We start from the raw sequence: 95,409 nt of genomic DNA, 5'->3' as shown, positions 1-95,409 counted from the left end.
TTTGATGATCTTTTGTTGTGTTGTCATAATACTTAATCTGTTTTTAAAGTTATTCAATTTGATTGTAACTGTCAGATTAAGTATTGACTAATTCAAATAACGGTTCTTCCGCTTTGCAGAAGAATAACTTCAGTGATTTTAATATTAATAAATTTATTTCTCTTTTATAAAGTAGCTAATTGGTATTTTTCCACTGCTGCAGAATCAATTAAATCAACAATTTTCATTAAATATGATAATTCATTCAACATTTCATTAATAGAAAACTGATGTTCGTCATTCAATTCAAAACTATCAGAAAAAAACTGCAAAAATTTTTCATCAACAACACCATTCCTATGTGAATATAAATGTCTGATCTGCAATATTTTTTCAATTTCGTCCTGATTATTTTCATCTAGCACCTGAAGATCTTTAATTTGGGAATTATCTGATATAAATCCTTTAACACTGCCTCTTTGCAACTTTGCAAGTTTTTTTTTAGCCCAGTAAAGAACAAACTCTTCCATATCAGCGCAATCTAGAACTTCTTTAATACTTACTTGTTGTCCTGATTTAAGGGTTGAAGGATTTGCTAAATAAATTTCATAAAGAAGATCGGTCAAATAAATCTCAAAATTATCTGCACAGGAAGAAAACAATATTCTCATCAAAATCTTACCTTCTTTGTTTGTTGTAGGAATTGATTCTGATTCAGGATATAAAATACTTTTTAAATCGTCTACAATGTTAAAAACTCCAGAGTAATGGTCTAAAAATTTAGATTTAGCACCAGTAGAAGATTTCTTGTAATTACCCAAATCATTCATTGCTTGCGAAAGACTTTTAAGCCGGCTTATGTTTACCTCCTTTAAATCGGGATTAACAAGAACCGTTTTTGTTGCTTCTCTGCTAAAAATTTTACCTTCATAACTTACTGCAACTAGGGATTTTTGAATCTTTACAACATAGAGTCTACTCCCTTTAACAGAGATATATTGGTAATCTACTCTCGGTCTGGGAGACAAAAGGTCTAAAGCTTTATTTGTAACAGGGTTTGCATGAAAATCCTCACTTAGACCCACTATATTTATTATTCCATTAACACTGTGTACTCCTAAAATTACATATCCTCCATCTGTATTAGCAAATGAAGCAATCAATTGTGCGAGACTTCTCGCTGGGGGCAGTACTGCTTTATATTCTAATTGTTGATTTTCAGGATTACCAATAATTTTAGATATTTCGTTAACATTTATCATACTGGAAACTTTACAATTTTAGCTTTTTTAAGTATGTGTCCTAAACTTATTTTCCTTTGAAGTATTCCATCATCAACCCATAATTCTGATGGACTATAATCCAAAGTATTTCTTTCTGAGCCGTAGTAAATAATAACTTCCCCATTATATGCAGGTCTTGCAACAATTGATATTTCTTTACCATCTTTAATTATACCTGCCAAAATTGTTGTTGCTGTGGAATCATCCAAGTTATCGAGATTATAATCTTCTAAAGTTTTTAAATACTCTATAATATTTTCTTTTGCTTTCTTTATTAAGCTTTGAGCATACATAAACATTTCTCGAGAAGGGGTTGATTTATGGGAATACATTGCTGAAAGATCCCGATCTTCCATAGCCTTTTCCCATTCATCTACATTTGTAATTCCCATACTTGTAATAATATCTTCAGTTATAGGTAACAAAGACTTTTTCACTGACTTATTTTCTAATAAACTTCTAAGTTGCTCCATATCTTCTACACTATATCTTTTTAACAATGCAAAGATTTCCTTTGTATTATCCAGATTATTAAAAATTTTAGGATCTTCTTCCATTGCTTCCACAACCTTTGATAATTGGGACAAATCCGTACTACTTCGCATAACTTTATAAAGACTTTCTTTATCTTCGATAGTATTCATAAAAAGCTCGGCCCGTTTTTTATAAATCTCTCCAAATAATTCACGACCTTCTTTAGGATTATTATCAAACCATTCGGATAGTATAGTTATCGCTTCTATAAAGTCAGGATTACTATTATTGGTATCTTTTAACTGCTCAACAATCTTCCTGGCAATGTCTTCTTTAGTTTTAGTATTATACTCCCCAAAAGTAATACTATTATGTAATAAAATATTATTCCAATCCACTCCCAATAATTTTAGAATAAGGATAAGATCCTCATCATCTATTTCATCCAAAAAAAGGTTTGATTTAAGAACAAACTTTTTATTAACATTTGGAATCAAAGCTTTTTTTTGGAACAATGATAGGTTTGATTCTTCACTCATTAAAAACTCACCTACCTCATTAAGCCAGGTAAATGTTGTTGGTTCATCATAATCCAAACTTCTAGATAGTTCCTTAATTGATGTAGAATTTGAAATATCATCAACAAGAACCGTATAAGTGATTCTTTGTATATCTTCCCATATAACTTTTAACCAATAATCCAGATCTTCTTTTCTACAAACAGCAGTTGGAAACAAATCGAAAGTATATTTCCAAAGCTTTTCTTTTATAGCTTTATTATAGGAATTTGTGGGAAACCATGTCTCATTTAACTTACCTTTAATACCATCTTCTAAATCAACAATTGATTTGGTGAACAGGAATGTTCTTAAAGGTTTCTGGATAAATGTTTTATACCAACTAGAATCAAAATATCTTTCATCAGTCTCTGGTATAGCAGTGTTAACTATATTATAAATTTGATTATAATTCTCATTTTCAACCCTGTTCATAAGTTCTTTATAAAGGTTCACTGCTCTTATAATCAACTCTTTATTCTCATTGACTTCAGGATCATTTGCACCATTTGTTAGCCATATACCATCTCTTTCTGTCTGGGGACTAAAAAAGAAACTATTGACAACAACAGGAAAATGAAAATTTTCAGTCCCAATAAGAGGAAAATCACAAAAAATTTTAGGAACATTCTCTAAACTTAAAAATTTTAGAGAACCATCCTCTTTTTTCACTGCCCTTGCAGCAATGGAAACCTCACCATCAGTAGCATATAAAACTCTTACTATCTTAGAATTCTCATTTTCAATTTTTTTAATTTTTTTAAATCCTTCTATAACTTTTTCTGTATTGATAAACTCGATATCGGAATTCTTAACATTATCAATAATTCTAACCGAATAAATTTTAGGAATAAATGCTAAAACATAAGGAATTAATTCAGTAAACTCCTTGACTCCTATTTCAGCTATACTTCTTTGTTCTTTATTTAAGGTGTATATAAATGAAGTATTAAATTCTTCTTCGTTATAGTCACTGACTTGATTATCTTCTGTGGAATCATGAAATTCTGTCCATGCAGTTTCAATTTGAGGAATCAGCAATGCCGTTGTCTTACCACTACGATTTAAAGGAAATCCAAATCGATAGAACTCCTTAGCTTCCGTTTCTACAATTCCCTTAATAAATACTTCTTTTGATAATAGATGAGTAGTCAAAAAACCAGTACCAAATCTACCGGTCTTTATGCTTATTTCTCCTTCATTAACCTCTTTTGATGAAATTTGATTTATAAGGCCTCGTATATCTTGTTCTGTAAAATGATTACCATTGTGCGAAAACTCAATCCAATCTTCACAAAACTCAATATTAACTGATACTTGCCTTTCACTATCCGCAACACTATCTTTAGCATTTTGTAATAACTCCCAAGCCCACCTACCGTGGTTGTTCTGAACTGTTTTTTCTAGATCATGAAGTCTTTTTATTATTTTGTCAGCAATAGATCTATTGCCATCTTCTTTACGACCGTCTTCAATAGATTTGATCATATAATTCTCGTATTAAGTTTTTAATGGTTGTGTACAATCGAAAAATCTTAACTGTACGTAATTAGTTTAAGCTAAAATATCATTTTTTTTTGTTAGATAAGTCACTTTGTTCCATACAATTCATCAAAAAGCCACTTAAAAGAAAGTATCTCTCTTCCGTACACCTTTGTCCCAAAGCCCATAAAGCATGGGTTTCATCATCATAAAATCTATTCATTATGAAAAGACAAAGAAAAAAAATCATGTTCACAGCATTTCTTATGCTTATTGGTTTGGGTATTAATGCCCAAGGAAATGGTTCTGCAGGAATCACCGAAGCTACGCAGATGGTTACTTCCTATTTTGATCCTGCAACGAAACTGATCTACGCCATTGGTGCGGTGGTCGGCTTGATTGGTGGGGTTAAGGTTTACAACAAATTCAGCAGTGGCGATCCTGATACCAGCAAAACCGCAGCCAGCTGGTTTGGAGCCTGTATCTTTTTAATAGTTGCAGCTACCATCCTACGTTCATTCTTCCTTTAAAATCATTGATGATGAATACCTATCATATCAACAAGGGAATAGGAAGAACGGTTGAGTTCAAAGGATTGAAAGCACAGTACCTGTTCATTTTTGCAGGAGGATTATTGGGAATACTCGTATTTATCATGATCATGTATATGGCTGGTGTCAATACCTATATCTGCTTACTTCTTGGAGGAACTACTGCTGGTCTTCTCATTTGGAAGACCTTTTCTCTCAACAGAAAATATGGAGAACATGGATTAATGAAATTGGGAGCAAAAAAGAAGCATCCAAGGTACATCATCAGCCGAAAATCCATTTTCAGGTATATCAAGGTACACTCTAAAAAACTGTAGCATGAGAAATCAATCCAAAGTGGCAACGTTGGAAAGCAGATTTCCACTGCTGGCTGTCGAAGAGAATTGCATTATTTCAAAAGATGCTGATGTTACGGTTTGTTTCAAGGTAAGGCTTCCCGAATTATTTACTGCTGCATCAGCTGAGTATGAAGCGATCCATTCGGCTTGGTTCAAAGCCATAAAGACTTTACCTGATTACAGTATTGTTCATAAACAGGACTGGTTTATCAAAGAGAATTACCGCCCTGATTTATCCAATGACGATCAAAGCTTTTTATCAAAGTCTTTTGAGAGACACTTTAATGAAAGACCTTTTCTTAATCATTACTGCTACCTCTTTATTACGAAGACTACGAAGGAAAGAATGAGGATGCAGAGTAATTTCTCAACACTTTGCAAAGGAGTCTTGATTCCAAAAGAAATCAGGGATAAGGAAGTGATGAGTCGATTTATGGAAGCGGTTGATCAGTTTGAAAGAATCATGAACGACAGCGGATCTATTTTCTTAGAAAAGATGACCACCGATGAAATTACAGGAACTGAAAAACAATCAGGTCTTCTTGAACAATATCTGACCTTGTCTAGAGAAATCAACCCTTCTCTTCAGGATCTGAACTTAGGAGCAGAAGAAATGCGTATTGGTAACAACCGCATCAGCATGCACATTCTTTCGGATACGGATGATCTTCCGAGTACAGTTTCTTCGCACAGCAGATACGAAAAGTTAAGCACTGACAGAAGCGACTGCCTGCTTTCATTTGCTTCTCCCGTAGGACTTTTACTCAATTGTAATCATATCTACAATCAGTATTTGTTTATTGATAACAGTGATGACAATCTGAACAAGTTTGAAAAATCCGCCAGAAATATGCATTCACTGGCAAGGTATAGCAGAGCCAATCAGATCAATAAGGAATGGATTGAGAAGTACCTCAACGAAGCTCATTCTTTTGGATTACAATCCATCCGTGCTCATTTTAATGTGATGTCGTGGTCTGACAATCCCCATGAATTGAAACAACTTAAGAATGACACAGGAAGTGCTTTGGCACTTATGGAATGTAAGCCGCGGCATAATACATCAGATACTGCCACATTATACTGGGCGGGTATTCCCGGAAATGCCGGGGATTTTCCGAGTGAGGAAAGCTTCTATACGTTTATTGAACCTGCATTGTGTTTTTTCACTGAGGAAACCAATTATCAGAATTCACCCTCTCCGTTTGGGATCAAAATGGCTGATAGGCTGACGGGAAAACCTATTCACCTGGATATTTCAGATCTTCCGATGAAGCAGGGAATCATCACCAATCGAAATAAGTTCATTTTAGGACCTTCGGGAAGTGGAAAGTCTTTCTTTACCAACCATATGGTAAGACAGTATTATGAACAGGGAGCTCATGTTTTGTTAGTCGATACCGGAAATTCTTATCAAGGGTTATGTGAACTGATCAAAGGGAAAACAAAGGGTGAAGATGGTGTGTATTTTACCTATACAGAAGATAATCCAATAGCCTTCAATCCATTCTATACTGATGATGGAGTTTTTGATATAGAAAAACGGGAAAGCATCAAAACACTCATTCTTACGCTATGGAAAAGAGATGACGACCCCCCTACCCGCTCCGAAGAAGTGGCATTATCCAATGCAGTTAGCGGTTATATCGAGAAGATCAAAAACCATGATCAGCATCCCTCTTTTAATGGATTCTACGAATATGTCAAAGAAGATTATCAGAAAGTGCTGGAGCAGAAAAAGGTCAGGGAAAAGGATTTTGACATTGCTAATTTTCTCAATGTTTTGGAACCGTATTACAAAGGCGGAGAATATGATTATTTACTGAATTCAGAAAAGCAATTAGATCTTCTTTCTAAGCGATTTATCGTTTTTGAAATTGATGCGATCAAAGATCATAAAATCTTGTTTCCCATTGTAACTATTATCATCATGGAAGTTTTCATTAACAAAATGCGAAGACTAAAGGGAATCAGAAAACTGATCCTGATCGAAGAAGCCTGGAAGGCAATTGCCAAAGAAGGAATGGCAGAATACATTAAATATCTCTTCAAAACTGTAAGAAAATTCTTTGGAGAAGCCATCGTCGTAACACAGGAGGTTGACGATATCATTCAGTCTCCTATCGTTAAGGAAAGCATCATCAACAATTCAGACTGTAAGATCCTTTTGGATCAGCGAAAATACATGAACAAGTTTGATGACATTCAGGCAATGCTGGGTCTTACAGACAAAGAAAAAGCGCAGGTTCTTTCCATCAATATGAATAATGATCCGAAAAGGCATTATAAGGAGGTATGGATTGGATTGGGAGGAACACACTCTGCAGTATATGCTACGGAAGTTTCCACAGAAGAATATCTGGCTTATACCACAGAAGAAACGGAGAAAATGGAAGTTATGCAGCTGGCTTCTGAACTTGATGGCAATGTAGAACATGCCATCAAGAGGATTTCCCTTAGGAGAATCAAATCGAATACAAAAGAAACTTAAATCATTTAAAATTTTACAACAATGAAAAATCTAATCATTACAAGCGTTATGGCTATTGTATTAGCTATAACATCATTTGCAAAAGCACAATTTGTGGTTACGGACCCGGCTAATCTGGCTTCAGGAATACTCAACTCTGCTAATGAAATCGTACAGACCTCATCGACCGTTTCGAATGTAGTTAAGAATTTCAATGAAGTTAAAAAGGTGTATGAACAGGGTAAGGAATATTATGACAAATTAAAAGCAGTTAATAATCTGGTGAAAGATGCCCGCAAAGTTCAGCAGACTGTTTTATTGGTGGGTGACGTTTCAGAAATGTATGTCAATAATTTCGGAAAGATGCTGAATGATCCCAATTTCAATGCACAGGAATTAACAGCAATAGCCAATGGTTATTCAACACTATTGAACGAAAGCACTGAACTGCTTAAAGAACTAAAACAGATTGTCACTTCTACCAATCTATCATTGAATGATAAGGAAAGAATGGAAATCATTGACAGAGTATATAAAGAGGTGAAAGATTATCACAATCTGGTAAGATATTACACCAATAAGAATATCTCTGTGAGTTATCTGAGAGCCAAAAAGCAGAACAATACGCAAAGAGTTCTCAACCTGTATGGTACCGTTAATCAAAAATACTGGTAAGATGGAACCTACTAATTTACATGAGGTGCTTCGTTCCGTGTATGAAGAGATGATGCCGATGTGTGCTGACATGGCAGCAGTTGCAAAAGGTGTTGCTGGATTGGGAGCATTATTTTATGTGGCCTTAAAGGTTTGGCAGGCATTAAGCCGTGCCGAACCTATCGATCTCTTTCCTATGCTGAGACCGTTTGCCATCGGAATCTGTATTATGTTCTTTTCAACAATTGTTTTGGGCAGTATCAACGGAGTATTAAGTCCGGTCGTTCAAGGAAGCCACTCGATGCTGGAGGGTCAGGTATTAGACCTTAATGAGCTCCAGCAGAAAAAAGATCTACTGGAAAGAGAAGCTATGCTTCGAAATCCTGAAATGGCTTATCTCATTTCTGATGAAGAATTTGACAAAAAATTGGAAGAACTGGGATGGTCACCTTCCGATCTGGTGACGATGTCAGGAATGTATATTGAAAGGGAAATGTTTGCCATTAAGAAAGATATTCGGGATGGTTTCAGAGAGTTTCTGGAAATAGTCTTTCAGGCAGCGGCTTTGGTTATCGATACAATCAGAACTTTCTTTCTCATTGTACTTTCGATTCTTGGTCCCATCGCATTTGCCATATCGGTTTGGGATGGCTTCCAATCAACACTTACCCAATGGCTGACCAGATACATCAGTGTATATTTATGGCTTCCGGTTGCTGATATGTTCAGTGCTATCCTGGCAAAGATTCAATCCCTCATTATCGAAAGGGACATCGAAATGCTGGCAGATCCCAACTTTATTCCTGATACTTCCAATACGGTGTACATTATCTATATGATCATTGGAATCATTGGCTATTTCACTGTGCCTACCGTTACAGGCTGGATCATTCAGGCGGGCGGAGCGGGAAACTTTATGCGTAATGTTACGCAGATGGCACAAAAGTCAGGAAATGTTGCGGGTGCTACTGCGGGTGCAGCAGCAGGTAATATATCAGGACAACTCCTTAAATAATCAAAAAACAAAAAAATGGAATTTAAAACCTTAAGAAATATTGAAAATAGTTTTAAGCAAATCAGATTGTTCACTTTTGTTTTTGCCATCCTCTGTTTTGGAGTTGTCGGCATTGTTGTATACAAGTCTTACAGTTTTGCAGAAGAACAAAGACAAAAGATATATGTCCTTGACAATGGCAAATCATTGATGGTAGCCTTATCCCAGGATATGTCTATCAACAGACCCGTAGAAGCGAGAGAACATGTAAGGCGTTTTCACGAACTCTTCTTTACTGTGGCTCCGGATAAAAATGCTATTGAAAGCAATGTGAAAAGAGCTTTTAATATGGCCGATCAATCTGCATTCAATTACTATAAGGATCTCTCTGAGAAAGGATATTATAACAGGATTATCAGCGGAAATATTCAACAGCGAATTGAAATTGACAGTGTAGTAGCAGATTTTAACAACTACCCCTATGCTGTAAAGACGTATGGGAAGCAATTCATTATCCGCTCAAGTAATTTAACGATCCGAAATCTTGTTACGAACTGTCAACTGGTCAATTCTGTCAGATCAGACAGCAACCCTCAGGGGTTTACGATTGAAAAATTCAATGTCATTGAGAACAAAGATGTTGAAACTGTTAACCGGTAAAAACAGTCATATGAAAAAATTAAGAATAAGAATCGTGGAATTTGTTCAAAAAGCAGAAGGGAAATGGAAATCCTTACCTGCCAAACAACAGCGCTCTTTGACCAAGATATTTTTTACAGCGTATGCCATGTTGACTATTTTAACGGTCATTCATCTATGGTCAAAAGGTTCAAAAAATAGAACCATTCTTTCAGTTGGACATATCAATAACATTCCAAAGGAGATAAAGATGCAACATCAACCGATTGAAGACCCAGCTAATCATTCACCGTATAAAACATCACCATGAAAGATACAGGTACTATTAAAATCACCGAAGGAAGTAGCCATTCCTCAGACGAAAATGAACCTTTGGATCGTAAGCCAAAGTGGGAAAAACTTAAAAAGTCGATCATTTACTTTTTAATGTTTATCGCGTGTATGGGATGCTTTTATCTGATTTTTAAACCAAAAGAAGATAAAAAAGTGATTGAAGAGGCAGGTTTAAATACTGAAGTGCCACAAGCCGCAGATGACAAATTACAATCAGATAAGCAGAAAGCGTATGAGCTAGATTTACTGGAACAGAAAAATGAAGAAAAAAGAAATGCAATGACAAGCCTGTCAGATTATTGGAGTGAATCAAATGGTTCGAATCAGCTAACTACTCTATCTCCGGAATCTTATAACAATGCCCAAGCACCTCAAACAGCAGACCAGAATGCTTTGAACAGCTACCGCAATGCACAACAAACATTGGGTTCATTTTACAGCAGAGATGAGCATGAGGTTACTCAATTAAAAAGGGAAATTAACAGGCTTAAGAATGAAATTTCACAAAAGGATGCCGTTCCGAGTGCGGGAGAAATTAATGATCAGTTAGAATTGATGGAAAAGTCTTATCAGATGGCTGCAAAATATCTGCCTGCACCGAAACAGCAGGAAGAGCCTGAGCTAAAGAAAACTTCTGAGGCAAAACCTGAAGAAAACAAAATCAAAATAACGGCAGTACATCTTCAAAAACGCAACGTCGTATCCAGCTTGTATCGAGAACCCTCAGACAGTACTTTTTTAGCATCCATCAGTCATAACCGATTTTCGGGGTTACAGAATGAACAGGAAAATACTGTATCGCAAAATCACAGCAGTATCCATGCTGTAATACATGAAACCATGACATTGGTAAATGAAAGTATTGTACCCTTACGGCTAACACAAGGTTTGCTCCTTGGAAAGATAACCGTTCCTTCAGGTACGGTGTTAAAAGCAGCAGGAAAGCTTCAGGGAGGAAGGCTGTTATTAAAAATTTTAAGCATTGAATACAAAGGAATCATTACCCCTGTCGAGATTAATATTCATGATAATGATGGGCAGTTGGGGCTTTACATTCCCTATTCTTCAGAACAGACTGCTATTAATGATATAGCATCCAACATGAGCCAGAATTCCGGAACCAATATTATGATGACCCAATCGGCAGGACAACAGGTTGCTGCGGATCTCACCAGAGGTCTGGTTCAGGGAGTTTCTGGATACTTTCAAAAGAAGGTAAGACAACCTAAAGTTACTGTTAAGGCAGGGCATCAGGTGCTTTTAGTTTCAAAAAATAATTAACCTTTAAATTAAAATTAATGAAAATACGATTTAATATATTTTTCTCAGTTCTGTTACTACTCTTCGGTATCTACAGATTAGCAGCTCAGGAGAATTCAGGTTTCGCATCGCTATCAGAAGCTAAACTGGAACCTTATAAGATGGAAGTTACATACAATAAAACAACACATTTATTATTTCCATCCCCCATACGATACGTTGATTTGGGAAGCGAAAACTTGATTGCCAATAAGGCGGAGGATGTAGCGAATGTTCTCAGAATAAAGTCTTCAGTAAGAGATTTCGAGGAAGAAACGAACTTTTCGGTCATTACTCAGGATGGTAAGTTTTACAATTTTGATGTTTTTTACAGTTCTTATCCCGACACTCTTAATTATGACCTTCTGAAATTACAGCGAAATCAGGAAAAAGAATACTCAACAGATGTTCTGTTTGAAGAACTTAAAGGAGAATCTTCATCATTGACTGAGCTTTTGATAAGAACCTTGTACCAGCTTCCTAAAAGAACAGTAAAGCATATTGGTTCAAAAAGTTTTGGAATTCAGTTTCTGTTAAAATCTCTGTATGTCCATGAAGGAAAGTTTTATTTTATTTTTCAAATTAAAAACAAGAGTAATGTTTCCTTTGACGTTGATTTTGTCACATTCAAAATCACCGACAAAAAGAATCTGAAAAGGACAGCCGTTCAGGATAAAGTATTGTCACCCCTTCGTACTTATTCTCCTAACCCTACCGTAAACTACCAATCCGATGGTGAATTCCTTTATCTTATGGATCAGTTTACGCTTTTAGAAGATCAAATAGTAGAGATTGAATTGATGGAAAAAGATGGCGGACGACATCAGAAAATCCAGTTAGAGAATTCAGACTTAATCAGTGCCAAGGTTGTCAATGACATTCAATTAAAACTAAAATAGCATGAAGAGTTTATTATCATTCATAATAGTGCTTTTTTGTGTTTATGCAGTCAAGGCACAAAGAATGTTACCGAAGCAAAAAAGTATTGGAATCAATACAGGATTGCTGTTGAAAAAGTCATCCGGAAACTATTTCGTCAATACCGATTTTATTATCTATTCAAAAAAAGGGAACTATTCGATGTATTCTTTTGAATACAATAGACAGATTATTTCCTATAAAACGATTGACGTCCCTGTTGAAAACTACAGTCTTGAAGTCGGTTATAGTTTTAATTTGATTGCTGATCGCACAAAAAGCTTTTTAATCAATTCTACATTTTCTGCCAAAGGAGGATATGAGAATATAAATAAAAGTGAGACACTACTCTATGACGGAGCCGTACTCTTGAATGAATCATCATGGGTGTATGGGGGAAGTACAAAGCTGAGTGTTGAAGTCTATCTGTCAGATCGGATTGCTTTAACAGGCTTTTATAAAGCAAAAATAGTATGGAATACTTCACTTGAAAAAATAAGACCTGATGTTGGTCTTGGAATCAGATTTAACTTGTAAAATAAAAATTATTATGAAAAATTTAATCAATATCAAAAAACATTTTTTTGCCGCTATGTATCTTATCGCAACCTTATTTGCTGTCGAGCTTTGTTTTTCATCTTGTTCAGAAGATGAATTACAGGTACAGAAAAATTTTCCGTTTGAAGTGCAGGTAATGCCTGTTTCAAAATATATAGCTAACGGAGAAACGGTGGAGATCAGATGTCGCATTATTCCTGTTGGAAACTATAGTGGAACTGAATATTCCTTCCGGTATTTTCAGTTTGAGGGAAAGGGTATATTACGCTTATTCAATGAACCAGCTTTTTTACCCAATGATTCATATCTCCTGGCTGAAAAGGAATTTAGGTTATATTATACTTCTGAATCAACAGTATCTCAAAGTTTTGATATTTGGATTTCAGACAATATGGGTAATGAGCAAAAGCTGACCATACAGTTTAATCCTCAAAATGCAGGAACTGTATAGATAGAATTCAATGTAAATATAATGTATTAGGCTATTTCATCAGAAATAGCCTTTAATTTTTCTTCGCATTACAGGCTATAAGAAGTAGCCTTTCGAATAACTGTAACTTTTTGAAAAAATTTAAGTGAGAAAATTTTTATCAATACGTTACTCTTAATGAATTGCGAAAAGACGTTTCCGACCACAGGAAGGAATTGTCTTTTCGCCGAAAATTTTAAATAAACGACAATATTGAATTGTCGTTTATTTTATTAGTTAGAAATTTTATAAATATCCGTTATCGGCAAATGACAGATAATCTGTCGATGTTAAAATGCAATGATCAAGTAATTTAATATTTAAGAATTTAGATGCATTTTTAATATTATTTGTAATTTTTAAATCTTCATTAGAGGGTTTTAGATTCCCAGATGGATGATTGTGTGCTACAATTATAGATGAGGCATTACATAGAAGGGCTGTTTGCATAATTATCCGAACATCCACTATAGTTGAAGAAATTCCGGATTCAGAAATCTTTCTTATTCCTAAAACCTTACTACTCTGATTTAAATATAAAGCGAAAAAAGATTCTCTATAATCTATTTCATCAGAATCAAAATGTTGTCGAAATACCTCTACCGCATCATATGAATTACTGATTACTTTGTCAGAATTACCTTTTCGTGAATAGCTTAATTTTATTTCATTGACAATATTGAATTTCATTTGATATGCTCCTATACGGTGGAGACTTGCATTTACCGTATGTTATAATTAATACATTATTTTCAGTTCATTTTAAAAATGTCTGCTCCAAAATGAGCAACGTTTTCACAAAGTTCAAATGCTTTTTGAGACCTCATTTGAGCTGTTCCGCCCATAATAATGGATTGTAATTTGGCTTCGTCATCTTTATAGGTTTTTACATTCTGATAGAAACCTGTCACCGCATTGTAAGCACCAAATAAAGTCCCTTTCGTGGTTTCCATTTGTTGGGCATCACTCATCATTGCATAGGTAAATGCATTATCTACCGTGTTTTTAAAAACCGTAGACAATTCTTCAAAATTTCCTTTCTGAAGATGATTTAAAGTTTCTTTATTCGGACAGAGTGCCAATTGAATTAATTTTTTCATTTCAGCGTCACCAATTTTAATTTTTGCCCAATAATTAAAAGTTTCTTCTAACTGATTGCTCAGTTTATTTGCTAATCCCATGACTTTGTGAGCATCTTCCAAACGTTGTTTTGCGCCTGATGTATGTCTTATTCTTACGACGTTACTCATATTTTTTAATGAAGCATTTAAAGTATTTTGGCAAACAATACGAATAGGCGTAAATGCGGCGGTGATGCTTCCGCTTCCGTCATGTGAGGTCGTCAAAAAAATATATTTTTCTGTAATGTCCTCCCCGTTTCCGACACGGATATGATCTGGAAGTTTTGCCGTGATAAAAATTCGTTCTCCATTTCCCAAAGCTCCTGCAGTCTCGTACAGAATACCTTTTCCGCCGCCTACAATAGCATCAAAAAAAGAAAATGCTTCACGATTTTGCACGATATGATAATCTTTACCAACTACACCTAAAACCATATTATTATCTGTTCGGATATTGGCGTAATAGTTTGGAACTTCCAATTCGGAATCACTCACTTTTAGTCCATCTTGAGATTCTACTAGCCCTGCACCTTTCGTAACTAGAGGAGATTTTTCTACCTCGTAATCAAGCCCCGCAAATTTGATGGCTTCTTCACTTGTTGGATGTTCTTCTACAATCTGCCCTAAGTTGTGCCATACTTTTTCTTTTACGCTGAAAAATGAATATTTTCCTGTTCGGTCGTTGAAATTTAAATTATGTGCCATGATATTGTTATTAAAAAGTTATAAAATTATTTTTGATTGGCTTAAAATGGAAGGTCATCATCCTTATCGTTTTCACTGGATTTAGGTTGGCCAATTTCCTTATCACTTGATATGTTGGAAGGCGTAGAATTACTTTCGGTTCTTTTATTACTACTGTGTAATTTAATTTGTGATGTGTGAAAATTCAGACCTGCGTGTGCTTCACCATCTTTTCCAATCCATGCTCTTGTGTAAACTCTTCCAATAATCTCTACTAAAGTCCCTTTCGTAAGTAGCTCAGCTACTTTTGAAGAAATCCAATAGGAGCAGTCAAAGAAAGTTGTCTGTTCGATTCGCTCGCCTTGTTTGTTGCGATAATTCTCATTGGTAGCAATAGAAAAATTGACTACTTGCTTTTTGTTTGACAGGGTACGGACTTCCGCATCTCTTGTCAGTCTTCCGATAATGTTCATAACTGTTTTTTTTAGATTGTACATATTGATTTGTTCTCAATCTCTTTATCGTCCTTTCTCTGAAAACACCTTTGGGTTTCGCTACATATTTTTCAAAAGAAAAACCGGAAAAAAGAAAGCAGATAATCTTAGCGGGCAAAGGAAGAAGCCAAAAGGAAACGGAATAATTGGAGGGTACCTTTAGGGAGGAAACCGTTTATGCCGTAGTCTTTTGGATGGCAAGAGAATAGGCTGACTGCTATAACTTAGCTGCCTTTTTACCGGTTATATTTTGAAAATTTATGATGTTCATTTTAAAGCTAACATCAAATAGATACGGTTTAACAAAATCTAATAAAGATTATTTATTTCTGCTTGGTATTAAAAAAAATGAAAAATCCTTATTATTGAAAGTATCTAATTTTCACAACAATGACATAGTTATACAAGTAGAATTTATAATGGCCAAGAAAGGCGTTTGGGAATATCGCAGGTTTTGGCGATTTGTTTTAGTGATAAATAAACTTAGAGTAATTTTTTGGATTATCCGTTAGCGGGAATATCCTATATTAATTTATACCCGATTTGGTTACAACTACCCTAATTTTGGAAACATTTAATCCAAAGAAAAGTATGACCTTTACTTTGTAATTTAAAAAAGAAATCAAAGCTATACTTCTTCGTAAATATTTGGCTCTTTATGCACTTTATGGCCAACATAAGGGCTATGAAAACAATATTGCTTTGGCGAAAGTTTCTTAAAAATATACGACATCAAATTAGTAATCCACAGTATCAAACTAATTCATATTTTTATTGAAGCTGATATGTAAGCATTGTATAGTATAATCCACCAACTGCCGGACCACCAAGAAATGAATTATAGTATTTATTAGTAAGATTTGTAGCCCCCACTTTTATTTCCAGCCTAGACTTTTCAAATGAATAACTAATCTGCGCATCCAATACTCCATAAGGTTTTACATCTCCATTGACCAAAAATGACCTCCAGTAGAAGCTGTTTTGTCGCTTATAAGTCACATTAAAGCCAAGAGTTTTCCAAACATTTTCTCCTAAAAAAGAAATATTCCCAATCCATTCGGGTGTATTAAAACCATCTTCAAAACCATCTCCATTATCTGTACGACTTAGCTTTGCATAAGATACATTACCAGTTATTGAATATTTTGAATTGAGTATATAGCTAATTCCCAAGCTGGAGCCATAATTATATACAACACTTTGAGAGTTTGTGTAAATACGATAACGATCTTGAAGCGTGCGGTCGTTCAGATAATACGGTATTGATTCTGCTACCGTTGTATGTGGGACATTCATTTCAATTTGCGCTATAAAATTGTTGTAACGGTTAAAATAAAAATCGGCATCAACTTTTAAGGTACGATTAAAAAATAATCCTTTATAACCCACTTCAAAAGAATTTATTTTTTCGGGTTTTAAATAAGTATAGGTATTTTTTTGAAGTAGTCCCCGGTTATTCTGGATCGCTTCATCCAATGTAGATCCACTGTTAAAATCAGCAGTCACAGCAGCCTGAAAGCGGTCTATTGAGCTTCGTAGATAACCATTCTCGAATACACCGTCAGACATCACCCGGAGACCTCCTACACGTCTTACGCCTCCACTGTTGACATTACTAAAGGCTTCGAATATGCTTGGAAAACGAGAACCACTCTGAAAGGAAAAACGAATACTTTGTCTATTAGAAGGAGTCAAAACTGCCGCAAATCTAGGGTTATACTTCATATTAAAATAATCATTTTTGTCAACCCGCATTGTGGCAGACAGTTTCAGAAGCCCATCAAACAGGTTTTTACCAGCTTGCACAAAACCACCTGTCTTACCATAGGTTAATGAAGAATATGGGTCGGCTGCAGTTGGATTTATAAAATAATTACCATCAGGTTTGATAATGTACGATTGATAATCTACACCTGCAAGAAGTTGTAAACCTGTGTTACTTTCAAAATCAGGACTTATAGTTTTTGAAATATTTACCTGTCCTTCCCCATGTATAAGCCAATCCTCAACACGCAATGCAGCACCTTCATCCCAGTTGTTTACGGCGGCTAGTTGATTCAATGCTTGTTGAAACTCAGGAGTACCCGGCTGAAGTCTGCCGAGATCTGCCGAACTCCGTGCAGCTGCAAGAGCTTGCTGTACATTCATTCCCTGTTGAGCAATGGCATTATTAAAAGCGCTTGTAAAATCACTGTACCAATTAGTATCAGATTTAAAGCGTCTGTCTAAGTTTTCGGCTGCGGAACGTAGATTGTAAGATTTTCCAGTATCTTCACTTGTAGCAAATGCACGTATTTGAAAAATTTCGTTTTTAACCTCAAAAGCGTGCTGCTGCAAAACGTAATCTTTCAATGTAAATCTGTTTGCACGTTGGTAGACATTATCCAAATCCGCAAATCGATAAGTATAAGAAATGGTTGTTTTAGGGCTAAACTTATAATAAAGTCCAATATCACCTTTGACGTTTTGTATATCATAATTTGCCACATCTTTTTCATTATAACCCGTACGGGCTATCACATAGCGCGATCCACCAAGGGTGAGAGTTCGTCTGTTTGATGATTCGTTTCCATATCCGTTAACTGCATCATAGGCAGGATTATTGATACCTCCTCCAATTCCCACTCCTAGGTTGGCATTGGGATTTAAATCGGTACGGTCATCCGCAATCCAATCATTTCCACTGGTATAAGAAAAATTAATTTTAAAGGCGAAGCGGCTTCCTATTTTTTCAGCTACACGAAATACGCTTTCATTAAATAATCGAACATCTGAATTCGTATCTCCCAAATGATTCATTCCTGTTTTTTGTTGTATGATAATGCCTGTTGAAGTAAATGGATCCTTGGTAACAAAGTTTGCCAAACCATTAATTGCATTAAGACCATAAAGAGCAGATGTTGTACCAGGTATAATTTCTACACGTTCGATATCAAGATCTGTAGGTCCCAATGCATTACCTATTGGTGCTCCAATATGAGGTGCCTGATTATCAAAACCATCAACCATTTGCGTAAATCTCACATTAGTAGTATTGGCAAAACCACGTGTATTGATAATTTTAAAGCCTAAACTTGGTGTAAGCATTTGTACACCTTTTATATTTTCAAGTCCGTCAAAGAATGATAGTGCTGCCGTATTTCTTAACTGTTTGTTGCTAATATTTTCTATGGTAACAGGAGATTTTAAAATACTTTCCTTGATACGGGATGCTGACACGACCACTTCTTCCAAAGATTGCACTGCTAGAGTATCAACTTTAACAGAATCGCTGACCTTTGTTTGAGCAAACAAAGAGGAACAGGACAAGAGCGCTATTATCTGATGATTTTTCTTCATAAAATTATCTTCAAAACCAAATTAATTTATGATGTCTATAAATTATTTAGATAGATTACAGTTTCTTACGTAAAAAATAGAATAGAAACAAACATCAATTATTATCCAATCGATCATTAGAGATATTTAAGAGTTTTTATAAGTATAATAAGCATGGCTTTAAAAGAAATCTAACTATCAAAATGAAAGTTTTCCATCATTACTATTTAATTATCTTTAACTAACAAAATTGGACAATTAATAACAAGGGTACATCAAAAATGACATACCCCTATAAAGAAAGAATTACGAATTAACTTTATAATGAAGCCATATCTATAACAAAACGATACTTAACATCACCTCTTTCCAGACGATCAAATGCAGTATTAATATCTTGAATATTAATAATTTCACTATCCGCTACAATATTATGCTCAAAGCAGAAATCTAACATTTCCTGAGTTTCAGCAATACCTCCAATATTAGATCCAGCGAACGATTTACGGCCCATAACAACATTAAAAGCTCCTATTTCTAATGGTTGCGGTGGCAAGCCAACCAACACTACTGTTCCGTCATGACGTAATAAGTTAAGATAAACATTGACGTCATGTTTCGCAGAAACAGTATCAATAATAAAGTGTAATTTATTAACATAAGCGGCCATCGCATCCTGATCCGAAGATAATACAGCCTCATCAGCGCCGAGTCTTTTAGCGTCTGATACTTTATCTGGTGAAGTAGTGAAAACAATAACTTCAGCACCCATAGCTTTTGCAATTTTTATTGCCATATGTCCAAGACCTCCTATTCCCAAAATACCAACCTTCTTTCCGGGACCAGCTCCCCAATGTTTTAATGGAGAATAAACTGTAATTCCTGCACATAACAGAGGTGCTGCAGCAGCTAGATTTTCAAAAGCAGGCATTTTTAACACATAACGTTCATTACAAACATATGATTTTGAGAATCCTCCAAAAGTGTGTCCTCCAGAAACCTTATCCTCACTATTAAAAGAAAATGTGACACCTTCTTCACAGAATTGTTCAATCCCGTCATTGCAATATTCACAATGATCACAACTATCTACAATACAACCAATACCTGCGAGATCTCCTATTTTAAAATTTTTAACATGGTCTCCTACAGCAGTGATTCTACCTAAAATCTCATGCCCAGGAACAATAGGGGCAGGATATGGCCCAAAATCCGCATGTACTTGATGTAAGTCACTATGACAAATACCGCAATACAAAATTTCCATTTCTATATCGTGAGCTTGTAGTTCTCTACGACTAATTGTTAGTTCATGCAAAGGAATCTCCGGCGATTCCGTTCCATATGCCTTGACTGTTGTACTCATTTATTTTTATTTAAGTTGTTTTATTTATTATGCATTCCTATATAATATCTTATGGCAGATATAGGCTGGTTTTTTGAATTAAGGATAAAATAATCAATGTGCTAAATATAAAAATCAGCACAATAATTTTTCATTCCTAAATCTATCTAACCATGGTGCTAAACCATTTTATAATGGCAGGATCGCGATGACTGAAGAAAAGAGAAGTTTCCGTATCAAGCCCCTTAATAGTCTCCATTTCTTTTTCAGAAAGTTCAAAATCAAAAACATCTATATTTTCAATAAGCCTTTCCTTTCTTACTGATTTTGGAATCACTACTACATCCCGCTGAATAAGCCATCGAAGTACAACTTGCGCAACCGATTTATTGTGTTTTTCACCAATTTCTATTAACACTTCATTTGAAAAAAGATTGTTTCTTCCCTCTGCAAAAGAAGCCCAACTCTCAATCTGTACTCCATTCTCTTTTAAAAATTCCTGATCTTCTAAACGCTGGAAAAAAGGGTGAGTTTCAATTTGGTTAACAGCAGGGATTATATCATTGTTTACAATTATATCCATTACTCTATCCGGGTGAAAGTTACTAACTCCAATTGCTCTTACCTTACCTTTTTTGTATAGTTCTTCGAGTGCTCTCCAAGAGCCATGAACATCTCCGTATGGTTGGTGAATAAGGTATAAATCAATGTAATCAAGCCCAAGCTTATTTAGAGAAGTCTCAAAAGCTTTTATCGTTTTTTCATATCCGTTATCTGAAATCCAAAGCTTCGTCGTAATAAATAGATTTTCTCTGTCTATACCACTTTCTTTTATAGCTGCTCCAACAGCCTCTTCATTTTGATAACCTGCAGCTGTATCAATTGAACGATATCCTACTTCAATTGCTTCTAAGACAACTTTTTTACACTCCTCGTAATCAGGAATTTGATAAACACCCAATCCTAAGATAGGCATTATAACTCCATTGTTTAATGTGACATTTTTCATTCTAATTTATTTTAATTTGCTTTGATATCAGTATTATCATTTTTTTTGTAAGGCAAAATTTCATTAAGACAATTAATTGCATTCAATGTTCTAGGATAGCCAACATACGGGAGTAGATTTGTCATAAGATTTACTAAGTCCTGTCTTGAGTTTCCTACATTTTTATTTCCTTGTATATGGCCTTTTATCTGACTTTCAGTACCTCCCAAAGAGATCAGGAATGATAAGGTGATAAGTTCCCTGGTTTTAATATCCAATCCAGATCTTGTTATATAGTCACCAAAGCAATTATCTGATAAAAATTTCTGTATGTGAATAAGATCTTCTGGTGAATTTTTATAAAGTTCTTCTATTCTGTCACCGATGACCTCTCTCTGTTTTGCATATCCTTTTTCGAATCTAGTTTCTGGATTAGTTGTAGTTTGACTTTGGAGAGGCAATTTAATATCTCTTTCTATAAAAATACCATTTGTTGCGTCCAAAAAATCCTTGACCTTTGCCTTACCAATATAAGGAACAGACTGATAAATAACCTCTTTAATCTGTACAGGAGTAACTCCGATATTTAATGCAGCGTTCACAAACATTTTAAACTCTGAAAGTGCCTGACTTCCTAAAGTCGATGCCATAATGACCATTGTACGGATTTTAACATCCATTGGATTGTTGTTTATGACTTCATCATAGGCAAAGTTTAGAAAAATTTCGGCAAGGTCTGGATCCATCTCTTTTTCATTTGAGGGATATTCTGGCCACAATTCTTCATAATTCTTTATTGCGCGAACAGACAATCTATTTTCTACTTCATAAACAGGCGCTCTAAATTTATCATATTCCGCATTAGTTACTGGCTGAAACCATTCCGTTTTATCTTGATCATAATCTGTAACAATTGCAATATGTCTCATTTTACTGTTATGTGAAGCACCATGCCAATGTCTTGCATTTTTGGGAATCTTTACGACATCCCCTTCATTCATAACCCGGATGGGTTGTCCATCTATCTGATAATATCCTGTACCTTCGATCACAAAAAGCACTTGACCACTTTTATGGCTGTGCCAATTTGTCCTTGCTCTAGGTTCAAAGGTGACGGTTCCAACATTCGAATTGTAACCGTCCTCAGGTAAAACATTCATATTTATCCATACAGTGCCGGTAAAACGATCTTTTGATGCAAGAATTCCCTTATCAGTAAATGATTTCATATCTGCGTTATATTTTAATGTTTTTTGACCCAATAGCAATTGATTCAATAAAATCAAAAATATAATGACTATCACATTTTTCATTGGTTCAATCTTAAAATTAATTACCTATGCAAAATTGCAACTCAAATCAAAATATGTACTTATATGTATTACGGTATTGTATACCAGTATTACTGTTAAATTATAAACTGAAGATAAAAATGAGTTTTTTAAATTGTTTTAAGACGTTCTTCTTCTAAATCAAATTGGTAAAGCTTACGACGTATGATTTCTTCATCTATCTCGCTTTGTTTATTTAAATTAAGAAGATATTTCCTTTGAAACTCAATGATTTCAAGGTAAATAGCTTTTCCTTCTTCATTCATCCATTGATCATCAGTAACTTTTGTTTTACTTTGTACGTGCGCAAATAAAGTTTTTAGATTATGATCATTGTCGATATTTTCTTGATAGTTATTTTGAATGTATAAGGATACTTGTTTGCTTAGTTCTGACTTAATTTTTTGATGAATACTATTTTCTTCTTCACGATTTAGTTCTTCGTCAAATAATTTTGCTTTTTTAATAAAATAGGGTAATGTAAGCCCTTGTAAAACAAGAGTTAAAAGAATGGTAACAAAAGTTACAAACAAAATCAAGTCTCTGTGTGGAAATGGGCTGCCATCATGCAAAGCTACAGGAATAGATAGAGCTGCTGCCAATGAAACAACTCCTCGCATTCCGGTCCACCCTAAAATTGCTGGCATAATCCATTGCCTTTTTCTATCAGATAAAGTAGCCATTGAATTCATTTTAAAAACTTGGGGTCTAAAAACTAATGTCATTATCAAAGCCGCATAGCTACAGAGAATTCGGGTTGCAATAATAGTAACTGTTACCAAAACACCGTACCATATTGCAGCTTCTAGAGATAATCCGGTAGAGCGTATCCCTTTCACAATTTCAGGAAGCTCAAGCCCTATCAATAGAAACACAACGCCATTAAGAATAAAGACAAAACTTTCCCAAACGCTATATCCTTTTATTCTGCTCGAACTGTTCAAAAAGACAAATCTGTTCTTTGATAAATACAGTCCTCCTGCTACAACACATAAAACTCCTGAACTGTGTGCCTTTTCTGCAATCCAATACATTATATATGGCTCTATTAGAGTGATGATAATATCTGATGGAGCATCGGTCGGAAGCCTTTTATGAATTTGGACAAAGATCCATGCTAAAATGATTCCCATTAAAGTACCTCCCAACACCATCCATAAAAAACTTCCTAATGCTTCAGTCCAAATGAACTGCCCTGTACCAATTGCGATAAGAGCAAATCTAAAAATAATAAGTGAAGAAGCATCATTGAGTAAGCTTTCACCTTCCAAAATTGTAGAAGTAGACTTTGGAATTTTTACAAATTTAGTGATTGCACCTGTACTTACAGCATCAGGAGGAGAGACTATACCTCCTAGCAAAAGCCCCAAAACTATGCTAAAACCAGGTATAAAGTAATTGCTTACCAAAGCAACAGTAAGTGCTGTAAAGAAAACTACTACAAAAGCAAAACTTGTTATTATGCGATACCATTTTTTCATTTCTTTAAATGAAATAGTCCAGCTTGCTTCAAATAATAAAGGCGGTAAAAAGATAAAGAATATCAAATCTGGATCAATTTTTACCACTGGCAATCCTGGAATAATGCTTACCCCTAAACCCGCCATCACCAATAATATTGGATATGCTACTTTTAATTTTGTGGCAAGCATGTTAAGCAATATGATAACAACAATCATTATAAGAAAAAAAGGTAGTAAGGAATGCATATAATTGGCTTTGAATTATGTGTTTAAATTAATAAATTGTTTTTTACATTCTAAGATTTTTTTCACATAAAGCTCGTAGAGAATATCTACGAGCTTATGGAAATTATTGTTATGGTGAATAACTTCTTCTCTTTACTCTAAAGTCTGCTTGTACCAAATATAACTCTATTCATTACTCTATTATAATTTTAGAAATGTTTCAACGTTATATACATGTACTTTAAAGTATTTCCAACAAAACCTAAAGATTTTTCACCTGATACTGGGAGGCTAAATACATTTCTAACGAAAAGACTTAATAACTACCATTCCGTGTTTCTTCCATATCATTTTGGACATTATCAATAATATTTTAGATTCAGTTTTAATCACAATTTGCTAATTCCTAAATTCTCATGGATATACTCATTGGAGTTGTCAATTAATTTTGCTACAAATGCAGCAATACTTTTCCTTGACAAAGCACCGCCAACTTCAGGCTCAGATTTCCGTGTAATGTGATAGTCGATTTCATTAGCATTAGTAAACCAGTCAGGTCTAAGAATTGTGTAATCTAAACCAGAATTTTCTATTATATCTGCAAGCTTACGGTAGGGCTGTAAAACAGGACGTCCTGGAATATCATATATTCCTATGGAGCTTATCGCAATAATTCTTTTCACAGCTTTTTCTTTCATAGCCTTAACAATATTATTAGTCATCACCTCCAGATTTCCTGCAAGATTGACATAAACAATATCTTGTCCAGCCACAGCACTTTGCACATCACCATAGTTCATAGCATCACCTTCTATCACGTGTGCATTACCCATATTATCAATCCTATTCTTATTTCTTGCAAAGAGAGTCAGTTCAATATTGTTTTTTTCCTGTAACGCATCAATTACGTATGATGCTAAACTTCCACTTGCCCCTATAATAAGTACTTTTTTCATATTTTTTTTTAAGTATTAAACTAAAATGTTTATTATTGTAATTATAATACCGGATTTTTTGGATAAGAAAAACTAAAATGTAGATGCTATAGATTTTAGAATTATCCATTGACCGGACCTTTTTTCTAACGATATTTTTTGTTGAAGTCTCCACATGTTCCTACTGCCCCATATTTTTGCATCAACTAAATTCTGAACAGTTACTTCCGCTTTATTGTGATCAATAATTATTTTATGCCCAACTTCTTTAGCTGAATAATATTTCATACTTTCTTTAGCTACTTCAGAAAACCATTCGGATTTAGGTTGAACATAACCTGTCATATGCGTAAGGGTATAATTCTCAGCTAGTATTTTACTCATCCCATCTATGTCTTTATTAATCATTAAATCCGCAAGCAGTCTTACCGTTTTAATAACCTTATCCTGCTCAATTTGTAGTTGATCTTCCATTATGTTAATAGATTTACTTTGTGATTGACTATTCAAAAATAATAACGTTAAAAAAGCGATTAAAAAAGATTTAACAAAGGGATATACTGTAGGTTTTTCGCGCATCATCATTAGTTACTTTAAAATTTTAATTTTATTTAACCAAATATTAACTTCCTCAGCTACAGAGTCTGCTTTTTCATTTTTCATAATAAATAAAATGCCATCGCGCTCTTTACCTCCCTCCGTAGTATAACCTTCTAAAATAGTGGATTCTGGACATATTTCATAAATCTGTCGAAAACCAGTTCCTACTCCGTATCCAGCATTGGTATTAAATGGAACAATTGTTTTACCTTTAAATGAATATTGCTTTAAAAAGGTTTTAATAGGCGGAGGCAACTGCATTCCCCATGTTGGAAACCCAACAAAGATTGTATCGTATTTATTAATATTGTCAATATTTAAGTTAATCGGAGGCAAATAGCCCCGCTCATCTTCTTCAGCAACTTGAGCGACTGTCTTTTTATAATCAGCTGGATAAGGATTTATTGGTTCTATCGGAACAATATCACCTCCTACTTTATTATGGATGATTTCCGCAACAACTTTGGTATTTTTTGTTCTCGTTAAATAAACAATAAGCATCTTTTTACGGTTAACTGGTTCTTGAGCTTTTGAAAGTGATGCAAAAGCAAAAAAAATAACTAAAGGCAACAGATAATTTTTCATATAAGAAAAAATTTCAGTTTTAATTAATAAATATTTTTAGCCGATTTCTTTATCGAAATCCAGCCAATCCCTGCGGCACATGCTAGAAGGACAAGAGCAATTATAAAAATCACCTTAAAATCTAAAAAGTCTGCCAAATATCCCCATACTCCAGCCATCACAGCCCCGCCAAGAGCAAGTGAAATTGAAATATTAGAAAATATTTTAGAATAATCTTTTGTTCCAAATACAATCCTAACTAAAAGTGCTGTTTCTACTGTTACTGCAGCATAGGCCCATCCAAATAAAAATGCTCCGATTACTATCAATATGAACATTTTTGTTCCGAACAGTAAGAAAATAAATCCCAAAATTCCACACCCTGAGAAAAGAAAAACTCCGGCGATTGGGCTTTTATCATTTATATATCCAAGAATAAGTTTTCCGATAGTCACTCCAAGCATTACTGCTGAAGCTACAAGTGATGATTGCTCAACACTGAATCCCACAGAAGTTATATAAGTAGGTAAAAATAAATTAAGAGTGGATACGGAAATCATTAGAAAAGCAAAAACTAACATCGTATAAAAAGTTGGACTTCTTATTGCTTCAGCATAGTCCATTCCTGAAGATACATATTCTTGCTCCTTTCTTCCAAGCGGTTTTAATCCGATCTTATATGGATCATCTCGAAGTAACACTGCTAAAAGAGGAAAGATACCAATCAGAATAATTGCTCCAAAAATTAAATAGGCAGTTCGCCAGCCATAGACTTGTAGCAGATATCCACCTATTGGATTAAATACAATTCCTCCGATTCCAGAGGCAGCACTGCATAAGCCTATAAAAAAACCTACTCCAGAGTTAAACCATCTACTAATTAAGACTGGATAACTCAGATATAATAAAAAGGAAAGAACTATACCGATAAGTCCTCCAGCAACATAAAATTGCCAAACCTTATCAAATTGAGACATTCCAATATATATAAGCCCAACAATAGCTGTACCTCCTGCCAATAAAACCCTTGCACTGAATTTATCCATCATTTTTCCAGCTACTGAAAGCATAAAAAAAGAGCATGAATAAACAAATGTCATGTAGAGCCCAAAATCACCTTTGCTTACGCCAAGATCGTCACTCACAGGTGTATAGAAAATTCCCGCACAACTCATTACCAAACCAATTACCACTCCCATAATAAGACAGCAGCAAAAAACAATGACGTATGCATAATGAAATTTGAAATGAGTATTCATGTATGAAATATTTTACAAGGTATCTGGTTGTAATGGTCCATAGAAATAAGATGCTGTAGCTCCACCATCAATAAGGAAATCAGAACCAGTAATAAATGCTCCTTTTTCACTCATCAGAAGTTCGGCAACGTTGGCAACTTCATCAGCAATTCCCGGACGACCTGCCGGAGATTTCGCAAACATATTCTTATAAAAATCACCGCGAGGTCCGTTAAATTCGTCTAAAGCTAAAGGTGTAACAATGATTCCTGGAGAAATACAATTAAGTCTTGCGCCCCGCTGAGCCCATTTTACAGCTTCTGCCATTACCCTTTTACCATTGCAACGCTTTGAAATCTGATAGGCATGTAAAGTGTCTTTAATCTTATCAGGTTGTAACATTTCTAAAGATAACAAGTTTTCAGTTGGTGTTGTTGCTAAAAGCCTATCTTCCTCTGTTGTTAGAGCAGGCATTCTGTAACCAGACTGACTAGAAATGGTAACTCCATTCCCCCCCTCTTTTATTACTTTTCCAAACTCTTCTAATAACATTGCAGTTCCGTAAAGATCTACTTGTAAAATATGCTCTTTCGTTGATTGCGACGGAGATAGGCCGGCAGCATTTATAAACATCGAAATCTCTCCCTCTTTTTGCGCAGCATTTATTAATTCTAAAATCGATAGACGATCAGAAATATCCACTTTGTACGGAATCGCATCAAATCCCGATTCTCGTAGAATTTTGGATATAGCTTCTGCATTTTCAATTTTCCAGTCAGCTACAAAAATTTTATTTCCGTAAGCCACTCTTCTAACAATGGCCATACCTAGTTGACCTGCTCCTGTTAAAACTATAATATCTTTTTTAGTATTCATACATTTAATTTTTATCTCTATAATTAATTATACTACAAATTTCAGCATTTGAATACCAAAGCTTATTAATCCTATTACAGAATATTATACCATTTTTACCGCTATCATATTCTTATCAATTAGGTTAAGAATTTGGTGTTTATTTAATTGTCATCTTGCACTTTCCAATTCCAAGGTTTCATAATTAATGCTGCCAATGTTGCAAAAAAAGCAATAATCCAACTCATTGTTAGAGGAATTGTATTTCCGAAGAAAGTTAATAGTAACGTAGAAACGATACCACTCCCATATTGCATACTTCCTAGCAGTGCTGAAGCAGAACCTGCTATTTCTGGTACGTCATCTAAAGCAGCTGCTGTCGTGCAAGCAGCGATAAATCCGTTCATTGAAAAAAAGAAAAAAACACCTATCACAACAGCCGCAAGGCCACCCCAACTATTTAATACGGTAACCAACATTAAAAGCCCAGATGTCATTGAAACTAATGTTGAAACTTTTAGTATAGCATCCAGACTATAAGTTTTCACCAATTTTCTATTAAGTAGGCTAAAACCTATAAGCCCAAAGACATTTAATGCAAATAACCACCCATAAGATTGTTCAGGAACTTTAAAATAGCTAATATATACAGAAGGTGAACCTGCTATGAAACCGTACGCAGCCATATAGAAAAATGTAAGACATAGCGTATACTTCATGAATTTTTTATTAGAAATCAATTTTTTGTAATTGGAAAATGCAGTAGCAATTGACTGCTCTGAACGATATTGTGGATTGAAGGTTTCAGGTAAAAAAAATACAAGAATCAGCATAACTATTCCTATTACTGCTAAAAGCCAAAATATGTAATGCCAACTTGCGAATTTCAATATTTGACCGCCGAGCAAAGGTCCTACAATAGGAGCTATTGCCATCAAAATCATTAAACCTGACAGTTTTCTTGCCGCTTCAGTTTTCTCATAAACATCCCGCACCATCGCTCTTGCAATCATTGGTCCTGTGCATGCCCCAAAAGCCTGGATTATACGCCAAAAAACCATAGCAACCATCGAATCTGAAAGCGCACATCCTACGGATCCTATTATAAATAAAAAAATACCAGCTATAAGTGGGAGTTTTCGTCCGTATTTATCGCTAATAGGCCCCCAGATTATTTGCGCTACCGCAAAGCCAACAAGAAATCCTGTAACGGTAAGTTCAATATTTCCGTGAAGATCATTTTCCATGGTTGGCATCGCTGGAAGATAGATATCAGTGGACAAAGAAGTAAAAGCCATTAGCCCTGCTAGAACTGGAATAAATATTTTGCCAACATTCTGCGAATGAATTGTCGATGTGTTTTGATATTTTTTTTTCATCAATTATAATTTAAAAAATTGTATTTAAGAGCTTTTCACAATCCATTTCCGTGGCGTTTTTCAAGTTCAATTTTTTGTTGAACTATCAAAATTTTTAGCGTTTTCGAAATTTTTCGTCAATAAATTTCGAACACTGATAAAGGCCTTATTTTTATTTTCAATAAAGTAAATAGAATAATAAGCTTATACTCCCTAAAATATTTTAGTGTTTCATTTTGTATATGCTCTAACAACTCTACTTTTTATCTGTGTCTAGGTGTAAATGATATTTAGTATTTAAGATTTTCATTTCTCTCTCCTTTAATATTTGCAATAAGAGCTATTAATACAAAAAAGAATCCTAGTAAACAGACTCCGCTCCATCCAAAGTAACTCCATGCAAGAGAACCGAATGCAGAGCCAATTGCCCCGCCTATAAAATTGGAAACAACAAAAATCGTATTAATACGGCTTCTTTCACCATCATTTAAGCTGTAAATGATCGCTTGTGTAGAGACCAGCGTTCCCTGCATTCCAAAATCCAAAATTACCACACCTGCTATTATAAAAGTAATCATTGAATATTTTCCCGGATAAAGTACCAAAAATGACAATGCACAAATAATAGCTGCCATACTAATGATTTTTCTTGAATTCATTTTATCATTTAAACTTCCAAAAACCCGTGCTCCAACAGCACCTATTGCTCCAATAAGCCCGAATAAACCTATCTGATTACTGTTCATATCATAGATAGGACTTTCAAGTAAAAATGTTAAGGATGTCCAGAAAATACTAAAAGCACCAAACATACTTCCTCCTGTTATTACAGAAGTTTTTACTGATGGATACTTATTATATATTGTTCGTAAGGATTTCATTAAATCGCCATAGTGTAAATTTACTGTTGGTGGATTAGCAGGCAATTTAAAGTATAAGATTGTTCCAAGAAATGCCATAGCAACAGAAGCTATCACAAACATATATCGCCATCCGAACCAATATCCAACGTAACCAGATACCGTTCTGGCCAATAGAATTCCTATTAAAGCTGCACTTACCACTGTGCCAATAACTTTACCACGATTCTTTGGGGGAGCAAGTTGAGCAGCGAAAGGAACAATGATCTGAGGAATACCAGTAGTAAGTCCGACACAAAAAAACAAAATGTACAGCAATATAAGGTTATGAACTAAAGCTACTCCTAAAAGAGAGAGCGTAACGAAACAAATTAGTATTAAAATGATGGACCTTTTGTCTTTTATATCCCCCAGGGGAACAAACAAAAAAACACCTGATGCATATCCTAACTGTGTAAGGGTAGAAAGTAGTCCGGCTCGACGTGCATCAATATGAAATTCATCAGCAATATTTCCCAGCAGGGGCTGATTATAATATAAATTCGCCACAGAAACTCCAGCAGCTAAAGCAAGAAGAAAAATAAGCCCTTTGGAAAAAGGCTTATTTTCTATTAATGTTTCCTTTACAACAAGATTGTTATTTCCAATCATTATTTATTGTTCAATTTAAACGATAAGTTGATATTTAATAGGTTTTTATTAACCTTTTAAAGATGCCATATCTATTACAAAGCGGTAATGAACATCTCCATTAATAAGTCGATCATATGCAGTATTAATATCCTGAATATTTACCAATTCAATATCCGCAGTAATATTATGTTTCCCACAAAAATCCAACATTTCCTGAGTTTCTTTAATGCCTCCGATGTTTGAACCTGCAAAGCTTCTTCTGCCACGAACAACGTTAAAGGGATTAATGGGTAGTGGCTGATTAGGTAATCCAACTAAAACAACTGTTCCTTCTGGTTTCAATTGATTGAGGTATACGTTAACATCATGCGGTGCTGAAACCGTATCCAATACCATATCCAGCTGACCAATGTACCTTTTCAATTGCTCATCATCTTTAGTAAGAACAGCATCGTCTGCGCCGAGTCTTTTCGCATCGGCAACTTTCGTTTCGGAAGTGGTGAATACTATGACATCAGCCCCTAATCCTTTTGCTATTTTTATAGCAACATGCCCAAGACCTCCGATTCCTAAAACGCCGACCTTACTCCCCACTCCAATATTCCAATGCTTGAATGGTGAATAAACAGTGATTCCCGCACAAAGGAGAGGGGCTGCCGATGCTAAATCAAGATTCTCGGGAATATGCAGAACATATCTTTCGTCTGCAACATAGGTCTCTGCATAGCCTCCTAAAGTCATTCCTCCTAAGTACTTATCAGGAGAGTTGAAAGATAGTGTCTCTTCTGCACAGTACATTTCTTCACTTCTTTCACAGTATTCACATTCTCTACAACTATCGATAATACACCCAACACCTGCCAGATCGCCAATCTTAAAGTTTTTGACATGCTCTCCAACAGCAGTGATCTTTCCAACAATTTCGTGACCAGGTACCATTGGATAAGTTGAACCTCCAAAATCATTGTGTGCCTGATGTAGATCACTATGACAAATACCGCAAAATAATATTTCCATTTCTACATCATGGGGTAATAATGCACGACGTTTAATAGTCATTTCTTGTAATAATTCTTTAGCCCCAGTTGTTCCGTAAGCTTTTACACTTTTTGTTTCCATATATATTTTAATTATTAATGATATCTTTTTCTTCCCATGCTACAGTAGCTACCCTATTTTTAATAAACCACTGGTTATTTTTTTTTGAATACTCATCCTCATAGACAGCCCAGATTTTTCTGACATATTTAAGATTATCTTTGAGACCTACTAAGGTGACGAAAACATAGGATTTACCAGTAACTTCTTCTCCTTTATGATCAATTAATAATTGACCTCCCAAGTGGTAAGCTGTTTGTATTGGCTTTAGGATTTCAGCAAATCCGTCACTAATTCCTTTTGTGCCTTTTAATACAATCGTACCCTCGTCCATGATGGATGTCAACACTCCATCCGAAGTAAAATGAGCCGCCATCTTATCATGATCTTTCCTATCAGCAGCAAATAAGTAACTATAGTTCAGTTCTTTAATCGCCAGCTTATCTTCCAGACTTATAATTCTTTCTACTATTTCCATATGCAATGGTTATTAACTACAAACCAGTTGTTTTTTCTATTGCTTCAGTATATCTTCCTCCTGCAACTTCAAGTTTGTCGGCTTCAGAGGTAATTCTTTCAATATCTTCAGTAGTTAGTCCTACGGATACCGAGCCAATATTTTCTTCTAGTCGATGAAGTTTAGTAGTACCAGGAATAGGTGAAATCCAAGGCTTTTGAGCTAGTAACCAAGCTAAAGCAATTTGCGCAGGAGTGGCTTCCTTCTCTCTTGCAAAATCTTTTAAAAGATTTACAAACGATAAGTTTTGTTCTCTCACGTCGGCAGCAAAACGGGGTGAATTTTGACGAAAGTCATTAGCTGCAATTTCAGTATTTTCATCAAAAGCACCGGTAAGAAAACCTTTTCCAAGCGGACTGTAAGGAACCAAACCGATATTTAACTCTTCCAAGAGCGGAATAATTTCTGCTTCAGGCTTACGGAACCAAAGTGAATATTCATTCTGAAGTGCAGAAACGGGTTGTATTGTATGTGCTTTACGAATCGTTTCTGCACCGGCTTCAGATAATCCAAAGAATTTTACTTTTCCTTCGTTGATTAGTTCTTTTACGGTTCCTGCAACATCTTCAATGGGAACATTTGGGTCTACTCTGTGCTGATAAAGTAAGTCAATATAATCCGTTCCCAACCTTTTTAAACTTCCTTCGACAGCCTTTCTGATTTGCTCAGGGGTACTATTTGTTCCTGCCATCTTTCCATCCTGAATATTAAAGCCAAATTTGGTAGCGATTACAACCTTATCACGAAAAGGCTTCAAGGCTTGCCCTACAATTTCCTCGTTTGTGTAAGGACCATACACCTCTGCTGTATCAAAAAATGTAATTCCTTTATCTACCGCTTCGTGTAATATTTTAACTGATTCTTCCTTAGTAATACTGTGACTATATGAAAAATTTAGTCCCATACACCCAAACCCTAAAGCAGAAACTTCTAATCCCTGATTTCCTAATTTTCTACTGTCCATATTGTAATATTTTTATGTATTATTTTTTTTATTCTGATAAATTCAACAGGTCCTGATTAAGTCTCTCTCCCTGAATAGTAATCTTAGAGAGGCCATCCTCTATTTCCTGCAAATCTTCTGCACTTATTTCAACATCTGCAGACTTTATATTATCATTTATATACTCGATTTTATCCATTCCTGGGATTGGAACTATAAACGGTTTTTGAGCTAACAGCCAGGCTAGTGCAATTTGTACTGTTGAAACACTTTTTCTCTCAGCAATATTTCTTAACATGGTCACCAATGGCATGTTTGCTGTCATTGCTTCTTTAGTAAATCTTGGAAATACTGCCCGAAGATCTGTAGCAGGATCAAAAGTATCATTGGGGGTTATTGTGCCGGTTAAAAAACCGGTTCCTAATGGTCCCCATGGAACAAATCCTATTCCTAATTCCTCGCACGCAGGAATTACAGATTTTTCAGGTTCTCGTGTCCAAACAGAATATTGATTTTGTACAGCGGTTATCTTTTGGACACTGTTAGCTTTTCTAATTGTTTCAGCATTTGCTTCAGATAATCCAAAATATTTTACTTTTCCTTCAGCTATTAGATCTTTTACTGTTCCGGCAACATCTTCAATGGGAACATTTGGGTCAACTCTATGCTGATATAACAAATCGATATAATCGGTCTGAAGCCTTTTCAAAGATTCCTCCACAACCTTACGAATATGAGCAGGCTGACTATTAACACCTGTTTCTGAAATCATTCCAAACTTTGTAGCAATTACAACTTCTTTACGAAAAGGCTTTAGTGCCTGACCTAATAACTCTTCATTCGTAAAAGGACCATAAGCTTCTGCCGTATCAAAAAATGTGATTCCTTTTTCGTAACCTGCACGAATAACATTTATTCCTTCCGAAATTTCTGTTGCTTTACCAGTTCCAAAACTGAGGTTCATACACCCCATTCCAATTGCGGAAACTTCTAAGTTTCCAAGAACTCTTGTTTTCATTGTATTGAGAATTTACTACGATCTTTTAGATCATTTTCTATGGTACAAATTTCGAAAGCTTGAGAATTTTTATTGTTATATGAATTACAGCATTCTGTACCAAAATTACGGGTGAGAATTATTTTTGACTATATACCAATGAAAAGAAAAAGGAAACTTGATGTTATAAAAAAAGGTTTTATGAATTTCTATTCATAAAACCTTTTTTACTTTTTATTTTTTATTAAGAGCTAATAAAATTTCATCGGGAGTTATCGGCAAATCTCTCATACGGATTCCTATTGCATTATATATTGCGTTGGCAATTGCCGGAGCTGTACCTATTATTCCGACCTCTCCAAGTCCTTTCGCTCCTGAAGGATTGATGTTTGGATCAGGTTTATTGATAAAAGCGACATCAATAATTGGTGCATCGGCGTTTACTGCAAAATGGTATCCTGCTAAATCATTCCCGATTAATGAACCTAATTTCACATCGATTAAATTTTCTTCCATCAAAGTCATTCCGATACCTCCTACTGCTGCACCAGACATTTGGTTGGCAGCGGCTTTATCATTCACAATTTTTCCACCATCTGCAACTACAGCTAGTTTTTCAATCTTCACTTTGCCTGTCCTCTTATTAACCCGTACTTTACAAAAATGAGCTGAAGAGGAACAGTAGGCATATTTCCCCATTTCCTTGCTGGGCTGAGAATCTACTTCTACCCGAACTTCTGTCAGACTATTTTTTTCAAATAATTCGGCATAAGAAACGGTAACTTTAGAATTGTTTTTTAAGCTAATACCTGAATCTGAAAGTGTGAGACCATCTTGCAGAACTCCTTTGAAAGCAGGATTAATTAAAATAGCATATTCTGCCAATTTTAATTTTATCTGATTACTCACATCATAAATTGCCCCACTCACAGAAGATAATCCTTGGCTTCCACCCTGGCTTGGCGCTGCAGGAAGATTTGAATTTCCCAATTCGATATTGATGTTATCTTTTGGAATTCCGGTAATTTCGTGAGCAATGTTCAGCATTCCGGTTCCGGTTCCGGTTCCAATGTCTGTCATTGCCGTTTGTACTGTCATTGTTCCGTCTTTTAATAGTACAATCGCAGCTTTTGCCGGCCTTCTTCCCGCATTCCACATTCCGACTGCCATCCCATAACCGATGTACCAATCTCCTTCAGTTACTGCTGCAGGAGTTGCTTTTCTCGAACTCCATCCAATCATTTCAGCTCCTTTTCTTAATCCTTCATCAAGAAAATGAGTAGACCAAGGCAATCCTGAATCGGGATGTTTTTCAAGTGAAATATTTTTTAATCTTAGTTGAACAGGATCAATTTTTAATTTATAACTTAATTCATCCACTGCAGATTCCAATGCAAAAACACCTGTACAATCTCCAGGTCCACGCATCCAGGTTGGTGTACTGAGATTTAACGGAACACTCGCAGATTCTGTCTTTAAATTCGGAAGTTTATAAATCAATCTCGTAACACGGGTAATTCCATCATTAAAATTTTCGTAAACAGAAGTTCCGTTCTTTGCCTGATGCAGAATTCCCAACAAATTTCCGGATTGATCTGCTCCCAGTTTTACTCTTTGCCAAGAAGCCGGTCTGTAACCGGTAGCCGCAAACATCTGAGGACGAGTGAGCATTAATTTAACGGGACGACCCACTTGTTTAGCTCCCATAATAGCAGCCAAAACATGTGGCCAAACCCGAAGACCGGAACCAAATCCACCACCTACAAACTCACTGAAAACTTCTACTTTCTCCTTTTGAAGTTCAAATAAACGGGAAAATGTATTCTGGACATTGTTAACACCCTGATTTTTATCATAAAGACGCAGGGAATCATTAGAGGTCCAATGCGCAATTGTGGCGTGCATCTCCATAGGGTTGTGAACATCTGCCTTGATGTTGTACTGTTCATCTAAAATAAATGGCAGACCTTGCCAAGCATCTACACTTCCTCTTTCTTTACCCTCAGGCTTTAAAGCAACTGATTCTTTGGCTGTATCAAAATCTACATTAAAGGTATCTTTTTGATATTCAGCTTCTACTAATGAGGCTGCAAAAGTAGCATCCTCCAAAGTCTCCGCAATGACCAAAGCAATGGGTTGGCCTTTAAAATATACTTTATCTGTGTGAAAAACAGGTAGACCAAAATTTGCTTTTTTAATTTTATCTTCGTCTGCTAAACCGGGAACCAAAGGTTTGTGTAGATGTGTTATCACATCCAAAACACCTTCTACCTGCTTAGCTTTATCTACCAAAATGGATTTTATACTACCCGAAGGAATTGTACTGCCCACTAAAACACCATAAGTGACATTTTTCACTACATATTCTGCCGCATACTTTCCATTTCCTATCACTTTTTCAACTCCTTCTACACGACCTTCAGGCCTTTTAGATTTACTTTTAAACAATTCAAGAATTCCCATAATTTCGTTCTATTATTTGATTAAAGCTTTAAATTAATGATGCAAAGACTGATTCAATGCTTCTACGATTGCTCCTTCCAACATTGGAATTTTGAACTCATTTTCCTTTAATGGCTTGAGGTCTTTTGTTGCTAATTTTGCAGCTTGTACAAAAACGTCTTCTGTAGCCTCTTTTCCCCGAAGAAACTTTTCGGCATCGTACCATCGCCAAGGTTTGTGCGCTACTCCACCCGATGCAAGACGGGCTTCTTTTATTTTATTTCCATTTAAATCTAATCCAGCAGCAACAGAAACCAATGCAAATGCATAGGATGTACGGTCTCTCAATTTCAAGTAAGCATAGTTTTTACTGAAATTATTCTCCGGAACTTCTATTTTAGTAATTATGGAATCAATCGGTAAATTATTATCTAGCCAAGGCGTATCGCCGGGAAGCTTATGAAAATCTTTGAATGGAATCTTACTTTCTTTTTCATTAGAATTCACAGTGATCACTTTAGCATCTAAAGCTGCCAATGCTACACAGAAATCAGAAGGGTGAACTGCAACACACTGGTCGTTATATCCTGCTACTGCGCTCATTCTTGTTCCATTTTCAGCAGCGCTACATCCGCTTTCAGGCTTTCTTTTATTACAAGGTGTTGTAACATCGTAAAAATAAGGACATCTTGTACGTTGCAGAAGATTCCCTGCAGAGCTTGCCATATTTCTGATTTGTGGTGAAGCACCAGCTAAAATAGCTTTTGAAATCAATGGAAATTTGTCTAAAACTTCTTTATTCGTAGCTACTTTTGTATTGCTTACCATAGCCCCAATATTGAGTTTGTTTTTTTCGTAACTGATATCCTTGGACATTGCTGGAGTAATATCAATCAAAACCTCCGGTTGAGCGATATTTTTTTTCATTAAATCTACCAGATTGGTACCTCCTGCAATAAACTGGTTACTTGCAGATTTTTTGAATGTTGCCTCTGCAACCGAATTTGCCTTTTCAAAATTAAATGGTCTCATAATGCTGCAACTTTTTGAATAGATTCTACAATACCGTTGTAAGCTCCGCAACGGCAGAGATTACCACTCATATATTCTTTGATTTCCTCAACGGAACCTGTATGACCTTCGTTCACACAGGCTACAGCAGACATAATCTGTCCTGGCGTACAATATCCGCATTGGAAACCGTCACACTCAACAAAAGCTTTTTGCATCGGATGAAGTTCATCTCCATTGCCTAAACCTTCTATAGTCGTAATTTCTTTGCCTTCTGTCATTGCCGCCAATGTAAGGCAGCTTAATGCTCTTTCACCATCGATATGAACTGTACAGGCACCACATTGTCCGTGATCACAGCCTTTTTTTGAACCTGTAAGATGAAGTTGCTCTCTCAACAAATCCAATAAGGTTGAACGGCTGTCGGCATATAACGTATGAGTCTTTTTATTAACCGAAATGGTAAGCTTCGATACATTTTTCTTCGGAATAAAATATTGTTTTACATCATTATAGAATGCTTTTACTGAAGTAGGAATCGCAACGAAAGCCGCCAAGAGTCCCGAAATCTTCAGAAAATTTCTTCTGCTGTACTGATTTTTCATTTCCATATTCTATTTTTTATCAAGTTAATAATTAAATAAGTCTAAACCTCTTCTTTCGCTAAACTTTTTAAGACTTTTTGAGTTTTTCTAAATCATTGATAAATGGCGTATTATAAAATCTCTTACCTGTTGCTTTATACAAAGCATTAGCAACAGACGCAAACGCAGGAGGAAAAGGAGGTTCTCCCAAACCTGTCGGATCAAACTCATTTTTCACGAAATGAACATCAATCTCTCTTGGCGCTTCATTATTTCTTATTAATCGATAGGTATTAAAATTATTCTTTTCCGGCTGACCGTTTTTAAAAGGCAATTCTCCAAATAATGCATTTCCAATAGCATCAGTAATAGCTCCTTCTACCATATTTTTGGCTGCATCTACATTAACGACAACACCACAATCGATAGCAGCAGTCACTTTTTTAACTTTTGGCATTCCGTCTTCAAACCATATATCTATCACTTCAGCAGCATAGGTATTATGACAGAAATAGGCAGAAACACCTCTATAAACATTAGGTTCATTGATTCCCCAGTTTGATTTCTCTTTCACAAGTTTTAAAACTCCAGCATATCGGTCTGCAACATAATCATTTTTCTTACCAACAGGATTTTTTGCTGCTCTATCCAACAATTCTAAACGAAATTCGATAGGATCTTTTCCTGCTTCAAATGCGACCTCATCCAAAAAAGATTGTTCCGAGGTTCCCATAAAATTGGAACGCGGGGCTCTGAAAGCGCCAATTGTAATATTAGAATCTATTTTCCAGCTCTCTGCTATATAATGATCTACCGCACCTGCCGGAAATCTGTCTGCCGATATTGGAGACTCCGGGATTCCGCCTGCCTTTACATGATAGGCAATCATATTATTATTTTTATCCAAAGCAGCTCTGAATGTAGCGCCATAACTTGGGCGGTAAATGCCTGCTGTCATTTCATCCTCTCGCATATAAACTAATCTTACAGGAGCATTCAGGTGCTTTGAAATGACTGCGGCTTCCACCATATGATGTCCATAAGCACGACGACCGAAACCTCCGCCCATTCTGGATAGTCTGATCTGGACATTTTCTTTTGAAATCCCAAGCCTTGTAGCAATCGTTCCTGAAATGAGCTCAGGGGCTTGAATCGGACCTAAAATTTCAACTTTATCGCCTTTAAAATGAGCAAAGCAGTTCACAGGTTCCATTGCATTATGTGCTAAAAAAGGTGCCGTATAAGAACGTTCGATTACCTTTGCTGCAGTTTTGAAAATCTCTTCAGGATTTCCGTCTTTTCTTAATATCTGTCCTGGCTTTTTGATATATTCCTCCATCTGAGACCTGTGATCGTCTGTACTCTCTAATCCTGCAGGAACTTTTACATTTTTACCACCCGAAACAATTGTCCTTTCAGGAGCCTTTTCCCATTCTACTTTTAATGCTTTTTTTGCCTGCATTACCTGCCAAGTAGAATTTCCCGCAATAACCACCAGCTTATTAAAGCTCGTCACGTCGAACGTATTTTGGTCTTGAGTGTCCGGAACGGTCTCAATTTCAAAAACCGATTTGATACCTGGCATTGACAGCACAGCTTTGGAATCAAAGGATTTTATTTGCATTCCAAAGGCCGGCGGATGTATAATCATTGCATACAACATTCCGTCTACTTTAAAATCACTGGTGAATAAAGGTTTTCCCGTGATGATATTACTGATCTCAACATTAGATTTTGATGTACCTATTATTTTAAAATCTTTTACATTTTTCAACGGAACATCTTTTGGCACTGCAATTGTTGCTGCGGTTGATGCCATTTCACCATATTTAGCATTTTTACCACTTGCTCGATGATAAATCGCACCTTTGTCCGTAGTAATTTCTTCAGCCGGAACATTCCAGGTTTTAGCAGCAGCAAGAATCAATAATTGTCTTGCAGTAGCACCAGCAGTTCTGAGTGGTTTCCACGCAGATTGCATTGCTCGACTTCCTCCGGTAAACTGTCTGTCGAAACGTTTTGGATAAAAATCTGCCTGTTCCACGATAATTGTAGCCCAATCGGCATCCAATTCCTCTGCAAGCATCATCGGCAAAGAAGTTTTTACATTTTGTCCGAATTCCGGATTTGGATTGAACAGTAAAATTCTGCCATCCGAAAGTATTTTGATATAACTATTGAGTTCAATATCTTTTGTTGTTGCAATCGCAGGCTCATTTGCAAGCAATCCACCAAGTGGCCAGCTGAATTGAAGCATTAATCCACCTCCAACCAATGCTGCGGTTTTTAAAAATGAACGCCTTCCGATATTATTGTTATGCTCTGACATAATTTTCTTTTTAATAAATTAAAACTTCAGCCAATTAGTTCGCAGGAGCATAAGCTCCCGTATTCAGCCAAGTAATCCATGCTTCTTTGAATTCTTTGTGACTGTAAGGCGGCAAAGTGCGACCATCCCCCGGATTCCATCCCCAAACCACTAAAGCATCATCAGCGTGTGCAATCAGTGCCTTCTTATTTTTGTTGCCGTTAAGTTTAGGGTTGATAAGCTGTTTTGCAAGCTCATTAGGAGATTTACCTTCAAAAACCATTTTCATATTGGCGGGAGGAAGATGCCAGTTTGGATTTCCGGGCGGAGTATGTTCTCCGCTTGTATTTTCCGGCTGATGGCAGTTGGTACACTTCATTGTAAGGATGCCTTTCCCATCTTCACCTCTCTTAGGGTTCATCGCGTGCAATTTTCTTTCATCACCTTGCAAAGGAATATCTCCAACAGGATGACAGTTTACACAACGTGGACTTTGTAAAACCTTATATACTTTAGCAAAAGCCTGTACAGATTTTACGCTGTCTTTTATATTATTCTGATGAAAAACAATCTTTTCTCCTTTATAGATTTTGAACACCTTTGCAGTTTCTGAAAAAGCATACATTATACAGCTTGCAAATAAAATTGTTGCCAAAATTTTAGTCAAAAACCTGTAACTTTTTTTACTGTTTAAATCTTTGTTTTGATGCTTACTTTCCATTTTTCAAATATTTAATGAGCTACTAGATTTTTCCTTTCTGAAATTCGGCTGCAAGTTTAATTGCTTTTCTTATTCTGATGTAAGTTCCGCATCTGCAAATATTTCCTGACATTGCATTATCAATATCTTCATCTGTAGGATTTGGGATTTCCCTTAGCAATACAGCCGCCGACATGATCTGTCCGGAATGACAATAGCCGCATTGTGGGACATCAACTTCTTTCCACGCTTTTTGCAATGGATGATTTCCATCTTCCGATAAACCCTCAATTGTAACAATTTTCTTTCCTACCGCCCTTTGTATTTTAGTCACACAAGAACGTACCGCCTCTCCATCCATATGAACAACACAAGCACCACAAGCAGCAACTCCGCAACCATATTTAGTACCCACTAAATTCAGATGATCACGAAGAACCCACAATAAGGGTGTCGATGGGTCGATATCTAATGAATATTCTTTATAATTGATATTTAACTTTACTAGCATACAGATTATTTTTTACGTTGTAGTTTTATTGTAAATTAGATATACAACAAATATGGCTAAATCGAAAAATTTTCCCATTAACTAAATTACGGTTTTTCATACCAATATTACTGTTTATTGAAATTCAAGTAAATAAAAGGTATAAATTCCATAAATTTGATACAATTCTCGTATAATATCTTAAAATGAACAACCTTTTTAAAAGCACAATATTTACGCAATGAAAGAAATCAATGATATCATCGTAGCCTACAAAAAAGCTCAAACCATTGGCTTAAAAACTGCTTTGGCTACCGTTGTAAAAGTGGAAGGTTCTTCTTACAGACAGGCTGGTGCAAGAATGTTGGTCACAGAAGATGGTCAGCTTACGGGTGCAATCAGCGGTGGTTGTCTGGAGGGTGATGCTTTGCGTAAAGCTATTTTGGCAATTCATCAGAAAAGCAATAAATTGATCACTTATGACACCAGTAATCCTGATGATGTAGAATTTGGTGTGCAGTTGGGTTGCAATGGTATTGTACATATTTTATTTGAATATATTGATGAAAATTCTTCTGAAAATCCTATCCATCTTTTAGAAAAGACAGTAGAAAAAAGAAATGATTCAATAATTACAACTGTATTTTCCATTGAAAAAAGAAATTTCCAAATCGGAACGGTAGGATTTTTAACTGATGAAACAACTGCATTATTTTCATCTATTAACTCTGTCAAAAATGAAATTACTGAATCAGCAAAAACAGCTTTAATCAGTAAAAAAAGCACTCTCAGTAAAGTTGAAGTTGAGGGTAATGAATGCGAAATCTTACTGAATTACAATCCGCCACAAACCGTATTAGTTATTGCCGGAGCAGGAAATGATGCCAAACCTTTGGTAGAAACTGCATTTATTTTAGGCTGGAAAATAGTGGTTGCAGACGGAAGAGCAACACACGCAATCAAAAGCAGGTTTCCCAATGCTCATGATGTTTTCATTGCAAAACCTGAAGAAATTATCAATACAATTGAAATTGATGAAAACACTGTTTTTGTTCTGATGACCCATAATTATAATTATGACCTTGAACTTTTAAAATTAATCATCGACAAACCGTTGAAATATATCGGGCTTTTAGGTCCGAAAACGAAGCTTAACAGAATGCTGGATGACCTTAAAAATTCTAACATAAAGGTCACAGAAGAGATTTTAAACAAACTCTACGGACCCGTTGGAATGGATATTGGTGCAGAAACTTCTGAGGAAATTGCTATTTCTATCGCAGCCGAAATCAAAGCGGTACTGAGTGGAAAAAACGGTTCATCACTTCGAGACAGAAAAGAAAAAATCCATACTGATACGGTCAGTATTTAAAAGTCAATTATGCTTACAGACCAATTTGGAAGAACCCATAACTATCTCAGGATATCACTCACAGACAACTGCAATCTGCGTTGTTTCTACTGTATGCCCGAGGAAAATTATGACTTTACACCTCACTCTAAATTGATGCAGGTGGAGGAAATTGATACGTTAGCAAAACTATTCGTGCAACACGGAGTGAATAAAATCAGATTGACGGGAGGCGAACCTTTTGTAAGAAAAGATGCTGCTAAAATCATTCATAATTTAGGAAAATTACCCGTTCAGCTGACTGGCACTACAAACGGAATTCGGATTGATGATATGCTTTCAGAAATCGTTAGTGCTGATTTTCACAGTATCAACATCAGTCTGGATACGCTTCATTCAGATAAATTTTTAAAGATTACCCGCAGAAATTATTTCGACCGCGTAATGAGCAATATTGACCTTTTATTAACCCATAATATTAAAACGAAAATCAATGTCGTTTTGATGAAGGGAATTAATGATGATGAGATTTGTGATTTTATAGAATTTACAAAAAATAATAATGTCGAAGTTCGTTTTATTGAATTTATGCCTTTTACAGGAAATCGGTGGACAAGCAATCAGGTAATGACCCAAAAAGAAATTTTAGAAATTATCGCCACAAAGTATGACTTCAAACCTCTGCCAATAGGAATTCACGATACCGCAAAAAGTTTTTCTGTTTCAGGACACCAGGGAAATTTTGCCATTATTAGTACCATGAGCGAGCCTTTTTGCAGCGGTTGTAACAGAATTAGATTGACAGCAGACGGTAAATTAAAAAACTGTCTCTTTTCTAAAAAGGAAACCGATTTGCTTACCCCTTTGAGAGAAAAGCAGGATATTTTACCGATTATTCACTCTGCAATTTGGTCAAAGGCAAAAACCCAGGGCGGACAGCTCAATGAAAAATTTGAGAAAATTGAAGCATCCGTTATTCAAAACAGAAGTATGATAAATATCGGAGGATAATGAAAAATACAGGCATCATATTACTCGCAGCCGGAGGCTCCTCAAGAATGGGATCTCCCAAGCAATTGTTATTGTTTGAAGGAAAAACTTTGCTCGAGAAAATCATCGATATTTCTTTGAATGTGTTTGAAAAAGAAAATATTATTCTTGTTTTAGGCTCCGAACACGAAAAAATAGAATCATCAATTCAAGGTAAAAATATTTCAATCTGCATCAATACAAATTGGAAATCAGGAATGGCATCATCCATCAATTTGGGATTGAAAACATTGTTGTTAAAATTCTCGGAAATGGAAAAATGTTTTATTTCTGTTTGTGACCAGCCCTACCTTAACAGTGATGTTTTTGTTGAAATGATCAATATTTTTAAAACTTCAAAAAAAGAAATTGCTGTGGCAAAGTATGCAGAAACATTAGGTGTTCCGGCTTTATTCTCGAAAAAATATTTTGAAGAGTTGATTCAGCTACAGGGAGAGCAGGGTGCAAAAAAAATAATCCTTCAAAATAGTGATGATGTCGCTGTTTTTGAATTTGAAAAAGGGGCAATCGATATTGATACGCCTTCGGATTATGATAATTTAAAACTTAATAAATGATTAGTGTAAAAGAAGCTCAGGAAATTATCAGGCTCAATATTCCGCCAAGGAAAGAACAAATTCTTTCTTTAAAAGAAGCCTTCGGATACACCACCTCCGAAGATATTTATTCAAAATACAACATTCCAAATTTCTTACAATCCTCGATGGATGGTTATGCAATTCGGTTTCAGGATAGAAATCAGCCCTTGACAATTATTGGTGAAATTACTGCCGGATGCACAGAGCAATTTCAACTTGAAGAAGGAACTGCTTATCGTATTTTCACCGGCGCACCTCTTCCTTTCGGAGCGGATACTGTGGTTATGCAGGAAAAAGTAAGTGTTGAAAATAACAAATTAATTATAGAAGACAAAGAGCTGAAAGAAAGTCTGAATGTAAGACCCATCGGCAGTGATGCAAAAATTAATACTGTTGCAATACGTTCGGAAAGCTATCTTTCAGCTGCTGCTATCGGATATTTGGCAGGAATCGGATGTACGGAAGTCATGGTTTATTCAGCACCAACTGTTTCTTTGATTTTAACAGGAGATGAGCTCAAAAAACCGGGAGAGACTTTGGAATTCGGACAAATATTTGAATCCAATTCCATACAATTAGAAAGTGTTTTAAGGCAGTCGGGAATTCAGAAAATCGATATTTTTTGGGTAAAAGATAACCCTGAAGAAATACAGAAAGTTCTGGAATCTGCTGTTTCAGAAACAGATATTGTATTATTGGTCGGCGGTGTAAGTGTAGGTGATTACGATTTTGTCATTGAAGCCACAAAAAAATGCGAGATTCAACAACAATTTCATAAAATAAAACAAAAGCCGGGAAAACCGCTTTACTTCGGAACAAAAGGAGAAAAATTAATTTTTGGCCTACCGGGAAATCCATCTTCGGCTCTTACCTGTTTTTATCTGTATGTTGCTCCGCTTCTTTCTGAATTAACAAAAAAGCCTGCTATTACAAATAAAACAATGGCTGCTGTTACTTCAACCTATAAGAAAAAGAAAGGTCTTACTCATTTTCTAAAAGGTATTTACGATGACGGAAGAGTTACTCCGCTTCACGCACAGGAATCTTACAAGCTCCAAAGTTTTGCAGAAGCAAACTGCCTGATTATTTTAAATGAAGAGTCCGAAGGTTGTCAACAAGATGAGCCGGTTGAAATTATAATTTTAAAGTAATGAATGTAGAAGTTTTTTATATTATTTTATTTGTTATTGCAGCCTTGTATGCTGCTGTAGGGCACGGTGGTGCGAGTGGCTACCTTGCATTGATGGCGTTGTACGGCGTTGCTCCGAAAGAGATGAAACCAACTGCTTTGGTACTCAATCTTTTTGTTTCGATGACGTCTTTTATTCAATATTACAGAGGAGGGCATTTTAAGCTTCGGATATTTCTTCCGATTGCACTCGCTTCTATTCCACTCGCTTTCGTGGGAGGAATGATTCATATTGAAGATGTATTATACAAAAGAATTTTAGGTGTTCTATTGCTATTTCCTGTATTCCGTTTTTTCTTTTTTAAAAGTCCTGATGATAAAGATTTGAAAGAACCCAACCCCTATTTATCATTGATTTTTGGAGGTATCATTGGATTATTTTCCGGAATGATCGGCATTGGAGGTGGAATTTTATTATCTCCGGTGCTGATTTTATTAAAGTGGACCAACCAAAAACAGACTGCGGCCATTAGTGCAGCTTTTATCTTCGTTAATTCGGTTTCAGGATTGGGCGGAATGCTTACCAAAGAAATTTCTTTTACCAATGATATGTGGATGTATGTCGTTTGCGCATTTGCAGGTGGACTACTTGGTTCTTACCTTGCTTCTTCCAAACTTAACCAAAATGGAATCAAATATGTCTTGGCTGTCGTTTTACTGATGGCTGCATATAAATTAATAATCATTTAGAATATGAAAAATTTAGCTGTAATAATGTTCATTTTTTCCTCAATTTTGTCTTTTGGACAAAGTTTTGAAATTATCAATCCAGATAATGAGAAAAAAGTAATGACGTTGGATGATTTAAAAGCATTTCAGAAGCACAACATTAAAAGTCTGAAAATAACGAATCATTTAAAGGAGTATAAATCGACCCTCGAAAATGCCAATGGGGTTTTGTTGAGAGATGTTTTATCTAAAGTTGCCTTTAAAGAAAAATCGCCTAAAGTACTCAGCGAATATTATATCGTTTGCATCGCAGAAGATAATTACAAAGTCGTTTTCTCGTGGAATGAGATTTTCAATACAGCAGTTGGAGATACTGCATTAATTATTACTGACGCAAAAGACCGACCGAATGACGGGATTTCTACTCTATCACCCACTGATTTTGCAACAGGAAGAAGATATGTGAAGAATTTAAAGACCATCCAACTGAAAAAAGTAGACTAATGGCAAATATTAAAGTGATTACTTTTGGTAAATTGAAAGAAATTTCGGGCTCAAATTTTGAACTGGAAGCTGAAACAACAGATGAATTGTTACATAAAATTTATCAGGAATTTCCATCCATAAAAGATTTAAAACTGAGAGTTGCCGTTAATCAGAAAATAATTTCTGAAATTACAATACTTAATAATAATGATATGGTAGCTTTAATGCCACCTTATTCCGGAGGATAATATGCTAAATAAAGATAGATACGACAGACAAATAAAACTGCGGGGATTCGGGATTGAAGCGCAGCAAAAACTACTTTCGGCTCGTGTTTTGGTCATCGGCGCCGGAGGTTTGGGTTGCCCTGTTTTGCAATATCTTACCGCTTCAGGAATAGGAACTATTGGAATTGTGGATCATGATGTAGTTTCAATAAGCAATCTCCAGCGACAGGTTTTGTATACAACAGAAGATATTGGTCAACTAAAAACTGAAGTTGCTTCTAAAAGACTCCGTCTAATGAATCCCGATATTTTCATTAACATCATTTCAGAGCAAATAACCTCCAAAAATGCAGTAAAAATCATCAATGAATATGATTTGGTTTTAGATTGCAGTGATAATTTTCCAACACGTTATCTTATCGATGACTCTTGCAGAATAATGAAAAAAACATTGATTTTTGGTGCCATTTATCAATATGAAGGTCAGATTGCAGTTTTTAATATCCCAAATAAAGAAGGAGTCACAACAAGCTACAGAAATCTTTTCCCGCAGCCGCCGAAACCCAATGAAGTTCCCGATTGCAATGAAGCCGGTGTGTTAGGTGTTTTGCCAGGAATTATCGGAACATTGCAAGCTACAGAAGCTATTAAAATAATCACCGGAATAGGAAAACCTTTAGCCAATAAATTAATGAGCATTGATTTGCTGGATTATCAGACAGCGATTTATGATATTCCGATTGAGATTGAAAGTAACTCTAATTTCCCTTCTACAATTGATGAATTTGAATTGATGAATTATGAAGAGCATTGTGGAATCAATAATCATAATGTGAAAATCATTTCATCTTCCGAATTTTTAGAGTCAGCAAAAATTCCGGACACTTTAATTATTGACGTTCGTGAATTGGATGAATTTCCAAAAATCGATTTACCTTATTTATCAATACCTTTATCTCAATTAAATGAAAAGATATTTGAAATTCAGCATAAAAATATCATTGTGATTTGTCAGTCAGGAAAAAGAAGCCTGATGGGAGCTCAATTACTACAGGAAAATTTAAGTTCAGAATATCAAATCAGTAGTTTGGAAGGCGGAATCAATCACTTAAAAAATTTAAAGAATGAGTAAAATCAAAAATATATTTTTAGAAGGGGCAATTTCACCAACGTTTATTGCAGAAAGTATTTCGCATCATTCTGCAAAAACAGAAATCGGAGCCCATCAGATATTTTTAGGACAAATCAGAGCCGATAAAATTGATGATAAAATAGTAAAAGCTATAGAATATACAGCTTATGAGGAATTGGCTTTAAATCAAATGACCACCATAAGAGAAGATATTTTTGTTAAATATGAACTCACTTGTATGCATATTTATCACAGTCTTGGAGTTGTGAATACAGGAGAAATTTGTCTCTTTGTTTTCACTTCTTCACCTCATAGAAAAAACGCTACTTTGGCTTGTAATGAAGTTGTAGAAAGGATAAAATCTGAGCTTCCGATTTGGGGTAAAGAAATTTTTGAGGACGAAACACATCAATGGAAAATCAATCAATAAAAAAATGGTAGATATTACTTTTAAAACTTTCACACTTCGTAAGGCGATTGCAGGTGCAACCATTAAAACATCTTCAGCTTCTACGATTGAAGCAGTAAAAAACGGAACGGTGCCCAAAGGAAATGTGCTTGAATTTGCGAGAGCTTCGGCTTTACTGGCTATCAAGAAAACCAGTGATGTGATTCCTGATTGTCATCCTCTTCCCGTTGAATTTGCAGCGATAAACTATGATTTTGATGAAATGAATATCCATATCAAAGTTGAAGTTCATACCATTTATAAAACCGGAGTTGAAGTTGAAGCAATGCACGGTGCATCAGTCGCTTCACTGGTTATTTACGATATGCTGAAGCCGATTGATAAAAATGTGGAGATTGCAAACATTCGTTTATTAGAAAAAAAAGGAGGAAAAAGCAACCAGAAAAGTATTGATGTAACTGATTTAACCGCTGCAGTTGTGGTGTGTAGCGATTCAGTTTCTCAAGGCATTAAAGAAGATTCATCCGGTAAAATATTGGTGGAAGCCCTTCAAAAACAAGGCATCAGTACCATTGATTATTCCGTTATTCCCGATGACATTTTATCAATTCAGGAAAAGATTGAATCTTTTAAAAATAAAAATTGTGATTTGCTTATTTTCACTGGTGGAACAGGTTTATCCGACCGAGATGTAACACCTGAAGCGGTTTTGCCTTTCATAACAAAAGAAATTCCCGGAATTATGGAAACCGCCAGAAATTACGGACAGGATCGCGTAAAAACCTCAATGCTTTCAAGAGGTATTGCAGGCTTTTCAGATAATATGCTTATTTTGACATTGCCTGGTTCGGCAGGTGCTGTGAAAGAATATGTTCAGGCATTATTTCCGCAGATCTTGCACGTTTTTTCGGTGAAGAAAGGTGATGGACACTAAGTAAATTACACCTCCCGAAGTTTTGCAACAATTTTTTTAATTTTCTCAACAGCAATTTCTATATCTGATCTTGTATTGAATTTACCTAAGCTAAATCGTATTGAAGAAAGTGCATCAGAATCATTTATACCCATTGCTTTCAAAACGTGAGAAGGTTTGGAAGTCGTTGCATTACAGGCAGAACCGCTGGAAACACAAACCGTTCCCAAAGATAAAATCATTTGTTCAGAATTCACTCCTTTGAAACAAATATTTGTGGTATTGAAGATTCTGTTATTTTTATCACCATTAATATAAACTTCAGGAATTTCAAGCAGAGCATTTTCCAATTCATCTCTTAATTTGGCGATATGAATTCTATTTTCCTGCATTTCCAACATCGCTATTTCAGCCGCTTTTCCCATTGCAATGATTCCCGGCACATTCAAAGTTCCGCTTCTTAAATTAAATTGCTGTCCTCCACCTTGGATTTGGGAGTTTAGTTCTTTCTTTAACCTTGAAGAAATATAAAGTGCTCCAATACCTTTCGGTCCGTAAAATTTATGTGCGGAGAAAGCCATCAAATCAATATCTAATTCTTTAACAGCAATAGGAATTTTTCCAATTGCCTGCGTTGCATCACAGAAAAACAAACTTCCGTTTTGGCGAGTAATGTCCGCAATTTCTTTGATGGGATGAATAATTCCTGTTTCATTATTGACATACATTACACAAACCATCAGTGTTTTTTCATTTAACTCATTTCTCAGCTCATCAAGATCGATATGCCCCTCTCTGTCCACATCAAGATAAGACATATTGAAACCTCGATTTTCAAGAAAACTGCAAGTATCCAGAACAGCTTTATGTTCGGTTTTTACAGTAATAATATGTTTTTTATTAGTTTCATCAAAGCCTTTCAAAGCAAGATTTACTGCTTCGGTTGCTCCTGAAGTATAAATAATTTCTTTAATATTTGCAGTGATAAGATCAGCAATTTGTTTTCGTGCATTTTCAACCGATTCATTTATAGCAATACCGAATAAATGACTGCTCCCTGAATTTGCATAAAAATTATTAAAATATGGACTCATCTCATCAATCACTCTAGGATCTACAGGAGTTGTTGCATTAAAATCTAAATAAACAAAATCATTTTCCATTGAAATAAAAAATTGGAAGTAAAAATAAGACAATAATAAATGCTAATCGTCAAACACTTAGCCTAATAAGTATATATATTACGGTATTTTGTACCATAATTACGGATTATCATTTATAAAAAGGAATGATAAAGCATAAAAATATAACTTTGTTTTATAAAAATACTACAAAAATGGAACGAGTAATTAATTTTAATACAGTTCAGGACTATAATGATTTTAATAATAACGAAACATTACATCCTTTAGTTACAATTACAGATCTATCAAAAGCTGATCCTAGGCACGCTTATAAAATGATCTTTAATGTTTACTGCATCATATTAAAAGAAGTAAAATGCGGTGACATTAAGTATGGCAACAATACTTACGATTACCAACAAGGAACATTAGTTTTCTTTGCTCCTGGTCAAATTGTTGAAGTCACAGGGAATGAAATGTATCAACCTTCCGGTACTGCTCTGCTGTTCCACCCAGACTTCCTTCATAATACTGCTTTAGGAAAACATATGGACACCTTTAGTTTTTTTTCTTACAAAACAAATGAAGCATTACATTTATCGGAGAAAGAAAGAAAAATTATTTTAGAATGTTTTGGACAAATTCAGCATGAGCTTAATCAGTCTATAGATAAGCATAGTAAAACAGTAATTACTTCGGCTATTGAACTATTTTTAAACTACTGCACAAGGTTCTACGATCGACAATTTATTACCAGAGAAACAGTAAATATGGGAATTGTAGAAAAGTTTGAAGCTCTTTTAAACGATTACTTCTCTTCAAACAAACCTAAAGAACAAGGAATTCCTACCGTTTCATTCTGTGCAGATGAACTTAATCTTTCACCAAATTATTTTGGTGACCTAATAAAAAGAGAAACAGGAAAAACAGCGCAGGAGTATATTCAATTTAAAATAATAAATGTAGCAAAGGAAAGAGTTTTTAGTGTAAATAAATCGATTAGCGAGATTGCATATGAGCTGGGGTTTAAGTATCCTCAACATTTTACTCGCCTTTTTAAACAGAAGACAGGTCTGTCACCACTTGAGTATAAAAATTTAAATTAATTACAATAAAACACTTTGGATCCAGATTCAATTAATAAACAATCAGATTAATCCCGACGATATTAAGATACTTTACCTGCATTCTTATAGACTATGATTGCAGGTTTTTCCATCATTTGTAGTTCTTCAAATAATAACAGAATTTTGACGAACTTGTAACTATTTTTGAGACAAAATTTATATACTCTTTATCCTACATTTTAGATTGGTTAGACATTAAATTTTTACTATTTTATGGTTAAATTTCCGAATGCCGAATGCCTTCTGTGACTGTTGTAAAATGTTTCTATATATTCAAACACAGAGTTTTTGGCATGGTCTCTAGTTTCATATTTATTTTGATAAATAAATTCCGTATTTAAGGTCTTGAAAAAGCTCTCCGCTACAACATTATCATAACAATTTCCTTTTCCGCTCATACTTCGGGTAATGTTTTTTCCGACTATTGATGTAAATTATGTGCAGGCATACTGTATCCGTATGTCCGCATGGAAAATTAAACTATCATTATCCTGTAAAGGACGGTGAAGCCGTGGCATTTTCAAGGCAGCAACCTGGGTGTCCTGAGCCTTCATCGTTTCACTTAATGACTATCCTATGACCTTTCTATCAAACAAATCTATGACTCTGGTGAGATACAGCCAACCCAGAGGTGTGCGAATATTGGCTAAGTAGTTAGGAACTTGCAATTCTGAATCACTCATTATGAGTTCATCTTGCGATTCTATAAGACCAATCGCTTTTGTAAATAATGGAGATTTTTCCGCCTGATAGGCAAGCTCCGCAAATTTGATGACTTCTCCACTTGTAGGATGTTCTTCAACAGTCTTCCCTAAGTTGTGCCATGCTATTTCTTTTACGCTGAAAAGTGAATATTTTCCTGTTCTGTCATTAAAATTTGAATTATGTGTCATGATATTGTTATTAAAATGTTATAAAATATTTTTGATTGATAAAAATTGGAGATCATCATTATTACTGTCATTGGATCTAGGTTAACCAATATCCTTGTTACTTGTTTTGTTGGAGGACGTAATACTACTTTCAGTTCTTTTTATTACTGCCGTATAATTTAATTTGTGATGTATGGAAGTTCAGACCTGCGTGCGCTACTCCATCCTTTCCCATCCAAGCTCTTGTATAAACTCTGCCAATCAGCTCTATTAATGTCCCTTTAGTAATGTGCTTTCAATCTCTTCTCCGTTCTTTCTCTGAAAGCCCTCCTGGGCTTCGCTGAATATTTTTCAAAAGAAAAACCGCAAAAAAGAAAGCAGATATGAAGTGTTGACAAAGAGTAAAAACTAAAAGGATAATTGGAGGGCACCATTAGGGAGCAAACCATTTATGCCGTAGTCTTTTGGTGGGATAATGGGACGGTTAGCAAAAATACCTTAACTGCCTTTTTACTGGTTTATTGAGAAAATATATTTAGAATCTATATACAATACATTTATAAATCTCAATGACAAGTAATGCCAAAACAAGCTAATAAATCAAATAAACAAAACACATTGAGTAATCTGCTCAAATTTGACATAATAAAATTAAATCCTATGGAAAATATAACAAAACAAGATTTAGAAAACTTAAAGAATGAATTAATTTCAGAAATAAAATATCTGATCACAAACAGTTCTATTCACAATGAAAAAAAAAATACAAATTGGGAATGGTTACGAAGTAAGGCGGTAAGAAAAATTTTAGAAATCTCTCCAGCTACTTTACAGAATTTGCGAATTAATAGTAAAATAAGATCAAAAAAAATAATGGGATCATATTATTATAACAGTACAGATTTAAAGCGTTTATTTGAAAATGATTAATTATGAATGAACATTGGGTAAATCTACTTAAAAAATTTTCATCAGACGAAAGGCTAACATCCGTTCACATTGCACTGATGACCGCAATTATATATCTTGGGCTACACCAAAAAAAGAAGAAAAAAATATTTGTTAGCAGAAGTAGGCTAATGAAGTATTCTCATATTAAAACTCATCCTACGTATCACAAATATTTTAAAGAATTACAAGAATTTGGTTATTTCAAATATACTCCATCCTACCATCCAGGTGTCAAAAGTTATGTGATGATAAAATAAAAGGAAACTTTAAAAGTTTCCTTTTATTTTCATAATTATATCAAATTATACCTCCTAAAATCTTATTTTTTAGTCTTTCATAATCTACTAGTAGTTGAATTTCACTTTCATCAAGAATCATTTTTAAATTGATATTGGATAAGTTATCTTCAGTATTAGTCCGTAGCTTCGTCTTTAGGTTATTCATCTCGCTATTAATTAATTCCTGAGTTGTCAATGCATATTCTTCCGTTTGAGTTACCGAATGATGCCCCATTAATTCTTTAACAACGTTTATAGGAACTCCATTTTTGAGAGTGACAGTACTTGCAAAAGTTCTTCTTGCCATATGAGTATTAAGCTCAGAATAAATTCCACACAAAGTAGCAATCTCTTTGAGATATTCATTCATTTTTTGATTTGAACGAACCGGCAGTACAAGATTTGAATCATGACATTGAGGATGCCCTTGGTATCTTTTCATTATAAGTAAAGCTTTTTCCAATAAAGGTATATCAGTCCGAGATTTTGATTTTTGTCGATTAGACATAATCCAAAAGCTTCCATCAGAATCTTCTTTGATTTCACTGTATCTCAATTGCTTTACGTCAATATAGGATAATCCTGTATAACATTGAAAAACAAAAATATCTCGTACAATGGACAGCCGTTCTGAATCAAATTTTTTATCTTCTAATCTTTGAAGTTCCTTTGTCGTTAAAGGCCGTTTGTCCAGCTTATTCTTTTTCGATTTAAAAAGTATAAAGGGATCTTTTTGAATAATATCTTTCGCAATGGCTCTGAGTACAATTTTCTTAAAATTGGCAATGTATTTTAAGGTTGTATTATTTGAACACCCACGTACTGTCTTTAAATAAAATTCATAATCCGTTACAAAGCTATAATTTAGCTCTCGAAATTCGAAGTCACTACGATTATATTGAAATTGCATGAACTCTTCTACATGTGATCTCGCGGTGACATACCTATCATAAGTTCCTCGTGCAAAATCTCCAGCTATAACCAAATTAAGCATTTCCTCATTATGTTTTTGAAACTCTTCTAAAACTTTAGGTTTCTGATATGATTTACCTTGGATATATTCGATAAGCTTAACAGCCGTTATAGACTCAGAATTATTACTTAATTTGGTCCTGAAATTATTTAATCCCGAAATGAGTGAATCTAAAAAATGATTTAAAGACTTAGTATCTTCTTTCGTTCCTACTGCTCTTTCAGTTTTCTGATTCCAACGTTCAACACTCCATTTTCTCTTTGTTGAAATTTCTTTAGAAATGCCATCTACAGTAATTCGTAAATAAACAAATCTAAGATAATCACCTTTCTTCCACGGCGTTTTTAAGAAAAAATTGACGCCAAAACTACTCTCTAACATAATCCGATTTTTAGGGTTAATAAAATTCGAATTAAATCACTAAAAAATCAAGATATCAAATCATTTTACATGTTAATAATCAAATAGTTAAGACAATTTTCATGGCAGTTATTTTCTAGAAATAAAACTGCCATGATTCTGCCACAAAAATTATTAGCATTTTTAAAAATTTTATCACACAATAAAATGCAAAAAGAGATGTAATTAATTAAATTACAGCTCTTTTAATAGATTTTAAACGTTTTTGAAAATTTTACTTTTCATACTCTGCGGAGAGTGAGGGATTCGAACCCCCGGACCTGTTACAGTCAACAGTTTTCAAGACTGCCGCAATCGACCACTCTGCCAACTCTCCCTAAACTCCGGCTATACCGTTGTTTTCAGTGGTGCAAATATAGAACGATTTTTATTTTCTGCAAAACTTTTCCCCCACAAATTTTAACAAAACTTAATAATAGACTAGGAATCAGGGGAATTATTTTTCGAAAAACAATCACCTATTCCCTGTCTACGATAGCGATGAAGCTGTTTTTTAAAAGTTCGGACGGATATACAAACTGATCTCCATCGTCTCCCTTTACCACAATTGCTGCTTGCTCGTCGTTCAGGCATTTATCCAGCTGGGTTTTCAGGTCGTTCAGTTTTCCATGGGAAGCTTCAATGGTATAGGTTCCGGTAACGTGTGTTATTTTGATGACTTTTGTTTCCATATTCTTTTTGATTAGTCATTAAATGTAGTAATTTTACTTTAAGGATAAAGAATATTAGAGAGGAGAAAACAGCAACTGTTATACAGAACCTTACATTTAACGATAGTAGTTCTAATACCAGCAATCAGTCTGGCAATTATAATCAGTACTGTAATATTCCAGAGTATTTATTAGAAAACCAGCAGGAATACATACATCTTCTGAAAGAACAGATAAAAGCTTTAAAAGCAGAAAATGCAAAATTAAAAAAGTGATAATTCCTTTATATAAATAACAGAAACGGCTTCTAATGGAAGCCGTTTTTTTATTGTGAACCCATCCCCTCACTCTATCCCCTTCTAAAGTCCCAATAGTCACTTTCATGATGATCTCGAGGCCGTTCTCAACTGGCTGAAGAGATGTTAAATGTGAATTTTGAAAACCACCCCGTCAAAAATTCTCAGAATTTTCGCTACCCATCCAAGGGAGGGGAATGATCCCGTCTTCAGTTGGATTATTGTGGGGTAATTATAAAAAAAGCGTACCCAAGGGTACGCTTTGTATTGTATAAACTGAATGTTATTAGTGTAATTCAGCCAAGTATTTTTCTGCATCCATGGCTGCCATACATCCGCTTCCCGCAGCTGTAATAGCCTGTCTGTAGATGTGATCCTGAACGTCACCGGCGGCAAATACTCCCGGAAGATTGGTTCTTGAGGAACCTTTTTCTGTAAGGATATACCCGTTTTCATCAAGATCTACCTGACCGGCAAAGATATCTGTGTTCGGCTTGTGACCGATTGCGATGAAGATACCTTCTACATCCACTGTAGATTTTTCCTGAGTCTGGTTATTGATGATTACCGCTCTCTCCACAAGACTGTTTTCTCCTTCAATACCAATCAATTCATGGTGGAATTTCACTTCAATATTCGGAGTGTTTTCTACTCTGTGAACCATTGCTTTTGAAGCTCTGAATACGTCTTTTCTCACCAATAGTGTAACTTTCTTACACAGCTTTGCAAGGTAAGTAGCCTCTTCTGCTGCGGTATCTCCTGCTCCTACCACCACTACATCTTTTCCTCTGTAGAAAAATCCGTCACATGTAGCACAGGCAGATACACCACCGCCTGCATATTTTTTCTCGTCCTCAAGACCTAAATATTTGGCTGTAGCCCCTGTAGAGATAATAACTGTTTTGGCAAGGATTTCTTTGTTTCCTGCATATAATTTGTGAACACCGCCAACTTCTTTAGAGAATTCAGCCTTAGTGATCATTTCGTAATGAACTTTGGTATCAAATCTTTCTGCCTGTTTTTGCAGATCCATCATCATTTCAGGACCTGTAATCCCGGCTGGATATCCTGGGAAGTTGTCAACTTCTGTAGTGGTTGTTAATTGTCCGCCCGGCTCCAGACCTGTATACAGTTCAGGTTTCAGGTCTGCTCTTGCTGCATAGATAGCAGCGGTGAAGCCAGAAGGCCCAGATCCAACGATCACACAATCTAAAATGTTTTGCTCCATAATTTACTTTGTTCGAAAAGATTTAATTTGAATTAAGACTGCTAATTTCGGAATTTTTAATTTCTCCTTAAAGTTATTTTAATGATACTTGTCAATATCTGATATGTTGAATTTCGATGGCAGCTGTTTTCACGGTTCGGAAGTTCGGGTTACACGAATTTAGATTACGAAAATTAAAAAAAACTTCTTTTTTTTTATCTCTCCTATCTTATAATTTGAAGGACTTATCTTTCTCTCCCGCATCTCGCCTCACACCTTCATCTTAATCTTATCTACATTAATAATTTTGTACACCAGCTCTCTGATCAGTTCTGCTTCTCCCATATTAACGGCTCCAAGACCTTTCCCTTTCATATCGAATTCGCGCAGAATAGAAATAACTCTTGTCGCATGTTTCAGAGGATAGAGCCTGGCACTTTCTGCGTAGTCTTTGATGAAATACGGATTTACGCCCATCTGTGATGCAATGGCCTGTGGAGGCTGCCCAGCCATAGTCTGGTAGATGATAACATTCGAAAAATAATTGTAAAGGCTTGCCAGCATCATGACGAAGGGATTATTCTTCGGATTTTTACCCATGAAGTGGGCAATCTTAAAAGCAGCATTGGCATTTTTGGTTCCTAAAGCCTTTTGAAGTTCAAAAACGTTATATTCTTTGCTGATTCCGATATGGTTTTCAACAATACTTCCATCAAGAATTTCGCCTTCTTTAAGGATGATTTTTAACTTGTTCAGTTCGTTGGCGATTCTTGACAAATCGTTGCCCAGATATTCTGCCAGAAGATGAGAAATATTCGGGGCTGTATTGATTTTAAGTTTTGCACATTCATCCGAAATCCATTTCGGAAGATTGTTTTCTCTTACAGATTCGCTCAGGAAAAGGGCTTTGGCTTTATCTAAGACTTTGGCGGCTTTTTTTCTGCTGTCCAGCTTCTTATGCTTATGGGCAAAAACCAGTACTGTAGAGGGTACCGGATTTTCTACGTAAGATTCCAGAATTCTGTTTTCCTCTTCATTGAGTCTTAAGTCCTGAGCTTCTTTTACAATAATCACCTGCTTATCTCCCATCATCGGAAACTGTCTCGCCAGAGAAAGTATTTCCTGATAAGATGTATCTTTTCCGTAAGTCACGGTCTGGTTGAAAGCTTTTTCGTCTTCTTCCAAAAAGTTGTGTTCGAGGGCTTTTACGGCAACGTCAATAAAGTAGGCTTCTTCTCCGTGGAAAAAATAAATAGGTAAAACTTCTTTATTTTTAATATTTTTGAGGATTAAATCTAATTCTTTCATCTTACTAATGGAACTTCCAAAACTGAATTTTCAGGAAACTTTTGATTTTAAATTCAAGAAAGACAAAGATAAGTTTTTTATTTATGATTTGGTTCGTAAAACTTATCTTCTGCTCACTCCTGAGGAATGGGTCAGACAGCACTGGATACATTATTACCTTACCATAAAATCGTATTCTACATCTGCCTTGATTACCGAAAAAAAGATTATTCTGAACGGTCTTACCAAACGAATTGACCTTTTGATTACTGAAAAAACAGAACCCGTAATTCTGATTGAATGTAAGGCGCCACAGATTAAATTAACCGAAAAAACTTTTGAGCAGACAGCCAGATATAATTCTATTATCGGAGCGAAAGAAATCATCCTTACCAATGGTCTTCAGCATATCAATGCTTACTATCAGAACGGAGAATATCAGTTTTACAGACAGGAATAAAAGAATTGAAGAAATTCTTCCCTGAAGTTGAGTTCTTTTAAATAATTCCTTACATTTAATCCTGTTTTACAATCAACTAATTCACAATAATTATGATACGTTCCATCTTATTAACCACAATGATTATGGCTTCAGGAACCCTTTTCAGTCAAAAATTAAAAACCGTTTCCTATCAGGACGGCACACAGAAACTGAATGGTCTGGTCACTTCCAATGCAGGAAAAAAGCTTCCCGGAGTATTGATTCTTCCGGCCTGGAAAGGTATTGACGAGGAAGCTAAAACGGCAGCTGTTGAACTGGAAAAACAAGGCTACATTGCTTTTATTGCGGATATCTATGGTGAAGGAAAAATTCCCACAGACAATGAGTCTGCTGCCAAAACTTCCGGATATTACAAACAAAATTATCAGGAATACCAAAAAAGAATTTCGCTGGCATTGGATCAGCTGAAGAAAAATGGGGCAATTTCTGATAAAGTAGCGGTCATCGGATACTGTTTCGGAGGTACCGGAGCATTAGAATCTGCAAGAGGACATCTTCCTGTAGCAGGCGTTGTTTCTATTCACGGAAGTCTTGCGAAAGACCAGAGTCGAAAAAATGATGCTTTAACTGCTAAAATTCTTGTTGAAAATCCAGCTGATGATAAAAGCGTGACTGCAGATGATTATAATAACCTCATCAAAGAAATGAATGAAGGGAACGCCGATTGGCAGATCATCACCTATGCTCATTCTAAACATACCTTCACAGATCCCAAATCACCGGATTATAATGAAATAATGGCCAAAAGAGCCTGGAATCATACGCTGATGTTCCTGAAAGAAATTTTAAAATAGTATCAAAAAGGCAAATTCGCGGGTGAGCAAATTTGCCTTTTAATATTATTTAAATGTTTTTTAGTCTACGCCTTCTTCTTCTCTGTGTACCAGCTCCATAGAGAAAGCAGGAAGACAGATGGCAAGATACTCGCACGGTTCTGAAAACGGATTGCTGTAACGGATTCGTGCTCCTTTTTCAATCAGGATGCTCTGTCCTCTTTCCAAAACGACAATCTCACCGTCGATTTCAAACTGTTTTTTCCCCGAAATGATATAGGTGAATTCATCAAATTCCGGGGTCTGATGAGGCTCACTCCAATCCGGCGGGGCTACCATATGAGCAATAGAAACATTGGAATTTCCTGTAGAATTTCCCCAATGTTCTTCAATCAGCTTTCCGTCTGTAGTAGGGACGATAAAAGGCGACTGTTGAATTTTGAATTTTTTCATACCCAGTTTTCTTTTTTTATCTCATATACGAAATTGGTTCTGGAAGCTTCTCCAAAATAAGCAACCTCTTCTTCAGCAATTTTTTGTCCTCCCAATCTTTCCAAAGCGGTCTGCGAACGGAAATTTTCTTTTCCGACATGAAAATGAACTTTATCTACAAATTGAAAGATATAATCCAGCATCAGCTTTTTAACCTGAGGATTGATCCCTTTTCCCCATGATTTTGTACCGTAGAAAGTATACCCGATGAAAATATGATTATCTTCTTCATCAAAATCATAATAACGGCTGCTTCCCAATACATCTCCGGTAGCTTTCTCAATAATTTTGAAAGCACCTTTACTTTCCATAGCTCCTGTAAAAAAGTTTTCAAAAACTTCTCTCTTATACCGGTCTTTATTCGGGTGTTGTTCCCAGACTTTAGGGTCGGATGCCACTTCATATAAAGATTCAAAATCCCCTTGCTGTAAGGGGATTAACTGAAATTCTTCATTCTCTAAAACAGGCTGAACAGAAAAATTCATTTTTTAGCTCTTTTTAGTAGAATCAGATTCTATTTTCTTGATTTCCTTAAGTTTATCAGAAATCTTGATCACGGTGTCTAATTTTGATGGTTTCAAAGGAACTTCTGCCTGAGCCATATCCCATTTGATTACCAGATTTCCCGAGTTTTCGTCTGTAGGATTCAGGGTAATTTCAAACCATTCCTGCTTATCTGCCAGTTTACTAACCGGTACGGTAACATCTACTACATCCTGTTTAGGATCGTAGGTGTAAGCTCCCCATTGCTGAAAGTCTTTATTCAGGATAACTTTCCATTCTTTTTCTGTAGGAATAATGAATAATCCGTATGTTCCTGCAGGAACTGTTTTACCTCCGAAATTAACAGACTGTCCGAAAGTAATTTTTGTAGATGAGTTAGCTCCTGCTCTCCAAACCTGTCCGTAAGGAACTAATTCTCCGAAAATCTTACGTCCTTTCACTCCCGGTCTTCCGTAGTCGATGGAGATCTTGGACATTGAAAACTGCTGCTCTACCTTCTGACGCGGACTTGCTGCCGGCACAGAATAATCCTGAGCAAAACTGAATGCTGAAATTGAAATGCAAAGTGCTGCTATTAACTTTTTCACGTGTAAATTTTTGTTTAAAATTACAAAAATCAAAACGAAATAGCTTTCTTAAAGTTTATTAATTTTTGTTTTCCCGATATTCTTCTATTAGGATAATTTCTTTCTGCTTCCACTCTTTTAGCAAGGATTTGATCTCCAATTTTGTATTGAAAAGTAAAAAATTTTCAGAACAGAATAGCCTTTTCCAGCTCCAGCAGTTTTTGTTTTCTCCAGATACCGCCGGCATACCCTACCAGCTCACCATTAGAACCGATCACCCGATGACAGGGAATTAAAATGGCAATTTTATTGATCCCGTTGGCAGTTCCTACAGCACGTATTGCTTTGGGATTTCCAAGAATTTCAGACTGCTGCTTATAGGTTCTTATCTCACCCATCGGAATTTCACGGAGAAGCTGCCAGACCTTTTCCTGAAATTCAGTTCCTGTGATCAACAGCGGAACTTCAAAATGATTTCTCTTTCCTTCAAAATATTCTTTCAGTTCATTTTCAAGCTGTACAAAATGATGATGTTCTTTTTCTACAATTTCACCGTTCAAGACCTTTGATAAAGACTTCAGCTGTTTTTCAATATTTTTCCGGTCTGTAAATTCAAGCAGGCATATGCCCTGATCTGCTGCACAGGCAATCATTTCCCCCAATGGAGTGGATATGTTTTTTTGATGTATTTCCATTGATGTAAAATTAAACTTTTTAAGAATCGTTTTTATTTTTTAATGCGCTAAAATTGGTTTATCTAAGTTTGGTTTGAAATCGTAATTGGCATTAGTTTTTTCTACCATTTTACTTTATTATTTGCTTTTTTAAAGATAATAGGTAATTTTAAGGTTTTAAAACACTAATCACCTATAATGCTCAAAAGAACAGTTCTTTTTATACTTTTTGCTGCCGGATTTTCCGGTATAAAAGCCCAGCAGACGATTCCCTTCCGGATCACGAAACATCATAATATCATTGTAAAAACCCTTGTCAATAAAAAGGATTCACTGGATCTGATGTTCCAGATCGCAATGAAAGATTATTCAGTTTCTCCCGAACGGCAACGGAAAGCAGATCACATGATCTTCGCCAAAGATGGAATAAGTGATTACAATACTGTACAAATAGGGAAAATTATACAGAAAGATGTTCGTTTTTATGATAATCAGTTAACGGGACATGAGGCTGACGGCAAAATCGGAACAGGAATTTTCGAAGGTAAAATTTTTAAAATTGATTATGACAATAACCAATTTGTGATGTACAATAAAATGCCTGATCTGAAAGGCTATGAGCCTATTCCTATTATTTTAAGTCATGACGGATTTTATCTTGCGGCAGATAATATTATAGATGATAAGCAGCAGGAAACTTATTTTGTACTGCAATCCGGATTTTCAGGAGCCCTTTTGTACAGCAACGAGTTTGCAGAAGCTAATAATCTGGATACCAGACTGAAGGTAACCGGGCAGAAAACTTTAAAAAATTCTGAAGGTAAAACTTTAACCGCCAAGCAGGCTGTCCTTCCCTATTTTAAGTTGGGAAATACTGTGTTCAAAGATGTCTCTGCAGGATTTTTCTCCGGAGAAATTAAGAATCAAAATGTCAGCTATTTGGGTGCTGATATGCTGCGCAGATTTATCTGAATTTTTGATGCCGAAAGGAAAAGGGCTTATATCAAACCAAGTAAATATTTTTCGGAACCTTATTATAAAATGAATGAGAATATATAAATTATTAAGAAAGATGACGAAGATCAAAACTATTTCAGCAATTATATGTTGCCAGCTGTTAATTACAGGCTGCAAGAAAGAAGAGAAGAAAGTAACTCCCCAAGAAACAAACATCATTAAAGATTCTGTAAAGATGACAAAAGCAGAAGACAGGATTGATTATACCAATTTTAATATCTTCAGTCTGTCTACCATTTCATCTGCAGAAAAAGATTCTGACGCAGATATTTTTATTTCTGTTTCAGATATCTATAAGGGAGTTCAACCGATTCCTGCGGAGATTGTTAACAATCAAAAACAAATGTCTTTTGAAGAACTTCAGCATTTTGAACTGGATGCTCCAAGCAGGAAAAAGCTCCTTGAAGGAATTCATCTTACAGAAAATGATTCTCTGTATATTTATAGGTATGACCGCAACAAGCTTGAAAAAATGCCTGTGAGCCAATTAAAAGCGGTAGCTTATTTGAGCCCCTATTCTGATAGTGAAGAAGTAGATCCGGAATCTTATATGATGGGCTTCCAGGTAGCTACTCATCAAAAAATGGCAGACGATGGTCTGTATAATAATGCTATTGCCTATTTTGGAAATAAAAATCCTTTTGTAGAAAATAAAATGAAGGCTGTCAAATGGCAAAAAGCCGGTGCTGATATTTCGGAAAGATATTTTATTACCCGCTCAAAACTTAATATGGGGAAAACCTACCAGTCGAAGTATGAAAATATGACCTATTACCTGCAGGATTATCTTGAAGAACAAAATGTTGTTGAACGCAGGCTTGTAGTTATTAATAATCACCAAGAAAAAATTGCTGAGAAGACATTTTCTCTTGCCGCGAGTGATGGTGGAGAATTTCTTCCTCTTTATGGAATAGAAACCGATGAAGCGAATATTTTTCAGTGGACGGGGCATCTTTTCAAAGGGAAACCTCCTGTAATATTTGGATTCATTGCCTATTCTTTTGGCTGTCCTTCCATTACTTTTTTAGATAAGAACGAGAAGAATTTCCCGATAAACTGTGATAACAGGCATTAAGTGATCTGCTCAATTCTTAGAAATCTGTCGGTAAAAATATTCTGTAGGAACGGGCTAAAAACCCGTTTTTTTGTTACTGCTTTTCAGGTTTATAAAATAAATTCCAGTTTTTTTTAATCTTACTCTTCGTGATCTGATAACTTCATCGCTGAAGAGGTAAGGTTTGGGTTATTGTTATATAACTGCAGCAGCCATCATTGACATATAGTAATTGGCACAATGCAAGGCATTAATTAAAACAATTTCTTTTTCCGCTATCATTTCAAAACTATCCGATGTGGTAATCTGGTATTCATAATTCATTGAGGTCCATTTCAGATGGGGTTTTATAACCATCAGCTCTACTCCTTCCTGGTCTGTAAGGACGAATGATTCTTTAAAAATCCCTCTGTGTTTGAAAAGGTATCCGTTCTTCACGCCATCAAAGTAGGTCTGTACCACAATTTCCCCATTCCAGTTCATCCTGAATTTCAGTAGCACTCTTTCCTGATCTTTCAGCTCAATGGTCGTTCCCCAAAACCCTTTCGGCTCCACCTGATAGGTTTGTCCACCAGCAATTTCTATGACAGCGTTGAACTTAAACCAGCTTGTATAGGTAAGCTTTCCAATTAATTTTTCTTCTTTTGTGATTTCAAAAGTTAAAGAATTGCTTGATTTTGCGTAATATTCTGCCATGGTTATATTTTGATTTGATGGAGTTGTATTAGTTTTTAAATAATATTAACAGCCTGAATTTTAACGCTCTAATTTATAAATAATTCGGTAAACATCATGTATTTTTAAGCTAATCCTATAAAAACACTTCCTAATTTATTTTAATCCTGTTTTTGTATTGAAAATTTGCTTTTAAATGTATGATATTATGGTAAAAAATCACTTAATTGCTGCCAAACCAGTATTTCCACTTCTGATCATCAATGCCAAATTTTCCCTGCCACCATCTTGCGGGATAACCAACATCATCATTCCTAATGAGTCTGTGTTCTCTTTTCGGATAGGTAATATATTGATCGGCATACCCAAAATGAGCATCATCATGTAAAATTCCAATAACTCCTAAGATTTCCAACAATCCCAATCTTTCTTCATCATTTGATTGTACTGTTTTTGAGATTCTCTTTTTAAGCTGAGAAATTCTGTCGCTGGGTTCTGATGTTTCAATAATTTCTTTCAGTTCATTGAGAATCCTGTAGTCATTTTCGGTGGGTTTAACGACCGGAAGTTTTGAAAACTGTTCTACATCAAATAAAATCTGGATTAAACTATCAAAGCAACATCCATCTTTGTATTTGAAATAATTGATGGTATTGAATTCGATAGGATCTTCAAATTCAGAAGTATGAAGCCCGCATATTGCACAGATGTCTTCATTAGGTTCCGGGCTTGGTGTAAAACTATGCTCTTCCAGACTTTCTGCGATACAGTAGCTGGATAAAAACGAGCGATATTCTAGCTGTCTTGTACTTAAACTATACACGAAAGCATCTACAACTTTCTGCTTTTCAATACCGGCCACAGCACTTTTAATTCTCCTGCAGATTTCATCATGACTTATCTCTTCCTGATCGTACATTACAGAGTGTTTCCTGGCATACGCAAAATCATCTTCGGAGATATACTGCATGTAGGTTTCCCAATAAAACCAATCCTCTAAACTTTCGTCCTGGGAAGCCTTTATGGTACTGAGTAAAATTTGTATTGCTTTTTTATCCATTATAACATTTTCATTTATTCAATTGTATAAACATAACTCTTACTGATGTATCTGCTTTTATTTATTAATTCTGAAGGATAAAATATCGTTCCATTAATCTCAACACTTTTAATCCTATATCTCCAGCTTCCATTATGGCTTGTGTACATTTTGGTTGTTGAATTTGGATAAAGCTCAAGAACAACAGAAGAATCTTTCACTTCTATTTTTTCAAGAGACTTTGGATTTTTGATTTTATAAAAAGACCGGGGTGACCATATTCCATTTTCATAATGAAATGCAAAGCTGTCTGATTCATTAGCAATTGCTTTTGAGATGGAATACCTGTAATTGATCTTAATTATTTTTTTGGAGTCAGTCAGGTTTTGAATATAGAAATCAGTTATCCAGGAACATCCTGAAAGTACTGCTCCGAAAATACAACATAGAAATCCTATCGTAAGTGATTTTATACTCATGAGACAGAGGTTTTGATGATTTTTGTAAAAATAGTCAGATAACTTTAATTTATTAGTTTTTTTGATAAAAAATCCCGTAAGAAAAAACATACGGGACACTAACGATTCATGCTTTCGGATTGAATAATTTGTTCTTAATAACAAAAAACCCCGCAAGATAAACTTGCGGGGTTGGAAAATATATTTTGTCCGAAATTACATCGTCTCCATTTTGAAGCTCATGCTTTCGATTACTTTTAAGATGGCTTCTACGGTATCCATTGAAGTTAAACAAGGCACTCCGTTTTCCACGCTCATTCTTCTGATCTGGAATCCGTCTCTTTCCGCCTGCTTACCTTTTGTAGTGGTATTTACAACGTACTGAACTTTTCCTTTCTGAATCAGGTCGATAAGGTTTACGCTTTCTTCTCCTATTTTGTATCCTATTTTGCAAGGGATTCCTTTTTCTTCGAAGAACTTCGCAGTACCTTCGGTAGCCCAGATTCTGAATCCTACTTCATGGAATCTTGCTGCCAGCGCTGCTGCCTCGTCTTTATGCTTATCCGCTACAGTGAAAAGGATAGAACCGTGCATAGGAACTTTTCTTCCCGCTGCTACCAATCCTTTGTAAAGTGCTTTTTCAAGAGTGGTATCTTTCCCCATTACTTCTCCTGTAGACTTCATTTCCGGGCCTAAAGAGATGTCCACTTTCGTCAGTTTAGAGAATGAGAATACCGGTACTTTTACAAATACTCCTTCTTTGTCTGGAACCAAGCCGTTTTTGTAGCCTAAATCTTTTAGTTTTTGTCCCAGAATTGCCTTTGTTGCAAGGTTCGCCATTGGAACTTCTGTGATTTTGGATAAGAAAGGAACTGTTCTTGAAGAACGAGGGTTTACTTCGATTACATATACATTTCCTTCGAAAAGAACGTACTGGATGTTCATTAACCCTACAACTTTTAATCCTTTTGCGAGTCTTTGAGTATAGTCTACCAGGGTATCAATCTCGCTTTGAGAGATATTTTGCGGCGGGTATACTGCGATAGAGTCACCGGAGTGAACTCCTGCTCTTTCGATGTGCTCCATAATTCCGGGAATTACTACGGTTTCACCGTCACAGATAGCGTCTACCTCAATTTCCTTTCCTACCATGTATTTGTCTACCAAAACAGGGTGTTCAGGACTTGCTTCTACTGCATTTTCCATGTAGTGAGCCAGTTCTGCTTCTGCGTATACAATTTCCATGGCTCTACCTCCAAGAACGTAGCTTGGACGCACCAATACCGGATATCCGATTTCGTTGGCAATTTTTATCGCTTCTTCTTTCGAAGTTGAAGTTCTTCCTTTAGGCTGAGGAATTCCAAGCTCCTGAAGTGCTTTTTCGAATTTATCTCTGTTTTCAGCTCTGTCAAGGTCTTCTAATGAAGTTCCTAAGATCTGTACTCCGTGAGCGGCTAATTTATCTGCCAGGTTGATTGCGGTTTGTCCTCCGAACTGTACCACAACTCCTTTTGGTTTTTCAAGCTCGATGATGTTCATTACATCTTCTTCTGTAAGAGGCTCGAAGTATAATTTATCTGAGATAGAGAAATCTGTAGAAACTGTTTCAGGATTGTTGTTGATGATAATCGCTTCATAACCCATTTCTTTAATAGCCCATACAGAGTGAACGGTAGCGTAATCAAACTCCACTCCCTGTCCGATTCTGATTGGTCCTGAACCCAGTACAATGATTTTTTCTTTGTCTGAAACAACGCTTTCATTCTCTTCTTCGTACGTTCCGTAGAAATAAGGGGTTTCACTTTCAAATTCAGCGGCACAGGTGTCTACCATTTTGTACACCGGCATGATTCCGTTTTCTTTTCTGAAGTTGAATACCTCACGCTCTTTCACATCCCAAAGCACTGCGATGTTGATATCCGCAAAACCTAATCTCTTAGCTTCGATTAATGTTTCTTTATCAAATTTGTTTTCAGCAATTACTTTTTCGAAGTCCACTAACTTTTTCAGTTTCCAGATAAAGAATTTGTCTATTTTGCTCCATTCTACAATCTGTTCCCAGTCGTAACCTCTTCTTAAAGCATCTCCGATGATGAATAATCTCTCATCATCACACACTCTGATTCTTCTTTCGATTTCTTCAGCAGTAAGTGCCTGAGCCTGCTTTGTTTTTAATCCTAAATGTTTGATTCCTGTTTCTAATGAACGGATGGCTTTCTGTAAGGATTCTTCAAGGTTTCTTCCGATGGCCATTACTTCACCTGTTGCTTTCATCTGTGTAGAAAGTCTTCTGTCTGCCGTTTCGAATTTATCGAATGGGAATCTTGGGAATTTTGTTACCACGTAGTCAAGAGCCGGCTCGAAACATGCGTATGTTTTTCCTGTTACCGGATTCATAATTTCATCCAGCGTTAATCCTACTGCAATCTTTGCTGCAATCTTTGCAATGGGGTATCCTGTTGCCTTACTAGCTAATGCTGATGAACGGGAAACCCTAGGATTTACTTCGATGATATAGTAGTCGAAAGAGTGCGGATCTAAAGCTAACTGTACGTTACATCCCCCTTCAATTCCTAACGCTCTGATGATTTTAAGGGACGCATTTCTCAGTAACTGATACTCTCTGTCTGAAAGCGTCTGCGAAGGTGCCACTACGATAGAGTCTCCTGTGTGAACTCCTACCGGGTCTATATTTTCCATGTTACAAACTACAATGGCGTTGTCGTTTGCATCACGCATTACCTCATATTCAATTTCTTTGAAACCTGCAATTGATTTTTCGATCAGACATTGTGTAACCGGGCTGTATTTCAGTCCCAATTCTGCAATCTCCTTCAATTCAGCTTCTGTGGAAGCGATTCCTCCTCCGGTACCGCCCATTGTAAAGGCAGGACGAACAATTACAGGATAACCGATCTCGTTTGCAAATGAAAGAGCTCCCTCTACTGTGTTTACAATATCAGATTCCGGTACCGGCTCATTCAGCTCTCTCATCAGTTCACGGAAGAGATCTCTGTCTTCTGCTCTGTTGATGGCAGAAAGCTTTGTTCCCAATACTTCCACTTTGCATTCTTCAAGAATTCCTGATTTTTCCAGTTCTACCGCCATGTTCAGACCTGTCTGGCCTCCCAGTGTTGGTAACAGTGCATCCGGACGTTCTTTTCTGATGATGTGGCTTACAAACTGTAATGAAATCGGTTCAATATATACTTTGTCCGCGATTTCCACATCCGTCATGATCGTTGCAGGGTTTGAGTTGATCAAAATTACTTTGTAGCCTTCTTCTTTCAGAGACAGACAAGCCTGCGTTCCTGCGTAATCAAATTCAGCTGCCTGACCGATGATGATAGGTCCTGAACCGATTACTAAAATTGTTTTTATATCTGTACGTTTTGCCATTTTTCTTTTTTTAGATACAAGATGTTAGATATCAGATCTCAGACATCTAACATGATGTTTTACTTTTTTAAATTAGATTTGAATGTATAAATCATTCTTTGAATTTCATTCAGATTTGATATTAAACTATTGACTTTTTCTCCATCAAGTAAATTTAGTTCTCTAGTTAAAATCAACTGTGTCTGTAACTCAAAAGAGGAAGCGTTTGCAATACCAAGAAAATGATAAAATTCTCTATCGTTATTTCTTCCTGCCCCTTCTGCTATATTTGAAGGAATAGAGATTGCAGATCTTTTAATTTGAGAAATTAAACCAAACTTTTCATCTTTAGGTAATTCTGAGCAAATGATGTAAACCTGTTTTGCAAGTTCAATTGATTTTTGCCAAAAAACTAATTTTTCAAAATTGTGCATGAAAGAGTCTGTTATCTGATGTCTACTATCTGAAATCTTCCTTACTTTTTAAATTCCTCCATCATTTGAATGAACTCATCAAACAGGTAGTTTGCATCTTCAGGGCCTGGGCTTGCTTCAGGGTGATACTGAACTGAGAAACAAGGGTGGATTTTGTGTTTTAGTCCTTCGTTTGTTCTGTCGTTCAGGGCGATGTGTGTTTCGATAAGGTCTGTTCCTTTTAAACTTTCCTGATCTACAGCATAACCATGGTTTTGAGAAGTAATGGCTACTGTATTTTTCTCCAGATCCAATACCGGGTGGTTTCCTCCTCTGTGTCCGAATTTCAGTTTGAAAGTTTTCGCGCCACAGGCTAGACCAATTAACTGGTGTCCTAAGCAGATTCCGAAGATGGGAACTTTTCCTAGCAATCCTCTGATCATATCTAAAGCATGGGGTACATCTTCCGGATCACCGGGACCGTTCGATAACATAATTCCGTCCGGATTCATCAGTAGGATTTCTTCTGCTGTAGTATCCTGAGAAACCACAATGATATCACAGTTTCTTTGAGATAGTTCTCTGATAATTCCCAGTTTTGCACCAAAATCTACCAATACTACTTTGAAACCTCTGTTCGGGTTAGCATACGGTGTTTTTGTAGAAACTTCCTCTACCTGGTTGGTTGGGAAACTGGTTGATTTTAATTCGGAAGCTATAGCAGCCTCATCAGCATCAGCGCTTACAATTTTTCCTTTTACTACTCCATGGTTACGAAGAACTCTGGTAAGCCTTCTGGTGTCGATTCCTGAAATTCCTGAAAGGTTTTTCTTTTTAAATAATTCATCTAAAGTAATCTGAGTACGGAAATTGGAAGGAAGGTCGCAAAGTTCTTTTACGATAAGCCCTTTGATTGCCGGCTCAATACTTTCATAATCATCACGGTTAATACCATAATTTCCGATAAGCGGATAGGTCATACAAACTATCTGACCGCAGTATGATGGGTCAGAAATCAATTCCTGATACCCTGTCATTCCGGTATTGAAAACTACTTCTCCTGCAGTTTCCAATTCTGCTCCGAAACCTTCTCCATGAAACACTTCACCGGACTCCAGTATTAATTTTTTCTTCATTTTAAACTTTTATCTCTTATTATTTTACTTTATTAATATGTATTAACAGATCGCCCCTACGGGGCTCGGATTATCTAAATCCTTTTTATTTACATGGGCTTCACCCATTGCTATTAACGGGTCGCCCCTACGGGGCTCATTAACTTTCTACTTTTACCCTGGCTATTTTAACCTGGCTCTTATTTAAAGGTATATCCCTTACTTTCCAGTGCTTCTTTCAAAATGGCCATTCTTGCGAACACACCATTCTGCATTTGTTTGAAGACTCTTGATCTTTCGCATTCCACAAGATCTGAATCTATTTCCACTCCTCTGTTGATGGGAGCCGGATGCATGATGATGGCTTCTTTTTTCATGGCCTGTTCTCTTTCTTTGGTCAGACCGTATCTTTTATGATATTCTGAAGCGCTGAAACTCATTGCGGCATCGTGTCTTTCGTGCTGGATTCTTAATAACATCAGAACATCCACTTCGCCGATCAATTCATCTACTGACATGTAAGTTCCGTTGATTAAGGCACCTTCGTCAAACCACTGTTCGGGTCCTGAGAAGTAAACTTTAGCGCCTAATCTTCTTAAGGCCTCCGCGTTGGAGTTGGCAACGCGGCTGTGCTTTACGTCTCCTACAATTCCTACTTTTAATCCTTCGAACTTTCCGAATTCCTGGTAGATGGTCAGCAGATCCAGCATACATTGAGAAGGATGGTTTCCCGTTCCGTCTCCCCCGTTGATCACCGGAATGCTGATGTTTTTCAGTTCCTCGAAGTATCTGTCTTTTTTATCGCGGATCACAATAAGATTTACTCCTATACTTTCTATGGTCTTTACTGTATCATAAAGACTCTCACCTTTGTTTACCGAACTGTGTGATGCATCAAAAGGAACTACCTGAAGTCCCAGTTTTCTTTCTGCAAGATCAAAACTTGTTTTCGTTCTTGTACTGTCTTCGAAGAAAAGGTTTGAGCAAAAAACTTCTCCTTCAATTTTAGCAGTTTTACCGTTTGCAAAAGCTGATGCTTCTGTCAGTATACTGTTGATTCTCTCGGTGCTTAGTTCTGTAATCGTAAACATAATTCTTATTTTTGGGCATAAAAAAAGCGAAGACAACAATCTTCGCTTAATAACAATAAATATCGTAAAGGGCGCTTTCGCCCGGTAAATCTAATGATATAAATGCTTTTTTATTCATTAGGTGCAAAGATATAACAATTTTACGAACCTGCAAAAATTATGTTTAAAATAAATTAAAAACTTCAGTCTTTCCTTATTCTCATTTAAAATTAATATTTTTGTTAACGCACAACTTTATTCTATGGATTTAAAAGACAAAATGATTCTCAGTATTATTCAGGAAGACTCTACGTTATCGGTTAAGGAAATTTCCGAAAAGATAGGTCTTACCTTTACTCCTACGTATGAGCGTATCAAACAGCTGGAGAAACAGGGAATCATCCAGAAGTATGTGGGGCTTTTAAACCGTGAAAAACTGGGTTTAAATATTGTAGTCTACTGTAATGTCCGTCTTAAGGAACAATCCAAAAAGGTGTTGGAAACGTTTGAGAAACATATTGGAAATTATGATGAAGTACAGGAAATCATCAGTCTTTCCGGAGAGTATGACTATATGCTGAAGATTATTGCCAAAGACATCAATTCTTATAACGAATTCGCCGTTAATGTTATATCAAACATTCCTAATATCGGGCAATACCACAGTTCTATTGTACTTCACGAGGTAAAAAAATCTACCAAGTTTAAAATTGATCTGGAATAATCCTTCTATTTTTAAACTCATTATTGTCCCGATTTCACTTGCTGAAAATCTCTGATTTTCTTGCGTCTTAAAAATAAGATATATCATTATCATTTTGCGCCATTGCGTTTTCCAACAGACTTTTTTCTGATCTTTTATTTTATTAGAAAAGTGTAAAGGCGCGAAAGAAATTTATAAACTTTATGCTATAAGGCGCTAAGATTTTATCTTTGTTAAAATTTTATACAGCAGATTTAATCTCAATTTCCAATCATAGTCATTTTAAAGATCATCATCAAATTCAAAGAGCGGAATTACAATCCAGCCATTAAGATCACTTAAGCAGTTAAGATTTATTCAAGATTAAGGTTCACAACGAAAAGACAGCAGACTAAAAATCTTTTTAGAGTTCCACTGATACCGCCTAAGTTTTAATGACCTCAATGGCTTAGATTCTAACCCAATAATTTATTTTTCAGTTTATTGAACTGGTATTCTATTTTTTCCAGACAAAGGTTTCCGATACTTCCCTGGTGGGTATGTTCAAGATTTCCCTGTTCGAATTCAAACGCATTGTTTTCAATCTCCTTTCCTACTTTTACGTAAGCATCACGGAATGAGCTTCCTCTTTTCACTTCTTCATTAATCTTTTCTACACTGAAAAGGTATTTGTATTTCTCATCTTCCAGGATTCCGTCTTTTACCTGAATATTCGGTAAAGTATAGCTTAGAATTTCCAGACATTCCTTTAAAGAATCTATCGCAGGGAAGAGAATTTCTTTCGTCAGCTGTACATCTCTGTGATAACCGGAAGGCAGATTGTTTGTCAGAAGAATCAACTCATTGGGAAGTGACTGAATTCTGTTGCATCGTGCACGGACCAGCTCAAAAATATCCGGGTTCTTTTTATGAGGCATAATGCTGCTTCCTGTAGTAAATTCCTTGGGAAAACTGATAAAGTCAAAGTTCTGGCTCAGATACAGGCATACATCATAAGCAAACTTCCCCAGTGTTCCGGCTAAAGTTGCCATTGCCATTGATAACATTTTTTCTGACTTTCCACGGGTCATCTGAGCGTACACCGAGTTATAATTCATCGACTGAAAGCCCAGATTATAGGTGGTGCTTTCACGATTGATCGGAAATGAAGAGCCGTATCCTGCAGCAGATCCCAATGGATTTTTGTTGATGATATTTTTTACTGAGAATAACATTTCCACGTCATCCAGAAGCGCTTCTGCATATGCTCCGAACCATAATCCGAATGATGACGGCATGGCAATCTGCAAATGGGTATAGCCTGGAAGCAGAACATTTTTATGCTGATCTGCCAGTTGAATTAAAATCTGGAAAAACTCGTCTGTAAGAGCCGTTATCTCGCGGATCTCATCCAGTAAGTATAATTTTATATCCAGTAAAACCTGATCATTTCTTGATCTTGCGGTATGGATTTTCTTTCCTGTATCTCCTAATTCTTCAATTAAGATTGCTTCTACCTGAGAATGGATATCCTCAGCATCTTTATCAATTTCGAAACTGCCGTCTTCAATTTTAATTAATACACTATTTAAAACAGATAAAATCTGCTCTGATTCTTTTTGTGTGATGATTCCTGTTTCTGCCAGCATTTTACAATGCGCCATAGAACCTTTCACGTCATATTTGGCTAAACGCTCGTCAAAGTCAAGATCTTTTCCTACTGTAAACTGATTGACTAATATGTTGGTGGCAAGGTCATCCTTCTGCCATATTTTTTTCATGATACTATTTAATTTAAAATATTTGTTGGTTTTGACATGCCCGGCAAGGCAATCCTTATTACTATTAACTATAAAAAAACATTTCCTTATGTAAAGCTTTCATTTCTAATTTTCTTTTTTGCATAAATCTTATTAAAAACTTAACTTCAATGCCTGCCGGACGGAGTCAAAACATATATTGAGCTGGAGGCGGAAAGCTAATACCATACTGCAATAACTTCCCTCTTCCTACACCCATCTTCCATTTTACAACACTTTTTCTAAAATTCTGATGTAGATTTCTATTCCCTCCTCTATTTCATGGATATAGATAAATTCATCTGCAGTGTGAGAGCGCCTACTGTCTCCAGGCCCCAGCTTTACTGATGTACATGGAATAATCGCCTGATCTGAAGAGGTAGGTGAGCCATAGGTTGTCCTTCCCATTTCAATACCTGCTTTTACGAACGGGTGATCCATTTCGATCTTTGAGGAATTAAGTCTGAAAGATCTTGCCGTTAATGTAGATTTCATCTGAGACTGGATGATGTCAAATGCTTCCTGATTGGAATATTCGTCTGTTACTCTTACATCCAATGTGAAATTACAAGACTCCGGAACAACATTATGCTGTACCCCTGCATGAATTCCGGATAAAGTAACTTTAACTTCTCCCAGATATTCTGAAACCTTTAGAAATTTAAAGGCAAGAATATTCTGCAGATCCTGCATACATTTTATAATCGAGTTATCATCATTAGGATGAGCGGCATGAGAAGGAGTACCTTTCATTTCTCCATCTATCACAAGAAGTCCTTTTTCTGCAATCGCCAGATTCATCTGCGTGGGTTCTCCTACAATGGCGAGTTCTACGTTGGGTAGCTGCGGAAACAGGGCTTCAATCCCATCAAATCCTGAAATCTCCTCCTCTGCCGTCAAAGCAATAACTAAATTATATTTTAAATCTTCTTTATTATAAAAATGTAAAAAAACCTGTGCCATGGAAACCAAAGAAGCTCCGGCATCATTGCTTCCCAACCCGAATAGCTTCCCCTCTTTTTCAATGGGAACAAACGGATCCAGCGTATACGCTTTGTTAGGTTTTACGGTATCATGATGGGTATTCAGCAAAACAGATGGCTTAAAAACATCAAAATGCCTGTTTACCGCCCAGATATTGTTTTTAAAACGTTTGGTAGGAATCTGGTGTTTTTTGAAAAAATTCTCAATTTCTACCGAAGTATTAAACTCATCTTTGCTGAATGAAGGAATCTCAATCAAATTTTTAAGTAATCCGACCGCATTATTCAGTAGCTCTTCTTTATTATAAACAGATTTCAGTTCCTGCATGATGATTTTCTATATGGTTTTTCAGTTCTGTTTCTTTAATCAGAAACACCTTATTTACATTATTTTTTATAGCTCCAAGAGCATTTTCCAGTTTGGGTAAAATTCCTTTGTGAAGTTTTCCTTCTTCTTTTAATGTGGTAAAGTCTTCTTCGGTAACACTTTTGATCACTGATTCAGGATCGTTGACATCTTCCAAAACGCCCTCTTTATCAAAGCAGTACAGCAATTCCACTTCATATTTTTCTGAAAGAGCCTGCGCCATTACCGAAGCAATGGTATCTGCGTTGGTATTGAAAAGATTTCCTTTTCTATCGTGAGTGATTGCGGAAAATACCGGAACAAGATTCAGCTTCATGAGTTTTGAAACCAGTTTCCTGTTCACACTTTTCTTGCTGATATCCCCTACAAATCCGAAGTCTATTTCGGGATGTTCTCTTTTCTTAGCTTTAATCAGATTTCCGTCTGCTCCGGAAAATCCTATGGCGTTACATTTTTTCTGCTGCAGCTTTTCAACAATATTTTTGTTGATTCCTCCCGCATACACCATCGTTACAATATCCAATGTCTCTTTATCCGTTATCCTCCTCCCGTTGATCATTTTCTGTTCTATGCCCAGTTTATCAGCAAGCGTTGTGGCCAGCTTTCCACCCCCATGAACAAGGATCTTCTTTTCCCGGATTTCAGAGAATTGCTCTAAAAACCGGCTCAATAATTCCTCATCATCAATTAAAGCCCCGCCAATTTTTACGATGTATAACTTTTCTTTCATTGTCATTATTTTGAGATGCATACTGTTTCCATCCCAGCCAAAGTTTTGACCCCTGACCTGGATACCTATCAGGCTTTTAATTCATCTAAAATTTCACTGAATACAGCCTGTGCTGAAAAAATACGGTTTTTGGCCTGCTGGTAAATAATAGAATGATCTCCATCCATTACTTCATCACTTAGCTCTACATTACGGCGAACCGGAAGGCAGTGCATCACTTTCGCATCATTGGTAATGGCTAATTTTTCATTGGTCAGCATCCAATCGCCTTTCACTTCCGGCATTGCAGCATAATCATCAAAAGAAGACCAGTTTTTCACATAGATAAAATCAGCATCTTTCAATGCTTCATCCTGATCATGAAGTACTGTCACATCTTTTGTGAAGTTTTTATCTAAATCGTACCCTTCGGGATTAGCAATTACCAACTCCACATCCATTTCCTGCATCCATTCTGCAAAAGAATTTCCAACTGCATGAGCAATAGGCTTGATGTGCGGCGCCCAGGTTAATACTACTTTTGGTTTATGGTCTTTTTTCCAGTTTTCTGTAATGGTAATACAGTCTGCCAAGCTTTGCAGCGGGTGACGTGTGGCAGATTCCAATGAAATAACAGGAACTTTTGCATGTTTTTCAAACTGGCTTAAAATACTTTCATTCACATCATCTTCCTTACTTTTCATTCCTGCAAAACAACGTACCGCAATGATATCGCAGTATTGGTTTAATACCTCAATGGCATCTCTGATATGCTCTACAGTATCACCGTTCATCACCGCTCCGTCCGCAAATTCAAGGTTCCAGGCTTCCTGGGCAGCATTTAATGTCAATACATTCAACCCCAGATTCTGCGCTGCAATCTGACTGCTCAAACGGGTTCTTAAACTTGAATTTAAAAATACAAGTCCTATTGTTTTTCCCTTTCCTTTTTCTGTTTCGGTAAGGGGGTCTGCTTTTATCTGTAAAGCTTTTTTTATGATTTCCTGTAAGTTTTCTACGTCACTTACAGAGGTAAATTTTTTCATTTGGTATTTTCTATTTTTTTTCAATGGACAAATGGAATATCCATTTCATTTCGAATTGATTTTAAAGATTTTGTTTTTAAATAACTTAGATATTTCCCAACACCACTTTCAACGCGTTGATGAAAAGATCCGTTTCCTCTTTTTTGATATTCAGTGCCGGAAGAATCCTTAATACTGTTTTATCATTTGAATTTCCTGTGAAAATATGATGACCGAACAGTAATTCTTTCCTTACTTCCGAACAGTCTCTATCGAGCTCTATTCCGATCATCAACCCTTTCCTTCGGATGGATGTAATATGTGGTAAATCTTTAATTTCATTTTCAATATACTCACCCATTTTCTGAGCATTTTCGATAAGATTTTCATCTTTCATGACATCCAGCACAGCAATTGAAGCTGCACAGGCAAGATGATTTCCTCCAAATGTAGTTCCCAGCAAACCGTTGCTTGCCTGAAACTTAGGATGGATCAGAACTCCGCCAACGGGAAATCCATTCCCCATTCCTTTTGCTGTAGTGATGATATCTGCTTCTACACCAAATTCCTGATGGGCAAAGAAATATCCGCTTCTTCCATATCCGGACTGCACTTCATCCAAAATAAGGACAGCATCATATTTTTCGCACAATTCTTTGATTTTAGATAAAAATTCCGGTGTTGGAATCATAATCCCGCCTACTCCCTGAATTCCTTCGATGATTACAGAAGAGATTTCATTTCCAAACTTCTCAAAGGTTTCTTCAAGCTGCTGTACATCATTCCATTCTGATTTGATAAATCTTTCAGAAAAGTTAACTGGAGCCACAATCTTTGGATTATCAGTCACAGAAACCGCTGCAGAAGTTCTTCCGTGGAATGAACCTGAAAAATAAAGCACTTTGCTTTTTCCGTTATGAAATGAAGCCAGCTTTAGTGCATTTTCATTCGCTTCCGCTCCTGAATTGCATAAGAAAAGGTTATAATCTTCGTATCCTGAAAGTTTTCCTAATTTCTCTGCCAGTTCAGTCTGCAATTCATTTTGAACAGAGTTGGAATAGAAAGATATTTTTTCCAGCTGATCTTTCAGTTTATCCTGATAATGCGGATGGTTGTGTCCGATAGAAATCACAGCATGACCACCGTAAAAATCAAGATATTGTTCTCCTTTATCATCCCAAAGAAATGATCCCTGAGCTTTTACCGGATTGATGTTGAATAATGGATATACGTTGAATAAATTCATTTTTTGTTTTTTATTTTTCTTTTGTCTTAAAACAAAAGAAACAAAAGTTCAAGACCTGGAAACTTCCGCTAAAAATTAGTTCTATTCACTAAAAATTCTAAAACTTGTGCGAAATCCGAATTGGTTCTTCGGTTCTCTATTTTCCTCGCACTTCGAACAGTAGAATTTTCTTAACGTTCATAGAATTAATTTTCTTAACGCTCCATTTTCCTAAGTCGGATTTACTTTTTGTTAAAATTCTTAATTACTTACCGTCAATTTAAAATGCTATCGGTTTCAGATTTAATCCTGCATTTTCCTCCCAGTTCATGGCGAGATTCATATTCTGAACAGCCTGTCCCGAAGCTCCTTTCAACAAATTGTCAATCGCTGAGTGAATAACGACAACATTTCCACTCTTTTCGATCTGAATCACACAGCGATTGGTATTGACAACCTGCTTTAAATCAACTGCCCTGCTACTGACCGTAACAAAAGGCTCCTCTGCATAAAAATCCTGATATAATTGTTCTATTTCCTCCAACGTCAAATCCGTCTTCATGGTGGAACTTGTAAAAATTCCTCTCGCAAAATCTCCTCTCCATGGAACAAAATTCAGGTTTACTTCTTTATTATTGAATGAAATCAGCTGTTTCAAAATCTCATCGACATGCTGATGAGTTAATGTTTTATACGCTGAAACATTATCATTTCTCCAGGTAAAATGAGTGGTTGCCTGCAAAGACTGTCCGGCTCCTGTAGAACCTGTAATCCCTGTAGTAAAAACTTCATTTAATGCTCCTTTTTCCGCAAATGGCAATAAAGCCAGTTGAATTGCCGTAGCAAAACATCCAGGGTTGGCAATACTTTTTGCTCCCGCAAGCTGTTTTTTATTGATTTCCGGCAATCCATAGATAAAATCTCTGTTTTCGAAATTTCCTTCCAGACGGAAATCGTTTCCGAGATCAATCACCAACGTTTCCTTTTTAACTGGATTCTGAGTTAACCAGTTTTGACTTTCTTTATGGGGAAGGCACAGAAAAAGAATATCCACGTCTTCAGATTTATCCGTCAAAACCATTTCACAAACTGTCGTTAAATCCGGGTACAGATCCGAAATTCTTGTCCCCGAATTCGAACGACTATATAAAAAACTCAATGTCACATGAGGATGAAAGGCCAGTAAGCGTATCAGCTCACTTCCTGTATAACCGTTGGCACCAATAATTCCTACTGTTTTCTTCATTTTGATTCTGACAGCATTTTGTTCTGTCTTTCATTACATCGTCCTTTCGGAACTAGTTGATATTTTGGTTAATCTGGTGGTATATATTTAAAGAATTACTTACAATCTTAGTGTACCCTTTCACATCATCGCCTGTCCAGGCTCTATTGGCTTCTCCGTAGCTTCCGAATTGATCAGACATCAGATCATGAGCAGATTCAATTCCATTCAGAATAAATCTGTATGGATGAAGGGTTACAAATACTTTTCCGCTCACTGTTTTCTGAGAATCCGTAAGGAAAGATTCAATATTTCTCATCACAGGATCTAAGAAAAGCGCTTCGTGAAGCCAGTTTCCATACCAGTCGGATAATTGCGACTTCATCATTTGCTGATATTTTGAAAGGGTATGCTTTTCCAGTAAATGATGCGCTTTGATGATCACTGATGCGGCTGCTGCTTCAAATCCTACTCTTCCTTTAATCCCGACAATAGTATCTCCTACATGAATATCACGACCGATCCCATATGCTGAGGCTAATTCTTCTATTTTTTGAATAGCATATACAGAATGCTCAAAACTTTCTCCATTCACAGATATTACTTCTCCGTTCTTAAACCCGATCTCCAGTTCTGAAGGCTGAGTTTCTTTAATTTGAGACGGAAAAGCTTCTTCGGGAAGATAGTTTCTTGATGTCAATGTTTCTTTTCCTCCTACTGAAGTTCCCCAAAGTCCTTTATTGACGGAATATTGAGCTTTTTGAAATTCCATTTCATAACCGTGTTCTTTCAAAAACTCAATTTCTTCTTCACGGGACAAAGCCATATCACGGATTGGGGTAATGATTTCAATATTTGGACACATCACCTGAAAAATCAAATCAAAACGAACCTGATCGTTCCCTGCTCCCGTACTTCCGTGAGCAATAGCATCTGCTTTTACTTCAATAGCATATTTTGCAATTTCCTGCGCCTGAATAGTACGTTCAGCACTTACAGAAAGAGGATAGGTATTATTTTTCAGCACATTCCCGAAAATCAGATACTTCACACATGAATTATAATAGTCTTCCTGAGCATCTACGCACCTGTATTCTTTCACCCCAAGGTTTAAAGCTTTTCTTTCCACTTCCTTTTCTTCTTCTTTTGAAAAACCTCCGGTATTTACAGTAACTGCATACACTTCATACCCCAGTGTTTCACTAAGATATTTAGCACAGTAGGAAGTATCTAAACCTCCGCTAAACGCTAAGATGACTTTCTTTTTCATCTGGACTTCTTTTATTATTGTTAATTGTCAAATGAAATTCACCAATGGATTTCTGCACAGAATGTTCAAAATCATTTTGGTCCGCTTCATTATATTTATTTTCAGGCAGTTTATGCTCTGCCTCATCTTTTTTTTTATCATTTTCAGGAACAAACAGCATGGCTGTACACAGGCAGTTTTTGCGTTCCTTCATCATTAAAATCTCATAGTTCACACAGTTTTTACAACCGTTCCAGAATTCTTCATCCTGAGTCAGTTCAGAATAGATGACCGGTTTATATCCTAAATCACTATTGATTTTCATTACTGCCAAACCTGTCGTCAGCCCAAATACTTTTGCATCGGGATATTTATCTCTAGATAACTGGAAAACTTTCTGCTTTATCTGAGTCGCTACTCCTCCATTCCTGAATTTCGGTGACACAATCAGTCCCGAATTGGCCACAAATTTCCCATGTGACCAGGTCTCTATATAGCAGAAACCTACCCACTCGCCGTTTTCAGTGGCAACCACAGCATTGCCTTCTGAAATCTTCTTACTCAAATATTCTATGGAACGTTTTGCGATACCCGTTCCTCTGCGCTGTGCAGAATCGTACATTTCCTGCTGTATTTCACTCACATACATTAGATGTTCGCATGAGGAAATTTCTATTTCCATGTATTTATCTAAATTTTTTGGCAAATTTAAAATATAATTTCTTTTAAATCCAAATAAAAAAGATATTTTTTTTGTTTTAAAATTTTAGACAGGTAAAATTATCTTTACGGGAAAATATACATTTGCTAATTTATTATATATTTGCTAAAATAATATAGTTATGGAAAATACATGTCCTAAATGCAAGAGTAACAAAGTGGTAAAGAGCGGTATTATCAATGAGAAACAACGCTTCCACTGTAAAGAGTGCAACTATTATTTTACCGTTAAAAAACTCGGAAAACAGATTGATGACTATTATGTCACCAAAGCTCTTCAACTCTATCTGGAAGGGTTAAGCTACCGTGAAATTGAAAGAATTATAGGTGTATCACATGTTACTGTAAGCTCCTGGATCAAAAAATACAACATCACGAGGCCGCCTCATTCCGAATTCCATCCTGTTTATAAGATATTAAAGCAAAGCGAGCTGATTGAATATATTGCACAGGAGGAGAATATTAAAAATTCAGGGATTATCATCACACAATTTGCAGATAAGTACATGCTGATCAAGTGGGAAAGATTTAAAAAGTAGAGCGGTTTCCGGGTATGAGAAGCCAATTACAGCGCGTAGGATGCGAGGTGAAGGTTGTAGGATATTAATACGGGTTACTGCAAAAAATATCTATTATGAAACAAGCACTTCCCGATTCCCAACCAGTGAATCCTGTACGCATACGTCGCAATACGGATCGGAAACGCTCCATCCCGGATCCCGAATACAGAATTCACAAACCATAACTATACCATTACCAATAATATATATTAAATTTTCATAAATAAATTATTAATTACAATTTGGCATTCACAAAAAACAACGCCAAAAATTGATAATTTATGAAGAAATTACTTACATTCATTGGATTAGCTTTAATCAGCAGTTCTATGTACTCACAGGGTTCTCCTGATTATGGCAATGGCTTAAAAATTAACCTCAACCAAAATGGTGATAAATTTGTCAGATTTATTTTATGGGACCAGTTTTGGTTAAGAAACACTTCTATGAACCCCGGAACAATGGTTGGAGGCGAACCTGCCGACAATTCATGGAGCCTGGGAAACAGAAGGTTACGCGCTTTAACCTATGCACAAATCTCCAAAAGATACATGATCCTGCTCCATTTTGGAATCAATAATCAGACTTTCATCAATGGCGGCGCCTCAGGCACCTCAGGAACAGGAGGTTACGGAAACGGAAAGAAAACACAGTTATTTTTTCATGATGCCTGGAACGAATATGCAGTGATTTTACCTGGAGAAGCGGGAAAATTCAGTTTAACTTTGGGAGCGGGGCTTCATTACTATATGGGACTTTCCCGGATGACTATGGCTTCCACGCTTAATTTTCTCACCTTAGATTCTCCGGTTTTCTCATGGCCGCTGATTGACAACTCTGATCAGTTTGCCAGACAGCTGGGCATGTTTGCTAAAGGAAAATACGGCAAACTGGAATATCGCTTCAGCTTGAATAAGCCTTTTGCAACCGATCTTATCCCTGTAAACGTAACAGATCCTTCTAAAGCAGTAGCGGTAGACAACAACGGCAATCCGAGTTTTTCAAAAGCGGGATATGTTGAATATCAGTTTCTGGATGAAGAATCAAACACGCTCCCTTTCAAAGTGGGATCTTATCTCGGCACAAAAAAGGTTTTCAATGTAGGTGCCGGTTTTTATCACCAGGCAGACGGAACAAGAACATCAGTGAATTCAAATATTGAAAAGCACGACATTACCCTTTTTGCGGTGGATGCTTTCGCTGATATTCCTTTGGGTGAAGCCAAAAACAAAATGGCGGTTTCTGCCTATGCCGGCTATTACAACTACAATTTCGGACCCAACTATGTAAGAAATCTGGGAACTATGAATATAGGAGCATCTGATCCTAACTTTATCGGCAATAAAGCCATCGCGGGACCAGGAAATCTGCAGCCGACCATCGGAACAGGTAATATTATCTACGCACAGGCTGGTTTACTGCTACCCAGCCAGGCAGAAAAGCCAAAAATCAGAATACAGCCATTTGCGGCCTATACTCACAAAAGCTTTGAAGCATTTGATAAATCTTCCTCTCAGTTTGATGTGGGAGCCAATTGGTTCATAGACGGGCATCATGCGAAAATAACAACACAGTATTCAACAAGACCGGTTTACACAAATCCTACAGAAAGTCCTTCTTCCAAAGGCGAGTTTATTGTACAGTTTCAAATCTACCTGTAAAATGTACATCATTAAAAAGGATAAAAATTAATCGTTGCCAAAGCATTGAACTTAATTATAAACTGAATATGTCTTATTTTCCTTATTCATTAAAAGCCCTTAATGGTTCAAAAAAAATTTCAAAAATAAAATCCTATTCCACTAACATCAAAAACTAATCAATATGAGCGAAAATCATCACGAAAGCTACGAAAATATGACCGACAGGCAGAAAAACCGCACCATCTGGAGCGTGATCACAGCCTCATCCCTCGGAACACTGATAGAATGGTATGACTTCTATATTTTTGGAAGTCTGGCCGTTGTTTTAGCAACCAAATTTTTCCCTGCGGATAATCCTACTGCCGCATTTTTATCTACGCTGGCCACTTTTGCTGCCGGATTTGTGGTAAGGCCTTTCGGGGCGTTATTTTTTGGAAGACTGGGCGACCTTATCGGGAGAAAATATACTTTTCTTGTTACGTTACTGATCATGGGATTTTCCACTTTCCTGATCGGATGTATTCCAAGTTATGAAACCATTGGTTTTATGGCTCCGGTGTTGGTTTTAATTTTAAGGTTGCTTCAGGGGCTTGCTCTGGGAGGCGAATATGGAGGTGCTGCCACGTATGTAGCGGAATATGCGCAGCCCCACCGCCGCGGATACTGGACTTCATGGATCCAGACGACCGCAACAGCCGGGCTTTTCATTTCATTAATCGTAATTTTAATTACCAAAACTACCCTTTCTGCAGAAGAGTTTGACACCTGGGGATGGAGGGTTCCTTTCTGGATTTCTATTCTGATGGTGGCAGTATCTTACATTATCAGAAAGAACATGAAAGAATCTCCTCTTTTTGCGAAAGCTAAGAGTGAAGGTAAAACATCTAAAAATCCTTTAAAAGAGAGTTTTGGAAATAAGTACAACTTCAAGTTTGTCTTGCTGGCTTTATTCGGAGCAGCAATGGGACAAGGGGTAATTTGGTATACCGGTCAGTTTTATGCAATGAGTTTCCTTCAGAAGGTAATGAATGTAGAATCCGCACAGGTAGATTCACTAATGGCTACCGCTTTATTTCTGGGGACTCCTTTCTTTGTATTTTTCGGATGGCTGTCTGATAAAATTGGAAGAAAAGCGGTGATGATGACGGGAATGCTGGTTGCTATTTTAGCCTACAGACCTATTTACGACAGTATGTTCAAGAGTGTAAATTTAGAAAACAAAACGGTAGCAGCGAATGGAATTACAGAAAAAAGAACTGCCAAAATCCATAATGACATTGCAACAGACAGCCTGGTCACTTTTCACAAAGAAACGCTTTATACAGATGGAACTTTAATCAAAAAAGACAGTATTGTCCACTGGTCTCCCGCAGGAGTGGTTATGAAAGACGGAAAAGCAGAAGAACCTAAAGTTTCCCAAAGCTTAAAGCTGAGTGACAACACCAAATGGTACCTGATTTTCCTTGTTTTTATTCAGGTGATCTTTGTAACGATGGTTTACGGGCCTATCGCGGCTTTTCTTGTAGAAATGTTCCCGGTGAGAATCCGCTACACCTCTATGTCACTGCCTTATCATATCGGAAACGGAGTATTCGGAGGGCTTCTTCCTGCAGTAGCCACTTATCTGGTAACCACCGGAAAAGAAGCGGGGCATGCGACGTGGTATCTTGAAGGACTTTGGTATCCGATTGGAGTTGCGGCTGTGTGTCTCATTATCGGATTGTTTTATCTTAAGAATAAAAACAATAATCTTCACGATTAGGTACTGAATCACTCAAATTTTTATTAATTTTAAAAACAACTAAAATGAACGGACTAAAAAAAATATTAGGTATTGTCTGGATTGCCATTGCGGTGGTTGTAGGATATTTCGGAATTACAGTATTGGGAATCCCAAAAATAGCTTCCGGAAAACAGGAAGATCTGGTTTTCGGGATCATCATTCTCTTCGTACTGATGCCGATTATCTCCGGCGGCATGGCTATTTTCGGATATTATGCCTTAAAAGGAGAATATTCTGACGATAAAATTTAGAAGCAAAAAAACAGATAATTGATGAATGCAGCACTCATCAATTATCTGTTATCAAATAAAAAAAATGGATATCACAATTAAAGCGGTTCCCCGTCCCTCTGAAGATAAAAAAGTTATTGATCTGATCGACAGACTCAATACTACTCTTACCACCATCTCCGGTGAGAGCGGAAGCAGAAGTGCAAGTCTTGATGATTTTACCCAGGAGAAATCTTTGTTCCTAATTGCTGTAAATGATGAAAAAGCCATAGGATGTGGAGGTTTCCGTCCCCTTTCGCCAGAAATATGTGAAATTAAACGCATGTTTTCTCTGAAAAAAAATATGGGATTAGGCGGAAAAATTCTTTCAGCATTAGAAACAGCTGCAAAACAATTTAACTATAAATACATCTATCTGGAAACCCGCAAAAAAAATGACAATGCTGTAAAGTTTTATCTGAAAAACGGATATAAGGTTATTGAAAATTACGGAATTTATATCGGACGTGAAGAAGCAATATGTTTCTGTAAAGAAATAAGACAGTTATGAAAAAAAGACACGAACAAAAACTTATCATAATGAGCGTAGGGCTTATGATTGCTTTCAGCATTCCAATTTCACTGCTTTTCAACAGTGACAGAGAGGTTTTGGGCTATCCTATGATCCTGATTTATCTGTTTGCGGTCTGGATGATCTCCATTATTATTTCTTTGGTAATCGTAAAAAGGTACGATGAGTAGTTTTGCATTATTTTTTGTAGTTCTGTTTTACCTGGCTCTTCTCTTTTTAGTTGCTTATCTGGCTGAGAAGAAAAGAAGTAAATTATGGATCAACAATCCTTACATTTATGCATTATCTCTTGCAGTATACTGTACTGCGTGGACGTATTATGGAAGTATTGGTGTGGCAGCGACAAGCGGACTGAATTACCTTCCGATTTATATTGGTCCTGTTATGATTATTCCGGCATGGATCTATATCAATACAAGGATTGTAAGAATTTCAAGAGTCAATAAAATAAGCAGCCTTGCCGATTTCATTTCTCTGAGGTATGGCAACAGCCGCAGCCTGAGCGCCATTATCACAGTGGTGTGCCTTTTAGCAATAGTGCCTTATATCGGGCTGCAGATCAAAGCCATTTCTGAGACCTTCCATCTGGTAACGGAAACTCCAATGTCCAATGATATTCTCACCGATAATGCTACTTTTGTGGTGGTATTAATTGCTCTGTTTTCCTCTTATTACGGAACACGATATGTGGACGCTTCTGAAAAACGCTTGGGCATTATCTCAGCCATTGCGCTCGAAAGCTTTTTAAAACTTTTTTTTATTATTATCCTCGGCCTTTTTGTGATTTACTATGCCTTTGACGGGTTCTCAGATATTTATGAAAAAGCCAGTAAATTCGAAGATTTTAAAGAAAAAAACACGTTCAATGGGATTGAAGGGGCTATGAACTGGATGGTTTTATGTATGATTTCCGCTACGGCAATCTGCATTCTTCCGAGACAGTTTCACACAGCCATTGTTGAAAACAGACAGGAGAAACATATTAAAACAGCAATCTGGTTTTTCCCCCTTTACCTTCTGATCTTTACCATTTTTATTTTTCCGATTGCCTGGGGAGGAAGGTTGATTTTTGACGGGCAGAAAGTAAATCCTGAATTCTACTCCATCCTCATTCCGCAGCATTTTGATAATACTCTAATAACCGTACTTGTTTTTCTTGGCGGCTTAAGCTCATGCATATCCATGATTATCATTTCTGCCATTACTTTATCCATTATGCTTTCCAACAACCTTATTATACCTTATGGATTGCTGGGAAAATTAAAGTCAGAAAGTGAAGAAAAAAATACAAGAAGCATTACCAATATCAGAAAGTTCAGCATTTTTGCGTTGATTATCATGGCTTTTGCCTTTTATAAATATTTTATCCTGAAAACCTCGCTGGATTCTGTAGGATTAATCTCATTTGTAGTGATTGCACAGCTTGCACCCGCTTTTTTCGGGGCCCTGTTCTGGAGAAGAGGAAGCTATAAAGGTGCTGTTACAGGACTGATAGCCGGATTGGTGATCTGCTATTTCGGGCTGATTATTCCGCAGTACTATTTTTCCTACAATCAGGAGTTTAAAGGAGTGTTGAGAGATATGTATAACGCTTTCGGATTTTTCACGATCCCTTATCTGGGAAGAATTCCGCAGATTTTTTTCTGGTCAATGCTCGTCAATACAAGTCTGTTTACCATTGTTTCCGTAAGCTCAAAAGGGAATTACCGCGAAAGAAACTTCGCAGAACTGTACGTGGACATTGACAAATATATTCAAAATCATGAAAATGCTTTCATCTGGCGCGGAACGGCTTATATTTCAGACATACAGAATATTCTGGAGCGTTTTCTTGGCAAAAATAAAACTGAGCAGGCCTTAAGAATTTTTAATTTGAAATATAATATTGATTCAAAAACTGAAACTGCAGATTCACGATTTATTAAATTTTCAGAAAACCTTTTAGCAGGAAGAATAGGAACCGCTTCAGCAAAAATTCTGATTGAAGGCGTTACCAAAGAAGATAAAATATCGTTAAAAGAAGTTTTGAATATTCTTGAAGAATCACAGGAAAATATCAGCTTAAATAAAAAACTTACAGAGCAGTCTGAAGAATTGCAGAAACTTTCCAATGATTTAAGAACCGCTAACGAAAGTCTGATTGTCAAAGACCGTCAAAAAGACGACTTTCTGGATTCTGTTGCCCATGAGCTCAGAACTCCCATCACAGCCATCCGCTCTGCCGGAGAAATTCTGGCTGATGACGATGATATTCCTTTTGACATCAAGCAGGAATTTTTAAACAATATCATTACAGAATCTGACAGGTTGAGCGAGATCATCAACGATATCCTTTATCTGGACAAATTACAGCATGGTGAGATCTCTTTAAACATTCAGGAAAATTCCATTGTTGAGACCTATAAAAAAGCATTAAGTCCTCTGCTTCATCTGATACAGCAGAAAAATATTCATTTAAGTGAAGTTAATCTCCTGAATCAGTTTATATTTGAATATGATGAAGCAAGAATGATTCAGCTTTTTCAGAATATATGGGGAAATGCCCTGAAATTCACAGAAGAACAGGGAACAATTCAGACCAAGTTATTTGAAAAAGACGGACAGCTGATCATCACCATTTTCAACACCGGTAAACATATTCCGGAAGAGGATCTGGAAATGATTTTTGACAAGTTTTATCAGTCCAAAAATCAAAATATTTTAAAACCGACCGGAAGCGGACTGGGACTGGCGATTTCCAAAAAAATTGTACAGGCACACGGAGGAAGTATAAAAGCAGAAAACAGCGGGCTGGGGGTAACTTTCACCATTAGCATTCCCGGAAAAACTAAAAAAGAGAATAGAAATGAAGTTGAACACCATTAAAACCATCTCATGAGAAAGATAATTATTGCAGATGACGAGCACAAAATATTAATGTCACTGGAATACAGTTTTAGGAAAAACGGATACGATGTCTATATTGCCCGTGACGGAACAGAGGTTCTTGAATTTCTGAAAACCATGGTTCCTGACGTAATTCTCCTTGATATTATGATGCCTAATCTTGATGGATACAGCACTTTGGACCTTATTAAGCAGAATGAAGCACTAAAAGACACTAAAGTAATCTTTCTCAGTGCCAAAAATAACCCCAGAGATATTGAAAAAGGACTCGAAATGGGGGCAGATGCCTATGTTACCAAACCCTACTCTATCAAAAAACTAATGCAGCAGATTGAGGAAATGTTTTAAGCATGTACAATCAAAACAGTAAGATTTAGAAAGGAACTTGGATCATTAAATGATTGCCCGCCTTCGGCTCAAAATGACATCCAGCTCCTAAAATACAACGATTAACCTTGATATGGAAACAGATACATTATTTAAACAAAGCATAGAAAGCAAGGAAGAGTTCTGGAAAGAACAGGCTGGACGAATACATTGGTTTGATTTCCCCCGGCAAATTCTTTCTAAGGATGAAAATGATTACCCACAATGGTTTTCTGACGGAAGACTTAATATGTGCTATCTGTGTATTGACAAGCACATTGAAGACGGTTTCGGAGATCAGATTGCAATTGTCTATGATTCCCCTGTAACCCATCAGAAGAAAACCTATACTTTCCATCAGGCGAAAGAGGAAATTGCCAAACTGGCAGGAGGACTGGTTTCTCTGGGATTACAAAAAGGAGATACAGCAGTTATTTACATGCCTATGATTCCGCAGACGCTTTTTGCCATGCTGGCATGTGCGAGAATCGGGGTTATTCACAATGTGGTTTTTGGCGGTTTTGCCCCTCATGAACTTGTTGTAAGAATTGACGACTGCAAACCCAAAGTATTAATCACCGCAACAGCCGGTATTGAAATCGCCAAAAGAATTCCTTATCTCCCACTGGTAGAAAAAGCGATTGAACTGGCACAGGATAAAGTAGATAACATCATTGTATACAACAGGAAACTGGTTGATAATCAGGACGAAATGTTCGAAGGTCTGATTGATTATGAAGAGCTGACAGAAAGATCTACCCCCGCAGACTGCATCTCTGTGGAATCTACCCACCCCCTTTATCTGCTTTATACCTCGGGCACAACAGGAAAACCTAAGGGCATTGTTCGGGATACAGGAGGGTATGCCACCGCACTGCAGTTCTCAATGACTTACGTGTATGCTGTAGAACCTGGAGAAATCTATTGGGCTGCTTCAGACTTCGGATGGGCTGTTGGCCATAGCTTTTCTGTGTACGGACCCTTAATCAACAGAAACACAACGATAATTTTTGAAGGAAAACCCATTATGACTCCCGATGCCGGTACTTTCTGGAGAATCATTTCAGAATATAAAGTTTCGGTGATGTTTACGGCACCTACTGCTATAAGAGCAATAAAAAAAGAGGATCCTGACGGAAAACTGGTAAAACAATACGATCTGTCACATTTCAAAAAACAGTTTCTGGCTGGTGAAAGATGTGATGTAGCCACGCTGGACTGGTTTGCAGAACATATCGGAGTTCCGGCGATAGACCACTGGTGGCAGACAGAATCCGGCTGGCCAATGCTCGGACTGATGACACATGACAAAAACTACCAGATTAAAAGAGCATCTGCAGGAAAGCCTGTTCCGGGATATGATATTAAAATATTTGACGAAAACGGACTGGAACTTAATTCTCATCATGAGGGTTATCTGGTAATCAAGCTTCCTCTTCCACCGGGAGCTATGCTCGGAATATGGAAAGACTATGCACGCTTTGAAAGCAGCTACCTGTCTCAGTATAAAGGATATTATTTTTCCGGAGACGGTGCTATTCAGGATGAGGACGGCTATATTTTCATTACTGGAAGAGTGGATGATGTGATCAACGTTGCGGGACACAGACTTTCCACTTCGGAAATGGAGGAAATTGTTTCTTCGCATCCCGATGTTGCGGAATGCGCCGTGGTAGGAATTGATGATGATTTAAAAGGCCAGGTTCCTTTTGCTGCAGTTGTTTTAAAGAACGGCTCAACCATTTCTGAAGAAGAGATTGAAAAAGATATCATTCAGATGGTCCGTAATAAAATAGGAGCGGTAGCTTTCCTGAAAAACGTAATGACTGTCAAACGCTTACCGAAAACAAGATCCGGGAAAATTTTAAGAAAGCTGATCAGAACGTTACTGGACGGAAAAGATTTTCAGATTCCGTCGACCATTGATGATGAAAAAATCATTGATGAAATTCAGGAAAAAATCAGGGAATATAGGGGCTAAACAGGAAATTAAACTTAAATTTAAAATATAATACAATCAATAAAACGAAAGGGATATGAGAAATTACTTAATAGAAGATTTACCACAATATTTTGAAGATTATAAAAAGTCTATCAAAAATCCTAAAAAATTCTGGGATAAGGTAGCCGATCAAAACTTTGTGTGGTACCAAAGATGGAGCAAGGTTGTTAAGTACGACATGAATGAAGCGAAGATCACCTGGTTCAAAAATGCAAAACTCAATATTACCAAAAACTGTATCGACAGGCACCTTACCATAAGAGGAGAAAAAACAGCAATCATCTGGGAACCCAATGATCCTAAGGAAGAAGCACAGCATATTTCTTATAATGAACTTTATACCCGCGTTAATAAAACAGCCAATGTTCTGCGCGACATGGGGATTGAAAAGGGAGACAGGGTCTGCATTTATCTGCCCATGATACCCGAGCTGGCGGTTACGATGCTTGCCTGTGCAAAGCTGGGAGCTGTGCATTCGGTGATCTTTGCCGGATTTTCAGCTTCAGCAGTCGCTTCAAGGGTAAATGACTGTGAGGCAAAAATGGTCATCACATCGGATGGCAGCTACAGAGGAAATAAAGTCCTGGATCTGAAAACCATTGTGGATGAGGCTCTGGAAAAAACGCCGACCGTAGAGAACGTTCTTGTGGTAAAAAGAACCCACAACGACATTAAGATGAAAGAAGGAAGAGACCACTGGATGGCTGATCTTTATGAAAAAGCCTCTCCGGATTTCGTTACCATAATTATGGATTCTGAAGATCCCCTTTTCATTTTATATACTTCAGGATCTACCGGAAAACCTAAAGGAATGCTTCATACCTGTGCCGGCTATATGGTATACACTGCCTATACTTTTAAAAATGTCTTTAATTATAAGGAAAACGACATTTATTGGTGTACTGCAGATATCGGATGGATCACGGGGCATTCCTACATTCTGTACGGCCCTCTGCTGAATGGTGCAACAACCGTTATTTTCGAAGGGGTACCTACGTATCCGGAGCCTGACCGTTTCTGGGAAGTGATTGAAAAACATAAGATCACCCAGTTTTATACCGCTCCTACTGCGATCCGTTCTTTGGCAAAGGAAAGTGCGGAATGGGTAGATAAACATGATCTCAGCTCTCTGAAAGTAATTGGTTCCGTAGGAGAACCGATCAATGATGAAGCATGGCATTGGTTCAATGATCATGTAGGAAAGAAAAAATGTCCTATTGTAGATACGTGGTGGCAGACAGAAACAGGGGGAATTATGATTTCGCCGCTTCCTTTTGTAACCCCTACAAAACCTACTTATGCAACACTTCCATTGCCGGGTATACAACCCGTTCTGATGGATGATAAGCGAAATGAAATTACAGGAAATCAGGTAACCGGAAATCTTTGTATCCGTTTTCCATGGCCCGGAATTGCGAGAACCATCTGGGGCGACCACCAAAGGTATAAAGAGACCTATTTTACAGCATTTCCAGGAAAATATTTTACCGGGGACGGAGCTTTGAGGGACGAAGTTGGGTATTACAGAATTACAGGCCGTGTGGATGATGTGATCATTGTTTCAGGGCATAATTTGGGCACTGCGCCTATTGAAGACAGTATCAATCAGCATCCTGCCGTGGCGGAATCTGCTATTGTAGGGTATCCTCACGATATCAAAGGAAATGCGCTCTATGGTTATGTAATGCTTAAAGAAAGCGGAGAAGGGCGTGACAAAGAAAACCTGAAAAAGGAAATTAATCAGCTGATCTCAGATCAGATCGGGCCAATCGCCAAGCTTGATAAGATACAGTTCGTTTCCGGACTTCCAAAAACCCGTTCCGGAAAAATTATGCGTAGGATTTTGAGAAAAATTGCAGAGGGTGACTTCAGTAATTTTGGAGATATCACTACCCTATTAAATCCAGAAATTGTGGAGGAGATCAAAAACGAAAGAATCTAATAATACAACTATTCTTTTTAACCCGCAGAAGCCCTGAAAATAATTTTCAGGGCTTTTCCATTTATATTCATTCTATTAAAAAAATTACGCCGAGTTCTGTCGCTGAATGTAAATAATTTTACATCAAAACAAAATGAACTTTAATACATTTTAAACAGTATTCAATTATTAATAGTATGATTTAAAGCATACCACATTAATTTAATTATCGTGTCTTAAAAAGTGTTAAATTCGCGAAGTTTTTTAATAAGCTAATTATAACTCAGAAAACAACATTAAAATGAGAAAACTTTATCTCGGTGCATGTACTTTGTGTACTGCTTTGGGTCTATCTGCCCAGGAAGTGGTATGGCAAAAAGACATCAAATCCTCTACCCAGGATTTTCTAAGCCAGGTTACCACGACAATTGACCAGCAATATTT

91 protein-coding genes and 1 tRNA gene are annotated in these 95,409 nt (G+C 36.4%); 38 read left to right on the top strand and 54 right to left on the bottom strand.

Going from position 1 to position 95,409, the window contains the following annotated elements:
• Positions 1 to 164: 164 nt before the first annotated feature.
• Both BLW74_RS21540 and BLW74_RS21535 read right to left on the bottom strand, forming a co-directional pair.
• A complete protein-coding gene (locus BLW74_RS21540; RefSeq protein ID WP_089696777.1) occupies positions 165 to 1,241 on the bottom strand; it encodes an AlbA family DNA-binding domain-containing protein in 1,077 nt (358 codons plus the stop codon).
• Positions 1,238 to 3,781, bottom strand: a complete 2,544-nt coding sequence (locus BLW74_RS21535; RefSeq protein ID WP_089696774.1) for a sacsin N-terminal ATP-binding-like domain-containing protein — start codon at positions 3,779 to 3,781, stop codon at positions 1,238 to 1,240. Before BLW74_RS21535 ends, BLW74_RS21540 begins: the two co-directional genes overlap by 4 nt.
• A 218-nt stretch (positions 3,782 to 3,999) precedes the next feature.
• Between BLW74_RS21535 and BLW74_RS21530 the strand changes: the two genes are divergently transcribed.
• From BLW74_RS21530 to BLW74_RS21480, 11 genes are read left to right on the top strand one after another with little or no spacing between them, the layout of a single operon-like run.
• The gene (locus BLW74_RS21530; protein WP_089696771.1) at positions 4,000 to 4,305 is read left to right on the top strand and encodes a DUF4134 domain-containing protein; all 306 of its coding nucleotides are present in this window, start codon (positions 4,000 to 4,002) and stop codon (positions 4,303 to 4,305) included.
• Positions 4,306 to 4,316: 11 nt separating this feature from the next.
• Complete coding sequence (locus tag BLW74_RS21525; RefSeq protein WP_089696768.1) at positions 4,317 to 4,643, top strand: DUF4133 domain-containing protein; 327 nt, start codon at positions 4,317 to 4,319, stop codon at positions 4,641 to 4,643.
• A 1-nt stretch (position 4,644) separates the two neighbouring features.
• Complete coding sequence (locus BLW74_RS21520; RefSeq protein ID WP_089696765.1) at positions 4,645 to 7,155, top strand: TraG family conjugative transposon ATPase; 2,511 nt, start codon at positions 4,645 to 4,647, stop codon at positions 7,153 to 7,155.
• 21 nt (positions 7,156 to 7,176) lie between these two features.
• The gene (locus BLW74_RS21515; RefSeq protein WP_089696762.1) at positions 7,177 to 7,809 is read left to right on the top strand and encodes a DUF4141 domain-containing protein; all 633 of its coding nucleotides are present in this window, start codon (positions 7,177 to 7,179) and stop codon (positions 7,807 to 7,809) included.
• 1 nt (position 7,810) lies between these two features.
• Positions 7,811 to 8,803 carry a conjugative transposon protein TraJ gene (gene traJ / locus BLW74_RS21510; protein WP_089696802.1) on the top strand — a complete coding sequence of 331 codons (993 nt, stop codon included), beginning with the start codon at positions 7,811 to 7,813 and terminating at the stop codon, positions 8,801 to 8,803.
• Positions 8,804 to 8,818: 15 nt separating this feature from the next.
• Complete coding sequence (gene traK, locus BLW74_RS21505; protein ID WP_039372685.1) at positions 8,819 to 9,442, top strand: conjugative transposon protein TraK; 624 nt, start codon at positions 8,819 to 8,821, stop codon at positions 9,440 to 9,442.
• Between the two features lie 10 nt (positions 9,443 to 9,452).
• Positions 9,453 to 9,731 carry a hypothetical protein gene (locus BLW74_RS21500; RefSeq protein ID WP_139265776.1) on the top strand — a complete coding sequence of 93 codons (279 nt, stop codon included), beginning with the start codon at positions 9,453 to 9,455 and terminating at the stop codon, positions 9,729 to 9,731.
• The gene (gene traM, locus BLW74_RS21495) at positions 9,728 to 11,035 is read left to right on the top strand and encodes a conjugative transposon protein TraM (protein WP_089696756.1); all 1,308 of its coding nucleotides are present in this window, start codon (positions 9,728 to 9,730) and stop codon (positions 11,033 to 11,035) included. The genes BLW74_RS21500 and traM overlap by 4 nt, the downstream gene beginning before the upstream one ends.
• 17 nt (positions 11,036 to 11,052) lie before the next feature.
• Positions 11,053 to 11,952: a conjugative transposon protein TraN gene (gene traN / locus BLW74_RS21490; RefSeq protein ID WP_089696753.1), complete on the top strand. Its 900-nt coding sequence runs from the start codon at positions 11,053 to 11,055 to the stop codon at positions 11,950 to 11,952.
• 1 nt (position 11,953) lies between these two features.
• A complete protein-coding gene (locus tag BLW74_RS21485) occupies positions 11,954 to 12,508 on the top strand; it encodes a conjugal transfer protein TraO (RefSeq protein ID WP_089696750.1) in 555 nt (184 codons plus the stop codon).
• A 13-nt stretch (positions 12,509 to 12,521) separates the two neighbouring features.
• Entirely contained in the window at positions 12,522 to 12,980 is a 459-nt protein-coding gene (locus BLW74_RS21480; RefSeq protein ID WP_089696746.1) for a DUF3872 domain-containing protein, read from the top strand.
• Between the two features lie 264 nt (positions 12,981 to 13,244).
• On the opposite strand, the gene BLW74_RS21475 is transcribed toward BLW74_RS21480, so the two are convergent.
• The 25 genes from BLW74_RS21475 to BLW74_RS21350 form a co-directional block, all read right to left on the bottom strand.
• Entirely contained in the window at positions 13,245 to 13,688 is a 444-nt protein-coding gene (locus BLW74_RS21475) for a JAB domain-containing protein (protein ID WP_089696743.1), read from the bottom strand.
• Between the two features lie 62 nt (positions 13,689 to 13,750).
• Positions 13,751 to 14,824 (bottom strand): DUF932 domain-containing protein, encoded by a 1,074-nt coding sequence (locus BLW74_RS21470; RefSeq protein WP_089696740.1) that lies wholly within the window; start codon positions 14,822 to 14,824, stop codon positions 13,751 to 13,753.
• A gap of 41 nt (positions 14,825 to 14,865) precedes the next feature.
• Positions 14,866 to 15,276: a single-stranded DNA-binding protein gene (locus BLW74_RS21465; RefSeq protein ID WP_089696800.1), complete on the bottom strand. Its 411-nt coding sequence runs from the start codon at positions 15,274 to 15,276 to the stop codon at positions 14,866 to 14,868.
• 792 nt (positions 15,277 to 16,068) lie between these two features.
• Positions 16,069 to 18,636 carry a TonB-dependent receptor gene (locus BLW74_RS21455; RefSeq protein ID WP_089696735.1) on the bottom strand — a complete coding sequence of 856 codons (2,568 nt, stop codon included), beginning with the start codon at positions 18,634 to 18,636 and terminating at the stop codon, positions 16,069 to 16,071.
• A 298-nt stretch (positions 18,637 to 18,934) separates the two neighbouring features.
• Positions 18,935 to 19,981, bottom strand: a complete 1,047-nt coding sequence (locus BLW74_RS21450; protein ID WP_089696732.1) for an NAD(P)-dependent alcohol dehydrogenase — start codon at positions 19,979 to 19,981, stop codon at positions 18,935 to 18,937.
• Positions 19,982 to 20,123: 142 nt separating this feature from the next.
• Positions 20,124 to 20,969 carry an aldo/keto reductase gene (locus tag BLW74_RS21445; RefSeq protein ID WP_089696729.1) on the bottom strand — a complete coding sequence of 282 codons (846 nt, stop codon included), beginning with the start codon at positions 20,967 to 20,969 and terminating at the stop codon, positions 20,124 to 20,126.
• Positions 20,970 to 20,980: 11 nt separating this feature from the next.
• A complete protein-coding gene (locus BLW74_RS21440) occupies positions 20,981 to 22,261 on the bottom strand; it encodes a cupin domain-containing carboxymuconolactone decarboxylase family protein (protein WP_228425008.1) in 1,281 nt (426 codons plus the stop codon).
• A gap of 128 nt (positions 22,262 to 22,389) precedes the next feature.
• Positions 22,390 to 23,988 carry a Na+/H+ antiporter gene (locus BLW74_RS21435; protein ID WP_089696726.1) on the bottom strand — a complete coding sequence of 533 codons (1,599 nt, stop codon included), beginning with the start codon at positions 23,986 to 23,988 and terminating at the stop codon, positions 22,390 to 22,392.
• Between the two features lie 368 nt (positions 23,989 to 24,356).
• The gene (locus BLW74_RS21430) at positions 24,357 to 24,923 is read right to left on the bottom strand and encodes an NAD(P)H-binding protein (protein WP_089696723.1); all 567 of its coding nucleotides are present in this window, start codon (positions 24,921 to 24,923) and stop codon (positions 24,357 to 24,359) included.
• Positions 24,924 to 24,995: 72 nt separating this feature from the next.
• Positions 24,996 to 25,487, bottom strand: coding sequence for a nuclear transport factor 2 family protein (locus BLW74_RS21425; protein ID WP_228425006.1), 492 nt, complete (start codon positions 25,485 to 25,487; stop codon positions 24,996 to 24,998).
• Between the two features lie 3 nt (positions 25,488 to 25,490).
• The gene (locus BLW74_RS21420) at positions 25,491 to 26,087 is read right to left on the bottom strand and encodes a flavodoxin (protein WP_089696719.1); all 597 of its coding nucleotides are present in this window, start codon (positions 26,085 to 26,087) and stop codon (positions 25,491 to 25,493) included.
• Between the two features lie 23 nt (positions 26,088 to 26,110).
• Positions 26,111 to 27,325 (bottom strand): MFS transporter, encoded by a 1,215-nt coding sequence (locus tag BLW74_RS21415; RefSeq protein WP_089696716.1) that lies wholly within the window; start codon positions 27,323 to 27,325, stop codon positions 26,111 to 26,113.
• Positions 27,326 to 27,337: 12 nt separating this feature from the next.
• Positions 27,338 to 28,180 (bottom strand): SDR family oxidoreductase, encoded by an 843-nt coding sequence (locus BLW74_RS21410; RefSeq protein WP_089696713.1) that lies wholly within the window; start codon positions 28,178 to 28,180, stop codon positions 27,338 to 27,340.
• Positions 28,181 to 28,323: 143 nt separating this feature from the next.
• On the bottom strand, positions 28,324 to 29,538 hold the full coding sequence (locus tag BLW74_RS21405; protein ID WP_185116376.1) for a multidrug effflux MFS transporter: 1,215 nt from the start codon (positions 29,536 to 29,538) through the stop codon (positions 28,324 to 28,326).
• 269 nt (positions 29,539 to 29,807) lie between these two features.
• Positions 29,808 to 31,028: an MFS transporter gene (locus tag BLW74_RS21400; RefSeq protein WP_089696710.1), complete on the bottom strand. Its 1,221-nt coding sequence runs from the start codon at positions 31,026 to 31,028 to the stop codon at positions 29,808 to 29,810.
• Positions 31,029 to 31,076: 48 nt separating this feature from the next.
• Positions 31,077 to 32,129, bottom strand: a complete 1,053-nt coding sequence (locus BLW74_RS21395; RefSeq protein WP_089696707.1) for an NAD(P)-dependent alcohol dehydrogenase — start codon at positions 32,127 to 32,129, stop codon at positions 31,077 to 31,079.
• A 7-nt stretch (positions 32,130 to 32,136) separates the two neighbouring features.
• On the bottom strand, positions 32,137 to 32,586 hold the full coding sequence (locus BLW74_RS21390) for a nuclear transport factor 2 family protein (protein WP_089696704.1): 450 nt from the start codon (positions 32,584 to 32,586) through the stop codon (positions 32,137 to 32,139).
• Between the two features lie 16 nt (positions 32,587 to 32,602).
• Complete coding sequence (locus BLW74_RS21385) at positions 32,603 to 33,589, bottom strand: aldo/keto reductase (protein WP_089696701.1); 987 nt, start codon at positions 33,587 to 33,589, stop codon at positions 32,603 to 32,605.
• 28 nt (positions 33,590 to 33,617) lie between these two features.
• A complete protein-coding gene (locus tag BLW74_RS21380; RefSeq protein WP_089696698.1) occupies positions 33,618 to 34,586 on the bottom strand; it encodes an aldo/keto reductase in 969 nt (322 codons plus the stop codon).
• 213 nt (positions 34,587 to 34,799) lie between these two features.
• Positions 34,800 to 37,028: a xanthine dehydrogenase family protein molybdopterin-binding subunit gene (locus BLW74_RS21375; RefSeq protein WP_089696695.1), complete on the bottom strand. Its 2,229-nt coding sequence runs from the start codon at positions 37,026 to 37,028 to the stop codon at positions 34,800 to 34,802.
• A gap of 33 nt (positions 37,029 to 37,061) precedes the next feature.
• Positions 37,062 to 38,039, bottom strand: a complete 978-nt coding sequence (locus tag BLW74_RS21370) for an FAD binding domain-containing protein (RefSeq protein ID WP_089696692.1) — start codon at positions 38,037 to 38,039, stop codon at positions 37,062 to 37,064.
• On the bottom strand, positions 38,036 to 38,629 hold the full coding sequence (locus BLW74_RS21365; RefSeq protein WP_089696689.1) for a (2Fe-2S)-binding protein: 594 nt from the start codon (positions 38,627 to 38,629) through the stop codon (positions 38,036 to 38,038). The genes BLW74_RS21370 and BLW74_RS21365 overlap by 4 nt, the downstream gene beginning before the upstream one ends.
• 61 nt (positions 38,630 to 38,690) lie before the next feature.
• Complete coding sequence (locus BLW74_RS21360; RefSeq protein WP_089696686.1) at positions 38,691 to 40,931, bottom strand: xanthine dehydrogenase family protein molybdopterin-binding subunit; 2,241 nt, start codon at positions 40,929 to 40,931, stop codon at positions 38,691 to 38,693.
• A gap of 34 nt (positions 40,932 to 40,965) precedes the next feature.
• Positions 40,966 to 41,565 (bottom strand): hypothetical protein, encoded by a 600-nt coding sequence (locus tag BLW74_RS21355; protein WP_228425004.1) that lies wholly within the window; start codon positions 41,563 to 41,565, stop codon positions 40,966 to 40,968.
• 88 nt (positions 41,566 to 41,653) lie between these two features.
• The gene (locus BLW74_RS21350) at positions 41,654 to 42,121 is read right to left on the bottom strand and encodes a (2Fe-2S)-binding protein (RefSeq protein ID WP_089696680.1); all 468 of its coding nucleotides are present in this window, start codon (positions 42,119 to 42,121) and stop codon (positions 41,654 to 41,656) included.
• Positions 42,122 to 42,341: 220 nt separating this feature from the next.
• On the opposite strand from BLW74_RS21350, the gene BLW74_RS21345 reads away from it, so the two are divergent.
• Genes BLW74_RS21345 through moaCB form a run of 10 tightly spaced genes read left to right on the top strand, consistent with a single transcriptional unit; the run spans position 42,342 to position 50,125 of the window.
• On the top strand, positions 42,342 to 43,472 hold the full coding sequence (locus BLW74_RS21345) for an XdhC family protein (protein WP_089696678.1): 1,131 nt from the start codon (positions 42,342 to 42,344) through the stop codon (positions 43,470 to 43,472).
• A 9-nt stretch (positions 43,473 to 43,481) separates the two neighbouring features.
• Complete coding sequence (gene moaA / locus BLW74_RS21340) at positions 43,482 to 44,462, top strand: GTP 3',8-cyclase MoaA (protein ID WP_089696675.1); 981 nt, start codon at positions 43,482 to 43,484, stop codon at positions 44,460 to 44,462.
• Positions 44,462 to 45,058, top strand: a complete 597-nt coding sequence (locus tag BLW74_RS21335) for a nucleotidyltransferase family protein (protein ID WP_089696673.1) — start codon at positions 44,462 to 44,464, stop codon at positions 45,056 to 45,058. Before moaA ends, BLW74_RS21335 begins: the two co-directional genes overlap by 1 nt.
• Entirely contained in the window at positions 45,055 to 46,230 is a 1,176-nt protein-coding gene (locus tag BLW74_RS21330) for a molybdopterin molybdotransferase MoeA (RefSeq protein ID WP_089696670.1), read from the top strand. Before BLW74_RS21335 ends, BLW74_RS21330 begins: the two co-directional genes overlap by 4 nt.
• Positions 46,230 to 46,958, top strand: a complete 729-nt coding sequence (locus BLW74_RS21325; RefSeq protein WP_089696667.1) for a sulfite exporter TauE/SafE family protein — start codon at positions 46,230 to 46,232, stop codon at positions 46,956 to 46,958. The genes BLW74_RS21330 and BLW74_RS21325 overlap by 1 nt, the downstream gene beginning before the upstream one ends.
• A 3-nt stretch (positions 46,959 to 46,961) precedes the next feature.
• On the top strand, positions 46,962 to 47,441 hold the full coding sequence (locus BLW74_RS21320) for a hypothetical protein (protein ID WP_089696663.1): 480 nt from the start codon (positions 46,962 to 46,964) through the stop codon (positions 47,439 to 47,441).
• Entirely contained in the window at positions 47,441 to 47,671 is a 231-nt protein-coding gene (locus BLW74_RS21315) for a MoaD/ThiS family protein (RefSeq protein ID WP_089696660.1), read from the top strand. Before BLW74_RS21320 ends, BLW74_RS21315 begins: the two co-directional genes overlap by 1 nt.
• Position 47,672: 1 nt before the next feature.
• Entirely contained in the window at positions 47,673 to 48,782 is a 1,110-nt protein-coding gene (moeB, locus tag BLW74_RS21310) for a HesA/MoeB/ThiF family protein (RefSeq protein WP_089696657.1), read from the top strand.
• The gene (locus tag BLW74_RS21305) at positions 48,775 to 49,212 is read left to right on the top strand and encodes a molybdenum cofactor biosynthesis protein MoaE (protein WP_089696654.1); all 438 of its coding nucleotides are present in this window, start codon (positions 48,775 to 48,777) and stop codon (positions 49,210 to 49,212) included. Before moeB ends, BLW74_RS21305 begins: the two co-directional genes overlap by 8 nt.
• Before the next feature lie 4 nt (positions 49,213 to 49,216).
• A complete protein-coding gene (moaCB, locus tag BLW74_RS21300) occupies positions 49,217 to 50,125 on the top strand; it encodes a bifunctional molybdenum cofactor biosynthesis protein MoaC/MoaB (protein ID WP_089696788.1) in 909 nt (302 codons plus the stop codon).
• A gap of 5 nt (positions 50,126 to 50,130) precedes the next feature.
• Here moaCB and BLW74_RS21295 read toward each other — a convergent pair whose 3' ends face one another.
• Entirely contained in the window at positions 50,131 to 51,267 is a 1,137-nt protein-coding gene (locus BLW74_RS21295) for a cysteine desulfurase family protein (protein ID WP_089696651.1), read from the bottom strand.
• Between the two features lie 173 nt (positions 51,268 to 51,440).
• On the opposite strand from BLW74_RS21295, the gene BLW74_RS21290 reads away from it, so the two are divergent.
• Positions 51,441 to 52,334 (top strand): helix-turn-helix domain-containing protein, encoded by an 894-nt coding sequence (locus tag BLW74_RS21290; protein WP_089696785.1) that lies wholly within the window; start codon positions 51,441 to 51,443, stop codon positions 52,332 to 52,334.
• 227 nt (positions 52,335 to 52,561) lie between these two features.
• Here BLW74_RS21290 and BLW74_RS22885 read toward each other — a convergent pair whose 3' ends face one another.
• On the bottom strand, positions 52,562 to 52,765 hold the full coding sequence (locus BLW74_RS22885; RefSeq protein ID WP_394331235.1) for an integrase core domain-containing protein: 204 nt from the start codon (positions 52,763 to 52,765) through the stop codon (positions 52,562 to 52,564).
• A 159-nt stretch (positions 52,766 to 52,924) separates the two neighbouring features.
• Complete coding sequence (locus tag BLW74_RS21280; protein ID WP_089696645.1) at positions 52,925 to 53,248, bottom strand: hypothetical protein; 324 nt, start codon at positions 53,246 to 53,248, stop codon at positions 52,925 to 52,927.
• Between the two features lie 639 nt (positions 53,249 to 53,887).
• On the opposite strand from BLW74_RS21280, the gene BLW74_RS21270 reads away from it, so the two are divergent.
• Positions 53,888 to 54,157: a helix-turn-helix domain-containing protein gene (locus BLW74_RS21270; protein WP_089696783.1), complete on the top strand. Its 270-nt coding sequence runs from the start codon at positions 53,888 to 53,890 to the stop codon at positions 54,155 to 54,157.
• 318 nt (positions 54,158 to 54,475) lie between these two features.
• On the opposite strand, the gene BLW74_RS21260 is transcribed toward BLW74_RS21270, so the two are convergent.
• The 5 genes from BLW74_RS21260 to holA all read right to left on the bottom strand — a co-directional run bounded on the left by BLW74_RS21260 (position 54,476) and on the right by holA (position 59,310).
• Positions 54,476 to 55,810, bottom strand: coding sequence for a site-specific integrase (locus BLW74_RS21260; RefSeq protein ID WP_089696638.1), 1,335 nt, complete (start codon positions 55,808 to 55,810; stop codon positions 54,476 to 54,478).
• Between the two features lie 270 nt (positions 55,811 to 56,080).
• Positions 56,081 to 56,165, bottom strand: a tRNA-Ser gene (locus BLW74_RS21255).
• Positions 56,166 to 56,307: 142 nt separating this feature from the next.
• Positions 56,308 to 56,520, bottom strand: coding sequence for a glyceraldehyde-3-phosphate dehydrogenase (locus BLW74_RS21250; RefSeq protein WP_089696636.1), 213 nt, complete (start codon positions 56,518 to 56,520; stop codon positions 56,308 to 56,310).
• 561 nt (positions 56,521 to 57,081) lie between these two features.
• The gene (gene trxB, locus BLW74_RS21240) at positions 57,082 to 58,023 is read right to left on the bottom strand and encodes a thioredoxin-disulfide reductase (protein WP_089696631.1); all 942 of its coding nucleotides are present in this window, start codon (positions 58,021 to 58,023) and stop codon (positions 57,082 to 57,084) included.
• Positions 58,024 to 58,272: 249 nt separating this feature from the next.
• Complete coding sequence (gene holA, locus BLW74_RS21235; RefSeq protein ID WP_089696629.1) at positions 58,273 to 59,310, bottom strand: DNA polymerase III subunit delta; 1,038 nt, start codon at positions 59,308 to 59,310, stop codon at positions 58,273 to 58,275.
• 7 nt (positions 59,311 to 59,317) lie between these two features.
• Between holA and BLW74_RS21230 the strand changes: the two genes are divergently transcribed.
• Together BLW74_RS21230 and BLW74_RS21225 are read left to right on the top strand one after the other, a co-directional pair.
• On the top strand, positions 59,318 to 59,749 hold the full coding sequence (locus BLW74_RS21230) for a type I restriction enzyme HsdR N-terminal domain-containing protein (protein ID WP_089696625.1): 432 nt from the start codon (positions 59,318 to 59,320) through the stop codon (positions 59,747 to 59,749).
• Between the two features lie 92 nt (positions 59,750 to 59,841).
• Entirely contained in the window at positions 59,842 to 60,585 is a 744-nt protein-coding gene (locus tag BLW74_RS21225) for a dienelactone hydrolase family protein (RefSeq protein ID WP_089696622.1), read from the top strand.
• Between the two features lie 60 nt (positions 60,586 to 60,645).
• Here BLW74_RS21225 and BLW74_RS21220 read toward each other — a convergent pair whose 3' ends face one another.
• The 4 genes from BLW74_RS21220 to BLW74_RS21205 all read right to left on the bottom strand — a co-directional run bounded on the left by BLW74_RS21220 (position 60,646) and on the right by BLW74_RS21205 (position 62,821).
• On the bottom strand, positions 60,646 to 61,017 hold the full coding sequence (locus BLW74_RS21220) for a cupin domain-containing protein (protein ID WP_089696619.1): 372 nt from the start codon (positions 61,015 to 61,017) through the stop codon (positions 60,646 to 60,648).
• Positions 61,014 to 61,541, bottom strand: coding sequence for a GNAT family N-acetyltransferase (locus tag BLW74_RS21215; RefSeq protein WP_089696616.1), 528 nt, complete (start codon positions 61,539 to 61,541; stop codon positions 61,014 to 61,016). The genes BLW74_RS21220 and BLW74_RS21215 overlap by 4 nt, the downstream gene beginning before the upstream one ends.
• Before the next feature lie 3 nt (positions 61,542 to 61,544).
• Positions 61,545 to 62,147 (bottom strand): DUF2911 domain-containing protein, encoded by a 603-nt coding sequence (locus tag BLW74_RS21210; protein WP_089696612.1) that lies wholly within the window; start codon positions 62,145 to 62,147, stop codon positions 61,545 to 61,547.
• A 164-nt stretch (positions 62,148 to 62,311) separates the two neighbouring features.
• Positions 62,312 to 62,821, bottom strand: a complete 510-nt coding sequence (locus BLW74_RS21205) for a methylated-DNA--[protein]-cysteine S-methyltransferase (protein ID WP_089696609.1) — start codon at positions 62,819 to 62,821, stop codon at positions 62,312 to 62,314.
• A gap of 177 nt (positions 62,822 to 62,998) precedes the next feature.
• Here BLW74_RS21205 and BLW74_RS21200 point away from each other — a divergent pair, with 177 nt between their 5' ends.
• The gene (locus BLW74_RS21200) at positions 62,999 to 63,772 is read left to right on the top strand and encodes a hypothetical protein (RefSeq protein WP_228425002.1); all 774 of its coding nucleotides are present in this window, start codon (positions 62,999 to 63,001) and stop codon (positions 63,770 to 63,772) included.
• Between the two features lie 73 nt (positions 63,773 to 63,845).
• Entirely contained in the window at positions 63,846 to 64,892 is a 1,047-nt protein-coding gene (locus BLW74_RS21195) for a hypothetical protein (RefSeq protein WP_089696607.1), read from the top strand.
• 174 nt (positions 64,893 to 65,066) lie between these two features.
• On the opposite strand, the gene BLW74_RS21190 is transcribed toward BLW74_RS21195, so the two are convergent.
• The 7 genes from BLW74_RS21190 to BLW74_RS21160 form a co-directional block, all read right to left on the bottom strand.
• On the bottom strand, positions 65,067 to 65,567 hold the full coding sequence (locus BLW74_RS21190; protein ID WP_089696604.1) for a hypothetical protein: 501 nt from the start codon (positions 65,565 to 65,567) through the stop codon (positions 65,067 to 65,069).
• A 202-nt stretch (positions 65,568 to 65,769) separates the two neighbouring features.
• Positions 65,770 to 66,606, bottom strand: coding sequence for a hypothetical protein (locus BLW74_RS21185; protein WP_089696601.1), 837 nt, complete (start codon positions 66,604 to 66,606; stop codon positions 65,770 to 65,772).
• A gap of 14 nt (positions 66,607 to 66,620) precedes the next feature.
• Complete coding sequence (locus BLW74_RS21180) at positions 66,621 to 67,064, bottom strand: hypothetical protein (RefSeq protein ID WP_089696598.1); 444 nt, start codon at positions 67,062 to 67,064, stop codon at positions 66,621 to 66,623.
• A 195-nt stretch (positions 67,065 to 67,259) separates the two neighbouring features.
• On the bottom strand, positions 67,260 to 70,442 hold the full coding sequence (gene carB, locus BLW74_RS21175) for a carbamoyl-phosphate synthase large subunit (protein ID WP_089696595.1): 3,183 nt from the start codon (positions 70,440 to 70,442) through the stop codon (positions 67,260 to 67,262).
• A gap of 59 nt (positions 70,443 to 70,501) precedes the next feature.
• The gene (locus BLW74_RS21170) at positions 70,502 to 70,855 is read right to left on the bottom strand and encodes a four helix bundle protein (protein ID WP_089696593.1); all 354 of its coding nucleotides are present in this window, start codon (positions 70,853 to 70,855) and stop codon (positions 70,502 to 70,504) included.
• Between the two features lie 41 nt (positions 70,856 to 70,896).
• Positions 70,897 to 71,970, bottom strand: coding sequence for a carbamoyl phosphate synthase small subunit (locus BLW74_RS21165; RefSeq protein WP_089696590.1), 1,074 nt, complete (start codon positions 71,968 to 71,970; stop codon positions 70,897 to 70,899).
• A gap of 179 nt (positions 71,971 to 72,149) precedes the next feature.
• Positions 72,150 to 73,040, bottom strand: a complete 891-nt coding sequence (locus BLW74_RS21160; RefSeq protein WP_089696586.1) for an aspartate carbamoyltransferase catalytic subunit — start codon at positions 73,038 to 73,040, stop codon at positions 72,150 to 72,152.
• A 241-nt stretch (positions 73,041 to 73,281) separates the two neighbouring features.
• Here BLW74_RS21160 and BLW74_RS21155 point away from each other — a divergent pair, with 241 nt between their 5' ends.
• Positions 73,282 to 73,743 carry an Lrp/AsnC family transcriptional regulator gene (locus BLW74_RS21155; RefSeq protein ID WP_089696583.1) on the top strand — a complete coding sequence of 154 codons (462 nt, stop codon included), beginning with the start codon at positions 73,282 to 73,284 and terminating at the stop codon, positions 73,741 to 73,743.
• A gap of 434 nt (positions 73,744 to 74,177) precedes the next feature.
• Here BLW74_RS21155 and argH read toward each other — a convergent pair whose 3' ends face one another.
• The 8 genes from argH to BLW74_RS21115 all read right to left on the bottom strand — a co-directional run bounded on the left by argH (position 74,178) and on the right by BLW74_RS21115 (position 82,965).
• Positions 74,178 to 75,482: an argininosuccinate lyase gene (gene argH / locus BLW74_RS21150; RefSeq protein WP_089696580.1), complete on the bottom strand. Its 1,305-nt coding sequence runs from the start codon at positions 75,480 to 75,482 to the stop codon at positions 74,178 to 74,180.
• A 246-nt stretch (positions 75,483 to 75,728) separates the two neighbouring features.
• A complete protein-coding gene (locus tag BLW74_RS21145; protein ID WP_089696577.1) occupies positions 75,729 to 76,811 on the bottom strand; it encodes a M20 family metallo-hydrolase in 1,083 nt (360 codons plus the stop codon).
• On the bottom strand, positions 76,786 to 77,580 hold the full coding sequence (gene argB, locus BLW74_RS21140) for an acetylglutamate kinase (RefSeq protein WP_089696780.1): 795 nt from the start codon (positions 77,578 to 77,580) through the stop codon (positions 76,786 to 76,788). The genes BLW74_RS21145 and argB overlap by 26 nt, the downstream gene beginning before the upstream one ends.
• A 68-nt stretch (positions 77,581 to 77,648) precedes the next feature.
• The gene (locus BLW74_RS21135; protein WP_089696574.1) at positions 77,649 to 78,605 is read right to left on the bottom strand and encodes an N-acetylornithine carbamoyltransferase; all 957 of its coding nucleotides are present in this window, start codon (positions 78,603 to 78,605) and stop codon (positions 77,649 to 77,651) included.
• Positions 78,606 to 78,690: 85 nt separating this feature from the next.
• Complete coding sequence (locus tag BLW74_RS21130) at positions 78,691 to 79,830, bottom strand: aspartate aminotransferase family protein (protein ID WP_089696570.1); 1,140 nt, start codon at positions 79,828 to 79,830, stop codon at positions 78,691 to 78,693.
• 259 nt (positions 79,831 to 80,089) lie between these two features.
• Positions 80,090 to 81,055: an N-acetyl-gamma-glutamyl-phosphate reductase gene (gene argC, locus BLW74_RS21125; protein ID WP_089696568.1), complete on the bottom strand. Its 966-nt coding sequence runs from the start codon at positions 81,053 to 81,055 to the stop codon at positions 80,090 to 80,092.
• 52 nt (positions 81,056 to 81,107) lie between these two features.
• Positions 81,108 to 82,304, bottom strand: coding sequence for an argininosuccinate synthase (locus tag BLW74_RS21120; protein WP_089696565.1), 1,197 nt, complete (start codon positions 82,302 to 82,304; stop codon positions 81,108 to 81,110).
• On the bottom strand, positions 82,276 to 82,965 hold the full coding sequence (locus tag BLW74_RS21115) for a GNAT family N-acetyltransferase (protein ID WP_089696562.1): 690 nt from the start codon (positions 82,963 to 82,965) through the stop codon (positions 82,276 to 82,278). Before BLW74_RS21115 ends, BLW74_RS21120 begins: the two co-directional genes overlap by 29 nt.
• 160 nt (positions 82,966 to 83,125) lie before the next feature.
• On the opposite strand from BLW74_RS21115, the gene BLW74_RS21110 reads away from it, so the two are divergent.
• The 10 genes from BLW74_RS21110 (at position 83,126) to acs (ending at position 94,986) form a co-directional block, all read left to right on the top strand.
• The gene (locus BLW74_RS21110; RefSeq protein WP_089696558.1) at positions 83,126 to 83,542 is read left to right on the top strand and encodes an IS1/IS1595 family N-terminal zinc-binding domain-containing protein; all 417 of its coding nucleotides are present in this window, start codon (positions 83,126 to 83,128) and stop codon (positions 83,540 to 83,542) included.
• A gap of 302 nt (positions 83,543 to 83,844) precedes the next feature.
• Positions 83,845 to 85,224 carry a porin gene (locus tag BLW74_RS21105; RefSeq protein ID WP_089696556.1) on the top strand — a complete coding sequence of 460 codons (1,380 nt, stop codon included), beginning with the start codon at positions 83,845 to 83,847 and terminating at the stop codon, positions 85,222 to 85,224.
• Positions 85,225 to 85,387: 163 nt separating this feature from the next.
• Positions 85,388 to 86,968 carry an MFS transporter gene (locus BLW74_RS21100; RefSeq protein WP_089696553.1) on the top strand — a complete coding sequence of 527 codons (1,581 nt, stop codon included), beginning with the start codon at positions 85,388 to 85,390 and terminating at the stop codon, positions 86,966 to 86,968.
• A 44-nt stretch (positions 86,969 to 87,012) separates the two neighbouring features.
• The gene (locus BLW74_RS21095; protein ID WP_089696548.1) at positions 87,013 to 87,240 is read left to right on the top strand and encodes a DUF6814 family protein; all 228 of its coding nucleotides are present in this window, start codon (positions 87,013 to 87,015) and stop codon (positions 87,238 to 87,240) included.
• 64 nt (positions 87,241 to 87,304) lie between these two features.
• Positions 87,305 to 87,769, top strand: a complete 465-nt coding sequence (locus tag BLW74_RS21090; protein ID WP_089696545.1) for a GNAT family N-acetyltransferase — start codon at positions 87,305 to 87,307, stop codon at positions 87,767 to 87,769.
• The gene (locus tag BLW74_RS21085; RefSeq protein ID WP_089696542.1) at positions 87,766 to 87,960 is read left to right on the top strand and encodes a hypothetical protein; all 195 of its coding nucleotides are present in this window, start codon (positions 87,766 to 87,768) and stop codon (positions 87,958 to 87,960) included. The genes BLW74_RS21090 and BLW74_RS21085 overlap by 4 nt, the downstream gene beginning before the upstream one ends.
• Positions 87,953 to 90,655: an ATP-binding protein gene (locus BLW74_RS21080; protein WP_089696539.1), complete on the top strand. Its 2,703-nt coding sequence runs from the start codon at positions 87,953 to 87,955 to the stop codon at positions 90,653 to 90,655. Before BLW74_RS21085 ends, BLW74_RS21080 begins: the two co-directional genes overlap by 8 nt.
• A gap of 9 nt (positions 90,656 to 90,664) precedes the next feature.
• Entirely contained in the window at positions 90,665 to 91,024 is a 360-nt protein-coding gene (locus BLW74_RS21075) for a response regulator transcription factor (protein ID WP_089696536.1), read from the top strand.
• Positions 91,025 to 91,136: 112 nt separating this feature from the next.
• A complete protein-coding gene (locus BLW74_RS21070) occupies positions 91,137 to 93,023 on the top strand; it encodes an AMP-binding protein (protein ID WP_089696532.1) in 1,887 nt (628 codons plus the stop codon).
• 55 nt (positions 93,024 to 93,078) lie between these two features.
• Positions 93,079 to 94,986 carry an acetate--CoA ligase gene (gene acs / locus BLW74_RS21065; protein ID WP_089696529.1) on the top strand — a complete coding sequence of 636 codons (1,908 nt, stop codon included), beginning with the start codon at positions 93,079 to 93,081 and terminating at the stop codon, positions 94,984 to 94,986.
• Positions 94,987 to 95,409 lie beyond the last annotated feature (423 nt).

This window comes from Chryseobacterium culicis, from assembly GCF_900108365.1.
Taxonomy (GTDB): Bacteria; Bacteroidota; Bacteroidia; order Flavobacteriales; family Weeksellaceae; genus Chryseobacterium; species Chryseobacterium culicis.
This window is presented reverse-complemented; position numbering and strand designations above follow the sequence as displayed.

Excerpts from the sequence above, each read along its gene's own strand:
- BLW74_RS21540 (WP_089696777.1), bottom strand. The coding sequence starts at position 1,241 with ATGATAAATGTTAACGAAATATCTAAAATTATTGGTAATCCTGAAAAT.
- BLW74_RS21535 (WP_089696774.1), bottom strand. The coding sequence starts at position 3,781 with ATGATCAAATCTATTGAAGACGGTCGTAAAGAAGATGGCAATAGATCT.
- BLW74_RS21530 (WP_089696771.1), top strand. The coding sequence starts at position 4,000 with ATGAAAAGACAAAGAAAAAAAATCATGTTCACAGCATTTCTTATGCTT.
- BLW74_RS21525 (WP_089696768.1), top strand. The coding sequence starts at position 4,317 with ATGAATACCTATCATATCAACAAGGGAATAGGAAGAACGGTTGAGTTC.
- BLW74_RS21520 (WP_089696765.1), top strand. The coding sequence starts at position 4,645 with ATGAGAAATCAATCCAAAGTGGCAACGTTGGAAAGCAGATTTCCACTG.
- BLW74_RS21515 (WP_089696762.1), top strand. The coding sequence starts at position 7,177 with ATGAAAAATCTAATCATTACAAGCGTTATGGCTATTGTATTAGCTATA.
- traJ (WP_089696802.1), top strand. The coding sequence starts at position 7,811 with ATGGAACCTACTAATTTACATGAGGTGCTTCGTTCCGTGTATGAAGAG.
- traK (WP_039372685.1), top strand. The coding sequence starts at position 8,819 with ATGGAATTTAAAACCTTAAGAAATATTGAAAATAGTTTTAAGCAAATC.
- BLW74_RS21500 (WP_139265776.1), top strand. The coding sequence starts at position 9,453 with ATGAAAAAATTAAGAATAAGAATCGTGGAATTTGTTCAAAAAGCAGAA.
- traM (WP_089696756.1), top strand. The coding sequence starts at position 9,728 with ATGAAAGATACAGGTACTATTAAAATCACCGAAGGAAGTAGCCATTCC.
- traN (WP_089696753.1), top strand. The coding sequence starts at position 11,053 with ATGAAAATACGATTTAATATATTTTTCTCAGTTCTGTTACTACTCTTC.
- BLW74_RS21485 (WP_089696750.1), top strand. The coding sequence starts at position 11,954 with ATGAAGAGTTTATTATCATTCATAATAGTGCTTTTTTGTGTTTATGCA.
- BLW74_RS21480 (WP_089696746.1), top strand. The coding sequence starts at position 12,522 with ATGAAAAATTTAATCAATATCAAAAAACATTTTTTTGCCGCTATGTAT.
- BLW74_RS21475 (WP_089696743.1), bottom strand. The coding sequence starts at position 13,688 with ATGAAATTCAATATTGTCAATGAAATAAAATTAAGCTATTCACGAAAA.
- BLW74_RS21470 (WP_089696740.1), bottom strand. The coding sequence starts at position 14,824 with ATGGCACATAATTTAAATTTCAACGACCGAACAGGAAAATATTCATTT.
- BLW74_RS21465 (WP_089696800.1), bottom strand. The coding sequence starts at position 15,276 with ATGAACATTATCGGAAGACTGACAAGAGATGCGGAAGTCCGTACCCTG.
- BLW74_RS21455 (WP_089696735.1), bottom strand. The coding sequence starts at position 18,636 with ATGAAGAAAAATCATCAGATAATAGCGCTCTTGTCCTGTTCCTCTTTG.
- BLW74_RS21450 (WP_089696732.1), bottom strand. The coding sequence starts at position 19,981 with ATGAGTACAACAGTCAAGGCATATGGAACGGAATCGCCGGAGATTCCT.
- BLW74_RS21445 (WP_089696729.1), bottom strand. The coding sequence starts at position 20,969 with ATGAAAAATGTCACATTAAACAATGGAGTTATAATGCCTATCTTAGGA.
- BLW74_RS21440 (WP_228425008.1), bottom strand. The coding sequence starts at position 22,261 with ATGAAAAATGTGATAGTCATTATATTTTTGATTTTATTGAATCAATTG.
- BLW74_RS21435 (WP_089696726.1), bottom strand. The coding sequence starts at position 23,988 with ATGCATTCCTTACTACCTTTTTTTCTTATAATGATTGTTGTTATCATA.
- BLW74_RS21430 (WP_089696723.1), bottom strand. The coding sequence starts at position 24,923 with ATGAAAAAAGTACTTATTATAGGGGCAAGTGGAAGTTTAGCATCATAC.
- BLW74_RS21425 (WP_228425006.1), bottom strand. The coding sequence starts at position 25,487 with ATGATGATGCGCGAAAAACCTACAGTATATCCCTTTGTTAAATCTTTT.
- BLW74_RS21420 (WP_089696719.1), bottom strand. The coding sequence starts at position 26,087 with ATGAAAAATTATCTGTTGCCTTTAGTTATTTTTTTTGCTTTTGCATCA.
- BLW74_RS21415 (WP_089696716.1), bottom strand. The coding sequence starts at position 27,325 with ATGAATACTCATTTCAAATTTCATTATGCATACGTCATTGTTTTTTGC.
- BLW74_RS21410 (WP_089696713.1), bottom strand. The coding sequence starts at position 28,180 with ATGAATACTAAAAAAGATATTATAGTTTTAACAGGAGCAGGTCAACTA.
- BLW74_RS21405 (WP_185116376.1), bottom strand. The coding sequence starts at position 29,538 with ATGAAAAAAAAATATCAAAACACATCGACAATTCATTCGCAGAATGTT.
- BLW74_RS21400 (WP_089696710.1), bottom strand. The coding sequence starts at position 31,028 with ATGATTGGAAATAACAATCTTGTTGTAAAGGAAACATTAATAGAAAAT.
- BLW74_RS21395 (WP_089696707.1), bottom strand. The coding sequence starts at position 32,129 with ATGGAAACAAAAAGTGTAAAAGCTTACGGAACAACTGGGGCTAAAGAA.
- BLW74_RS21390 (WP_089696704.1), bottom strand. The coding sequence starts at position 32,586 with ATGGAAATAGTAGAAAGAATTATAAGTCTGGAAGATAAGCTGGCGATT.
- BLW74_RS21385 (WP_089696701.1), bottom strand. The coding sequence starts at position 33,589 with ATGGACAGTAGAAAATTAGGAAATCAGGGATTAGAAGTTTCTGCTTTA.
- BLW74_RS21380 (WP_089696698.1), bottom strand. The coding sequence starts at position 34,586 with ATGAAAACAAGAGTTCTTGGAAACTTAGAAGTTTCCGCAATTGGAATG.
- BLW74_RS21375 (WP_089696695.1), bottom strand. The coding sequence starts at position 37,028 with ATGGGAATTCTTGAATTGTTTAAAAGTAAATCTAAAAGGCCTGAAGGT.
- BLW74_RS21370 (WP_089696692.1), bottom strand. The coding sequence starts at position 38,039 with ATGAGACCATTTAATTTTGAAAAGGCAAATTCGGTTGCAGAGGCAACA.
- BLW74_RS21365 (WP_089696689.1), bottom strand. The coding sequence starts at position 38,629 with ATGGAAATGAAAAATCAGTACAGCAGAAGAAATTTTCTGAAGATTTCG.
- BLW74_RS21360 (WP_089696686.1), bottom strand. The coding sequence starts at position 40,931 with ATGTCAGAGCATAACAATAATATCGGAAGGCGTTCATTTTTAAAAACC.
- BLW74_RS21350 (WP_089696680.1), bottom strand. The coding sequence starts at position 42,121 with ATGCTAGTAAAGTTAAATATCAATTATAAAGAATATTCATTAGATATC.
- BLW74_RS21345 (WP_089696678.1), top strand. The coding sequence starts at position 42,342 with ATGAAAGAAATCAATGATATCATCGTAGCCTACAAAAAAGCTCAAACC.
- moaA (WP_089696675.1), top strand. The coding sequence starts at position 43,482 with ATGCTTACAGACCAATTTGGAAGAACCCATAACTATCTCAGGATATCA.
- BLW74_RS21335 (WP_089696673.1), top strand. The coding sequence starts at position 44,462 with ATGAAAAATACAGGCATCATATTACTCGCAGCCGGAGGCTCCTCAAGA.
- BLW74_RS21330 (WP_089696670.1), top strand. The coding sequence starts at position 45,055 with ATGATTAGTGTAAAAGAAGCTCAGGAAATTATCAGGCTCAATATTCCG.
- BLW74_RS21325 (WP_089696667.1), top strand. The coding sequence starts at position 46,230 with ATGAATGTAGAAGTTTTTTATATTATTTTATTTGTTATTGCAGCCTTG.
- BLW74_RS21320 (WP_089696663.1), top strand. The coding sequence starts at position 46,962 with ATGAAAAATTTAGCTGTAATAATGTTCATTTTTTCCTCAATTTTGTCT.
- BLW74_RS21315 (WP_089696660.1), top strand. The coding sequence starts at position 47,441 with ATGGCAAATATTAAAGTGATTACTTTTGGTAAATTGAAAGAAATTTCG.
- moeB (WP_089696657.1), top strand. The coding sequence starts at position 47,673 with ATGCTAAATAAAGATAGATACGACAGACAAATAAAACTGCGGGGATTC.
- BLW74_RS21305 (WP_089696654.1), top strand. The coding sequence starts at position 48,775 with ATGAGTAAAATCAAAAATATATTTTTAGAAGGGGCAATTTCACCAACG.
- moaCB (WP_089696788.1), top strand. The coding sequence starts at position 49,217 with ATGGTAGATATTACTTTTAAAACTTTCACACTTCGTAAGGCGATTGCA.
- BLW74_RS21295 (WP_089696651.1), bottom strand. The coding sequence starts at position 51,267 with ATGGAAAATGATTTTGTTTATTTAGATTTTAATGCAACAACTCCTGTA.
- BLW74_RS21290 (WP_089696785.1), top strand. The coding sequence starts at position 51,441 with ATGGAACGAGTAATTAATTTTAATACAGTTCAGGACTATAATGATTTT.
- BLW74_RS21280 (WP_089696645.1), bottom strand. The coding sequence starts at position 53,248 with ATGACACATAATTCAAATTTTAATGACAGAACAGGAAAATATTCACTT.
- BLW74_RS21270 (WP_089696783.1), top strand. The coding sequence starts at position 53,888 with ATGGAAAATATAACAAAACAAGATTTAGAAAACTTAAAGAATGAATTA.
- BLW74_RS21260 (WP_089696638.1), bottom strand. The coding sequence starts at position 55,810 with ATGTTAGAGAGTAGTTTTGGCGTCAATTTTTTCTTAAAAACGCCGTGG.
- BLW74_RS21250 (WP_089696636.1), bottom strand. The coding sequence starts at position 56,520 with ATGGAAACAAAAGTCATCAAAATAACACACGTTACCGGAACCTATACC.
- trxB (WP_089696631.1), bottom strand. The coding sequence starts at position 58,023 with ATGGAGCAAAACATTTTAGATTGTGTGATCGTTGGATCTGGGCCTTCT.
- holA (WP_089696629.1), bottom strand. The coding sequence starts at position 59,310 with ATGAAAGAATTAGATTTAATCCTCAAAAATATTAAAAATAAAGAAGTT.
- BLW74_RS21230 (WP_089696625.1), top strand. The coding sequence starts at position 59,318 with ATGGAACTTCCAAAACTGAATTTTCAGGAAACTTTTGATTTTAAATTC.
- BLW74_RS21225 (WP_089696622.1), top strand. The coding sequence starts at position 59,842 with ATGATACGTTCCATCTTATTAACCACAATGATTATGGCTTCAGGAACC.
- BLW74_RS21220 (WP_089696619.1), bottom strand. The coding sequence starts at position 61,017 with ATGAAAAAATTCAAAATTCAACAGTCGCCTTTTATCGTCCCTACTACA.
- BLW74_RS21215 (WP_089696616.1), bottom strand. The coding sequence starts at position 61,541 with ATGAATTTTTCTGTTCAGCCTGTTTTAGAGAATGAAGAATTTCAGTTA.
- BLW74_RS21205 (WP_089696609.1), bottom strand. The coding sequence starts at position 62,821 with ATGGAAATACATCAAAAAAACATATCCACTCCATTGGGGGAAATGATT.
- BLW74_RS21200 (WP_228425002.1), top strand. The coding sequence starts at position 62,999 with ATGCTCAAAAGAACAGTTCTTTTTATACTTTTTGCTGCCGGATTTTCC.
- BLW74_RS21195 (WP_089696607.1), top strand. The coding sequence starts at position 63,846 with ATGAGAATATATAAATTATTAAGAAAGATGACGAAGATCAAAACTATT.
- BLW74_RS21190 (WP_089696604.1), bottom strand. The coding sequence starts at position 65,567 with ATGGCAGAATATTACGCAAAATCAAGCAATTCTTTAACTTTTGAAATC.
- BLW74_RS21185 (WP_089696601.1), bottom strand. The coding sequence starts at position 66,606 with ATGGATAAAAAAGCAATACAAATTTTACTCAGTACCATAAAGGCTTCC.
- BLW74_RS21180 (WP_089696598.1), bottom strand. The coding sequence starts at position 67,064 with ATGAGTATAAAATCACTTACGATAGGATTTCTATGTTGTATTTTCGGA.
- carB (WP_089696595.1), bottom strand. The coding sequence starts at position 70,442 with ATGGCAAAACGTACAGATATAAAAACAATTTTAGTAATCGGTTCAGGA.
- BLW74_RS21170 (WP_089696593.1), bottom strand. The coding sequence starts at position 70,855 with ATGCACAATTTTGAAAAATTAGTTTTTTGGCAAAAATCAATTGAACTT.
- BLW74_RS21165 (WP_089696590.1), bottom strand. The coding sequence starts at position 71,970 with ATGAAGAAAAAATTAATACTGGAGTCCGGTGAAGTGTTTCATGGAGAA.
- BLW74_RS21160 (WP_089696586.1), bottom strand. The coding sequence starts at position 73,040 with ATGTTTACGATTACAGAACTAAGCACCGAGAGAATCAACAGTATACTG.
- BLW74_RS21155 (WP_089696583.1), top strand. The coding sequence starts at position 73,282 with ATGGATTTAAAAGACAAAATGATTCTCAGTATTATTCAGGAAGACTCT.
- argH (WP_089696580.1), bottom strand. The coding sequence starts at position 75,482 with ATGAAAAAAATATGGCAGAAGGATGACCTTGCCACCAACATATTAGTC.
- BLW74_RS21145 (WP_089696577.1), bottom strand. The coding sequence starts at position 76,811 with ATGCAGGAACTGAAATCTGTTTATAATAAAGAAGAGCTACTGAATAAT.
- argB (WP_089696780.1), bottom strand. The coding sequence starts at position 77,580 with ATGAAAGAAAAGTTATACATCGTAAAAATTGGCGGGGCTTTAATTGAT.
- BLW74_RS21135 (WP_089696574.1), bottom strand. The coding sequence starts at position 78,605 with ATGAAAAAATTTACCTCTGTAAGTGACGTAGAAAACTTACAGGAAATC.
- BLW74_RS21130 (WP_089696570.1), bottom strand. The coding sequence starts at position 79,830 with ATGAATTTATTCAACGTATATCCATTATTCAACATCAATCCGGTAAAA.
- argC (WP_089696568.1), bottom strand. The coding sequence starts at position 81,055 with ATGAAGAAAACAGTAGGAATTATTGGTGCCAACGGTTATACAGGAAGT.
- BLW74_RS21120 (WP_089696565.1), bottom strand. The coding sequence starts at position 82,304 with ATGAAAAAGAAAGTCATCTTAGCGTTTAGCGGAGGTTTAGATACTTCC.
- BLW74_RS21115 (WP_089696562.1), bottom strand. The coding sequence starts at position 82,965 with ATGGAAATAGAAATTTCCTCATGCGAACATCTAATGTATGTGAGTGAA.
- BLW74_RS21110 (WP_089696558.1), top strand. The coding sequence starts at position 83,126 with ATGGAAAATACATGTCCTAAATGCAAGAGTAACAAAGTGGTAAAGAGC.
- BLW74_RS21105 (WP_089696556.1), top strand. The coding sequence starts at position 83,845 with ATGAAGAAATTACTTACATTCATTGGATTAGCTTTAATCAGCAGTTCT.
- BLW74_RS21100 (WP_089696553.1), top strand. The coding sequence starts at position 85,388 with ATGAGCGAAAATCATCACGAAAGCTACGAAAATATGACCGACAGGCAG.
- BLW74_RS21095 (WP_089696548.1), top strand. The coding sequence starts at position 87,013 with ATGAACGGACTAAAAAAAATATTAGGTATTGTCTGGATTGCCATTGCG.
- BLW74_RS21090 (WP_089696545.1), top strand. The coding sequence starts at position 87,305 with ATGGATATCACAATTAAAGCGGTTCCCCGTCCCTCTGAAGATAAAAAA.
- BLW74_RS21085 (WP_089696542.1), top strand. The coding sequence starts at position 87,766 with ATGAAAAAAAGACACGAACAAAAACTTATCATAATGAGCGTAGGGCTT.
- BLW74_RS21080 (WP_089696539.1), top strand. The coding sequence starts at position 87,953 with ATGAGTAGTTTTGCATTATTTTTTGTAGTTCTGTTTTACCTGGCTCTT.
- BLW74_RS21075 (WP_089696536.1), top strand. The coding sequence starts at position 90,665 with ATGAGAAAGATAATTATTGCAGATGACGAGCACAAAATATTAATGTCA.
- BLW74_RS21070 (WP_089696532.1), top strand. The coding sequence starts at position 91,137 with ATGGAAACAGATACATTATTTAAACAAAGCATAGAAAGCAAGGAAGAG.
- acs (WP_089696529.1), top strand. The coding sequence starts at position 93,079 with ATGAGAAATTACTTAATAGAAGATTTACCACAATATTTTGAAGATTAT.